Origin of the sequence: Paenibacillus sp. VMFN-D1, from assembly GCF_003386155.1 — a bacterium.
Classification (GTDB): domain Bacteria; phylum Bacillota; class Bacilli; order Paenibacillales; family Paenibacillaceae; genus Paenibacillus_AQ; species Paenibacillus_AQ favisporus.
The window spans coordinates 173015-288357 of record NZ_QRDU01000001.1 but is presented as its reverse complement, the minus strand read 5'-3'; the positions used below and the strand labels follow the sequence as shown (position 1 = coordinate 288357).

Genomic DNA, 115343 nt, shown 5'->3' with positions numbered 1-115343 from the left:
AACCGGTTTTACCCGGAAACGGATAGCATCCTGTCCCGTGTATGCATAACGCCCATCTTCGGAATAGCTTTCGCTTTTCGGATAAAAGAAGTTGTTAACGCAATGATGATACACATTATAGAGAGCTTTTTCAGCAAAATCATTGTCAAAATTGGCACGGCGCAACGCAATTCCCAGTTTCTCGGCTGATACTTCGGAGAAAACCAGAAGATGCCGCAGGTCAGACAAAAATCCTTTGTAAAATTGCAGCGTTTCCTCATTATTGTCTGGCGCAAGCTGCGGAATCGAATTCTCATTGAGGAATTGTTCCAGTTTCTCGATCGCGGATTTCAGCTTCTCTTTCGTGGTCTCACACAATTTTTGAACATTACCTGCTGACATAGCTAATTAGCTCCCCCTTAATTTGTTCCTTTCGGTCCTGGAGAGGATCCGAAATTTTCATCACCATTGTTTGAAGCAAGGATCAATTTTCATGTACTATCCTAACATAAAACAAACTGGAACGGTATCCCTTTCTGGTCACGATTTGGACGAATTGAGCAGGTTTTTGCCTGAGTCGGCCGCCGGGGTATAAAATAGCTTCCCATTTCTCACGCTAAAGGTACTTATCATTCTTAAGGAGGTACTTTTTATGTCGAAAGGAAAATGGGTGGGCATCGGAACGGCAACCGTTTGCGGCGCGCTCGCGTTATTTTTGCTGCTTCCGCGCTCGGACAGCCGGCAGCAGGCCGCCGAATCCCCTCCGGTCCCGGCTCCGCATCAGGAGCATCGTTTAAAGAACAGCATGATGGCGCAGGATATCGCTTCAACCGACCATTTGACCCGGCTGGATGCGAGACAGCATCTGACGGCGATGCTGAACAATCTGGGCAGCGCAAAGCCAAAGCAGATTACCGATTATGTACGGAATTTACAGAAAACCCATGACCATTTTTCCATGCTGGTGTGGCAGGATCCTAAGCTGAATCAACCGCTTAAATTTGCCAAAAAGGAAGACTCCTGGACCTCCCAGGACCGGAAAAGGCTGGATCATTATTTAAGTATAGCCAAGCAGCAGGTGAAGAATCACCAGACGTACCAGTCCCCCTCCTTCAAGATGGCGGGCAAGCAGTACTTCGTCATCGCGGAACCGTCGGCCAAAAGCAATCAGAGCGTCATCGCCTTAATGAATCAAAAAATACTGCTCGACGTGGAAAATCATCAGAAGAAAAACCTGCGGCTGATCCCTTACCCGAGAGAGGGCAAATTTAAAGTCGAATCGGTTCACGCCGACACGCTGCGCGATTTGACGGTCAAGACGGGACATGATAACGAAAACGCCAGCCACTTCTACGAGAACGAAATCGTCGTCCGCTTCCGCCAGGATCCGTCTCCGGACGAGATGAACCGGATCAAAGGTGACGTCAAAGCGGAATCCGCCCGAAAACTCGGATATGCTTACGTCTTCCGTTCCAGTACGATGGATTACAGCCAGTTGAAGGTATATTTCCTAAACCACTGGAATCCGCATTATGTAGAACCGCATTATTTATATTTAACCAACGATACCGTTCCGGAAACAGGCAGCCTTCCGAACGTGCCGAATGACCTGCTGTTTGCGAAGTACCAGTGGAACCTCCCAGCGATCGAAACGAACCAGGGCTGGGATTTATCCAAGGGAAGCAACGATGTCATTGTCGGTATCGTGGACACCGGTGCAGACATCAACCATCCGGATCTTCAAGGCCAGCTGCTGTCCGGCTACAACGTCGTGGATCCCGGCAGCGACCCGCTGGACGATGTAGGTCACGGCACGCATGTGGCCGGCATCATCGGGGCCGTCGTCAACAACAATGAAGGCGTGGCCGGCATCAGCTGGTATAACAAAATATTGCCGGTGAAGGCGCTCGATAAATCCGGATCGGGCACGACCTATTCGGTGTCTGAAGGGATCATCTGGGCGGCGGATCATGGAGCCAAAGTCATTAATCTGAGCTTGGGCAACTACGCTGATTCCCAGTTCCTGCACGATGCGGTAAGATACGCTTACGATAAGGACGTCGTGCTCGTTTCCGCGGCAGGGAACGACAATACCGAGCGGCCAGGCTTCCCTGCGGCCTATCCCGAAGTACTCGCCGTTGCTGCGACCGATGCGAACATGAAGAAAGCCTCCTATTCCAATTACGGGGATTATATCGACGTAGCCGCGCCTGGGACGAGCATTGCCAGCACCTATCCGGGCAACCAGTACGCCGCCCTGTCCGGAACGTCGATGGCCAGTCCGCATGTCGCCGCCATGGCCGCGCTGATCCGCTCGCGGAATCCGGACTTGACCAATAAACAAGTGATGGACATTATGTGCCAAAGCACCATTGACCTGGGGCCGAAAGGACATGACAAATATTACGGCAACGGTCAAATTGATATCTATAAAGCGCTGCAGGCTGCAGGCGGCGGAAATACCCCGCTTCAGCTGTGGCCGCAGCATGTACAGAACCAGATGAATTCGATCATGGGCAGTGAGAGCGTGAAAACCAAATAAATTCCCACCAAAAATAAGGCAATCCGCCCCTTGCAGGAGCGGGTTGCCTTTTTTAGAGCACGAGTTACCGTGTACGTTTGGCTCTCGACTTGCGGGCTGCACGTTTCGATCCTCTGTAAGCGGAAACGGTACCTACAATGTTTTCGTCGCGAACGACATAGTTATAGCAGTGTTTAGGAACGGGGACACAGTGATGTCTTTTTACAATTTCAACCGTGTGGACAATCGGAACGACCTGCGGATAGTAATAATCTTGATAAACCACGGTCGGATCGGTATAAACCGGATCTGCAGGAGGACAATTAAAGCAGTGGCTCATTCGATAAGCATCTCCCTTCATAAATTTAATATAGTCTATTATGGAGATCCCAATCGGGATTGTACGTTTGTCCTTAGCTGGAAGGTATCCGTCTAAAACAGGCTTGGCCCGGTGATCGGACGGCAAAAAGGCGGTATCCCGTAAAATTACGGGATACCGCCTTGATTACGTCATCCTAATAAGAACTGTTGGCAGTTAGGAAAGTTTTACGTAAGCCGGGTTCTGTGCTCGTCGTGGTGCATTCGGGAACTACCCTCCCACGGATAAGCGACAATCATCTATCTAGGCCAACCATTACTGATTGGCTCCAGCGACCAACCCGAACGCGCCTCGGGCAAAGGCTGCTTCTCGAGGAAGCTGCGTTCCATTAGGTCTTGCTCCAGGTGGGGTTTACCAGGAACGAAGTCACCAACGCTCCTCGGGGTCTCTTACACCTCGGTTCCATCCTTGCCTGTGCCGCTGCAAGCAGCAGCCATCGGCGGTCCATTTCTGTGGCACTATCCTTCAACTCGCGCTGACTGGACGTTATCCAGCACCCTGCCCTACGGAGCCCGGACTTTCCTCTCGCGGCGCCTTACGCGCCGCCAGCGATTGTCTGTCAAACTTTCCGGACAACAAAAAATATTATACTAGGAATTGCCGCCGGACACAATGGCAAATGCCTATTAATTTAACGAAAATTACCGTTTTTACATAAAGCGGAAAGGCTCGGTGTTGATTTGGGACGCGGCGACTTTCGTATCATAGCGGCTGTCCGACAGCTTGGCCTGCAGCCATTCGGCCGTTTTGACCTTCATGATTTTCTCGGCATTGTGCCCCGGATCGATCAGGGCGATCCCGGCCATCAGCGCATCGTGCGCGGTGTGATAATCGATGTCTCCGGTCACGAGCACGTCAGCCCCGCGGAATATCGCGGAATTCACGTAACGGCTGCCAGATCCGCCAAGAACGGCGGCCTTGCCGATCTTGCGGTTCAGGTCGCCAACGACCCGGACATGCGGCACATCCAGCTTTTCCTTGACCACGTCGACGAATTCGGCCAGCGTCACCGGCTCCCGAAGCTTCCCTACCCGGCCAAGCCCGTAACTGCGTCCTTTCAAGTCAACCGGATACAGATCGTAAGCCACCTCTTCATAAGGATGCGCCTTGATCATCGCCTGAACGATCTTGTTTCGGATCCCTTGGGGAACGATGGTCTCGATCCGAACCTCTTCCACCTGTTCCAGCTTCCCTGGCTTGCCGATATAAGGTTCCGTTCCTTCCTGCGGCAAAAAGGTGCCGGTGCCCTGTACGTTAAAGCTGCAGTGGCTGTAATTACCGATAGCACCCGCTCCTGCGTCCAGCATGGCGGTCCGGACCTTCTCAGCATGGGCGGCCGGAACAAACACGACCAGCTTGTACAGCTTCTCGGCATGCACCTCATCCAGCGGTACGCCGTCCGCAATGCCAAGCGCTTCAGCCATCCAGTCGTTCATGCCTCCCTCGGCAATATCGAGATTGGTGTGGCTGATATAGACGGCGATGTCATGCTTGATCAGCTTCTCATACAGTTTTCCCATCGGGGTGTCGGTCTGAAGCTGTTTGAGCGGACGGAAAATGATGGCGTGATGCGCTACGATCAAATCCGCGCCCATCGCAATGGCTTCCTCGACCACCTCGTCATTGACATCCAGCGCCACCAGCACGCTCCGGATCTCCTTCTGCAGGCTGCCCAGCTGCAGCCCGATCCGGTCGTCCGGCACCGCCAAGTGCTTGGGGGCGAGCTGCTCCATATATTGAATTACCGTTTGTCCTTTTGCAAACATGCTAGCACCTCCCTGATTTGTTTCATTTCTTCAGTCAGCTCTCTGGCCTTGGCTGCGGCAGAAGGCAGCTTGGAGGACGATACGGACTTCAGAATGCCTTCCATCTTCAACAGTTCGCCCTGCCATTTGGCCACAAACACTTCATTTGGCTGCTCCAGCAGCCAAGGGCCCATGCGGATCAACAGCTCTCTCGAAAGGATTACGTCGCCGCCGGCTTCCCCGGCCTTCCATGAGCGCTCCCGGTACAACTCCTCATTCGACCGTACAGGTGATGAATGCTCAGGTACAGCTGTCAAAATCTCATATATTTTGCCGTCTTCCTCGATAATCATCTCGGACACCAGCACCCAGGCATGATCCAGCAGCCACCGGCGCAGCAAATCTTCGCCGACGTTCGGCTGCAGGATGAGCCGCTTCACCCCGGACAGTTTGTCCTGCCCCTCGTTCAAAATGCTCGCGATCAGGCTTCCGCCCATGCCGGCGATCGTAATTACATCCACTTCCCCCGGCGAAATGACCGCCAGACCGTCTCCGAGCCGGACCGAAATGTCCTCGCCCCGTCCAGCTTCGGCTACCTGCTTGGCCGCCGCCTGTAGCGGGCCTTGATTGACTTCTCCCGCCACGGCCTTTATAGCTCTGCCCGCCTCAACGGCTGCTACCGGAAGAAGCGCGTGGTCCGAGCCAATATCCGCGAGGCGGCTTCCATCGGGAATCTGCTCCATAATAAGCTGTAATCTTCTTGATAATTTCATATGTCCACCGTCACCATCAGTTATTTTTATCCCTTCCTTTACCCTACCAAACGGCAGGTCCTTTCTGCAAATCGGCAGCAGCAGAATCAGAAGCGACCCCCTGTAACACACACTTCCAATCTTTGGATAAATGTCCAGATCATTTGCATTGGCTCGTTAAAAGCGCTAAAATAAAAACAAATTAAGGAAATAATTCTAAAAGAAAACAGAACTTACAAGCAGGCTGATCGGCCGAAGCCTCTGAATACATTCAGAAATACATAGCCTGCTCGCTGCGTATAAGAAAGCCCAACCTCCAAAGCTTGTATACAACCTTATATCTAAAAAAAGGACCTTGCTGACGGCAAGCCGCAGAAGGTCCAAGTTGGTTTCGCTATTCGAGAAAATCCTTAAGCCGTTTGCTGCGGCTTGGATGGCGAAGCTTCCGCAGCGCTTTGGCTTCGATTTGGCGAATCCGTTCACGGGTAACGCCAAACACTTTGCCCACTTCCTCAAGCGTCCGGGTCCGGCCGTCATCCAGACCGAAACGAAGCCGGAGCACATTCTCCTCACGTTCAGTCAGCGTATCAAGCACGTCTTCCAGCTGTTCCTTCAGCAGCTCGTAGGCCGCTGCATCCGCAGGAGCAAGCGCCTCCTGATCCTCGATAAAATCTCCCAGGTGGGAATCATCCTCTTCCCCGATCGGCGTCTCAAGCGACACGGGCTCTTGGGCAATCTTCATGATTTCCCGGACCTTCTCCACACTGAGTTCCATCTCGGCCGCGATTTCCTCCGGCGTTGGTTCGCGCCCTAATTCCTGCAGCAGCTGACGGGATACCCGGATCAGCTTGTTGATCGTTTCCACCATATGAACCGGAATCCGGATCGTTCTCGCTTGGTCCGCGATCGCGCGCGTAATGGCCTGGCGAATCCACCAAGTGGCATACGTACTGAATTTGAACCCTTTATTATGGTCAAATTTCTCAACGGCCTTGATCAGGCCCATGTTGCCTTCCTGAATCAAATCAAGGAAGAGCATGCCGCGGCCGACGTAGCGTTTTGCGATACTGACAACGAGACGCAGGTTCGCTTCGGCCAGCCGGCGCTTCGCTTCCTCGTCCCCGTTCATAATCCGCTTAGCCAGTTCCACCTCATCGTCAGCGGACAAGAGAGGCACCCGGCCGATTTCCTTGAGATACATCCGTACGGGATCGTTGATCTTAATGCCCGGCGGCAAAGAAAGGTCATCGTCAAAATTAAAGTCGTCGTTGTCGTTTCCGTCATGGTCTTCGCCTTGACGCAAATTGCTGACTTCCTCGTCATTCTCATTGACCACTTCAATACCCAAATCGCCCAGATGCTCATAGAACTCATCCATCTGTTCAGGGTCTTGGTCGAACGGCGATAGTTTTTCCATAATATCTTTGTAATTCAGTGACGATCTCTTTTTACCCTGCTCAATCAGCTGATCTTTAACCTGATCGAGCGTAAATTCTGTCTCTAGTTCAGTATGCTGATCATTCGCCATATTTCGACTCCCTCCTCCCTAGAAACCATCGAAGCAACGATTACTGTCTCTCTAGGGCTATAATCTCACTTGCAATTTGTGCAGCACGCAAAAAGTCTCCGGACCGTTCGGCAGATATCATTTCTTCTTTCTTCTGCTCTATTTTCCGTTGTTGCGGGACCTTTTGTACCTCCCGAATGCAATCATCCAGCTCTTGCACGCTCCACTCCCGCGGCATATCCATCATGGAGATGGAGCTGACGGTTTTCTCGAGGCGATCGTCGTGGAGCGACGACATAAACCGGCTGATATCCGGTGATTTGCCCTGTGCATAATAGGCATATAGATAAGCAGCAATCGCTGCATGATCATCAATGTTAAACGCGTCCCCAAGCCGTTCTTCCACGTAGCGGGCGGCCTCGGCATCCTGCAGCATCATGGCTAAAAGGCGACGTTCTCCGGTATGATAAGCCGGCAGTAATGTCGGGGCGGGAACATGCCCTTTTTTATGCCTACCATTATTCCACCTTTTGTCGTTATTATCCCCATCCGGCATGTTTTTTTGCATCGACTGGCGGATCTCGTTGCAATCCTGCTTCAAGCTGTCAAAGGAAAGCTGCAATTCTGAAGATAATTCCCTTAAATATACCTCCCGTTCGGTGGAAGAAGGCAGCACCGCGATGATGGGCAGGACTTCCTTCATGTAGGCGATTTTTCCATCTTCTTCTAGGAGTATATGGTTTTTTTTCAGATATATAAGCTTAAATTTTGTGGTTGAAACGGCGCCCTCGATAATCTGCCGCATGAACCGTTCCGCCCCGTATTTACGGATGAATTCGTCAGGATCCAGCCCATCGCTGAGCACCGCGATCCTGATGTTCAGCCCCACGTTTTCAAGCAGCGGAATCACCTTCATTGCCGCAGCTTGTCCGGCCCGGTCTCCGTCGTAGCACACCAGCACTTCGTCCGCCATCGTCTTCATCAGAGAGGCGTGATTCTCCGTTAAGGACGTGCCCATCGTGGCTACGCCGTTCTGAACCCCTGCTTCCCATGCCGAGATCACGTCCCCGTATCCTTCAAAAAGAACGATCTGCCGCGATTTGCGAATGGACGGTCGGGCCTGATGCAGGTTGTACAGCGTCCGGCTTTTGTTAAAAAGCTTGCTCTCAGGCGAATTCAAATACTTCGGCTGCCCTTCGCCAAGAATCCTGCCGGCGAAAGCGATCACCTTGCCGCTGCGGTCATGGATCGGAAACATGATCCGGTCCCGGAAACGGTCCAAGTAATCCCCGCCGTCACTGCGCTTGGTCAGCAATCCGCCCTTCTCCGCCTCTTCGAGATCAAAGGAGCGCCTGGACAGAAACTGGACCAGCGTATTCCACGTATCCGGAGCGTACCCGATCTGGAATAAATCGATCATCTTGTCGGTGAAGCCCCGCTGCCGCAAATAATCCATGGCTGCCTTGCCATGCTCCGTATTTTTCAGTAAATAGTGATAAAGCTTCGCTGTCCATTCGTAGGCCTGAAGCAGGCGGTCTCTCTCGGGATTCGGCTGATGCGCCGGTCCCCCCAGCCCTTCCGGTACCGCGATGTGGCTCTCTTCCGCCATGACTTTAACGGCTTCGGGAAAAGATAATCCTTCGATTTCCATCCTGAATTTGATGGCATTTCCACCCTTGCCGCAGCCGTAGCAGTAAAAGATTTGCCGCTCAGGCGTGACCGTGAAAGACGGTGTTTTCTCCGAATGAAACGGGCAGAGGCCTTTCATGTATTTCCCCTGCTTGGTCAGATGAACGTACCTGCTTACCGTATCGACGATATCATGCTGCTCCAGCACCGCGTCGATGACCTTCTCCGGAATGCTTCCATGTCCGGCACTCATCATAACCACCTTCATCTCTTTTTGCACGTAAAATATAATTCGCTATCGTTATACGTTCTCCTGCAAATCCTGCAAAAGTTTTGTCAGTTTCTGTTGAAAAATTCTTTTATCCTCCGCCGTGATCGGTTTCGGACCTTTGGAATGCTTGCCGTTCCTACGCGCTTTGGCCTGATGGTGCCTGCGGTCGAGCATAAACTCGATGTCCTCGTTATGAAACTGCATGCCCCGAAAGGAGAGCACATAGCAATGTTTCGACAAGGCCAAGGCGGCCAGTCCGTAGTCCTGGGTAATCACAACGTCCCCCCGGCGGATATGATTGGCGATATATAGGTCAGCGCTCTGATCGCTCCGGTCCACCTGAACGGTCCGCACACCCTCCCCGGCCTGGATCAAGTGATCGAACGAAGATACCATCAGCACGGGAACGCCCAAAGCCTTAGCCACTGCGGCAATCTCCTGTTTCACCGGACAGGCATCGCCGTCCACAACGATTTGTCTGTCATCCATAGCCGATTCGAGCCCACCTGTCATTCTTGGTATTCCGTACTATTATATACGAGCCTGTCCTATAAAAATCCTTCCGGGACGGACATTACAACTTCTGACAGTGCTGCAGGAAACTTTTGTGTACATAGAATGAACTAAAGAAAAATAATACAGGAAGCTGAATGAAAAACTTCAGTTCAATCTATATACATGAAAAAGATACGAAAACGGGACCGATTTGTTTCGTCCCGCTTCCGTATTCTTTTACCCGAAACCTTTACAGGTTTACCATACCAGCTTGTTAAAATCGGCAAACTGCTTCAAATCGCGGTCGATCGATGCCAATAGACCCAGACGGTTAGCCCGGACCCGCTCATCCTCAGCCATGACCATTACGGAATCGAAGAACTTCGTAACGGCTTCCTTAATGTCGGCAAGAAGGGCAAGGGCTTTGGCGCCATCCCGCTCCGACAGCGCTGTGTGGTAATCGGCGGTGATGGACTGCCATGCGCGGAACAGATTAGACTCGGCCTCTTCTACGAAGAGCGGCTCCTGAACCTCTGCCTTTTCCGCTTTGGCTGCCAGATTGCTGACCCGGTTGAAGGATTCCACGGTCGTCTTGAAGTCGTCTCCGCTGTTAACCGCCTGCATCAGCGCTTCCCCGCGGGATACGACGGAGATGACATCGTCGAAGCCGGCGGAAATGACCGCGTCCACCACGTCGTAGCGGAGCGTCTCGGAGAGCAGTTTCTTCACGCGGAGGCCGAAGAATTCGACCAGATCCTTGCGGATGTCATCCGGCTGGCGGTCCAAGCTGCGAAGCTCTGCATGCACGCCGAGCGCGATGTCGAACAGCTGGGACAGCGTGAGCGGCATCTGCTTAGCCAGTAAAATTTGCACGATGCCCTGGGACTGGCGTCTCAGCGCATAAGGGTCCTGGGAGCCGGTCGGGATGATGCCGATCGAGAAGCAGCCGACGATCGTGTCGATTTTGTCTGCAATGCTGACGATGGAACCCACCAAGCTGGACGGAACGTCGTCCGATGCCGAACGCGGTTGGTAATGCTCGAATACTGCCTTGGCCACGTCTTCCCGTTCGCCGGCTTTGCGGGCATAGTCTTCGCCCATGACGCCTTGCAGTTCAGGGAATTCATACACCATTTGCGTCACGAGGTCGAACTTGCAGATGTCCGCAGCGCGGCTGACCGACTCGCTGTCCGTGCCGGAAATTTGCAGCGCTTCTCCGATCTGGTCGGCGATACGGCGGATCCGGCGGACCTTATCGCCAACCGTGCCGATTTCCTCGTGGAAGACGATGCTTTCCAGCTTGGAGAGCGCGTCCTTGATCTCCAGCTTCTGGTCTTCCTCATAGAAGAACTTGGCGTCCGACAGGCGGGCGCGAAGCACCTTTTCGTTCCCTTTGGCGATCACGTCAAGCGACCGCTTGTCGCCGTTGCGCACCGTTACGAAGAACGGCAGCAGCTGTCCCTGGCCATCCAGAACAGGGAAGTACCGCTGATGCTCCCGCATCGACGTGATCAGCACTTCCTGTGGAATGTTCAGGAAGGACGGATCGAATGTTCCGAAGAGCACCGTCGGGGTTTCCACCAGGAACAGCACTTCCTCCAGCAGATCGTCCTTGACCGCAATGGTCCAGTTCTTCTCCGCAGCGAGCGACTCGATCTGCTCCAGAATCATGCCTTCGCGTTCCTTCACGTCTACGATGACGTGCTGGCCGCGCAATACTTCCTGGTAAGCGCCGGCTTCCGGCACGACGGCTTCCGTTCCGAGGAAACGGTGGCCGCGGGTCACGTTGCCCGACTTCACGCCGGTCACTTCCAGATCAATGACGTCCGTGCCGAACAGGGCTGTAATCCAGCGGATCGGACGGATAAATTTATATTCGTAGCTGCCCCAGCGCATATGCTTAGGGAATGTCATCGAAGATAGGATGCCGAGCAGTGCCTCAGACAGCAGCGCAGAAGTCTCAACACCGTTGCTGCTCTTCGTGACGTAAATGTATTCCACGCCGTTCAGCTCTTTGAACGTAAACTGCTCGGGATCTACGCCTTGTCCGCGGGCGAAGCCAAGCGCGGCTTTGCTCCAGTTGCCGTTCTCGTCGAGGGCGATTTTGCGGGAAGGGCCCTTCACTTCCTCCTGCACGTCCTCCTGCTTCTCTGCAACCGATTTAACAAGCACGGCCAAGCGGCGGGGGGTTGCGTAGGAGTGAACTTCGCCGTGGGCGATCCGGGACTGCTCCAGCCATTTCACCATGCGTTCTTCCAATTGCTCCATCGCTGCGCGTAAAAACCGTGCCGGCACTTCCTCCAGGCCGATTTCAAACAACAGATCCTTAGACATTCAGGCCGCCTCCTTTCTTCAGCAGCGGGAAGCCGAGCTTCTCGCGCTCCTCCATGTAGGTCGCCGCCACCTGGCGGGCCAGATTGCGCACCCGCGTAATATAGCCGGTACGCTCCGTAACGCTGATGGCTCCCCTTGCGTCGAGAAGGTTGAACGTGTGCGAGCATTTCAGGACGTAGTCGTATGCCGGAAATACGAGATTCCGCTCCATCGCCTTGCCTGCTTCCTGCTCGTACATGTTGAACAGCGTAAACAGCATTTTCACGTCGGACACTTCAAAGGTATACGTGGAATGCTCCACTTCCGCTTGATGGAACACATCACCGTAAGAAATGCCGTCAACCCACTCCAGGTCAAATACGTTTTCCTTCTCCTGAATGTAGGAAGCCAGGCGCTCCATGCCATAGGTAATTTCCACGGCGACCGGATTCGTTTCGATACCGCCCACCTGCTGGAAGTATGTGAACTGGGTGATTTCCATTCCGTCCAGCCATACTTCCCAGCCGAGACCCGCGCATCCAAGCGAAGGGTTCTCCCAGTTGTCCTCGACAAAGCGGATATCGTGGTCGAGCGCATCGACTCCGAGCGCCTTCAGGCTGTCGAGATACAGCTCCTGAATGTTGTCCGGACTCGGCTTAATGATCACCTGGAACTGGTGATGCTGATAGAGCCGGTTCGGGTTCTCCCCGTAACGGCCGTCCGATGGCCGGCGGGAAGGTTCTACATAGGCTACCTTCCAGGGTTCCGGTCCAAGAGAACGCAAAAACGTCATCGGGTTCATCGTGCCGGCCCCTTTTTCCGTGTCATAGGGATTCACGATAATGCAATTCTGATTGGCCCAGAACTGCTGCAGCGTCAGAATCATCTGCTGAAAGTTCATATACGACTCTCCTTCATTTGAAAATTGGGGGGAATGGACGGATACCCGTCAACAATGATCACATTTCTGTACAACAAAAAGCTCCCGCCCTATGCCTGTTGTACAGACATAGGGACGAGAGCTGATCCCGCGGTTCCACCCTACTTGGCTGCCCCTCGCTTTAGCCGGGAACAACCCACTTTTCCGATTTCATTTCACACTCCCGAAGTGCCGGTTCATGGATTCCTTCCGCCAGGCTTGCACCCTCCCCGGCTCGCTAACAGGAATGGAAGACCCACTACTTCTTCGATCATTGCGTGTCTGACAATTTAATTAGAAACTTAATATATACTACAGGAAATGATTCCGATAGTCAAGATCTACTGCAACAGATCCTACAGCCCGTATTTCTCCATCTGATCGAGGAAACCCCGCGACTTCAAATTCAGCCCCAGCTGCATATCCATAAATGCCCGCATGACCGCCTTCAGCTCCGCCTTGGTCTCTTCCTTCACATCGACGTGGCCGAGCCGCCGCAAATCGAGCTGGGCAAACAGACGCAGCAGCTTCATCGTCCGGGGTGAAATCCCCATAGCCTGGGAATCCAGGTGCTTGCACGCCCGGCACAGTACGCCGCCGAGCCGCGGACTCACCCAATACCGTTCCTCCTGTGGTGAAATATCCCTTCCACAAGAAATGCAGGATGACAGTTCGGGACCGTATCCTGCAGTCTGCAATATTTTCATCTCATACAAGTTGATAATGACGGCGGGGTCTTTGCCATCTTCCAGCGCGTCTAGGCACGCCTTAAGCTGCTGGAACCAGAAGCTCCCCGTCTCCTCGTCCTGAAGCACGCGGTCAAGCAGCTCGCAGGCGTAGGAGGCATAAGCGGCAAGAACGATGTCCTCGCGCAGCACGTGATGGGATTGCATAATTTCCCCCGCATTCAGCGTGCCGAGTCCCGTGCCGTTTCTGAAAAATACGTATTCCGCTGTCGTAAACAGCTGTGTCAGTGCAGCATGGCGGCTTTTCACCTTTTTGGCGCCACGGACAAGTACGCCTACTTTACCCGCGTTTTCGGTGCAAATCGTAATGATTTTGTTCCCTTCGCCGTAGTCCATGCTGCGGATGACGATCCCTTCCACCCTGTATAGCATGCTTCTTCCCCCAGCCATTCCCGGAGCAGCCAAAGATCATTCGTTCTCTTCATAGGTATCCGTCTCATCCAGCAGCTGCGTCGCAGCCGCCGTCTCCGCTTCATCCGCCGTCATGCCGGCGGCCTGTTTATAGAGCAAGTAAGCATCCACATCTCCAGTCATCGCAAAATACTTCCACGAAAAATCTCGCATTCGTATTCATCCTTTCTTCGGAAATGGCGTCTGCATCTTCAAAAAATAGGATGTTACGAAAGCCGTGAAACTATGTGTTGCAATTCCTGCCAAGCCGGGATTACCCCACCCTGGCATCGGATGCTCACTAGTCGCGGTTAAAGCCCAGATCGCGAAGAATCCGCTCTTGGTTGCGCCAGTCTTTTTTCACTTTTACCCACAGCTCGAGGAAAATTTTCGAGCCAAGCAGGTTTTGGATATCCTGCCGCGCCTGCTTGCCGACTTCCTTCAGCAGCGAGCCCTGCTTGCCGATGATGATGCCCTTCTGCGAATCCCGCTCCACGAAAATCACCGCCGAAATATACACGACGCCGTTGTCCTGCACGCGCATATCTTCGATCGTGACCGCGATGGAATGCGGAACCTCTTCTCGGGTCATATGCAAAATTTTCTCGCGGATCAGCTCCGCGCAGACGAACTGCTCGGGATGGTCCGTGACCTGATCTTCCGGATAGTACTGCGGCCCTTCGGGCAAATACTTCTCCACCTGCTCGAGCAGAGTGTTCACGTTGTTGCCATGCATGGCCGAAATCGGCACGATCTCGGCGAATTCGTGCAGCTTGCGGTATTCCTCGATGATCGGAAGCAGCGCCGGAGGCTCGATTTTGTCAATCTTGTTGAGCACGAGGATGACCGGCGTCTTCACCTTCTTCAGCTGTTCGATGATATAGCGGTCCCCGCCCCCGAATCCTTCGGACGTATCGGCCAGGAACAGTACGGCCTCCACCTCCTGCAGTGTATTCAGCGCGGTATTGTTCATGAAATCGCCAAGCTTGGATTGGCGCTTGTGAATACCCGGCGTATCCAGAAATACGATTTGGGAGTGATCCGTTGTATATACGCCGTGAATTTTGTTGCGCGTCGTTTGCGGCTTATCCGACATGATGGCGATTTTTTGGCCGATGACTTGATTCATCAGCGTCGATTTCCCCACGTTCGGTCTGCCAATAATGGCCACAAAGCCTGATTTGAATGACGGTTTCGCCATGTAAGTCATTACCCTCCTATAATGCTTCCTTAAGCAGGAAGACCATCAGGGCCCGCATTCTTCGTACCGCGGCAAAACATGATGCTCACCGCCGCCGAAGATGGGGCCCCAGGTTTTATATGTGTGTATTCCAATAGATCGTGCAGCTTATTCGCTGTCACTGTGTTTCAAGTCGGAAGGTCCAAACGCACCCGGCAGCAGATCCCGCACCGTGGTTTCCTGGATGTCCCCCTTCAGATTGCCCATGATGACTTTCATGTCGGGAGCACACAGCTCCACCAGGACCTGGCGGCACACGCCGCACGGCGAGATCGGACCTTCGGTATCTCCAACAACGGCAATCGCCTGGAAGCTGCCCGGCTGATGTCCGTCTGCGATAGCGCGAAACAGCGCGGTCCGTTCCGCGCAGTTGGTCGGCCCGTATGCCGCGTTCTCCACATTGCAGCCGTGATGGATATGACCCTCGGCGTCCAGCAGGGCCGCTCCTACGCCGAAGTGGGAATAAGGGGTGTAGGCCTTGGTCCGTGCCTTGATCGCTTCTTGCATTAATTGAGCTGTGTCCATAGTATTATTCCTCCTGTAACTTCTAATGTTGACTTCCCAGCCATGCTGCGACAGGCTGATAGAACACAATAATGGCGACGACGAAGGCAAAGATGGCCGTCAGCAGCACTGCGCCGGCTGCGGTATCTTTCGCCGCCTTGGCCATAGGATGCGGCTCCGGTGAAACCATATCCACAACGACCTCGACGGCGGTGTTCAGCAGCTCGGCGGCCATCACCATCGTGATCGCGACGAGCAGGAACAGCCACCTCTGCCACGTCAGCTGCAGCAGAGCGGCAGCGGCAATGACCACAACCGCCGCCACGGCATGAAACCGCATGTTCCGCTGGGTTTTCAATGCATATCCGATTCCTTCCGCGGCATAACTGAATGAAGCAAGGAAGGAGCGCTTGGCCATTACCGGGTCAACCCCACCTGGGCCAGGACAGCCTCCTGTTTGCCCATCATCTCCGCTTCGCTTTCCGCATCCTGATGGTCGTACCCGAGCAAGTGCAGAAATCCGTGAACGAACAGGAAGCCGATTTCACGCTCCATGGAGTGCCCGTATTCTTCGCTCTGCGCCTTGGCCCGGTCGAGGGAGATAATGATGTCGCCGAGCACCTCCGGCATATCGTGCAGCTCCTCGTCCTCTTCCAGCTCATACACGATGTCCAGCTCCTCGTCCAGGCTCTCGTTCATTGCGAAGGACAAGACGTCCGTCGAGCGGTCGATGCCGCGGTACTCGAGGTTCAGCTCATGAATCTGCTTATCGTCGACGAATGTGAGAGCCACTTCGCCGTCCTCCACGCCTTCAGCTTCCCCCGCCTTCTGCAGGATGACCTCCAGCGTGGCAATCAGCTCATCGCTGACCGGATGCTCATTTTGTTCATTGTTCCAAGCCAGATGCAGACCCATCTTTCAACCGCTCCTTCTATTCTCTTCATCCATCTTCGTTTTCTTGATTTCTTCCGGATACTCGATCCGGGAGTGGAAAATCCCCATGACGCTTTCTTTCAGCGTCTTTGCGATAATATCCAATTCCTTCATCGTCAGATCGCACTCGTTAAACTGGTGATCATCCAGCCGGCTCTTGATGATTTTCTCGATCACTGATTCCACCTGAGTAACGGTCGGATTACGGAGGGACCTCACGGCAGCTTCGACGCTGTCCGCGATGCCGATGACGGCCGACTCTTTGGACTGAGCCTTCGGACCGGGGTAACGGAAATCCTCTTCCGTGAAATCCGGCTCTTTGCCCTGCTCCTCCGCCAGACGAAGCGCCTTGTGGTAGAAGAAATGCAGGAAGGTGGTGCCATGGTGCTGCTCGGCGATATCGCGAATCGGCTTCGGCAGCTTATAATCCTTGAGCATTTCAACCCCGTCTCTCGCATGCGCAATAATGATCGACTTGCTCAGCTTCGGATCGATTGAGTCGTGGGGGTTCTCCATATTGTTCTGGTTTTCTATAAAATAGCTTGGCCGTTTTGTCTTCCCAATATCATGGTAATACGATCCGACCCGGCACAGCAGCCCGTTGGCGCCGATCGCTTCGGCCGCTGCCTCCGATAAATTGCCAACCATGACGCTGTGGTGGTACGTTCCCGGCGTTTCGGTAAGCAGCTTGCGCAGGAGCGGGTGGTTCGGATTCGACAGCTCCACCAGCTTTAGGGCAGACAGAATGCCGAACGTGACCTCAAAAAACGGCATGAGGCCGATAACCAGAATCGCGGTCAGCAGTCCGCCTGCAAAGGCAAACCCCAGCGCGTACAGCGTCGACATTTGCTGCCAGTCATCGTTGTCGATCAGGTTAATCAAAAATACAGTCAACGAGCCGAACAAGCAAACCATGATCCCGCCCTTCAGCAGGGTCGACCGCTGGCTTGCCTTATGGATCGTAAAAATCGCTACGTAGGATACGATCAGCGAGAACAAGCCGAACTTAAAATCAAACATTTGCCCCTGATGCACATTCAGGATGACGCTGGACAGAATACTGAAGACCATGGCGCAGAAAAAAGCGAGCGACATGTCCAGCAGCAGCGTGACCAGCATCGAGCCGATGGCAACCGGCGCCAAATAGCCGAGATAGGGGCGCTCACTGCTCTGCAAAATGCCGGCGACATGCATGGAAACGATCGTAATAATAAAAATAAGAACAAGCATCAGCAGCTGGGAATTGTTATACCCAAACTTGCCCCCGTTAAGCTGGCGGATAAACATCATGAGTCCTAAAGCCAGCAGAAGAGACAAAAGCAGCAGCCCAAACTGCGGCCAATAGTTGACGTCATTTTTGAGCAGGCCGTTATCGTCCAGAAGGTTGTACAGTTCTTCCGTAATCAGCTCGCCTTTGGCGACAAGCACGCCGCCCTGCTTGATGTATACCGTAGGGGTATTTTCCCGGGCCTGAACTTTGGCTTCCTTCGTCGCCTCTTCGTCATAGAACTTGTTTGCCGTAATCGCGATCTTCGACAGCTCCTGCACTACCTCGCGCGCGGTGCGCTGGCTCAGAGAGCTCGTGCTGACCAGCTCGGCCACCTTGGCCCTTGCGGTCTGGGCGTCCACGATCTGGTCGTTGGTCAGCCGCGATACGATTTCACGCGCCACCGGCTTCATCTCGGTAATATCGGCAGAGGTCAAACGCGGAATTTTGATGAAGGTCTCTTCCGGAATTTTATAGACCTGCTGGCTGGTCACCCTTAGCATTTCGTTCAGCAGCGCTTCGGAATAGGTGCCCGAACTCCGCGTATTATTGACGTAGTTCTGCACAAAATCCTGGGCACGCTGCGGAATCTCCTGACGGTAGATCGCTACCTTGTCCTCGCGGGAAACCTGGTCGTCCTGATTGAGCTTGTCGATCCGGTCAAGCAGCGAGGCGATCAGGCTATCGTTCCTGATCGGAACGATGGTATAAATCGGCTGCACGCGTTCGGCAGCTTCCTCCTGCGCCTTCAGGGTCGCTTTGTTGTTCGGAATCTGCATCGGCGCCGTAATTTCCTTCTCGCTGTGCGTGCCGACCTGAATGTTGTATTTTTCCGGAAGCAGATCCGGTGCCAGGCTCACGTAGAACAGAATGGCCAGACATAAAAAGAGAACATAGCGGGTTGCCGCGCTATGTTTCCATCCGATATTTTTAGTTGAGAAAGATTTGCCTGATGACGCTTCTTTCGAAGTCATAAAGATAATCCCCTCTAATCTTGGTTTTCTGCAGCTTTGTCGTAAGCAACAATGATTTTCTGCACTAGGGAGTGACGCACGACATCCTGCTCGGCGAACTGCACAAACCCGATCTCTTCAATGCCGCTCAAGATCGACTTGGCTTCAACCAGCCCGGACTTTTTGCCTCTCGGCAGGTCAATCTGGGTGACGTCGCCCGTGATGACCATCTTCGAGCCGAACCCAAGACGGGTAAGAAACATTTTCATTTGTTCAGGTGTCGTGTTCTGGGCCTCGTCCAATATGATAAAAGAATCATCCAGCGTCCGTCCCCGCATATAGGCGAGCGGAGCGATCTCAATCAATCCCCGTTCCAGCGACTTTGCAGTCTGTTCAGGTCCCATAACGTCATAGAGCGCATCGTACAGCGGACGCAAATACGGGTCTACCTTCTCCTGAAGGTCACCCGGCAGAAAGCCCAGGCTTTCCCCCGCTTCGACAGCCGGACGCGTCAGCACGATCCGCTTGACGGAGCCCTCCTTCAAGGCCGCAACCGCCAAAACAACCGCTAGATAGGTCTTGCCTGTTCCCGCAGGCCCGATGCCGAATACAATGTCACGCTTGCGGATGGTGGTGACGTAATGCTTCTGGCCGATCGTCTTGACCCGGATCGGTTTGCCCCGGAACGTGGTCGTGATTTCACCCTTGAACAGGTCGAGCAGCTGATCCGCCCGGAAGTCCTTCGCCAAGTCGATCGCATAGGATACGTCGCGTTCGGTCAGAATGTAACCGTTGCGGACAAGCTGGAGAAGCACCTCAAACAGCTCGGTCAGCACCTGCACGTCGCGGTCGCTGCCGCGGACGGTAATTTCCGCTTCCCTAGACACGATCTGGGCGGGAATCTCCGCTTCGATCATCTTCAGAAAGGTGTCTTGCGGTCCGAAAATGGACATCCCTTCGCTTGCACTTTGAAGTAAGATTTGTGCGCTGTGATTTTTTTCTGACAAATAGCCTCATTCTCCTTGGTTGTGAACTATGGGAAGCTCTTCGGCAATCTTCTCTTCCACTTCGAAAAGCACTTTCATATAAACTTTACCATTCTCTTTCTTCTCATGCAAAATTTTTTGGCTGATGATCTGCGAATCCGTCCCATATTTCGCCAAAATATCCCGCACGGCTCCGTCCAATCCCTGTTTTTTGGCCTCTTCGACGGTCAGCGTTTCTTTGCTTTCCTGTACTTCCATGACTTTTTCCGTCATCCATCCGACGGGTAGCTTTAAAGAGCGCCAGGTCATAGGATCATGCTCCGTCAGCGTTTCGGAAGCCTGGTACGGATCCTTTCCGTAGCCCCACAGCTGCACTGCACGGTCACCGATCACAAAATAAGACTTGGTCTTTCTTTCCCCGGTATACACTTTATGCTTCTGGACCAGCGGAACCGCAAGCCTGTATTCGTGCCAAACCAGCCCTTTGACCTCCCCTTTGGCCACGACAACCTGGGTGTTTCCGCCGTCAACGCCAAGAATGCCCGATATAAGCACCTGTCCTTTTTTCACACGGGAGTTTTTCTCGACGAGCGGCCGCCCCTGCTCCGCATAGATGCTCGTGACTACCGCGTCCGTCCGGCTGACCAGATGGCGCGGGTCGGTCAACGGCTGCTTCGGCGGTTCGGCCGCCTCCACGATCTGGATCGTAATGGTGGTACCTTTGCGCTCGACCCCGATCCAGGACGTGCCCGGAAGCCGGATGCTCAGCTCACGCGACAGCTTGTCCGGCGAATCTAAGCGAAAAATCCACTGGAACGGGCGGACCCCCTCCTTCTTCGCCGCTTCGAGCACGTCTTCGGTCGCGATCTTTTCGTTGCCGGTTACCCTGACGTTCCACACCATCGACGACAGCAGGAAGAGCAGAACGAAAAACAGCACGATGCCCACCATAAAAAACTTGCGCTTATACAGCTTGACCAGCGTAAAGGGCAAACCGATCCGGCCTTGTACATGTACCCGGCAGCCTGTCCGTTTCAACAAGGGACGAAGAGCATGAAAATCCCGTAGCAGCACCTTCATCTCTGCCAAATTTCCGTTTTTGGGCTCGATGTCCCATACCGGTACACCGTTCTCCGCCAATGCATTGATGAAATACTCCACATGCTCCCCCCGGACAGCAATCAGCACGCAGCCGCGAACCCGGGTTAACGTCGGGATTTTCATGGACTCTCCTCCGTTCCTGTATATTTAATGTTCTTTACCGATCCTTCGATCATCACTTCTTCCGGCAGAATCGACCGGATCATAAGCCCGGAGCCTTCGATCTCGAGCAGTCCCTGGGACAGGGATAGGACCATTTTATCGGGTGAAAAATGCCGGACGCCCCGATGATTTTCGATATAGAGTTCTTTGTTTCCCACCATAGTGATGCGCGGCAGATCGAACAAAACGTCCTGCGGAACATCCAGCATTTCGTTCGTCCACTTCCGCAGCCTGCGGCTGATCCCGGCCATACGAAGGTCTTCCCCCTTCCTGTACTCTACACCTTATGCGCGTAAAGCCCGGTTTATGAAGCTTTTCAGGGAAGTTCAAGCTATCAGATCACACACCTTGCGCAGCACGAAAAAAAACGCCTCTCGGCGTAAGGTCACAGCGGACAGGCTGTGCGATCCAAAATGAAAAGCCTCTTCCGCTGCCCGAAAAGATATCATGATCTTCCCGGGCCGAAAGAGGCCTCACTTCTAGATTATCGTTATTTTCGCGGATTCAACGGGCGCTTGGAGCGGGGCGGGCCCAGAATTTCAGCCCAGATGATCCCTTGTCTGGCCTGCTCGGCCAAAGGGGACACCGGGACAGCTGCCTCACGGTCAACCGTTCTGTCAGCCGCCATATCCATTTGCGTCGATATTTTGTCCAGAGAAGCGTTCACCCTGTTGATCTCCTGCTGCATGGTACGGGTTCGATCCGCCAGCGTAGCCTGTACCGGGGATGGCTTCTCCTCCGCCCACATCGAGGATACTCCTTCGCCGGTATCATAGTCTGGGGCCGGACGGTAGTCCTGGGAATATACAGGCGGTTCAGGGGCTGATGAATCATACGATCCGAACGGGGAGCTCCTTCTGCCGACAGGTTCCTGCGGCTGTGGCCGGGAGCCGTATGCCGGATCTGGACGGCCCTCATCGTATTCCTCATCCTCATCCTCGTCCTCGTCGTAATCGTCCGCTTCGTCCCGTCGTTGATACGGACAGCCTTCTCCCCCGAACGTGGGCATGCCCCGGGGCTGCTGCCTCTGCTTCGATTTATTTCCTCTTTTGCTCAGCGCAGAGATGACCGCAAATCCAATGATCAGGATCCAGTAAAAGTGTTCAATGATCCACATGGATGCTCATTCCCTACTTGTTATTTTTCGGACTGCCGCCGCCATCTCCGCTATCCCCCATTTTGCCCAGCGAGCCGCGCATTTGGGTATCGGCTTCAATGTTCTTCAGGTTCATGTAATCCATGACGCCAAGCTTGCCTGAGCGAAGGGCTTCCGCCATGGCGAGCGGCACTTCGGATTCGGATTCCACAACCCGCGCTCTCATCTCGACGACGCGAGCCTTCATTTCCTGTTCTTGAGCTACGGCCATCGCACGGCGTTCCTCGGCTTTCGCCTGGGCGATCCGCTTATCGGCTTCGGCCTGCTCGGTCTGCAGGTAAGCCCCGATGTTCTTGCCTACATCCACGTCGGCGATATCGATCGACAGAATTTCAAAAGCGGTACCCGCATCCAGCCCCTTGGCCAATACAGTCCGGGAAATGGAGTCCGGGTTCTCCAGTACGTCCTTGTGCATGTCACTGGAGCCGACGGTCGTTACGATCCCTTCGCCTACGCGGGCAATAATCGTTTCTTCACCCGCACCGCCGACGAGACGGTCGATATTGGCACGGACCGTAACCCGGGCCTTAACCTTCACTTCAATCCCGTTCTTCGCAACGGCGGCTACGACCGGAGTCTCAATGACTCTCGGGTTGACGCTCATCTGAACGGCCTGCAGTACGTCGCGGCCAGCCAGGTCGATGGCGGCAGCACGCGTAAATTCGAGCGGAATATTGGCGCGCTGGGCCGCAATGAGGGCGTTAACTACCCGGTCCACGTTACCACCGGCCAAATAGTGACTTTCCAGCTGATTGATGTTGAGACCCAGCCCCGCCTTCGTCGCCTTAATGAGCGGATTGACGATCCGGCTTGGCGTGACGCGCCGCAGTCTCATGGCCACCAGCGTAATAATTCCGATCCGTACGCCGGACGCCAATGCCGAGATCCAGAGCATGACCGGGAAAAAGCTGAAAAATACGCTGAGCACAATAATGATGACAACCGCAATCAGTAATACCGTGATAAGAGAAGTTCCATCCATACTGCCTATCAACCTCCAGGTAATCAATTGGTTTCATGTGACATTCTTTCCAGGTTCTTTACAACATGTTACACGAATCTCGCCAAAAAGCCAGCATTATTCCGGCTTTACGACAATTCTCGCACCTTCGACGCGAACGACCTTGACCTGTGTGCCCGCCGCGACAAACTCTCCGTCCGTTACAACGTCGATCCGCTCGCCTTCCACGTCCACGGTACCGGCCGGACGGAGCGGCGTCACGCTAACGCCTGATTTTCCAAGCAAATCCTCCTTCGCATCGGTCGGAATGAAGCCCTGCTCCTTGGTCAGCGATTCTTTCAGGATGAAGCGGTTCCAGATGCCCTTCTCCTTAAATATGATCGCGACGATCACCACGACCACGACGGCCGCCGCAAATGCGATCCCGAGCGAGAACAAGGCGTGCGTCGTATCGTAAGCAGCCCGGACAACGCCCGCAATCAGGCTGACAGCACCCAGAATACCGAGGATACCGAAGCTCGGGACAAACATTTCTAGAATCATAAGAATGAGCCCGATAATAAAGAGCAGCCACGTCTCGGATCCTGCGAAGCCCGCCACATAGTTACCGAAGAAATACAGTACAAAGGCCACTACGCCTACGATCCCCGGAACGCCAAAGCCAGGTATCATCAGCTCGATGACGACACCGGCTATCCCCAGGAACAGCAAAATGATCATCACGGTTGGATGTGTCAGAAAGGCTGCCACCTTCTCTGCACCAGTATGCTCGACCCGGAAAACGTCATCCGTCGAGTACCCCATCCATTGAATCGCTTCCTCAGGCGTTGATGCGATATGATCGGCATATCCGACCTTCAAAGCCTGTTCGCTCGACAAGGCGATAATATCGCCTTTCTCTTTCTTCTCTCCGATCGCCGGCATGTCGACGACCATGTTGATATCCGCCATACCCTCGGCGATTTTGCTGTCCCGTCCGCTGGACTCAGCCGCTGCGCTCATTTTCGACTTCCAGTACGCGACCAGCTTGGCATCATCCACGCGTTTTCCCGTACGGTCCACCATGGCGGCGGCGCCGATCATGCTGCCTGGCTTCATGGCGATTTTATCGGCATTCAGCGCGATATAGCTGCCGGCCGAAGCGGCATTGCCTTGAATGTAAGCAAGCGTAGGGATCTTGCTGTCGCGGATCATCTGCCCGATTTTGTCGGCGGTATCGACAAGCCCGCCCGGCGTGTTGATCTCGAGCACAACGAGCCCGGCGTTCATCTTGGCCGCTTCTGTAAAACCGCGGCGCATGAACTTCTCAAGCCCCGTCTCAATTTCCTGGTCCACCGGTATGATATAGACCGGGCCGCTCTTCTCACCGGTTTCGGCGGATACCTGCCCGGGAAGCCAGCTGCCGGCAACCAAGAATATGAGCATCAGCATCATTACGAGAGACTTAAGCCCCTTTTTGGCCAAACTCACCTTACCCCTCCTTTCCACATTCCCGTTATAATGTCCATCATATGGTAGTTATTACGCATCATAGAAGGGAATCGTTTCAGAAAATGAAAAAACACCCCTGAGATCAGGGGTGTTTCACTTATGTTTATTGCAGAAATTGTTGAACCACTTGGTTCACAAGTTTGCCGTCTGAGCGTCCCTTTACCTTAGGCATGAGCGCGCTCATCACTTTCCCCATGTCGGCTTTCGAAGAAGCACCGGTTTCCTGGATGGTCTGCTGTACAATAACTTTAATTTCTTCTTCGGAAAGCTGTGCGGGAAGATACTGACCGATAATCTCGATTTCTGCTTTGGCATGTTCCGCAAGGTCCTCGCGGTCTGCTTTTTGAAATTCTTGGAGGGCATCTTTGCGCTGTTTGATTTCACGACTGAGGATATCAAGCACTTCGTTGTCATCCAAAGTTCTTTTCAAATCTATTTCAAGATTCTTGATCGTCGAACGAACCATTCGAATCGTGGAGAGTTTGAACTTGTCTTTACTCTTCATCGCCTGCTTCATATCTTCGTTCAATCGTTCGCTAAGATTCATGCTAGTTCAAATCCTCCTAAAACTTTCTCTTACGAGCAGCCTCGGACTTTTTCTTGCGCTTTACGCTTGGCTTTTCATAATGCTTACGTTTCTTCACCTCAGCCAATACGCCATCCTTAGCGATGGAGCGCTTAAAGCGGCGAAGTGCAGCATCAATAGTCTCGTTTTTGCGAACTTTAGTTTCAGACACCAGTTTTCCCTCCCTCCGACCAGACCGTCCAAGAGCAATAACACGGTTCATCAAACTTAATTATAGGTGAAAGAGAAATAGGGTGTCAACCTCAGCGCCTATTTTTTCATCAAAGGCCGGATTTGCCGGGGTACAAGCTTATGCGTGAGAGTCGGAAATTCCGGTCAGGGCGCCCAGTTTGGCCCCTCCGAGCAGGTGATAGTGGATATGATGGACCGCTTGTCCGCTATCCGGTCCGCAATTGTTGATGAGCCGGTATCCCGACTCATTGACGCCCAGATCCTTGGCGACCTGCTGGGCCACCTGATGCATTTCGGCGATCAGCGGGAGATCCTCCTCCTGAACCTCGTTCATTGAGGCGATATGCTTTTTCGGGATGATAAGCACGTGAACCGGCGCGGCCGGCTGAATGTCACGAAATACCAGGATCCGTTCGTTTTCAAAGACTTTCTGGGAAGGGATGCTCCCTTCAACGATTTTGCAAAACAGGCAATCCATCGGATTGTTGCCTCCTTTAATATGTAAGAGATTTTCTGTTCTTATCATACCGGATATAAAATGACCCGTCCAATATCCCGCTGTATCCGGCTAAAAAATAGTTCGGCTGGCGCGCCGAATCCAAAAGTAAAGGGACACCGGTTCTTCCGGTATCCCTCTTCAGGTTCGTACGTTATATCAGATATTAAAAAAATGGCAGCAGCGACAGTGCCGTCAATCCGGCCAGAGGCAGAATCAAGCGGTTAAAGCGGCGTCCGTAGAACGGGTACCCAAAGCCGTAGCCGTATCCAAACGGTGGATAGAACCCTGGGAAAAATGCTCGGTAGTCATATCCCGGGAAACCTCCGCAAGGGTGGTAGCAGCCATGATGGACCGGCATGACCGCTGGCGCCACGTTAGCCGGGGCTACATGAGCCGGAGCCACATTCGGAGACACGTTAGCAGGAGACACGTACATCGGAGCCATGTTCGCGTTCGGTGACACGCTTGCAGGCGACACATACGCCGGTGCTGCGTTCGCGTTCGGTGACACGCTCGCAGGCGATACATACGTTGGAGCCATGTTCGCGTTCGGCGACACATTTGCTGGCGACACGTTTTCATGGCCTACCGGTACCGCTAAATACAGCTTCTCCTCATCAACACTTTCCACAAATCCGTCGTGCACGCTTCCGTCTGCCATTGTCGCGCGGACATAGCGGTACATATGTTTTTTGCATAACTCTATGGCCTCAAACTTTTCCATTGCCCTTCACAGCCTCCCAATTTCAGAAGATTTACATGAACATCGTATTCAAGGCTGGGCGAATGGCTACTGTCTTTTTCAAAAAAATATGGATGATCGCCTAAAGCGTTTCAGGAACGATCCGTGAGCCGCCACCGGCCTGCTCAGCAGGCACCACGATCAGCTTGCGCGGAAGGCGGGCCCGGAGCTCGGGCACATGGCTGATGATTCCGACCGACAAATGATCGTTATGCAGCTTCTCCAAAGAAGTGATTACCGTATCGAGCAGCTCGGGATCGAGCGTCCCGAATCCTTCGTCAAGGAAGAAAAACTGCAATGGATATTGACCCCGGAGCTGAATTTGCGCAGACAGGGCCAGCGCAAGGGACAGGGAGGTCAAGAAGGTCTCGCCTCCGGACAGGGTGGACACCGGACGGCGCACCCCGCCGTTGGCATCGTCCCGAATCAGGAAGCCTCCCCCGGAATCGACCTCCAGCGCATAGCGCTGCTTGGTCAAGAAGCGCAGACGCTGCGAAGCTGCCTGGCTGACCTGCATCAGCTGCTCCTCGGCAATGTATTCGACGAAGGCATTGCCCCGGAGACAGGACTGCAGCTTGGAGAGCTTCTCGGCTTCCTGCTGCCGCTGTTTGCGGATCCGCTCCAGCTGCGACCAGCGGACATGGCGCTTCTCCACGTCGTCCAGGTCCCGCTCCGCCCTTGCCCGCTGCTGAAGCGCCGTCTCATCGCGCTCCCGGCAGGCAGCCAGCTCCGCGGAGATCCGCTGCCACTCTTCTTCGGTTACGCCGCGGCCGTCCAGCTGCTCAGCCAGATGGCGGAGCTGCACCTTGATCTCCTGCTCCCGTTCGCGGTGCAGCCGGACCCGCTCTGCGCTGTGCACTTCTTCGTCAGGCGGCATGCAGGCGTCAGCCACTTCCTCCGATGTGGCGAACGGCGAAGCCGCCAGCTGCTCGTCCCAGCGGGCCTGCGCCTTGCGGCAGTGCTGCTCCGCGGATTCCGCCGCCTGGGCAGCCATCGCCGCCGCTTTGGCTGCTTCATGCTTAAGCTGCTCGGCTGCTTGGCGCTTCTCTTTGGATCGCGCCGCAGCTTCCCGAAGGGAGAGCAGGCGCTGCTTGCAGCCTTCCAGCAGGCGGTCGGCGGACTCGCTGCCGACCCAGGCGTGAAGGCGCCGCTCCTTCTCGGCCAACAAATCCTGCTTGCCCTGCAGCTGGGCATCCCATTGAATGAGCGACTTGTCGAGATCGTTGATCTGCCGCTCCAGCGATTGGACCGAGGCCGTTTTCTCCTCGATAAAAGGGATGCTGATCTGCAGCCGTTCGCGGATCTCTTCGGCCTGCGCATCCTTCTGCTGGATTTCCGCGGACAAGCGGTCCGCCTGCTCCGGCTGAAGGTCCGGAAGCTCCCGGCGCCACTCCTCCTGAAGCCTTAAGTATTCCCGCTTCTCCGTTTCAAATCGGTCGCCCAGCTTGGCGAACGTTTCCCGGAGCGACTCGATTTCAGCCGTCCGCTTCACCTGCAGCGCGCTCAGCGCTTCCCCCCGCTCCTTCAGCGCGGCATGCTCGCGCTGAAGCTGTCTCGTGGAGGATGCCAACGCTTCGGCGTCCTCCTCCATTTTCCTGATCCGGGATTCCCACGCGGACCTGGAAAATGGCTCTACTTGCTCCGGATCCGAGACTATCTCGAGGGCAGCGGCCGCTTCGCCTGCGCCTTCCAGCGGGCCAGAACCGGCCATGGAGGGAGCCTCTGCCTGCACCTGGGCCCCGGGCTCGTACGATTCCAGCAAGCTCCGGGTCTCATGTACAAGCTGGCGCCCGCTCAGCCGCAGCTCCTGCAGCTGCTGGCGGAGAAGCCGCAGCAGTTCCAGCAGACCGTCATCCGCACCGGGCGCATCCTGACCTGGAGATGCCGGTGCCGGATGATGGGATGAGCCGCATACCGGACACGGTTCTCCAGGGCGCAGCTCGGCGGCCAGCGCCAGCGAAAGCGCGTGGAGCTCCCGCTCTTTGGAGGAAGAACGGACCAACGCCTCTTCTTGGTCGAGGCGGGACAACGCCGCCTCCATCCGGCTGTCATGGCCCAGAACCTGCTCCATATGGGCCGAAACCGCAAGCGCGAACCGCTTCTGCTCCTGCAAATGCTGCTCCCGCTCCTGCCCGGCCTGCTTCAACAGCGCTTCGGCCCTGCTTTGCTTCTCGCCATGCTCTTTCAATTCAGCCTCAGCGCTCCGCAGCCGCTGCTCGCTTGCTCCCAGCTGCTGAACGTGCCGCATCGCCTTATTCAGCCGTTCGCGGTCCTTCGCCTTCACTTCCAGCCCCTTCAGGCTCTCCTGCAGCTCGGACTGCCGTTTGAGCCCTTTGGCGAGCAGCTCCTGCTCCTTGGCCAGAGCTTCAGTCCGTTCCTTGCTTTCATGGGCCGTCTTTGACCGCTGCTCAGCCAGCTGCTGCAGCACCGTCTTCAGCTCGTCCCGCTCCCGCTGCAGCAGTACCGCCTGCTCCAGCTGCTCCTGGCGCTGCAGCAGCTTCGGCTCCTCAGCGGCAAGCTCCCGGTGCGACGCATCGTCGGCGGCAGCGGCCTCCCGTGCCGCCGTATCCGCGGCCTCGGCCTTCGTCTGAAGCTGCTCCGCCTCCCGGATGCGTTTGTCCCATTCCTGCCTGCTGTCCGTCCACTGCGTATACAAAGGCATGATCGCCCGTGCCGCAGCGGACTGTCCCAGCCGGCGCTCAAGCCGGACAATCGCTTCTTCTTCGGCGGAAAGCTGTTGGAGCTCCTGTTCACGCCGCTCCTTCTCCAGCTGCATCTCCCTGAATTTGCCGGCCTTCTCGGCCTCCTCGGTCATTTGCCGCAGCTTCAGCCGCGAGGCCTCCGCTTCCATGGAGGCTTCCTTGAGTCTGTTCCTCGCTTCGTCCACTGCTTCCGCGCCTGCGCTGCCGAGGCCTTGCTGCTCCGCCTCCACTTCCTTCAGCGCAGCATCGTTGTCCTTCACCCGCCGGCTGAGCTTCTGCGCGAGCAGATCGCCGTATTTTTCCAAATGAAACAGGCGCTGCAGCATCTGCCTGCGCTCACTGCCCTTCAGCGACAGAAACTCGGCAAACTTCCCCTGGGGAAGGACGACGGCCCGCGTAAAATCTTCCATTTTCAGACCGATTTTGTCTTCCACGCAGCGGGTGACTTCAGCCAGCTTGTCTGCCATAACCGTTTCACCTTCCGCGGTGACTTCGATAAACCGGCTAACCGTATTGCTGACCGACAGCTCGTTGGTTCTTTTAAAACGGCGCTCCACTCTGTACCGCTTCGGTCCGTCCGCGGAACTGAGTTCAAACGTAAAGGAGACGTACAGTGCATCTTCCGAATGGTTCATAATGCCCTGCGTGCCGTTCACCGCACGTTCAACTTTGCCGTACAGAGCCAGGGTCATCGCGTCCAAAAGCGTCGATTTGCCGCTGCCCGTCGGTCCAAAAATACCGAACAGCCCCATCTGGCACAGCTCGTCAAAATCGATCTGCTGCATTTCGCGATAGCTCTGCAGACCCGACAACTTCAGTGTGATCGGCTTCATGTTACGCTTCCTCCTTTACCTCTGCGTCTTCCGAAGTGAGCGCAAGGAACAATTCAACGAGCGCATCATCCGGCTCGGCTCCTCCGGTCTGGCGCTGGTAGAACTTCCGGAACAGCTCCGGCACCGGCAGGCTCGACCGGCTGTACTCCACCTCGACCTGTTCCATCTCGGGATACACGGGACGGATATGTACGAACCCTTCGTGGCTTTTGCGCAGCCTGTGAATATCCCCAAGAGACATGGCTTCGGTCAGTGAAATCTCCAGATCGATAAAACCGTTCGCATCCCTGCCTTCATCCAGCCAGCGATGAACTTCCTCCAGTCCACCCTTTGCTTTCCACCGGATTAACGGCCGGCCGCAGGACAAATAAACCTCCTCCATTACGGGCTGCTGCCCAGGGGCCACATCGATGATGGAAACGGACTTCGCTTGACCGGCCTCGGAAAAGCTGTAGGCGAGCGGGGACCCGCTGTAGCGGATCATTCCCTCACCCTTGACCGCCTGAGGCCGGTGCAGGTGCCCAAGCGCCGTATACTGCGCTCCAACCGCTAGCGCTGATGGGTCCACCGTATACGCGCCTCCGACCTGTATCGGCCGTTCCGAGTCGCTTTCCACGCCGCCAAGCACGTAAATGTGGCTCATTGCCAAATTGACGGTCTCGGGCGTAAAGCTTGACGCCAATTTCCGCATCAGCATGCCTACGCGGGCGCTGTATGCCCGGCGGAGCTCCTCTTCGTCGCCTTCGGCGGCGAGCAGCTCATTTAAGCGGGCTTCGGACGGATAAGGGAGCGCCGCAATCTTGGCGATCTCCCCGGTCCGGACCGCTTGAACCGTAACAGCTTCGGCCACGGGAAGCCCGACCAGCGTGATTCCCTGCCGGGCGACCAGCGGCGTTACCGACGAAACCCGCTCGGGCTGATCATGGTTGCCCGCAATGACCACGAGCGGCGTCCCTCCTTCCGTCAGCCGGGCCGCCGCCTCATAAAACAGCTGTTCCGCTGCCGCCGGCGGATTGACCGAATCGTAGACATCCCCCGCCATCATGACCAGATCAATCTTCTGATCGTGTACGATCCGGACCAGCTCCTCAACGAAATCTTCCTGCTCTTTCATCCGGCTCCGGCCCTCGAGCGTCCGTCCAAAGTGCCAGTCACCCGTGTGAAGTATGCGCATCCTGCTTCTCCCTCCTGAACTTGCTTTCGCGCAAGCCGTGAACCCAGACGGATTTATGCCGTGTATGGGCCACACCTAAAAATGAAAACACCTAACCAACGATCCATTCCTAAACCCAATCGCGTCTAAGAATACAATAAAATTCTATTAAACTATCGATTCTGTTAAACTATTGACTCTATTAAATATCGATTCTAAAAAACGATCAAACTGCCATTAAAAAGACAATCAGATCAAGAAATCTATCAACCGAAGAAACCTATCCAATCGAAGATATACCCAATCAAAAAACACGTGTCATATTAAACTTAAATATATGAGCTGTGAACACTCCTCTACAGCAACACGGACTGCTTGGCATCCACAAAGTACAGCCATTTCTCCTGGACCGCCTCACCTAATATATCTTCCAGCGCCCGGGCGTACAGCTCCAGCTGAAACCGGTAGCTCTCCGCCAGAGCGGCTATTCCGCCGCGGTGCTCCAGCACCCGGTCGGTTTTATAGTCGACGATGACATATTTACCGTCCTGACGGAACAGGCAGTCGACGATCCCTTGAATGAGCACCACTTCGTCCGAAGCCTGGGTCCCTGCATCCGATGCCTTCATCGGTATGATGTTCCCCTCGTTAAAACGCTCGGTCGCAAGCAGCGCTTGGTGCGCCTCATGAGCCGGAAGACCGTAGCTGAAAGGCATTTCCCTCGACACCCACTCCGCCGACTGCAGTCTCTTGCCGATGTCGCTGTCAAAAAAGGAGGCGATTTGCTCCGGCTCCACGATCTCCGCCTGCGAGCTTGTAAGGATCGCCAGGTCGACCAGTCGCTGCAGCGTCGCTTCCACAACCTGAAAATCTACCATTCCTGCATCCAGAGGGATGTGCTGCATGACGGTATGGTACACCGTTCCCCGTTCCGTAGGACTCATCCGGCTCTGCTCCATAAATTTGGGCCGGCGCAGGGCAAGCGTACCCGTCTGCTGGGAGGCAGGCAAACTGTGCTCCCGCTGGACCCGGGTCTCCTCGACCCAGTCCAGGGTCGGTCCGTCCTGCAAGGCAAGCAGCTTTTTCATTTCGGTCACGGACGTTTTGGCCGAGAGCCGGCTGGCGGCAGCATGCGGATACTGCCAGTTCAGCCGGGCGGATATTTGGTCAGGTGACAGGAAAGGACCCTCATCCGGCTCATCGCTGCCCGGGAATACCGTCTCTCTGCGAAGAAGCGAGTTCAGCTTGCGCCGGCGCTCCGGCGTCGATTCTTCCGCTTCCTCCCAGCCCCCAAGCGCCGCCAGCGTGAGATCCTCCGTGGAGAGGATCGAAATGCGCCAATCCGCCGGATCGTTATCCAGCGCGGAGGCCGTTTCGCCTTCCAAACCGCCGAGCTCGCGCAGCTTGGCGGCCGCAGGATGGCGGATCAGCGCAGGCCCGACCCAGTCCAAGTAGCTTCTGCCCCTTGCCAAGAGGTAATCGGGGAGCATCAGCTCCGGCCGGCTTTGCACCTGGGCCCAGGAGGCCACCTTTTTCTCCAGATCCTTCACCGTCCCGATCAAGATCATCTTTTCTTTCGGCCGGGTCAGGCCGACGTAGAGCACGCGCATTTCCTCGGCCAGCAGCTCAAGCTGGGAACGGCGGCGAATGGCCAGGTTCGGGAGCGTCGGATAGCTGACCCTCTTCTCGGTATCCACAAATTTCGGTCCGAAACCAAGCTCCTTATGCATCAGGAACGATGCGTTCAAATCCTGCTGGTTGAACATTTTGGACATGCCTGCCAAAAACACGACCGGAAATTCAAGGCCCTTACTCTTATGGATTGTCATAATCCGGACCGCGTTGTCCCGGCTTTCCGCCGTGCCTGGTCCGCCCAAATCCGATCCGTTGTCACGCAGTCTGGAAATAAACGTCAAAAAGCGGAACAGTCCGCGTGAAGACGTCGTCTGTTCAAACTGGACCGCCCGGTCGTGCAGCGCCTTCAGATTGTCCTGCCGCTGCATTCCTCCGGGGAGGCCGCCTACCCAATCCAAATATCCCGTTTCCCGGTACAGCAGCCAGATCAGATCCCCCAGACCGCCTTGACGGGCAATATTTCGCCAGCGTTCCAGCGAAGCCAGGAACCCTGTCAGCTTCCGCTGCAGTTCCGGAGAGAGGCTGAATTCCTCATCCACTGCTTCCGTTTGTTCCGCCCACTCCAGGGCGGCGGCACTTTCAGCGTAGGCAGGGAGCGTCCCTTCCTCGTCCGGAACCGTAATGGAATCTCCAGACTCCGCAGACGCAGGAACCGTCCCACCTGCAGCGGCCATGACGGCCTCATAGAACGTACCCTTTCCGCATAACCGGACCTGTGCAAGATCTTCCTCGGTCAGGCCGACGATCGGCGAGCGCAGCACGCCTGCAAGCGGAATGTCCTGCCGGGGGTTATCGATAATCTGGAGCAGGGACAGCATAATTTCCACTTCGGTCGCCTGGAAATACCCCTGATTCTGCTCACCGTCGGCAGGGATGCCGAGCTGGCGCAGCTCCTCCATGATCAGCGGCCCCCAAATATAGGCGGACCGAAGCAGGATGACCATGTCGCCGTAACGGACAGGCCGCATCGCTTTGGTCTCCTTGTCGAACACCTGCATCGGCCTAGGCGATGTGTCACCCAAGAGCGCGCGTATTTTTTTGGCAATCGCTCTGGCCTCAAGCTGAGCCGTCTCCATTTCGGCGGCCTCGCTCTCCTGGATCAGACCTCCGTTGTCGCTGTCCTGAGGCTCTTCCTCAGACGCCTCCCCGCCTCTGGCCTTGTCAATCAGCATCAGCTCCGGCACGTACGGAGACGGCCCTGAAGCCCCTTCAGGCTGGGCTTCCGGATAAGAAGCTCCGTAAACGAGCTCCGCCCGCTCATCGTAGCTGATCTCCGCCACCGTCTCATTCATCAGCTGGCGGAACACCATGTTCACGGCATGCACCACTTCCAGCCGGCTGCGGAAGTTACGGGCAAGGTCGATACGGATGCCGCCGCCCTCGGCGGAAGCATACCTGCGGTACTTGTCCAAGAACAGGCTAGGCTCCGCCAGACGGAAGCGGTAGATGCTCTGCTTGACGTCGCCGACCATGAACCGGTTCCCCGGCAGCTCGCGCGAAATCAGCTTGACGATATCTTCCTGCACGCTGTTGGTGTCCTGATACTCGTCCAGCAGCACCTCGTCGAACTGTTCCTGATATTCCATGGCTGCGTCCGAAGGGAGCGGCTGACCCGGCACCGAATCCGGGTGGCGCAAAATTTGCAGGCAGTAGTGCTCCAGATCGCTGAAATCCACCGCGTTTCTTCTCTGCTTTTCATGAAGATAGCGGTCGCCGAACTCAATGACGAGATCCGCCAGCTCCTTCATGAGCGGCGCCGCCCGGTGCAGCTCGGCCAGAAAGGCATCGGCCGGCCGGCCAAACAACGCCCCTTTCAGATCCTGCACCGTTTTCTTGACCGCTTCCCGCAGCTCCTTGACCCTCTCCTGCAGTGCCGGGTCGGTCTCCTCCTTGCGGCAGCTCTTCAGCTTGCTGAACGAAACTGTCTGAAAGCGTTCGAACAGCCCGTCCCACGGACGGTTGTCCAGCGCATCCCTGAGCGACTGGACTACCTCCAGATCGGCGTTCAGGTTATCCAGATAGGGCCCCGGACCTCCGGGCAGCAGCGTCAGGCGCCGGGCCTGCTCCAGCAGTCCTTCGGCCCCGGCAAGCGCCAGCCGCGCATCCTGAAGGATGCTCTTGACCCACTGGCTTTCGCCCAGACTTGCCGTATCCGGCAGCAAAAAGGACTCGGCCATATCCCGCAGCCACTGATCGGGCCAGGAGTGGCTTCGTGAGAAATCATAGAGTCTCTGCACCAAATGGTGGACGGCATCGTCCGTACGCTCACCGCTGAACCAATCCACCAGCGCGATAAAATCGCTGTCCTCCGGCTGCTCCCCGTATTTCTCCTCGAACAGCTCCTCCAGGATCTCCTGGCGCATCAGCTCGGCTTCATTCTCGTTCAGGATCCGGAACCCCGGATCGATCGGGATCATCTGATAATACCTGCGGATCACTTCAAGACAGAAGGAGTGAAGCGTCGTGATGGAAGCACGCCCGAGCAGGGACAGCTGCCGCCGGAGGTGGGTATTCTCCGGATCCTTCTCCAGCTGCCGGTCCAGCGCGTCGCGGATGCGCTCACGCATCTCGGCCGCAGCCGCCTTAGTGAACGTGGCGACAAGTAGCCGGTCCACGCTGAAGCCCTGCTCCTCATTCAAAATTTTCCGGATGATCCGTTCGACCAGAACGGCCGTTTTTCCCGAGCCTGCCGCCGCCGCGACCAGAATGTGATCGCCGTGAAGCGAAATCGCCCTCCACTGATCGTCGCTCCACATGCTGCCTGCCGGCTTTTCAATTTCGATCATGCGCATCTCCTCCTTGGCGGCTGGACATCATTTCCCATACCTGCGATTTATTTGGCTTGCCGAGCAAATGGTAATGATTGCCCTCGACATTTTCGTCAAACTGGCACACCGGCTTGAACGGACAGAACGTGCATGCCGTCTCCTGTTGGATGCGGTAAGGCTCGATGTCCACGTCCCCTTCGGTAATTCTCGTTCCGATCCGAGTGATATTGTCCCTGACGGATGACAGCAGCGTGTCCCACTGATCCGGCGTAGCGACCGATGCGGAGCTGTAGAAGCTTCCGTCCGATTTGACCGCAACCGGAAGGATGGATGAATGGCCTTTGTCCAGAGATGCATCCATTTTGGATATGACGTCGCGGTCGGCCAGCAGCAGCCCCTTCATTTTAAACCGTTTGAGCAGCTCTTCCGCCGCCTGCTCCATCGTTAGCCCGTTGCTCGACTGCAGGATCGGATCATGTACATGAAAATACAGCGTTCCCGCCGGCAGCGCCTTGCTGCCCAGCCAGTGCTCTGCATAGGTCAACAGCACGTCCAGATAGGTCAGCATCTGCAGGGACAAGCCGTAGTACACCTCATGAAGCCGCAGGTCCTTCTGTCCGGACTTATAATCGATGACGCGCAGCAGCAGTCCGTTTTCGCCTTGGGCCATATCCACCCGGTCGATTCGCCCGATGACCTCCATCACCGTTCCGTTCTCAAGGGAGAAGGTCAGCGGAGGCAGCGGTTTACCCGGGCCAAAATCCAGCTCCAGGCCGACCGGCTCAAAGCTTCCCCGCCGTGCCTGTTCGCCCAGAATGACAGAGGCGCGGCTCACGATATTTTTGAGCTTGCGTGAAATGTAGCCGTAGCGCTTGCTGCTCATCAAAATTTCTCCCTGCAGCATCGGAGCGAGGCGCTCTACCGTTGTTTCCGCTTCTCGCCGGCACTCTTCGGCGGTCAGGCTTCCCCAGCTCCGCTTCTGTTCCTGCAGCCGCAGCGCCATTTGGGTCAGCGCCGCGTGGAACAGCTGGCCGATATCCGGCGCCTGCAGGCGGTACAGCTGCCGTTCGCGCAGCTTCAGCCCGTGTGAAGCGAAGTGCGAAAACGGGCAGGCAACGAACCGCTCCATGCGGGATACGCTCGTCCTGATTTTGGCGCCGTACAGCCTGCGGCTGGTCTGCGGCTCCAGCTGGCGGGTATCGTTGCGGTAAAACAGCGACCGCAGCAGCATATCCAGCGGCCCCTTCCATTCCGTTTCCCGGATATACCAGTTATACACATCCCACCACAGCTGCGGAATTTCCGCGCCCTGCTTCCATTTGCGCAGCTGAATGATCAAATGGCTGAGGCTCTGGCGGGGGTGGGACAAATACGCAAGCAGCTCTTCTTCCCTCTGCTCTGCCGATGGCTGCGCCGACAGGCGGCGAACCGGCAGACCGGGGAACATTTTGCGGACATGCCGCACCACTTCGGACGGCAGCAGCTCCTTGCCCTCATCATCTGCGGCCGGATAGCTGACCCATACATGCCGGCTGGCCGAGGTCAAGGCGTTGTAAATCAGGAACCGTTCGTCGAGCAGCTTGCGCGAAATGCCAGGCGCCAGCTCCATTCCGGTTTGCGACAGCAGGGAGCGCTCCTGTTCGGTCAGCACCCCGTCATCCTGAAACACGGCCGGGATGACTCCGTCGTTGACGCCGAGCAGAAACGCGTACTTTACGCCACCCGTCCGCGTCCGGTCCATATTGCCGACCAGCACCTGATCGAGCGCAGGCGGAACCAGGCCCAGCTTCAGTTCGCTCATCCCCGTTTCCAGAATGCCGGCAAACAGCTCGAAGGCCATCTTCTCCGTACCCATCATTTCCACAATCTGATCCAGCAGCTCCAGGACCGCATCCCACAGCTGGCGGTGTTCCCTCGCCGCCTCCGGACGCCCGGACTCCAGCGCTTCGCGGCTCCACAGGTCCAGCTTCTCGGGAATGTCGGCTTCCTCGAGCAGACGGAAGACCGCTGTGCTGAGCTCCTCGGCGCTGCCCGCCTTCTTCACCCGCTTGCCGAATGCCAATAGCGGCTCGCTGACCACCCTCCGGCAGTGCTCCATCAGGCTGAGAAGCTGCTCTCCGGATTTGCGCCGGTCGTTGCCATTTTCCTCCAGGGACAGGCTCGGAACAGCCTTCCACGGGCGGTCGTCCGTCCAGCGGTATCCCTGAATTCCGCAGGCGAGGGCGTAGTTCTCGAGCACGTCCATATCCTCCCGCCCCAGCGACCCGTCCAGCGGAAGCAGCAGGTCGCTCTTGATGCAGCGGAATACGTCCTCATGCCGCCAGTTCCGGCGTACGACATCCAATGCGGAACGAATAAACTCCACCAGCGGATGGTGCAGCTCGCTTCGCTTCTGGTCGAGAAAGAACGGAATGCCGTAGTCCCGGAACAGGGGCTCCACCAAATGCTCGTAATCGCCCAAATTACGGACGAACACGGCCATGTCGCGGTATCTCGCCCCTTCCTCCCTGGCCAGGCGCAGCATCTCCCTCAAAGCCCCTTCCACTTCGGTGCGCCGGTTCTCGGCCGCATAGAGTGAAATCCCTTCGGTTTCCTGAACCTGCTCTCTCTCCTGCCCCTTCCAGGGAATCCGCCGGTCATAACCGCGCTCTAAATGAGCAAGCCGCGGGCTGAGGCGGAATTTGGGCAGGTCCGATGCCGGCAGAATCGAATCGTTCGTTTCGATGCCCAGCTCGTCGGCCATTCCTCTCAGCTTGATGTAAGTCGTGGCGGTCGGGTGAAACAGGTCCAGCTCATGCGGCTGCATGCTGCCGTGGTACGGCTTGTCCAGCGTGAGCGCAATGGTGACCGATGACGCATGGGCCATCAGCTCGCGAACAACCCCGTATTCCTGCGGAGTCATCCCGTGGAAGCCGTCGATCCATACGTCCGCGCCTTTGACATAAGACGAGCGGCGAATCCCTTCGGCCAAAGTGACAAGCGTATCTTCATCATCTATATAAAGCGGTGATATTTCCTGTTCAAAGTCGCGGTACACCGTCCATAAATCCTCCAGCTTATAGCGCAGGATCGGCGCGGCCGCCTTCTGCTCCGTCAGCTGGGTCAAATGCTCTTCCAGCACGGCGGAATCTACGCAGTACCGCTTGAGCTCGGTATACAGCTCGTTCAGCTTGCCTATGAAACCCAGCTGGTCACCGGAGGCACCGAACAGCTTCAGCTCCTCTTTGCGGCGCTGAATGATTTTGTACAGCAGCATTTTTTTGCCTTCTTCGCTGATGCCGACTCTCGCCGACCCGCCGGTCTCCTGCATCACCCGGTACGCCAGGCGCCGGAAGCTGAGAACCTGCGCACGGACGCTGCCTTTGACAGCGCCCGATGATACCAGGCTATGCTCCGCCTGGAATGAGCCCTGCTCGGGAACGAGCAGGATCAGCGGGCTGCCCTTAGGCTCTGTTTGCAGCCGGGACGTGATCTCGCTTAGGATCGCCGTCGTCTTGCCGCTACCGGATCGTCCGATCAGAAAATGAACCGACATGGTGTTGCCTCCTTCGTATGTAAACCTCGAAAACTATTAAATATAAGTATAACACAACCTTTTTTGAAAAGAACGTATGTTTGCGGAACTGTAAAAAGGAGGCACTTGCCGTTTTTTACAATTTTCCAGATACGATCAAACCGAAGGAACGCCGTTTCCCGGCATGCCAAACAGCGGTACAGGAGGAGGTGATCCTCTTGTACCGCTGTCTCTTGTTTCGCTAGATTTTTACGAATGCTAGTTTCCAGCCTTCCGGCCATCATGCAGGGAACATGGTTCAGCATAGAGCGATTGAATCACCGGCTAATCTTGTTCCTTCTCCTCTTCCACAACGGTCAGCGGGGCAGGGAAGCGTTCGGAACCATCCGACTCCACGAAGTGCTGCAGGGCTGCCATCTTGTTCTCCCAAAAGCGTTCAAAATAGGAGTACCAATCCTTGAGCTCCTGCAAGGGCCCCGGATCCAGCCGGTACCTCGTCTCGCGGCCGACCTTCCTTTCCTTCACCAGTCCTGCCTCCGACAGAATCCGCAGATGCTTGGAAACCGCCGTCCGGCTGATCGGAAAATGGCTGCTGAGAACCGTTACGGGCATCTCCTGATCGGACAGCAGCTTCAGCAGCTGGCGCCGGGTCGGGTCGGCCACGGCCTGGAACACGTCGTGCTTGGACGCAGTCGCCGTCATGCTTACGCCTCGACGTATCTGCCCAGCTTCTGGTGGAGTCCGGCCCAGCCTTGGTCCATCGTCTCGCGCACGATCGTGTGCGGCTGGTTGAACTCGGTCACTTGGTCCGCGCTCCAGCCGGAGTGGATGAGCGTTACTTCCGTTTTGCCGTCCAGCTCCTTCAGCTCGAAAGCAAGCGTCCAGTCCTTGCCCCAGCGGAACGCCAGCCGGTGCGGCGGATCCACTTCGGTCACCTTGCACGGCGACATGCCGTACGGACCGGCATTAATTTGAAATTCATGGCCTACGACGGGCTGCATGTCATTGGGCATGAACCAGGCGGACAGCCCTTCGGGAGTCGCCACCGCCTCCCACACTTTCTGGATCGGAGCCTGGAATACGCCGGTGTGGCGAATATCAGGCAAAGCATTGTTTGTTGAGTTTTCCATGTATAAGTACCTCCGTATGCAGTCAATAAACCCGGTTTACATTCGAATGCGAAACCATTTGGTTTCACATAGATTATACGAAACCTTTTGGTTTCATGTCAACCCCTTGTCCTTCTCACGGCCCGTAAGCCGGAATCCAACAAAAAAAGGAGCCTTTCGGCTCCTTATATTGCTATTATAGCTCATATTTCCAAAAACAAACAGTCTACCATTTTTCACCTGACATTCTATAATGAGGACGTTCCCACTTTAAGGCAAAGGGAGGAAATACGGTGGATATCAAGGATTGTTCAAGCTCGTCTGAAAATCAGCCCGGTACGGTCGGTTCAGCAAGAGCCGCTGCAGCGGACTGGGTGATGCACCAAGCCTCAAAGGAAAAGGGATTTATGGGCGCTTATTTTACGGGTTCCACGATCGGAATGCCGGAAGATGCCCCAATGCCTCCAAGCTCCGATATCGACGTGATGGTCGTGTCCGAACTGGCGGAGCCGCCGTTAAAACCGGGTAAGTTCATATATCGGGATACCCTGATCGAAGGCTCTTACATCTCTCTGTCCGAGCTGTCCTCGGTGCAAAAGGTGCTCGTCTCGCACCATCTGGCAGGCCCGTTCCGGGTGAATACGATCATCTCTGATCCCCATGGCCATTTGCATCGCCTCTATTCAGAAGTATCCCGGCATTTTGCCGATGAGGTCTGGGTGCGGCAGCGGTGCGAAAACGTCCTGCAGCAAATCAAGCGGTCTCTGCTCGGCCTCGACTTGTCCCTGCCGCTGCATGACTTGTTCACATCCTGGCTCTTCCCTACGGGCATCACCACGCATGTGCTGCTGCTCGCCGCCCTGAAAAACCCGACGGTGCGGCTCCGTTACGCAGCCGTCCGCGGCGTATTGGAAGATTACGGCCTGAGCTCGCTGTACCCCGAGCTGCTTCGCCATCTCGGCTGTGCCGATTTGGAGCCGGGGCAGGCGATGCAGCATGTCAGGTCGCTCGAGCGGACCTTCGACACCGCGGCTGCCGCCGCCAAAACGCCCTTCTTCTTCAGCAGCGACATTTCCCCGGTTTCCCGCCCGATCGCCATCGACGGGAGCATAACGTTAATTGAACAAGGACTCCACCGTGAGGCGGTGTTTTGGATGGGCGCCACCTTCGCGCGCTGCCACAAAATTCTCGCCGCAGACAGCGATCCGAATGTGCAAAAAGAGCTTGCACCCGGTCTGGAAGCATTTCTGGCCGATCTCGGCTTTCACTCCGTCCAGGACTTCAGCACGCGTGCCGCTGCGGTCATCGACTTTTTGCCGGAGGTATGGCGCGCGGCGGAAACGATCATGGCGTCCAACCCTGAAATTACCGCCCGTTCCACGTGATCTCCCGGCAGCCTATTGGCTTTTTATATTAGTTCTCCTCGGCATAACGTACGGCTTCCCTTCCTGTCCATATTTTTTCAGTCTATTTAATGTGTACCACAATGTAAATCATGGTTTTTGCCCTCAATCCAGCCTTTGAATAACACACCAACCTCTTGCCTCCATCCCTTATACTAATAGAAGTGCCTATCACTAGAACATGAATTACAGGAGGAGGCGGAAACTGTGGATGTGAACGCATTTCAGCAGTGGGTCAAGGAGTATTACGAACAGCGGGGCTGGTCGGAGCTCGATATCTTTATCCGGATCGGCTTTTTGGCGGAGGAGACCGGCGAAGTGGCCCGGGCGATTCGGGCGCTTGAAATCGGCCGGGACCGGCCGGATGAGGCCGTGGGTACGTATGACGAGCATAAGCAGGAGCTTGTGGAAGAACTTGGCGACGTGCTGGGGAATCTGATTGTGATCGCCAACAAATACGACATCGGACTTGAGGACATTTTTGCTTCCCACCGGGACAAGCTGGTCCATCGCTATAAGCAGGAATGATGGTAACCCGGACAAAGCGAGAGCTTTAGCCTTGGAATTGAAAAAACACGCTGTTTATATAACCTGGGTAAAAAACTCAAAAATCCCTTTTCGCATCCGGCGAGAAGGGATTTTTGATTTAGTCTGCGGCGGTTGCCCAAATAGTAAGTGAGACATCAATGCTTCATCACGATGGCATCGCATGATATTTACATACCGCTGTAATAGACCGGCAGCTCCGAGCGGTTGGCCGCCAGCCACAGCCGATTATCCCTCGTCCACCGCAGCGGATAGCCGACGCCGGCTTTGAGCGCTTTCCCTTTCAGAATATCGACAATCCATACGTCACGATTGGCCAGTTGGACCGCATACAAACCGGAGGGATTCCCGGATGCTGCGGTAAAGCTGGTGATGTCCGTTTCCTTTGCGACCCTTGCGTGCTGAGCTAATATTCGCCTGGCCGCGGCCGGCAGCTTTGGATCGGCTTCGTAGGACGCCCCCTCCCGGTTCAGACGGATATGAAGAACGCCACGGATTCGGCCCTCCTTATATCCGTCAACAGGGACCGTAACGGTCTCGTTATCGTTCCAGGCTAAAGGATAAATAAACAGAAATCCGTCGCTGTGTGACAAATAGCTTGCTCTCGGGCGGTGGAGCAGCTTGTGCCCGTCCCGGTCCAGCACAATCAAGTCGGCATCCGGACCAAATGTGTCGTCCGAAGCGACCAGAAGCGCCACTCGGTCGTTGTCAGGTGATGCGGCTATACCGTAGACCGGGCGGGCGGACTCGTACAGCTCCTGGGACACTCCGGACCTAGTATTTACCCTGTACAGCTTCAAATGACCGTTGACGGCATAGATCTCGTTCCGGACAAGCCGGTCCGCATATTGAACATTAAGCCCAAAATCGTTCGTAAACTCCACCTGCGGCGGCGCCCATTTCGGCTGGGATAGTACGCTTAACGAACCGTTCTGCTGCAGAATCGAAGGCAGCCTGCCACTCAAGCTGTACACCAGCATCCCGGGCCCATTTTCCTCCTCATCGTCCCAAACGGGTTGATACGATGTTAAGGAATCAAGCGGCCACTCCTGAACGGTCGTTCCGTCCCGGTTCAGAAGGCGCACGCCATAGAACGGCTCCCGCACCCCGATCGGATCCTGTTCTAAATTCGAAAAGACTGCAGCGTCCCGATATTGCCCCAGCGCCGTTTGGCTAACCGGGTTTGCGCAGCACCCTTCCGAATGGTTGGCAGCGGGTGAGGTGCATCCTGAGGCGGCGATTGTTAACATCAGCAGTAAGGTTAATGCGATGATTGCTTTTTTCATTACGTCACCCCGTCGTATGCTGAATCCCTTATTTTGGAACGTCTTACTTCCTAGACGCTAATAATCCCCCGAAGGTTACGCTTGCTTCTCTTTTAGACGAGCTTGCGGGACAGAAAAGACATGCCAGGGATCCGCTATAGGACCGACAGTCAGAGTCCAAGTTTGTCTTGCGCTGCGAAAACAAAAAACCTTTCCGTCCATCACGGAAAGGTTTTGTTCAAGATCAAAATTAAGCCCTGCTGCGAACTTCAAATACAGCAAACTTGAGGTAGTGGCCTTCATCGACGCCGAGAATTTGCGGGTGGTCCTTGCCGGCCGCACGCCATTCGATCAGGCGCAAAATTTTGCCGGCATCGGCTGCCGCTTCCTGGATCGTGGCCAGGAACAAGTCCGGGCGCATATGGTACGAGCAGCTGGCCGTGACGAGGTATCCACCCTCGTTCACCAGCTTCATGCCGTGCAGGTTGATATCCTTATAGCCGCGACAGGCGCCCTTCACGGCGCTTTTCGTCTTGGCAAAAGCCGGCGGGTCCAAAATAACGACGTCCCACGTCCGGCCGCCCCCTGCGGTCATTTTCCTCGAGGTATCGACCTTCTCCTCGTTCCCTGCGGCTCGCTGCCGCCGCTCCTCCACACCTTTGACCTGATCACGCAAATATTGGAAGGCGTCGGCGACAACAAATTCCACGCGGTCCTCAAAGCCGTTCAGCACGACGTTTTCCCTGGCGCTCTCAATCGCGTGCTGGGAAATATCGAGGCAGGTGACCTTCTTGGCTCCGTACTTGCAGGCGTTCAGCGTGAAGCTGCCCGTATGCGAAAAGCATTCCAGCACCGTGGCCCCGTCCCAATAAGGGAAGGTGACGACTTTGCCGCTTTTGTTGACAGGAAGGCTGACGCGCTGCCCGTCCTGCTCTACTTCCTGCAGCGTAATCCCGCTGCGGCCTCCCCATCCGGTCATCAGCGGAGCGATCGAAGCCCGGTTTTCCCGCTGGTCAAAGAAATAGCCCGTTTTCTGGCCTTCTTCAATGTCGACCTTCACATACAGACCGTTCTCCGTCACGGTCACATGGCGCGGGCATTCCCCGTACAGCGGTCCCTTGGTCTGCTCAAGCCCTTCCAGCTCGCGCACGGGAACGTCGCTGCGTTCATAGATTCCCTGCGGGCTCAGCACCTCGACCAGCGCGTCGACGATGTCCGTACGGTGCACGTCCATGCCCAGCGTCAGCAGCTGCACGACCAGCACATCGCCGAAGCGGTCCACGATCAGCCCGGGAAGAAAATCCGCTTCCCCATACACAAGGCGGTAAGCATTATCTCCTTTCAGGAAACGCTCCCGGTGCTCAAGGCAGCCGCGGAAGCGGTCGGCAAAGAAGGCACGGTCCATCTTCTCGACGGGATGGTACGAGATGACCCGGACCGTAATTTGCGAGGCCGGATTGTAATAACCCGTAGCCAGATACCGCCCTTGATGATTGACCACATCCACGAGGTCGCCCGGCTCCGGGCTGCCCTCCACCGAGGCAATTTCATTGTTGTAAATCCAGGGATGCCCCTGTTCCAGCCGCTTTTTCCGGCTGCGCTCCAATACGACCGATGCCAATCGATTCACTCCTTCAACGTTTCAAAAATGGATATATGGATTCCGGCAAGTCCCCGGCTGAAGCCCCTCTTGGAGTCATGGTTGTCCACGGTTGGACATATACGTAATTATGGTTGACTCATAAACAACCCCAAGGAGGACTTACCACGTGTTTCAAACTGTCGTGTTTCCCGTCGTGTACGGGTTTGTTATTTTTATGGCCGGCATGAAGGTGATGGAGGCTGCCCTCGGCAAATGGGCAGGCCCCCTCCTGTCCGCCTTCCTGCAAAAGGCTACCGCTTCGCCGCTGAAAGGGCTCCTCTTCAGCACCGGCATCACGGCCGTCCTGCAGAGCAGCACCGCCGTCACCGTCATTACGATGGGCCTGGTCAACGCCGGGCTGCTGACGTACGAACGCACCCTCGGCATTATACTCGGCAGCAACATCGGCACCTGCCTGACCACCGAGCTGATCGGCCTGCAGATCGGACGGATCGCCCTGCCGCTCTTGACCGTCTCCCTAATCGTGTGGGCGGGCGCCGTCATTTTCAGCGAGAGCTCCCCGCCGGGAATCCGCCGCATTCAGCACCTGATGATGCCCGTCCAGTTTCTGTCGCTGGCCATCGCCGGCTTTGCCCTGGTCATGCTGGGCATCCGCGTCATGCAAAAGATCGGTCCGGCCCTCGAGCAGTCCGGTCTGTTCGGCTGGTTCCTGGACCGCGCAGCCGACAGCGTATGGTGGGGCATTGCCGCCGGCGCGGTACTGACCGCCCTGATGCACAGCAGCGCCGCCGTCATCGGCCTGGCGATCGCGCTGGCCTCCTCGGGAACGCTGCCGGTCGACGTCGGCATCGCCATCGTGCTCGGCGCGAACGTCGGCACCTGCGTGACCGCGGTTCTCGCCTCCATCGGCAGCACGGCCTCTGGCCGGTTCGTCGCCTGGACCCATGTGGTTCTGAACGTCGGCGGAGCCCTCGTCTTCATGCCCTTGATTCCGCAGCTGCACTGGGCCGTGGCGGCCATCACCGGCAGTGAAGGCGCGCAAATCGCCCACGCGCAGACGCTGTTTAATGTGATCAGCTCCCTGGCCGCTCTGCCTCTATGCTACCTGCCGATCTGGAAAAAAGCCGCACACGCCTGAGTATATGGCTCATCCTAAAGCGCTTGGTAGGAGGACAGTTCCTCAGGCCGATCAAAGATAAGTCTTAAACCTCGATGCCGAGCAGAGACAGCCCTTTCCGCACGATCCGGTCGTTATTATCATACCCGTTCTGATCCTGCCGGAGCCATGCCTCGCGCGGCTCGTACCAGGCCACACCGCTGATCTCCTCCACCTGAGGCCGATGCGATCCGCCGACCGCCTCCACCAGGTAATAATGGACTTCTTTTTGAACCTGGCCATGAATCGGATGGCTGTACGTATATTTAATGATGTCCACGGGGGAAATGATGCTGCCGATAATGCCCGTCTCTTCCTCGATTTCGCGCAGCGCGGTCTGCTCAACGGTTTCGCCCGGCTCCATTTTGCCTTTGGCCATCGAAATCTTGCCGTAGCGGTCCAGAATCAGCTGAATTTCCAGCCGGCCGCCGATGCGGCGGAACACGACGCCTCCTGCCGATATTTCCTTCCTCATCACCCGCTCCTCCTCCTCATGCCATAGTACAAACAAGGATTTCACCTCCGGTGCTGCCGGAAATGAAATCCTTGCCATTCGCCCAAGATCCCGCAATGCACAGTGACCTTGCTATATACAAATTAAACCGCTTGTCCCGGTCTTTCGTCCAGCACACGCACCAGCTGGCCTTCGCACTCGTGAACGCCGGCTTTGGTCAGCTTGACGCGGCACAGCTTGCCTTGCAGGTCTTCCGGACCGTCAAAGATCAGCTGCAGATAGTTATCGCTGAAGCCGTGCATTTTGCCCGGACCATGGGTTCCTTTGGAAGTGCCTTCCGGAATGACGTCCAGCACCTGGCCGACGAATTTTTGGGCATACGCCAGCTGCATCTGCTCGGACAGCGCGATTAATTCGCGCACCCGCGCATGCTTCACTTCCTCGCTCACCTGGTCGGTCATCCGCGCGGCCGGCGTGCCGTTCCGCTGGGAATACGGGAAGACGTGCATTTCCGAGAACCCGATCGCCTTCATCAGCTCATAGCCGTTCCGGAACATTTCGTCCGTTTCGCCCGGGAACCCGACGATTACGTCGGTTGTGATGCCGACATCCGGCATCGCCTGGCGGATCAGCTGCATTTTGTTGTAAAACTCTTCTGTCGTATACTTGCGGCGCATCCGCTTGAGCACGGTGTCATCCCCCGCTTGCAGCGGAATGTGCAGGTGGCGGCACATTTTCGAGGAACGGTTCAGCACGTCGAGCATCCGCTCGTTGATTTGGCTCGCCTCGATGGAGCTGATGCGTACGCGTTCCAGCCCGTCCACCTTGTCGAGATCCCACAGCAGGTCCGACAGGCGGTAGCTGTCCAGGTCGTCGCCGTAGCCGCCGGTATGGATGCCGGTCAGGACGATTTCCTTGTATCCCGCTTCCACCAGCTGATGCGCCTGGTTCACGATGCTCTTCGGATCCCGGCTGCGTGAAAGCCCGCGCGACCATGGGATGATGCAGAACGTGCAGAAGTTGTTGCAGCCGTCCTGGATTTTCAGAAACGCCCGGGTTCTGTCGGCAAAATCAGGAACGTCCATTTCTTCAAATACGCGCGTCTTCATAATGTTGCGGACCGCATTGATCGGCTCGCGGGACTGGCGGATTTGATTCACGTACGGAATGATTTTGTCTCGGTCCTGGTTCCCGATGACGAGATCAACCCCGGGAATGTCCAAAATTTCGGCCGGCGAGGTCTGCGCATAGCAGCCCGTCACGGCAACGATTGCTTCCGGATTTTGGCGTACGGCCCGGCGGATGATCTGCCGGCTCTTCTTATCGCCTGTATTGGTTACGGTGCAGGTATTAATTAAATAAACGTCTGCGTTTTGTTCGAAATCCACCTGCTCGTAGCCTTCATTTTTAAACAGCTGCCAAATGGCCTCTGTATCGTAAAAATTCACTTTACAGCCCAACGTATAAAATGCAACGGATGGCATGTTCAAGCTCCCCCCATTTCTCCGGATTCATAAAGTATGCAGGCCAGGGCAACCATACCCGCCGTCTCGCAGCGCAGGATTCTCCGTCCCAGGCCGATGCTGACCGCGCCGGCTTCCTCCGCCGCCCGGCACTCCTCTTCGCTGAAGCCGCCTTCCGGCCCCACGATCAGAAGCACCTGCTGGTCTGCATCAGCGCCGGTCTTCTCTATCCAAGGCTTCACTGCATCCCGCAGCTGAAGACCGTGTTCTTTCTCATAGCAGAAATATACCGCATCATACGCTGAAAACGAAGCCAGCAGGTTTTTCCAATGGATCGGATAACCGACCTCGGGCACCCGGTTGCGGTGGCTCTGTTCGGCCGCCTCTTTGGCGATTTTGCTCCAGCGGACGATGCGCTTCTCTTCCTTCTTGGCATCGTACTGCACGATGGTTCGCTCCGACAAAAAAGGAACAAATGCCGCCGCACCGATCTCGGTGCATTTCTGGATCACCGTCTCCATCTTATCTCCTTTAGGGAGGCTCTGCGCAATGGTGACTTTAACCGACGGCTCCTGGGTCATCGCCAGCATCTCGACGACAGCGGTGGTGACAACCCCCTGGTCGATCGACCGGATTTCCACCAGCGCTTCCCGCTCGCGGCCGTCGCTGACGATAAAGGTGTCCCCTTCTTTGCCGCGCATAACCTTGGCGATATGCCGTGCATCCTCACCGGTAATCTCGACGGTATCGCCTTTAAACTGCTCCTGTGACACAAAATATCTCTGCACCTTTATCAACATCCTATTTCCAAAATCACAAACTTCATCATACAACTTTTAGGTTCGCATGACCAGACCCTATTCAACAAGCGAATACGGCCTCGAACGTTCGCGTTCCCGCTCCGATTATATCGACACGCCGAACAATTTCAGGAAGGAGAACACGAACTGGTAGTTGATGCTGTTAGCCCACATGTATAGCGGACTGATCGTATACATCTGCAGCACCGGAATGAACAGAATCAGCAGGAAAATAAAGATGGACCACTGCTCAAACTGCTGCAGTTTCATCCGTACCCGCGGCGGAACGATATCTTCGACGATGCGGTATCCGTCCAGCGGCGGAAGCGGGATAAGGTTGAATAAGAACAGAAAAAAGTTCATGAAGCAGAAATAGCGCAAAAACGTCGTGATCGCGAACAGCAGCCTTTCGTTCGTAATCCCGTCCAGCACCCCCGTGGCGATCAGGAGGGCGTAAATAAACGCCCCAATGATACCCAGAACGAAGTTGCTCAGCGGCCCCGCCGCCGACACGACCACGCCCATGAGACGGGGATTTTTGAAGTTGTCGCGGTTGACCGGGACCGGTCTGGCCCAGCCAAACCCTGCAATCACCAGCAGCAGGACGCCGAGAAAATCGAAGTGAACTGCCGGATTCAGCGTTACCCTGCCCAGCAGTTTGGCTGTAGGATCTCCAAATTTATAGGCAAAATACGCATGCGAAAATTCATGCACCGTAAAGGCGATCACCAGCACGATCAGGACGAACGGAAGCTCTTCCAGCGGAAACCTGAGAATATTGTTCAGAAAATCCATCACGACCTCTTTCTCGCGACAAAGGCTACCCAGTCTTCGTCACGGCAAACGTCCTCGATCTCAAACCCGGAGTCCTTCAGCGCCTGCTGAACGACGTCTTCCTTATTTTTGTAGATGCCTGAAGCGATGTAGACGCCTCCCGGCTCGAGTGCACGGTACACATCGTCGATAAAGAGCAGAATGATTTCGGCCAAAATGTTGGCGACGATCACTTGGACCGGCAAGGTTACGCCCAGATCTTCGCGCTGATCACCGCTTAACAGGGACAGCAGATCGCTTTCCTTGACCGTAATCTGATGATCCAGCATGCCGTTCAATTGGCTGTTTTCCTTGGCGCTCGACACCGCCACCGGATCCAGGTCCAGTGCAAGCACATGCTTCGCGCCGAGCAGGACGGCTCCAATGGCCAGAATACCCGATCCCGTTCCGACGTCGATGACTTCCTCCCCGCCCTGGATGACCTTCTCCAGCGTGCGCAGGCAGAGCGCCGTTGTCGGATGGGTTCCTGTGCCGAAGGCCATTCCGGGATCGAGCTCGATGATTTTCTCCGCCTCGCTCGCCGGCGTGTAGTCCTCCCAGGTCGGCTTGATCGTCAGCCGCTCCGATACCTTCAGCGGTTTAAAGTAAGCTTTCCAGGCGGTAGCCCAATCGTCCTCATCCACTGTCTTGAGCTCGTAGCGCAGCTCTCCCGTGTCGATTCCGTACTCATTCAGCTGCCCGATCCGTTCCTTAACCTCGGCAATGATCTGCTCCACAGGGGACTCCTCGGAAAAATACCCTTTGATTTCGGCCTGTCCCTCCGGAATATCGTTGAGAGGCATCTCGTACCATTGCCCGAACGACGTATCCCGTTTCTTGTTCAGGGTTCCCGACTCTTCGATGGATACACCGCCGGCGCCGGCCTCATGCAAAAAATTTGAAATCATTTCCACGGCTTCTTCCGTGGTATGTATTGTAAATTCATGCCATAACATAATTCGTTAAATTCCTCCTCGACCTATGCATAAGTACCATTGTACTATACATCGGCGGCCGAGTACAAAATTTAGGGCTCCCCGCTAACAAAAAAACCGCAGGTTCGCATCGCGCTTCCCCACGGTTTTATGCATTCTTAATCTTCATCCGTCCAGCCGGTATCCATTTTGCGGAGCTGACGCTCGTCAGCCTCCTCGCTGCGGCGGAGCGCTTCCACATCATCCGCATCGGCCAGTACGCCCGAGAACTCGACGTCCTCGTTTTTCATCGACATCAGTTCCTTGATTTTTTCCGTCTTGGTCATGATTTTGCCTTTTTTATCGCGGCTAGCCATCAAGCTCCCATCCTTTCCTTGAACGATCTATTCACCTTTAGAAAATGTTTCGATCCCACTTTCGCGCCTAGACGAAGCCGCCGGCTTCCTCGACGATTCTCCTTGCCTTCTCGAACGATTCTTCCTCGACCACAACGCTCAGAATGATATCCCGGCCGGTCGGACCTCCCTGTCCGCCGTCGCTCATCCCGCTTGCGGACGGATCGGCCGCGGCCAAGATGGAGACATCCTTATCGCTGTATGTTGTGCCATAGGTCACAGACGTCAGGCTGGGCATCCCCCCCGTAAATGGGCCGGTACTGTACATCGAAGCCCCCGGGAACCGGCTGAAGCGGTCGATGGATAGGTCCACCACCCGCAGGGCGCGCAGCTTTTTGGCTACGCCCTCGGCTTCTTCCGGACTTTTAAAATAGGCCAGAATGCTCTTTTCAGACACTTGCTTCACCTGCTTTTTATATGGATTAAGCGTTTACGGCTTATCACGTGCGGTTTTAGGCTGTGCAAGCGCGGTCCCTTTTATGCGCAGGAAACAACCGGGCCGGGAACTGGAAAAAACGTCTATAGGTTTGCATGCAAAAAAAGCCCGGCCGCCACGGCCGGACTTTCTAAATACGATCCATCTTCCTGAAGGTTATCGGAAGACGTCTTACCTATATACTGCAATTGCGCGGTTACTCCCCGCGGAACGCTTTTTTCATGCGGTCAAAAAAAGACTGCTCCTGCTCATGCGTCTGCTCGCCGTCCATGGAGGCAAACTGGCGCAGCAGGTCCTTCTGCTCGTCACTGAGCTTGCTAGGCGTAACGACGACGACCTTCACGTGCTGGTCGCCCTGTCCGATGCCGCGCAAACGCGGAACGCCTTTGCCTTTGAGCCGGAAGAACGTACCCGTTTGCGTACCGGCAGGAATTTTCAGCTTGACCTTCTCGGTCAGCGTCGGGATCTCGATCTCATCGCCAAGCGCCGCCTGGGCAAAGGTGAGCGGAACCTCGCAGTAAATATCGTCGCCTTCCCGCTCGAAGAAGTCGTGAGGCTTCACGCGGATGACGATGTACAGGTCGCCCGATGGGCCGCCCCGCAGACCGCCTTCCCCTTCGCCGGTCATGCGCAGCTGGGCGCCGTCGTCCACGCCCGCAGGAATGCGCACGTGAATTTTGCGCTGTTTTTTCACTTTGCCGCTGCCGTGGCAGGTCGTACATTTGTCCTTGATGATTTGACCCGTACCGTTACAGTTGGAGCAGGTACGACGGTTGACCATCCGTCCGAACGGTGTGTTCTGGACGACTTCCTGCTGACCGCTGCCGTGGCAGACGGAACAGGTTTGCGGCTTCGTTCCCGGTTTGGCTCCCGAACCGTGGCAAGTGTCACAGTTTTCGGTTCTAGGAATGGTAATATCCGATTCCTTGCCGAATACCGCTTCCTTGAACTCGATCGTCATCGTATACTGCAGGTCGTTCCCCCGCTGCGGCGCGTTCGGGTCACGGCGTCCTCCGCCCCCGAAGAACATGTCGAAAATATCGCCGATGCCGCCGAAGTCCGCACCGGAGAATCCTCCGCCCATGCCCTGGTTCGGATCGATATGGCCGTACTGGTCGTAGGTCGCACGTTTCTGCCCGTCGCTGAGCACATCGTAGGCTTCCTTAACCTCTTTGAACTTGGCCTCGGCGTCATCCGCCTTGTTCACGTCCGGGTGATACTGCCTGGCCAGCTTCCGGTAAGCTTTTTTGATATCATCATCCGAAGCGTCCTTGCCGACGCCCAGGACTTCATAATAGTCACGCTTTTCAGCCACTCTTCCACCCCCAATATTTCAGTCATGCTCCGGTTCATGGACAAAAGGAAAGCCAAAGCAGCGGGATGCCCCGGCTTTGACTTCCCTATTCCTGAACATAACTTTCTATAGGTTAACCTTGATTTTTGTCCTCGTCAACAACCTCGTAGTCCGCGTCAACGACATTGTCCTTCTTCGCGGAGCCTGCTGCGCCGTCGGCATTGCCTTCGCCGCCTTGAGCCTGCTGTGCTTGAGCAGCCTGCTCATACAGCTTCACGGACAGCTGCTGCACGATTTCGGTCAGCTCTTCGGTAGCGGATTTGATCTGCTCCAGGTCGTCGGAGTCGATGGCCGCCTTGACTTTGTCCTTCGCCGCATTGGCTTTTTCGACTTCGGAAGCGTCGACTTTGTCGCCAAGGTCCTTAATCGTTTTTTCGGTGGAGTACACGAGCTGGTCGGCGTTGTTCTTCGCTTCGATCAGTTCTTTACGCTGACGGTCTTCCTCGGCGTGTGCCTCGGCGTCCTTCATCATGCGTTCCACTTCTTCGTCGCTGAGACCGCTCGAAGACGTAATCGTAATCTTCTGCGTTTTGTTCGTTCCTTTATCGGTAGCCGATACGTTCACGATACCGTTGGCGTCGATGTCGAATGTAACTTCGATTTGCGGTACGCCGCGAGGTGCTGGCGGAATGTCGCCCAGGATAAAGCGTCCGAGCGTTTTGTTGCCCGCCGCCATTTGGCGTTCGCCCTGCAGTACGTGGATTTCAACGCTTGGCTGGTTATCCGCATACGTCGAGAAAATTTGCGATTTGCTGGTTGGGATCGTCGTGTTGCGCTCGATCATTTTCGTAAATACGCCGCCTGCGGTTTCGATACCGAGGGAGAGCGGAGTGACGTCGAGAAGCACGACGTCTTTGACGTCGCCTGTCAGCACGCCGGCTTGCACAGCGGCACCGAGGGCAACCACTTCGTCCGGGTTAACGCCTTTATGAGGCTCTTTGCCGGTCAGACGCTTGATCGCTTCCTGTACGGCCGGAATCCGCGTGGAACCGCCGACAAGGACGATCTTGTCGATGTCGCTGGAGCTCATGCCCGCATCGCTGAGCGCTTGACGGGTTGGTCCAAGAGTACGTTCCACCAGGTCGGCAGACAGCTCTTCGAATTTGGCACGGGTCAGGTTAACCTCCAAGTGCTGAGGTACGCCGTCCACAACCGTAATAAACGGCAGGGAAATCGTCGTCGTCAGAACGCCGGACAGTTCCTTTTTCGCTTTTTCCGCAGCGTCTTTCAGACGTTGAACTGCCGCTTTGTCCTTGCTCAGGTCGATGCCTTGGTCCTTCTTAAATTCGCTTACGAGGTAATCGATGATCACTTGGTCGAAGTCGTCGCCGCCGAGGTGGTTGTCCCCGCTCGTCGCTTTAACTTCGAAGAAGCCGTCGCCCAGCTCCAGGATCGAAACGTCAAACGTACCACCGCCAAGGTCGTATACGAGGATCGTTTGATCTTCCGCTTTTTCCAAACCATAAGCGAGAGCGGCAGCCGTCGGCTCGTTGACGATCCGCAGCACTTCCAGACCGGCGATTTTACCGGCGTCTTTGGTCGCTTGGCGCTGGCTGTCATTAAAGTATGCCGGAACCGTAATAACCGCTTGGGTTACCGGTTGGCCCAAATAAGCCTCGGCGTCGGATTTCAGCTTTTGCAGAATCATTGCGGAAATTTCCTGCGGCGTAAACTCTTTGCCGTCGATCGTTTCCTTATGGTTTGTACCCATGTGGCGTTTGATCGAAATGATCGTACGGTCAGGGTTCGTAATGGCTTGGCGCTTTGCCGTTTCGCCGACGATGCGCTCGCCGTCTTTCTTGAAGCCGACAACCGAAGGGGTTGTACGCGCGCCTTCCGGATTCGGGATAACGACAGCCTCGCCGCCTTCCATGACGGCTACGCAGGAGTTAGTCGTACCAAGGTCAATACCGATAACTTTACTCATGTATGGTTTCCTCCTCTGGGATATAAGAAATGGTGGATCAATACTTATATGTTAAACAGCAGGGATTTACATGCTGACTTTAACCATGGCTGGACGAAGCACTTTGTCCTTCAGCATATAGCCTTTTTGCACTTCCTCAACGACGATGCCTTCCTCGTATTCATCGCTTTCCACCTGCATGATGGCTTGATGATATTCCGGATTAAACGGCTCGCCGACGGTAACCATAGCCTGCAGCCCTTCCGCTTGAAGCACGCCTTCCAGTTGGCGGAAAATCATGCTTACGCCTTTCGTAAAGGACTCCATTTCGCTGCCTTCGCCGGCAGCGGCGAGAGCCCGTTCGAAATTATCCACGACAGGCAGCAGCTCGGTCACCAGTTTAGTGGATGCATACTTGGCCAGGTCCTCTTTTTCCTTCTGGGTCCGTTTGCGGAAATTGTCGAAGTCGGCCTGCGTACGGATGGCACGCTGCTGATAATCGTCAGCCAGCCCCTGCAGACGCTCCACTTCACTCTTCAGAGCAGCGGGGTCCAATGCTTCATTCTCCGCAGCCGTCCCTTCAGAAGCATCCTCCGAAGCTGTCTCGCCAGCTTGGTTAGCCTCTGCCTCGGCTGTATGTTCATTCACTTCTTCATTGGTTTGTTGGTTCAATTCGTTTTCACTGTCTTGAAATGGTTGGTTTTCTTTCAAGATGTCTTCACCTCCTTGGTAAACTGATCATGCTTTTGTTCATCGGTTCATGCGGTCCCGAAGAACTCAATCTTCGTCCTGACCGCCATAGCCTCTCATTTTGATGACATTATGAATGCGGAGCACGGCGGCCGCCACCTCACCCGCGGCCTCCAGCCCGTGAATCTTCACCAGGGCCGGATCGACGATCCCCCGCTCCTCATAGCGAATGACGAGCCCGGTATCGCAGTCGATGCCCATGGAGTCGGAGTCTTCCGCAAGCTGAGCGGCACGCGCCTCTTCCATCTTCTCCAGCGGGTTGTAGCCGGCGTTCAGCAAAATTTGCGCCATGGGCTTGCGCAGCGCCGCCGCCACGGCGGCAATGCCGAAGGCTTCCATGCCCTTCACCGCCTCCCGCTGATGCTCCAGCTCGTAGGAGACGGCCAGTTCGGCCGTACCTCCACCGGGAAGCACTCCGCCGGAGACGGCGGCTTGTACAGCCGAGGCCGCATCCGCGGCAATCCGGGCGGACTCCCCGACGACTTCCGCGGTGCTCGCCCCGACGATCAGCGTGACAAACGGCTCGCGCTCCTGCCCCCCGCTGCTGACCCGCACGCGTTCCAGCCTTTCGTCATAAGCCACATAGGGGGAATTCCCCAGAAGCTTGGCAAGCGAATCGCGCTCCTTATGTAAGGCGGTACGCCGCATGGGCACCGCCCCTGTCATCTCGCTGACGCGGAGCAGATCGCTGCGGCTCACGCGCGGCACCACCATGATGCCGTGGTCCATGCAGAACTGCTCGGCATCGGGATGGATTCCCCGTTCCAGCAGAACAAGCCCCACCCCGAGGTCGGCCAGCACGTGAAGCTCGCTGCTGAAGCGGTCGCGCAGCTCCATGTACCGGGCAAAGCCGGCTTCCGTCGTCAAAACCTCTTCATCCAGCGTCTCCGGCTCAAGCGCGTCGTGCAGGACGAGGATCTTCGTGTTCTTCAGCACGGGTCTATCATGCGAATGAAGCGGCTTCTGCTTCAAAAGAATGCCTTCATATACTTCATTATCGCCTTTCTCGTGGGCGGTAACCGCATCGGCTAGCAAATAGCCGGGTTCCCTCAGCTTCCGGGTCCCCACCTTCGTAGCGGCTTCCATGACAAGGCGGACGATATCCTCACGCTCGCGTCCGGCGACATAAGCCGCCTTGGCAAGCAGCGGATCGTCCAGCCCTTCAATAACGCGGGTTCGGCGCCGCAGCGCTTCCACCGCCATGCGAATGCCCTGCTGCATACCGGCAACCACTTTGGAAGCAGGGACACCTCTCACGATTTGCGCAACGCCTTCCTGCACCAGCGCTCCCGCAAGCACCGTTGCCGTCGTCGTTCCGTCGCCGACCTGCTTCTGCTGGCTGCGGGCCACCTGGATCAGCAATCTGGCGGCGGGATGCGTTACGTCCATTTTGTCGAGGATCGTTACGCCGTCATTGGTAATAATGACTTCCCCGCGGGAGCCGACCAGCATGACGTCCAGCCCCTTGGGGCCGAGCGTCCCTTCCACCGCAGAGGTGATGGCACGGACCGCATTGCTGTTGTTAAGCAGGGCTGCGTAGCGTTCTTCACCCTCGCGAACCGGCTGCTGGCCTTGACTCATCCGTCCTCTCCCCCTTATTTATACCAGTGTGACAGCATGGCCGTCAGATCCTTGGACAATATGTTCAAAATGCTCATTACCCTTGCGTATTCCATCCGGGTCGGCCCCAAAATGCCGATGGTGCCGAGCGCTTCCCCTTCAAGCGAGTAAGTCGCCGTGATCAGGCTGCAGTTGGCAAACGCCTCATGGTCGTTCTCCGTGCCGATCCGCACCTGAATGCCGCCCCCATCCTGGGGCGCCATCATCTTCGTAAGCGTCGGCGTCTCTTCGAGCAGGTCCAGGATCGTCTTCACTTTATCGACATCCTTGAACTCCGGCTGGGTCAGCATGTTGGTCGTTCCGCTCAAATACAGGCGCTGATGGTCGGCCTCACCGTCCAGGAATATGTTGTCCAGCACCTTCATGATTTCTTCATAGTTGGAAATATGGCGCTCCATCTCCTGGCCGAGTTCTGTATATAATCTTGTCTTCAGCTTATATATAGGTACATTCATCAGCTTGCTGTTCAGCAGGTTGACGACTTTCTCGATCTCAGAGACCGGCACATCCGGTGGAAGCTGAACCGTCTTGTTCTCCACCTGTCCCGTGCTCGTCACGATAATCGCGACGGCAGTTTCCTCGTTAAGCGGAAGCAGCTGAAAATGCCGCAGTGAAGTATGAAAAACTTCCGGTCCAAGCAGGATGGAAGTGTAATTCGTCATATGGGATAGTATCATGGCTGCATGCTGGATCACCTGCTCCATCGCGCTGAGCTTCTCGGCAAAAAACTTGCGGAGCAGCCGGATTTCCCCCGGAGGCGCCGAATAGGCCGGATCCAGATGATCGACATAATACCGGTAACCTTTATGAGATGGAATGCGGCCGGCCGAAGTATGGGGCTGTTCCAAAAAGCCCAGCTCTTCCAGATCAGCCATTTCGTTGCGGATCGTCGCCGGACTGTAGCCGACATCGCCTCGTTTCGAAATGCTGCGGGAGCCTACGGGTTCAGCGGAGCGAATATAGTCGTCCACAATGGCATTCAGTATCATTCTTTGACGTTCGGTAAGCATACCATTCCCCCCTTGGTGACCTTTATTTCGAGCATCGTTAGCACTCTAAAGAGATGAGTGCTAACCGTTAATACAAAAATACCAAACTGACATGAGCATTGTCAAGTCAGTTCAGCATCTTAAGAACAGCTATTTCATCGCATGCATGCTGCTTGGCGCAGTTCACGCAATCGGTCCAAACCTTCTCGGGAAAAATCTCTTTTTCCACAACCGAAAATCCGTTTTTCAGAAAAAACGATACTTCGTACGTCAGGGCCATTATTTTAGGAATGCCTTGTCTTCTCGCCTCTTCCGTGAGCTTGCTCACCAGTATGGAGCCGATTCCCATCCCCTTATGCCCTTCCGCAATTCCCAGGGAGCGGATCTCCACCAGGTCTGCGCCCAACTGACAGAGCGAGCCGCAGCCGATCACTTTCCCGTCCGCCTCGGCCACGACAAACTGGTCCAGCTGCTTCTCAAGCACTTTGCGAGAGCGCGGCAGCATGATCCCCTTCTGTGCATAACCATCGATCATTTCGAAAAGCGGTTCTACGTCTTCTGGCACCGCTTTACGGCAAATAACTACCGCCGGCATCGCCATTCCCCCTCACACGTGCTGTCAACGATATGAATAAATATACAACAACACGCATAGAAGTTCAAGCGATTATTTTGCGGTGAGCGAGCCTATAAATTCGCCGAAAACGTCGTTGCCGAACAGGATTCCCCGTTCGCTGAGGCGGTACCCGTCGCCCGTCTCCTCGAGCAGCCCCGCATTCAGCATTTTATGCAGCGGTTTGGCAAACATGTCTTCCATCGATACGCCGAACTGCTCTTCGAAATGCGTCCGGGACACTCCCTTCAAGACGCGCAGGCCGACCATGAGGAAATCCTCCATCGCCTCTTCCCGGGGCACCTCGAAGCTCTCCATTCTCGGCAGTCCCTCTTTGGTCGCTTCCGTATACGGATTAACCCCTTTGATATTCATATGCCGCATGCCGCCGACATACCCGTGGGCACCCGCGCCGAGTCCGTAATAATCTTCGTTCAGCCAGTAGGCCATATTGTGGCGGCTGTGGAATCCGGGCTTCGCAAAGTTGCTGATTTCGTACTGCTCGTAACCCGCTTCCTTCATTTTCTCCATCAGCAGCAAATACATCTTCAGCTCGTCGTCCTCATTGGGCAGCGGCAGCTGATTTTTCTGGTACATCGTATGGAAAAGGGTGTTCTCCTCAACCTTCAGGCTGTAGATCGAATAGTGCGGCAGATTCAGCGCAAGCGCCTTGCTCACGCTCTCCGCCAGCATGTCCACTGTCTGGTTCGGCAGGCCGAACATCAGGTCGATCGACATGTTGTCAAAGCCGGCTTTGCGCGCGTTCTCCAGGCTCTGATACACATCATCCGTATCATGGATTCGCCCGATGCCGCTCAGCAGCTCGTTTTGAAACGCCTGTACGCCGAAGCTTACGCGGTTAACGCCGCCCGCTCTCATCACGGCCAGCTTCTCGAGGTCGGTTGTCCCCGGGTTGGCCTCCATCGAAAATTCAATATCTTCCGACCAGTCCGGAAAATACGTCTTGACCGTCTTCAGGAAATACTCCATTTCGTCCGGCTTCAGCACGGTCGGGGTTCCCCCGCCGACGAAAATGCTCGTTATTTTACCGGGAGGAACCTCTTTGACGGTTCGTTCCATTTCCCGCTCCAGCCCCTGCAAATAATCCATCACCGGCTGGTTCTTCAGCACATAGGAATTGAAATCGCAGTAAAAGCATTTATTCGTGCAAAAGGGAATGTGCAGATAAACCGCTTGGGGTTTACGGTTCCCCTGATACTTAACTCTTGGCGTCCCTTGCGGATTCAACATCGCCATCGCAAATTCCCTCCTTATATTTAGAAAGGGAAAGCCGCAGCGGCTCTCCCGTGGAATGGTCCAATGTACTCTATAAGCTTCGTAAAAACTGACTAGTTGTCGTCGATTTTCAGGACAGCCATAAAGGCTTCCTGCGGCACTTCGACGCTGCCGACCTGCTTCATGCGCTTCTTGCCTTCCTTCTGCTTCTCGAGAAGCTTCCGCTTCCGCGAAATATCGCCGCCGTAACACTTGGCGAGGACGTTCTTGCGCATCGCCTTGACCGTCTCGCGGGCGACGACCTTCGTCCCGACCGAAGCCTGGATCGGCACCTCGAACATTTGCCGCGGAATGAGCTCGCGCAGCTTCTCGCAGATGCCGCGTCCGCGGTGGTATGCGCGGTCGCGGTGCACGATGAAGGAGAGCGCGTCGACCTGCTCCCCGTTCAGCAGGATGTCCATCTTCACGAGGTTGGAGCGGCGGTAGCCTGACAGCTCGTAATCAAAGGAAGCATAGCCCTTCGTGCCGGACTTCAGCTGATCGAAGAAGTCGTACACGATTTCGGACAACGGAATTTCGTACGTGATCGTAACCCGGGTCGTATCCAGGTACTCCATGTTAACGAATTCGCCGCGTTTGCTCTGGCACAGCTCCATGATGGTGCCCACATAATCGTTCGGCACGATGATCGCCGCCTTGACGTAAGGCTCCTCGACGTATTCGATTTTCCCGATTTCCGGATAGTTGGACGGGTTGTCGATTTCGATCGTGTCGCCGTTCGTCAGCGTGATGCGGTAAATAACGCTCGGCGCCGTCGTAATGAGCGGGATGTTGAATTCGCGTTCGATCCGCTCCTGGATAATCTCCATATGAAGCAGCCCGAGGAAGCCGCAGCGGAAGCCGAAGCCGAGCGCACTCGACGTCTCCGGCTCGAAGCTCAGCGAAGCGTCGTTCAGCTGCAGCTTCTCCAGCGCCTCGCGCAGGTCGTTGTAATCGGACGTCTCGATCGGATACAAACCGCAGTATACCATCGGGTTGATTTTACGGTAGCCGGGCAGCGCCTCGAGTGTCGGATTTTTGGCATCGGTGACCGTATCGCCGACCCGGGTATCACCCACGTGCTTAATGCCCGCTACGATAAAGCCGACATCACCGACCCTAAGCTCGTCCACGATCGTCATCCGCGGTTTAAACGCGCCGACTTCGATAACCTCGAATGTCTTGTCCGTAGCCATCATCTTGATTTTCGAGCCCGCTTTGATGCTGCCGTCAATGACGCGGACATACACGATAACGCCTTTGTAAGGATCATAATGCGAGTCAAAAATGAGCGCCTTCAGCGGCTGGTCCGGATCACCGTTTGGCGGCGGAACCTGCTGGACGATCTGCTCCAAAATTTCCTTGATGCCGATGCCGGCCTTCGCCGAGGCGAGAACGGCGTCGCTTGCGTCCAGACCGATAACGTCTTCAATTTCCTGCTTCACGCGGTCCGGATCGGCGCTCGGCAGGTCGATTTTGTTAATGACCGGAAGAATCTCCAAGTTGTTATCCAGTGCCAAATAGACGTTGGCCAGCGTCTGCGCTTCGATTCCCTGGGCGGCGTCCACCACCAGCAGCGCGCCTTCGCAGGCGGCCAGGCTTCGGGAAACTTCATACGTAAAGTCGACGTGTCCGGGAGTATCGATCAGGTTCAGCAAATATTCCTCGCCGTCATCGGCGCGATAAGTCAGGTGAACTGCCTGAAGCTTGATAGTAATCCCGCGCTCGCGTTCGAGATCCATCTGGTCCAGCACCTGATCCTGCATTTCGCGCGAGGTGAGGGCGCCCGTATATTCAAGAATACGGTCCGCAAGCGTCGACTTGCCATGGTCTATATGGGCGATAATGGAGAAATTTCGAATGTTCTTTTGCCTTGCTTGTACGTCTGTCATGCCTTACCCCCAAAAACAGCCTGATGTGTAATCAATTCATTATAACAGTTGGAGGAAAGGCCAGCAATCCCACCTGCACGCATTATTCCGTCACGTTGCTGAAGAGGGAGACGACGAGGCGGATTCCCTTTTGGGACAGCTCCTGCAGCAGGCCTGCCGTCTTATCCGCCAGCACGTCGACCGTCGGCGTGCCGCCCTGGTCCACCAGCAGCTGCTCGGGGGTCTTCTCATGCCAGTCCTGGACCTCGACCTGTTCCTGCTGCGGCTGCACGTCTGCCGCCTTGAACCGGTTCGAGCTTTGGCGCGGCTGGGAAGGCTGTTGTTGCTGCTGCGGCCCGGCCTGCGGCCCGGCCTGCACCGCGGCAGCCGCCGTCTGCGCCTGCGGCGCGGGCGCCGGAGCATCCGGACTGGCCAGCTGCATGCCGACCAGAACGCCGATGCCTGCCCAAATTCCTAGCACGCACACTTTTTTAGCCCATTTTGACATGATCATACCTCCCTTGGCTTATTGCTTTCTCAGCTTTTATGATCTTTCTTGGCGGGAGCCGTTTGATCGGTGCTGGCCTTTTCCGCCTTTTGATCCGCGTAATAGACGTCCGCGATCGTCTGTGCCAATACTTCCGACGTCCGCTTCAGCTCCGCATCGGTGCTGTCGATCCCGCCGACCTCGATCAAAATGCTGTTCTCCGACAGCGACTGGTTATATTCCCCGTTGCCCATGGAGGAATCTTTCCCCCAAATGCCGCGGGACAATCCGGGATAGGCTTTTTCCAGCCGTTCATGGATGGAATTGGCGAAGGCTTCGTTTTTGCGCCAGTTTTTGTTGCCGTGCCCGATGATGAAGAAGACCTGTGCGTAGCTTTTGCCGTTAATGTCTTTCGTCGTCCGGCTGTGCCCTTGAGAATCCCGGTGAATGTCGATCAGGTATTTCATGCCGCTGTTCTGGCTCATCGCAGCCTTCACCGTCTCGCGGGAATATTTATAGGAAAAGTTATAGTTATAGTCGGCCACCGTCGTCATGTAATCCTGCTCCGAATGGGCAGTGCCGATGCCGAGCTGCTCCAGCTTCTTCGCCACATAGCTTCCGACCAGCATAACGTTTTGCGACGGAGACGTAGAGCTGGGGTTGTCGCTGGTTTTACCCAGCAGCGGGTTGTATGCTTCTCTCGGATGGGAGTGATAGATCAGGATCGATTTGTTCTTGGAGTTCACGGCCGAAGATTGTCCCGTATCTCCATTGTCCTTGGAAGGCGTTCCTTCTCCGGCACCTTTCTTGCCGCCGGCGTCCGGTTCCTGACCGGACGGCGTATCCTGCTGCTTGTCTGAGCCCTTGCCGGAGTCGGTGACCTTTCCGGGATCGGTTTCGGCCTGACCTGCACCGTTCTTCTGGGGATCGGCTGAAGCGTTATGGCTTTGTCCGGCCGCATCCGTTTGTCCCGCCGTTTCCACAGGCGGATTATAATCTTCGGGAGGAACGACGTTGTCATTGCCTGCCGAATGCCTCAGCAGCACCGGATCGTTCGCCCCCATGCCCGGCATTTCCCGGGCCAGCAGACTTTTCGGATCCTTGGGGTTGACGCTGGTCAGCATCTGGAATACGAATGTCGTCATGTTCTCCCCGGAGAAAGTCGAGTTACCTTTTTCTTTATTCAGGTGGGGCAGTTCCATGCCTAACATATCAATGAAGAAATTGCTTGATACGGAGCCGGCGAATCCTTTCATAGAAGAAACCGGAGAATCGTTGATTTTCTGCTCGGCCATCCCTCCCAGTCCCAGAAGTAAGAAAAACAGCAGCGATCCGACCACCAGCAGCACAAAGGTACGTCCCATAGACAGAAAATACAGCAGTCTGGCTCTCCATTTGCCGATATTCCAAAGCTGAAAACCATTCCTCTTCATTCTGTTGTCCTCCTGAAATCTCTTATACTTCAACTCTATGAGCCAGAGAGATTCGATAGAACCAAAAAAAGAAAGCCCGATAGATTCGGGCTTCCTCATTTATGATAGAAGAGAGAGAGGAGGAGCTGCACCTCCTAGTGGGTGTAGGCTCCCGTGTTTCCGGGGTCTACCGCGTCATGCAGGGCGGCGTTCAAACCGCTCGCGACAATATTGGCGATATCTTCGATAAATTCGTCAATCTCTTTCGGGGTGACGATCAGATCATGGCCGAGCGGTTCGAGCACTTCCTTGACCAGAGCGAGGCGCTCCTGCTCGTTGATATCGTCCAGCATCCCCATAATTTGCCGGGTCTGGTTCGTCTCCTGGCCGAAATGATTCTTCATCATTTCCATGACATTGTTCACAATCGTCGAAGCGTAGCATACGGTCGGCACGCCGATGGCAACGACCGGAACGCCAAGCACTTCCTTGGTGAGGCCGCGGCGCTTGTTGCCGATGCCAGAGCCGGGATGGATGCCGATATCAGCAATTTGGATCGTCGTGTTGACGCGCTCCAGCGATTTGGATGCCAGCGCGTCGATCGCGATGATCAGATCCGGCTTCGTCCGTTCCACGATACCCTGCACGATCTCGCTGGACTCGATCCCCGTCAGCCCAAGCACCCCCGGAGCGATGGCGCTGATTTCCCGGTATCCCGGGGCCACCTGGTCCGGCATCAGCTGAAAATACTGCCGGGTGACGAGGACGTTCTCCACCACAAGCGGTCCCAGCGAATCGGGCGTCACATTCCAGTTGCCAAGCCCGACGATCAGAACCGTCTGTTTCTTCTGAATCCCGATCAGCGCCAGAAAATCCTCAAACTCGCGGGCGAAGGCCTCAGCTACCTGCTCCTGCAGCTTCGTGTCCCCGTTGCGGAGTCCGGGAACCTCCAAGGTAATGTAATGCCCTTTGACGCGGCCGATGGCCTGGGATCCGGCCTCATTCAGCACGTTAAGACGGGTAATCTTGATGCCGTCCTTCTCCGTAATCTCTTCATCGACCCCCGGGATCGGTCCGGCATGGCCCGCCATTTCCCTGGCGTCGACCGCCAGGTCGGTCCGCACGGAATAGCGCTGCAAATCCAACTCCATATACATCTGCCTCCTTTGGCTTGTTATGGATAGTTTGCGGGAGCGGCGGCCAGTTTATGCACAACCTTTTTACCCCGGACACCGTTCATACACCGCCGATCCATGTGCCTCTTAAAATCCAAACCTTTGGAACGCGATGATAGTATTGCTTTTTAGAGTACCCCATGCTAAACTATTTTAAGTTGTGAATCATTTCGAGCTATTCGAATGCCTTACAGGAGGTGAATGCAATGCCAAACATTAAATCCGCCGTTAAACGCGTGAAAACAAGCGACAAACGCCGTGCGCTTAATGCTTCCCAAAAATCCGCGCTTCGTACAGCTGTGAAGGCTGCCGATTCTGCGCTGACGAATAATGAAGTCGAAGCTGCTAAAGCTGCTGTTCAAGCTGCATCCCAAAAACTGGACAAAGCCGTAACTAAAGGCCTGATCCACAAGAACGCAGCCAGCCGCAAGAAGTCCCGCCTGGCGAAAAAACTTAACGCTCTCAGTGCACAAGCCTAAGGGAGCGCTATCCATACGATGAAATGGAAAAGTCCTGAGCAGCTCCCAAGCTGATCAGGACTTTTAAATTTTCTTTCGAAACGCGTACAGAGCTGACAACGCCATAGCGGCGCGCCTTTTGCTCTTTTATATAGCACGGACAGCCATGTTCGGAGCAGCCTCATGAAGCAAGTGGACAACCCATGTGCTGTATACTAGGTTTAACAGGAGATGACGTCTATGGAAAGCTGGAAGAAAAATCTATGGGTTTTATGGTTCGGCTCGCTGATCGTGTCCTCAAGCTTCTCGATGGTGGTACCCTTTCTCCCCTTGTTTCTGATTGAAATCGGTGTCACCCAAAACATTGAGATGTGGTCCGGTCTGCTGTTCAGCGCAGCGTTTTTTGCGGGAGCGCTTTCATCTCCGTTCTGGGGATCCGTCGGCGACAAATACGGCCGCAAGCCGATGATCATCCGCGCAGGTTTTGTGCTGTGCATCATTTATTTGCTGACGGCGTTTGTCACGCATCCGGTGCAGCTGCTCATCCTGCGTATTTTGCAGGGGCTTCTCTCCGGGTTTATTCCCGGGGCCATTGCGATCGTCGGTACCAACACCCCGGAGAAAAGGGTCGGCTACGCGCTGTCCACCATGTCCACGGCCACGGCTACGGGAAGCATCATGGGGCCCCTCCTCGGCGGCGTGCTCTCCAAGGTGTTCGACAACCGGCTGGCCTTCGGCAGCGCGGGCGTGCTGTGCTTTCTGGCCACGCTGCTCGTTATCTTTTACGTCAAAGAGGAGAAATTCGTCCCGAGCAAAGGCAAGCTCTCGGTGTTTAACACGCTGAAGCAGGCCGCCGTCAACAAAATGCTGATGATCGTCCTGGTGCTCACCATGGTGACGCAGTTCTCGGTCATGACCATCGAGCCGGTGCTCTCCCTCTATATTGTGGAGATCGGCCACTCGGCATCGGATGCGTCCATCCTGGCGGGCTTCATCTTCTCGCTCGTCGGGATCGCCAGCATCATCTTCGCCCCGCGCTGGGGCAAGCTGGCCGACAAGGTCGGGTTCCAGAAAATACTGATGATCGGCTTGTTCGCCGGAGGCATAGGTTCGCTGCTCCAGATCCCGTTTCATAACATTTGGGCGTTCTCGGTCGTCCGCTTCCTGTACGGCTGCTTCTTCTGCGCCGTGTTCCCGGCGCTGAACGGTCTTGTCGTCCGGTCTACGCCAAGCGAATTCCGCGGAAGAGCCTTCAGCCTCAACCAGACCGCGAACCAGCTCGGCGGCATGCTGGGACCGCTTGCAGGCGGCGCAATCAGCGGCGTGTTCAGCATTCATACCGTGTTCCTCATTACAGGGTTATTCCTGCTGCTGACGATGGGCCTCGCTTACTGGTCCCAGCGTTTCGGGAGCTTGTCCGCTCAGCAGGCCTCGACTAAAGCGATTGACGGGTAGAGACGTTTTGTATCTCGTATAAGATTGATCCAAATCATAAACAAAACGAAAATAGCCCCCGCGGCCGTTCTTCCGGTTTGGGGGCTGTTTGCCGTCAAGAACACGTAAGCTAAAACAGCCCTAAGCAGCCGGCCGGCGCTCACGCCGTTGTCGTATATTCGGTGCCGTCCGGAGCGGGTTCGCCTTCGTGGATCACCAGCCCGATCCCCGCCTGGCCGAACAAATGCACCGCGTCCTCATAGCCGCGCTCAATATGCTCGATGCCCGTGATTCGCGTCGCCTGCTCCGACTGCAGGCCGGCCATGATCAGGCAGGTTCCCGCCCGGACATCGGTCGCATGGGCGTAGCCGCCGTGCAGCGGCCTGCCGCCTTTAATGATGGCATAGCCGTTCTTCGCCTGGATATCGGCGCCAAGCCGGTTTAATTGGGCAACATGGCTGAAACGGTACGGGTATACTTTTTCCCTGACGGCACTGTAGCCCGGCGCCTTCAGGAGCAGGCTCGTAATCGGCTGCTGCATGTCGGAGTTGAACACGGGATACATGCCCGTCCGTACCCGCGTCGGCTTGATATTCCCCTGGCTGCTGGCGATAATGTAATCGTTCCCGCTTTCAAATTCAATGCCGATTTCGCTCAGCTTGGCCATGATGGACCGCACATGCTCGGGAATGACCTGCTTCAGGGTCAGCGTGCCGCCCGTAATGCCCACCGTCATCATAAACGCCCCCGCAATGAGACGGTCGGGGATCACCCGATACCGGCATCCTGTCAGAGACTTCACGCCGCGTATACGGATCGTGTCCGTGCCGGCTCCGGTGATGTCAGCTCCCATCCGGTTCAGCAGTTGGCAGACGTCCACCACTTCCGGATCCGTCGCACAGTTGTGCAGATGGGTGATTCCGGCTGCCAGCGAAGCGAGCAGCACCGCATTGATCGTTGCGCCGGATGTCAGCAGATCGAAGCAAAAGTCGGTGCCCGTGAGCTTTTCGGCCGATACCGTGTACTGTTTCTCTTCCAAGGTCACGTCCGCCCCGAACGCCTTGAATATTTTCATATGCTGGTCAATGGGCCGCTCCACGAAATTATCACCCCCCGGATAACCGAGCGTCACCCGCTTGTACTTACTGAGAAGCCCCCCGATCAAATAATAGGAAGCGCGGAACGAAGACGTCAGCGCCTGATCGAGGACGGATGAATGAATCCCGGATGAATCCACAACAAAATGGCCGTCATCATTTTTGCTCACCTGCAGGCCGATGCGGCTTCCAATTTCTCCAATGGCGCGGATATCGTTAATATCCGGTATGCCCTCCAGTATTGTCGGTGTGTCTCCAAGAACGGCAGCGGCGATGAGGGCGAGGGAACTATTCTTGGACCCTGGAATGATCACGCTCCCGTCGAGCGGGCCTCTCTGCTTCACTTCTAACCAGCGCATGCGAACTCCACCATTTCTATATAGTTTTTGGTCTGGAACAATCATAAGGTAGAATATGCTGCACACTTGCCGGAGGACAATCTGAATTGGAGAAATAGCCTCGCACCCCGGTTAAGGCACAATCATATGCCTCCTTTCCCTCTTCATCATTTATTGATTCACATGAGTCTATTTTTATCTATAATAAAATAGATCCACAGGAATGTGAGGTGCATATACTTTGGAACTGCTTCAGCTTGAGTACTTTCGTACGGTAGCTCGTTTGGAACATATGACCGAGGCTGCGGGGGAATTACATGTTACCCAGTCTTCGCTCAGTAAGACGATTCAGCGGTTGGAAGAAGACCTGGGCGCCCCTTTATTCGACCGAAGCGGCCGCAATCTACGGCTAAATGCGTTTGGCCGTTCTTTTTATCAACGTGTCGAGCGGGCTTTGTTTGAATTGGAGGAAGGTAAACGCGAAATCGCGGATATGACCAGTGCTGATTACGGAACACTGACGCTGGCCGTGAACACGGCTTACATGCTGCCCGATATTCTTAACCGATTTCGTGAAATTCGGCCGCAGGTTCAATTCCATGTAGAGCAGCTGGGAACCCATGAAATGGAAACCCGGGTAAAGAAAGGTGAGGTTGATTTTTGTTTGTCTTCCCCACCCATTCTGGGCAGCGAACTCGTATGCGATGTCGTTTTCCAAGAGCAGATCTATGTGACCGTTCCAGCAACCCACCGGCTGGCGGGCAGAAGCCGAATTCGTTTATCCGAACTTAAGGAGGAACGGTTCGTCAGCTTAAGAAAGGGTTACGGGATCCGCGACTTGATGGATCGTTATTGCGAACAGGCCGGATTTGTACCCAGTAACGCTTATGAAGGCGATGAGCCCGCAACCTTGGGTCCTTTGGTCCTAACCGGGATTGGCATTGCCTTTATACCCGAATCCGCATTACAAGCGGGGTCCCGTGCCAACGTGGCTTGCCTGCAAATCGAGGATCCGGTGTGTACACGGGAAATTGGGCTGACAAGACACCAGAGCCGCTATTTTACAAGTGCAGCCAAGGAATTCCGCCAAGTCATCATCGAGCACTTCCGGAACATGGCTCAAACCGAGATTTAACTTCGACCCGATGTGTCTAGTTAAAATATAGCTCAGGGTAAACCCATGGATTATTCCGGCTGGTTGGATGTTTTCTTTCCGACCTCAAACGGTGTGGTGAGCCCTTCATAGGACAAGTGCATCGTCATTCCCTTTTCGGCATGCCATAAATTATGGCAATGATCCATCCAGATCCCCGGATTATCTGCCTGAAAGGCAACTTCATAGACTTCACCGGGAGCGACATCCAGCGAATCGGTCCACCAAGGGCTCCCTGTCGTTGGTTTTCCGTTCCGGCTGAGGACGAGCATCGTATGCCCATGAAGATGCATCGGATGATGATCCCACCCGCGGTTAATAAAAGTAGTTTTTACCAGATCACCTTCTTTGACCGTTAACATAGGTGTGTCCGGAAATACGCGTCCGTTAATGGTGTATAAAGCGTATATTTTACCATTATAGAACCCGAAGCGCGAATCCAAGACGATGTTGAAGGTACGGTCAAACTTGCTGTGGATGCCGAAAGGAGTCGGTTGCTTCTCCCCGTAAGTCCCCGGATCAAAGACAGCATTTTTTTCATTTATAGCCGGGGTTGAATGGGTGACCGCCTCACTAAAAACGATCCCCGGGGTGACGCCTGCCTCACTTCGGCTGCTCAATCTTACAGGTGTTTTGGGCATGGTGAATAAAATATCATATCGTCCTCCGCCAGCGATCATCAGCTTCTGATCCTTTATGTCGGTGGGCGAGTGAATCTCGTTGCCGTCAATAGCCGTCACTTCGAACGGGACTCCCGATAGTTGGAACGTTTGCGGGTAGTTCTGGGCGTTAATCAGGCGCAATTTGACCTGGGTGCCGGCTGGAATCGTTTGACGATCCAGCGTGTCCTTTAGCCCATACGTCGGGGTTAATGCGCTGCCGTCCGACAATTGCCAAGCGTGGCTTAGTACGGTGATGTCCTTCGTATTGTGCTGGGGGAGATCGTTTGGTTCAACGATGAGCGAACCGAACAGCCCTTTGATCACTTGTTTGGCCGATTGTTGATGGGAGTGGTACCAATACGTTCCCGCCTGTTTGGCTTCGAAACGGTATACATGCGTTCCACCGGGCGGCACAGAATCTTGGGTTACCCCGGCAACTCCGTCTTCTGCATTCGGCACATTATAGCCATGCCAGTGAATCGTCACCCCCTCTTCAATATCTTTATTTTTCAAAACAACTTCAACAATCTGCCCTTGTTTCACGCGTAATTCCGGCCCCGGAGCAATCCCGTTAAAGGTCCAGGCCTCCATCGTCTTGCCGGAACTTAATTTCACTTGCTTCTTCTGGGCGACCAATTCGAAATGGCGGTCTGCTTTCTCGGTTTGAGGACCTGTTAATGCGGTTACGCTTATTTCTTTAACGTTCATGGTATTACGCATGGTATTACTCATGGTATGGTTCATGGAATGATTCATCGCTTGCATATCCATTTCGTGATCCATGCTGCCCATATTCATATGGTCAGGCAGTACGGACGCTTTCATCGATAAGGCGTACCAGCCGCCAATGAGAATCGCAAGGCAGGCACTGGAGATTACCGCATGCTGAAGTCTTGTAGATACCGTCATCGCATAATTGGCTTTGACCCGTTTTCGGCTGAGGCGTTGTTGCCGAAACCACAAAACAACGATAACCGTAGCGAAGGACAGCCATAGAATAACGGCATGTAACACATTTAACTCAAACGGGTAAACAACATAGGAAAAGTAACAGCCTGCGATCGAACTGATCAGAGCCGCTTGCACGGGAAGCATAAGCCCGGGTGAGGTCAGGACCTTCCGATCCGTTTCGTCTACAGTGGATTGTAGATTTTCCGATATTCGGCCGGTGATCTTGCGAAGCATCGAGAGGGGTACTATCGTAGAGATTGCCGAAGGAATGAACAGCGGCATGGTAAGGAGGACCTTCTCTTTTATAAATTCCCATCCATACGTCCCTAATAAAAACAGGATGACGACTTCCGCAATGACCAGACCTTGAGCGATAAAGAAAGGGATCATGAACCGGGCAATACTTCGCAGCAGCTCCTTTTTTGTGGACCGGTAGGATAGACGGCTCAAACGATTCGCTACCACCGCCCACATCACAATCAAGAGAAACAAGACGATAGAATCAATCAGGTAAATCAGTTTGAACATGATAACAAGCTCCTTCCTCTATAAAAGACGAGAATATTTACTGATGTCAAACCCATCATAAAAAAACTCATTCATTTATTCCAACGCATTTAAATCCATAAAACCATTGACTCAGAGGAATGAATAATAAAATAAAAAACACCGCCCTTACGCTCCAAAGCGTAAAAACGGTGCCTCTTTCACAGCTATTCAATTGTTACGCTACCCCGCCAGTCTGAGCAGGAACAGCTCCAAACCGAGCACTTTATCAATAGCCCCGGTCTTCATCTGGTAATCGAGATCTCCGAGCCTGCTGAGGATCGCCTTCAGCTGGTTCGGCTGAAACTTGCGCGCCTGCTCCCCGGCAATCTTGACCGCATAAGGATGCAGTCCCAGTTGGGAAGCGATTTGCTGCTGCGAATAGCTTTGGCCGCCGAGGTCCTTCACCTGCAAAATAATGCGGAATTGGCGGGCGATCAGCGCGGCGATTTTGATCGGCTCCTCCTTCTGCTTCAGCAGCTCATAGAAGATGCCCAGCGCCTGATCCAGCCGCAGATTGGCGATCTCCTCAACGAGGGCAAATACGTTCTGCTCCGTGCTCCGCGCCACCAGCCGGTCCACGATGTCCGTCGTCACGGTGCCGCCGCTGCCAGCATACAGGCACAGCTTGTCCACTTCGGCTGCAAGCGTCTGCAGCTGTGTGCCCGCGTTGCGGACCAGCATCTCCGCCGCCCCCGGGGCGAAGCTGCATTCGCGCTGCTTGGCCTTCTTCTCGATCCACCGCAGCAGCTCGTCGCTGCCCATCGGCATAAAGGAAAGCACCGTGCCGGCGCTTTTCACCGCCTTAACGACCTTTTTGCGCTCGTCCAGCTTCTCGTTGTTCACCAGGAAGATCAGCACGCTGTATTCCGCCGGATTACCTATGTATTCGAGCAGCGATTCCATGCGGTGTTCGACTTTGCCTGAATCCTTTCCTGCAGTAAATACGGAAGCATCCCGGACAAAAATAAGCTTTCGCTGCACCATAAAAGGAATCATCTCGGCCTCTTCCACGACTTCCTGGATCGGGGTGTCGGCCAGATCATAGTGTACGATCGCAAAATCCCGCTCCTCCTTCTGCAGCAGCTGGTCCTCCATCAGTGAGGTAAATTCATTCATCTGGTATTTCTCGGTTCCGTACAGGAGGTAGACCGGCGATACATCACCCTGTCTGATCGCTTTCACCGCCGCCTTTACATCCATTGTTGCTCCCCCTTCTCTCTATCCATGCCCATTGATATCTGCTAATCCCGTTCCGCAAGGTACATCATTCCGATGCCCCGTCCATCCGGCCAAAAAAAGCGCTACACCCATTTTACCAAAAACGGCGGGGAAGAAAAACAGGCCTCCCCCCCGGCAGGCCGAATTACGGGTCGCGCAACAACAAAAGGACCCATGCTGTTCGCATAAGGTCCCTTTGTTCCAGCACATCTATTATAAACACCAGCGTGAAAAGCTCTAGAAACTTAACCGCCGGTGGTCATACGACGTTTTGGATCCTGCGTAGTATAACCTATTCCATATCTCTATCATGTGTGCATCATGAGCAGCACATTTTTTTATGCTTTGTCATCAGGCGGCTTACGGTGTGGAGCCGTCCTGTTTGCCCACCTGATACGTCTGGCTTACCGTCGAGCCGCTGGCATCCGTGGTCTGGTACGTAAACACGGTGCTGTCGGCTGACCACACGCCCGATACCCACGTTCCCGGCAGATCAAGGGAACTTACCTGCTTCGAGCTTCCGTCCGAAGTTACGCTGTAGATGACCAGCTTTTTGTTTTCGACAGAGGCCGCATACTGACCGTCAGGAGAATAGAACTTGTTCGAATCTTCCTTAGGTTTGATGGCCATAATGCCCATTTGTCCCGACGTGTCGCCTTCTTGAGATCCGTTAACCTCAGGGGCAGTGCTATCGGCCGCTTGACCGCCGTCTCCATCCGGAGGAACGATGTCCTTCTGAACCTCATCCCCTTTCGGAGGTGGGCTCTCCGTGTCGGTTGGAGCGCTTAGCGTCGCCTGGCCTCCATCCCCTTCCTGCTTGCCGATGCCATTGTCAGCCGATTCAGTGGATCCGGCTTTGCCGGCATTGTCCTGGCTGCCGGTGTCCGCTTTCCGGCTGGTCTCCTGATCTTGGGCCGGAGTTTTGGACGAGTCCTGATGCTGCGCATAGGTCTGGGCCTCCTGGCCGGTGGCCTTGTCGCTAGACGCTGTGTCGCTGCCGGCGTCTTGGCTCTCGCTGAGCTGCGAAGGATCCGAAGATGCCGGCGTTTTCTCTTCTGAAGAATCCTGTGCGGGCTCGGAAGAACCCGTACCTTGTTCGACAACGTTGCTCTTCGATGCTTCTGCGCCTGAGGTCGCCGCCGCGTCCATGCTTGCCTCGTTGGAGGCTGCCGTATTAACAGGCGGCTCTTCCGCCGTAGATAGTTGCTTCGGATTGTAATTCAGCACCGCCACCCCAAGAATGACTACAGCCGCAGCGCCTCCGAGCGCTGTACGTCCAGCTACCGTATTCCAGAACTTGCCCTTGCGGGCCGGACGGGACGGAACAGGTACCATTTCGGCTGGCGCCGGCATTTCTTCGAGCGATGCGCTCTTCTCGTGGCGCGCCTGATCGATCGCATCCAGCTGAGGCATGATGGCATCGACGAGACTGAACTTAGGCGTTACTTTTGGCAAATCTTCGAGGTCTCTGGACAACGATTTCAGCAGCCGAAAGGTATCCGCACACTCAGGGCATGTCTTCAAATGTTCATAGAGCTTTACGGTTTCCTCTTCGTCCAAGTCGTAATCCAAGTAACGGTGCATCCACTCCACCACCTCTGGACACTTCATCCTGATACACCACCTTTCTGATGCTCTTGGAGCATGTTCTGCAGCTGCTGTCTGGCCCTGAATAAATAGGATTTCACCGTATTCAGCGGCAGGTTGAGACAGTCAGCGATTTCATTGTAGGAGAAATCCTGCAAATATCTAAGGACGATTACAGTCCGGTGATGATCCGGCAGTTGATTGATGGCCTCCTGGATGTCCTGGGCCAAATAAGAGGATAGAACCTCTTTCTCAACATTCTGTTTGTCCTGAAAAACGAGCTCATGTTCGTCGATCGAAACCGTAGGCTTCGTCCGCCGGAACTTGTCGATACAGATGTTCGTGACGATCCGCTGTATCCACGTTTTAAACTGTGCCTTCTCTTCATAGGAATCGATTTTGGTATAAATCCGAATCAATGCTTCCTGGGAAGCGTCGAGCGCATCCTGCTCATTATTCAGAATATAAAAAGCTGTCCTGTAAACATGTTGTTCAATTTCTCTTAATAGGGTGATTAGAGCGTCGCGATCGCCCGATTGAGCGGCTCTGATGAGTCCCTGCTCTACCACAAAGGATCCCCCTCTCCCTGCAATCTTACAGACGTGTAAGACCAGCAAATTGTTGCAATTTGTAACCACATTTTTAAAGTTGCTGAAAAGGCAGGCCCCGGGAGTGCTTGCCATTCCTAAAAAAACCGGATATAACCTTCAACCGAAAGCGGTTTTTTCTTCTGCTTCGATCCACCCGTAATCGTTTTGTTCAATCTGCTTCCCGTAAAAATCCGGAAGGTATGTACGTCAAGGGTGACACCACCGTTTTACTTCATCTCTGCTGATGAAAACCACAATTAAGAATACCAAATTCCAGAGGCGGAGTCACCTGAAGATTCTGCGGCCAACTTCATCATTCTAAGCGTTTTTCATAGACAAATCATTACGATTTTGTTATCAGCTTGGTTCTGACACGGATTTTCCCGGATTTTACCGAAAATTGGATTTCCCCCTGCAGATCGGTCCTATAAACGGCCGCTCCTTCCCCGGAAATCCGCTGCAGCACATCGGCATGCGGATGGCCGTACAGATTGTTCACGCCGGCCGAAATAACGGCTGCTGCGGGCTTCCACCGGCTCAGCCATTCCGCCGAACTGGCTGTCTTGCTGCCGTGGTGCGCGATTTTGATCACATCCACGGGTGCTTCCAGCATTTCGCCCGCGGTTTGCAGTGCCGGCTCATCGACGGCTTGCCCATTATCCGCCACCGCCTCACCAAGCCGGCCGGAGTCCAGTGTCTCAAGAATCTGCTCCTCGGACGCCTTGTCCATATCTCCGGTGAACAGGAAGCGTCCCCCGTTCATTTCGAGCAGAAACACGACCGAGTCATGGTTCTGGTCCTTGACGACCGTCAGCGCTTCCTGGTCGGTCTGCGACAGAACCGGGCCGAGAAAAACCAGCTGCGTCCGGCCGTCCGGGGCATAGTTCATTCCTTGGTGAATGGCATAAATCGGAATATGCTTGTCTACGGCGGCAGCCATCAGCCGATCAAAGGCAGCCGTGCCGGCCATCGTCCCATTGAATAAAAACGCTCCGACCGGAATCTGATCCAGCACCGCCTGCATGCCACCGGCGTGATCCTGGTCCCCGTGTGTTACGATGACCGCGTCCAGCCTATGGATTCCCCGCTTCTTTAATAATGGAACGAGAACTTTGGCGCCGACCTCAAACGGCTGCTTCCGCTCCTTCCACCCGTCCTCCGCCTTGCGGAAGCTGACGGTTCCGCCCCCGTCGACCAGAAGGTGCTTTCCTTGCGGAGTCGTGATCAAAATGCTGTCACCCTGCCCTACGTCCAGCACCTGCACCGCTCCCGCCCCGCGGAAGTGCTCCGGCTGGTATCCCGCATACAGAAGAACGATGAGTATGCATAGTGCCCCAAGCGCTCCAGCGGCAAGCCGGGTTTTCGTCCGGGAGGGCAAAGCCGCTTCCGGGAGGCGGGCTGCAGGGGGCACATCCAGCGGTACGGTCGCGTCCGGGACCACTGCCATCTGCCGCCGGCTCAGCGACCACCCTTTTCCGAAATAGAGCAGCCCATACAGCGCTATAAAATAGGAAGCGATCCAAACCGGCGAAGGTGACTTCCAGATCGTCACGAACTGCGGATACCCGTTCATCCATTTCACCAGCCAGAAAGACAGATCGTCCAGCCACTCGGCTGCCGCTGCCAGCATCTTGCCCCCGGACAGCCATAACGAGCCGAGGAGCAGCGCTGCCGTCCCCATAGGGAGAACGAGAAAGGTAATGAAGGGAACGAGCACAAAATTGGCCGCAAACGATAGTAAAGAGAACTGATTGAAATAATAGATCGTCAGCGGAAAAGACACGAGTTGGGCAATGAGAGTAACGCCGACCGCACCGGCGATTTTGGACGGCAGAAAGGACAGCTGCGGATGTATCAACGGAACATAGACCATCAGGCCTGCTGTCACGAGGAACGACAGCTGGAAGCTTACGCTCAGCAGATAATATGGATTCCAGAGCAGCATGAGCAGCGCCGCCGCGCTGAGGATGTTCAATCCGTCCTTCAGCATCCCCTTTCGGGCTGCATACAGCCCGATCATACTCATAATCCCCGCCCGCACGACGGACGGACTGACACCGGACAGAAGAACGTACAGGGGTACGAGCAGCATGACAAGCAGCAGCGATTTTTCACGGGAGAGGCGCAGCAGGGAAAAGATATAGAGCAAACAGCCCACGTACACGGCGACGTGCATACCCGAGATCGCCAAAATATGGGTCAGGCCCAGTTGGGAGAATTCTGCGTAGGTTTCGGGATCCAGGTCGTCTTGAAGCCCGATGATCAACCCCTTCATATAACCGGCATGGGGTTCCTGGAAAATCCGGTCGATCATTCCGCTCAAGCTGTTCCTCGCCTGATCGTTCCAGCGCAGAAGAAGGGTCATGCCAAAGCCGGACGGAGCTGAAGCCTGGACATTGGAGGCACCGGCAGCTTTAAACAACCAGTGAATTTTCTGGGTCACCAGGTACTGACGGTAATCGAAGCCGCCGAAGTTCCGGGCGCTCTGCGGCTGCGTGAGGCTGCCGGAAATCCGGACCCGGTCCCCCCGCTGCCATTGGCGGGCAGCTTCCTGCTCCTGCCGGCTTTTTAGCTTGACCTGCACCATGACCTTTTCGGACACCGTACGCTCGGTGCCCATATTCGTTCCGGCATCGCGTGAGTTGGGTTTACCGCTGGCTGCGGTCCCGCCGATAGGTACCGCTTGCCGAACGCTCATGACAAAATCGGCTCGGTCCCCGTCGACTTCGACGGCGGAGGCGATCATGCCTGTCATTCGGACACTGGCTCCGTCCATTTGGGCAGCATCAGCCGCCTGAAGGGCTTCGGGAAGCTTGGATACATTTGCGGCTTCCTGCAGCTCCCAATACGCTCCCGACGCCGCCAAGGCGCACCAGATGATGATCACAGTCCGGAGGAAATCTCTTCGGTACATACCAAGCGCTGCCAGCAGCAGCGATGCGCCTGCGATCAGAAGAAGCAGCCTTGAACCCGAGCAGGCATACGCTCCGCTGCTGCCGGCGATCCAGCTTACCGTAAATACGATTAGCGGTCTTTGTTTCATATCACACACTTCCCTTCTTTACATATAGGCTTCCGACGGTTTCTTATGCGCGCTTCGCCTGCGCCTTCTTTTACAAAAACCAAAAAAGGACCCCTGCCGGCAGCCGTGCTGCGGACAGAGGTCCTTCCCCTATTGATGATTTATTCCATATTTCCGAATATTCCTGTGTAACCGTATGTTCAGTCTTACCGCCAATTTTTAATCCGCCACCGTCATCACCGTTTCCCGTGGCGGCTCATAGACGGGCAGCCGGCGGAAGGTAATGCCCTTCTGCCGCATCATTTCCGTCACCTTCTCCGTATCCTTAGGATACGGACGGTGATACACGATCTCGGTCACGCCGCTGTTCGCCAGCATGTTGGCGCAGGTCCAGCAGGGCTCGTCCGTAACATAGACGGAGCTGCCTTCCCGGTCGATACGGTCGGTGAACAGCAGCAGGTTTTGCTCGGCATGAATCGTCCGGACGCAGCGCTGCTTTTTCACCATTTCCTGCTTTCCGTCCACGTCCACAAGCTCGTACTCCTCAGCGATCATGCAACCCGCTTCCGAGCAGTCCGGCACGCCCATCGGCGCTCCGTTATACGCGGTGCCCAGCAGCTTCTTCCCCTGAACGAGCACGGCTCCGACATGGCGCCGGGAACAGCGGGAACGCGTCGATACCATATATGCAATATCCATAAAGTAAGTGTCCCAGTCTTTTCGGGTATCAACCGTCATGAATCCATCACCTGATTTCCGTAGAATGTGTACATATTGTATCACAAGAAAAACGTTTACCGATATACCTGCATGGGAGACAACGCATTTAGCGTCTAACGGATAACCTACAGCTGGATGTACGGCTTCATTTTTTCCAGCATTTTGGGTCCGATGCCTTTGACCTTGTCCAAATCCGCAACCGATTTGAACGGCCCGTGCTGATTGCGGTATTCCAGAATGGCTTTGGCCTTGGCCTCACCGATCCCCGGAAGATCGGTCAACTCCGTTAGTCCTGCGGTATTGACGTTGACCTTTTTGCCCTGCGCTCCGGCATCTGTCTGCGAACCGGACACCGCGTCAGCCGAACCTCCAGCCGGTGGCTGCTCGGACGAACTTCCCGCCGGCCCTGAAGCTGCATTCGCCGCAAGTCCAGCGTCAGAATGAGTGCTTCCGTTTGCAGCTTGGCTCGCCGCCACTTCATCCCCCGAACTCTGCGTTTTATCTGCCGTATTTCGGCTTTCATTCGCCTGCGCGGGTCCCGAGGGTACGGCGTCCTGTTTGACAGCCGGGTTGGCGTCCTGCTTAGAACCTTGCTCCTGCTTTTGTTTGTCATCCGCTGCCGCGGCGCCTTTAGGCAAATCGCCTGCAGAACCGCCCGCTTTTTCGTTCAGCACGCTTTCAACCCTGCCGTTGAGCGGCTGCCACTGCTCCATGCCGCTGCTTGTATGAACTCCAGACAGCAGAATGGCCCCACTTCCCAGCACGGCACAAACGATGCTGACGACTGCCGATATTCTTTTCACAACATGACACCCCGATTCTATGAAATGACTTGAAATGACTCGCTGTCGGTCCATAGATGAAGTACAGAATAACATACACTGAAAATTTATAACTCTATAATGCGGAATTAGCCGTCATGGTGGCCAAGTTATAGCGCATACACTAATGGGAACGATCATGTCGTTACTGCGAAGCACGAAAGGAGGGAACCTATATGAAGGTAGGATTTATCGGAACCGGCAGCATGGGCAGCCTGCTGCTTGAGGCCCTGATTGATTCGGGTTCGCTCGCTCCAAACCAGGTCTATGCCAGCAACCGTACCACCGAGAAGGTTATCCGGCTCCAGCAGCGACACCCCGGACTGCATGTATGCACCAGCAACGCGGAAACTGCGCACAACAGCGATCTGATCTTTTTGTGCGTGAAGCCGCTTCAATTTAAAGCAATTCTGGATGAAATCGGAAGCACGCTTCGGCCCGATCAAATGGTGGTATCCATCACGAGTCCGGTGCAGATCCATCACCTGGAGTCGGCTTTGTGCTGTAAGGTGGCCAAGATCATTCCGAGCGTGGCCCACCGCGTTCAAAGCGGCGTCTGTCTATGTATGTATGGCAGCCGGATAAAAGAGGAAGACAGGCAGCTCATCGAGCATCTCCTGTCTCCCATCAGCAAGCCCATCCTCATCGATGAATCCTTTGTCAGGATCACATCGGATTTATCCAGCTGCGGGCCTGCCTTTTTAAGCTTTTTTCTGGATCAGTGGATCAACGCCGCCGTAGAAACGACCGGCATGGACCGCGGCGAACTGACGTGGATCGCCGGGGAAATGCTGCTCGGTACGGGTAAACTGCTGACGCAGGGAGGCTTTACGCCCCTTGAGCTGCAGAAGCGGGTAACCGTTCCCGGCGGCATTACCGCCGAGGCGCTTGCCCTGCTGGACAGCAGCTTAACCGGCGTCTTTCACCGTCTGATCGCCACAACCCACGGCAAATACAAAGAAGATCTGGAAAAGTGTGACGCCCAGTTCGGCGGCCCCGGTGCCGATTAGTTCGCGACGATGTTCACAAGCTTGCCGGGTACCGCAATGACCTTACGGACGGTTTTCCCGTCAATGGCCTGCTGCACGTTCTGCAGCGACATGGCGTGTTCCTGCATGGCTTCCTGGCTCATATCTTTGGCGATCATCGCCCGCTGAACGATTTTGCCATTGACCTGAATGACGATTTCGACTTCCGATTCCACAGTCCAGGATTCGTCATAGGACGGCCACGGTACGTAAGTGATGCTCTCCTGATGGCCCAGACGCTCCCAAAGCTCTTCCGCGATGTGCGGAGCGAGCGGCGACAGCATCTGCACGAAGTTCTCGATCGCCAGACGCGGCAGCGCATCCGCTTTGTAGGCTTCGTTGATAAAAATCATCAGCTGGCTGATCGCGGTGTTGAAGCGCAGATTCTCCAGGTCGTCGGTCACTTTCTTAATCGTTTTATGCCATGTCCGCTTGAATTCATCGCTGCCATCGCCGTCCGTAATTTTGCTGCTGAGGCTGCCGTCCTCGCTGACGATCAGGCGCCACACGCGGGAGAGGAAGCGGTGCGCGCCTTCCACGCCGTTCTCGTTCCAAGGCTTGGTCGCTTCCAGAGGCCCCATAAACATTTCGTACACGCGCAGCGTGTCGGCACCGAACTGCTCGACGATTTCGTCCGGATTAATGACGTTGCCGCGCGATTTGCTCATTTTCTCATTGTTCGTTCCCAGAATCATGCCTTGGTTGATCAGCTTCTGGAACGGTTCTTTGGTCGTGACGACACCGAGGTCGTACAGGAATTTATGCCAGAAACGGGCATACAGCAGGTGAAGCACTGCATGCTCGGCTCCGCCGATGTACAGATCGACAGGCAGCCATGCCTCCTGCTTCTCCATCGAGCACAGCTCATCCGCATTATGCGGGTCGATGTAGCGCAGGTAATACCAGCAGCTGCCGGCCCATTGCGGCATCGTATTGGTCTCGCGGCGGGCTTTCATGCCCGTCTCGGGATCGATCGTCTCCACCCAGTCGGTGACGTTGGCCAGCGGCGACTCCCCTGTACCCGACGGCTTGATTTGATCCACATCCGGCAGCAGCAGCGGAAGCTGGTCCTCCGGAACGCTCTTCATCGTGCCGTCCTCCAGATGCAGAATCGGAATCGGCTCGCCCCAATAGCGCTGGCGGCTGAACAGCCAGTCACGCAGGCGGTAGGTTACCTTGCCCTGGCCTTTGCCGTTCTCCTCAAGCCACGCGATCATTGCAGCGATGGCTTCTTCGGTGTGCAGTCCGTTCAGCGGGCCTGAGTTCACATGCTCTCCGTCCCCGGTATAAGCTTCCTCCTGCACGTTTCCGCCTTTGACCACTTCCACGATGTTCAGGCCGAATTTCTTGGCGAATTCCCAGTCGCGGGAATCATGCCCAGGCACCGCCATAATGGCTCCGGTTCCGTAACCTGCCAGCACGTAATCCGCAATCCAGATCGGCAGCTTCTCGCCGCTCACCGGATTGACGGCATAGGCTCCGGTAAACACACCGGTTTTGTCTTTAGCCAAATCGGTGCGCTCCAGATCGCTCTTGCGGGCTGCCTGCTCCTGGTAGGCCTTCACCGCATCCTTCTGTTCAGGCGTCGTAATGCGCTCTACCAGCTCCTGTTCCGGAGCGAGCACGCAATAAGTAGCGCCAAACAGCGTGTCGGGACGGGTCGTAAATACCGTCAGCTTGGCGTCATGCCCTTCGATGTCGAACTGCACTTCAGCTCCCTTCGATCTTCCGATCCAGTTGCGCTGCATATCCTTCAGGCTTTCGCTCCAATCCAGGTCATCCAGATCTTCCAGCAGCCGGTCGGCATACTCGGTAATCTTCAGAATCCATTGGCGCATCGGCTTGCGGACGACCGGATGGCCGCCGCGCTCGCTCTTCCCGTCGATGACTTCCTCGTTGGCCAGTACGGTCCCGAGGGCTTCACACCAGTTCACGGGCACTTCGGCAACATAGGCGAGGCCGCGTTTGTACAGCTGGATGAAAATCCACTGCGTCCATTTATAATATTCCGGATCGGTTGTGCTGATCTCGCGGTCCCAGTCATAAGAGAAGCCGAGCGACTTGATCTGACGCCGGAACGTGTTAATGTTCTTGATCGTGATTTCCCGAGGGTGCTCGCCCTTATCCATCGCATGCTGCTCAGCCGGCAGGCCGAATGCGTCCCAACCCATCGGATGCAGCACGTTATAGCCCTTCATCCGTTTGAAGCGGGAGACGATGTCCGTCGCCGTGTACCCTTCCGGGTGGCCGACATGAAGCCCGGCTCCGGACGGGTAAGGAAACATATCCAGCGCGTAAAATTTCGGCTTTTCAGGATCCTCTGTCGTCTTGAATGTGTGATGCTCATCCCAATACTTCTGCCATTTCGGTTCAATCACCTTGTGCTGGTAGCCCTGGCCTTGAACCTGCTCTTGGTTACTCATGCTCATTTGCCTCCTAAAATGCGCCCGCTGCCCGCCCGTTATTACGGTACGGCACGGCGCTCGTCTTTCATGTTTGCAACAAAAAAACCTCTCATCCATAGCGTATCATCGCTAGGGACGAGAGGTTTGATTCCCGTGGTACCACCCTAGTTAGCGGAGGACATGCTTTATCCCCGCTCCCTTTGCACCCTTAACGCGGGTGAATCGATGATCCTTGACGCGTTCTGTACGCGCTTCACACCATAGCTCAAAGGCGAGTTCATCCCAAATTGTCAACCGGCTTGCACCCACCGCCGGCTCTCTGTATGACATCCCTGGAACTAATACCCCTTATCATCGCTTCATTTACAGTTTTTCATGGTTGAAACATTGAAACATATTATATATAAAAAAATCCATCGAGTCAACGTATCCAGCCTGGCGGACAAGCCCCGCTTTTCCCGCCGAAAACCCCGCCAGCCGGAATTATTCCATGTCCGATAGGGAATTTTTTGTTATGATTAAACCAAAGGGAGGCGGAAAGTTTGAAGCGTAACCTCAGAAGGTACTTGAAATCGAAGCTGTTTTTGAAATATATATGGTCTTATCTGTTTATTTTGCTGCTTCCTCTCGTTTTTGTAACCGTCTTCATCTATCAAAGCGCCGCGGGCAACCTCCGGGAGGAAATCGAGCAAAGCCATCTGAACCAGCTGACGCAGGCGGAAAGCATCGTCGACGGCCGGATGAAGGAGCTCGGCGACATCGCCTCAAGGATCGCCTATGACGACCGCCTGATCTCTTACCGGGTTCATGATCCGTTCTATTCCCGGGAGGCGATCGACGCTCTGGATCAATATAAGTCAACCAGCTCCATTATCGGAGATGTATTTTTATATTTTCATCATGACGACCGGATTTACTCCTCGCAGGGGCTTAGCAGCCTGGACGTGTTCAGCGAGAAGTACATATTCCAGAATTGGTCCAAAGACAGCCTGATGGGCGATTTGAACGACGTGTCTTTTCCCACCATGCGTCCGGCGGACCGGGTGATCCGGGGCACTTACAGGCAGCAGTCGCTGCTTGCCTACCTGGTGCCGATTACGCCGAACAGCCCGAATCCCCACGCAACGGTCATGTATTTGATCGATGAGTCGGAGCTCACGGGTCTGATCGATTCCATTCTGGGCAGCTACAAGGGGCTTGCGTACATTTTTGACAATCACGGACAGGTGCTGGCCGCCAACAATCACGGTGAAACGATCAACGGCCTGGACACGGGACATCTGTTTTCCCTCGATCCGGGCATTCACAGCGTGGAGCTGGGCGGAAAAGCGCATTCCGTCGTGTCCACCAAATCGGACATGAACGGCTGGACGTATGTGACGCTGATGCCGAGCGATCAGTTTTTCAGCAGCGTGCTGCACATCCGCAGCTTTATCATCATGCTGTTTAGCATCGTGGTGCTGGCAGGCATCGGCATCGCCCTGCTTCTGGCCCGCAGACAATATCACCCGATTTCGGCCCTGGTCGATTTCGCCAATTCCAAGTCCAGAAACGACCGGGGAACGGGAGATGCGCTCCTTCCGGGCAATGAACTGGAGCATATCCGCTCCGCGCTGCAGGAATACAGCTCCCGTGCCGATCTGCAGGAACCGTACGCACGGAACCATCTTCTGCTGAGACTGCTCCAGCAGGGAGAAGACCGGGAGCTCGAGCCGGATCTGCTGGAAGCCTTTAATATCCGGTTTGACCGTTCGCAGTTTTTTGTCATCGCCATGGAACGAGGCGAGCTTGCTGACCCTTCCCAGGATTACCAGGATTGGCAGACGCTCGCCTCCCTCCTAGCCGAAGTGGACATCCCCGGGCTCCGGGCATCCGCTTACAGCGTGGAGCTCCCGCGCCGGGACCAGATGGCCCTTATCGTCTGCTTTGACCCGCACCCGGCGATGGAGAGCTTCATCCATATGAGCCGGATCGTCGATGCCGTCCGCAGCAATATCCTGGAGGCGTTCGACTTTAACCCCATCATGGGGGTAGGTACCGGATATTCACAGGCGGGGCAGCTTAATCAGTCGTTTATCGAAGCCTGCTCGGCGCTGGAATTCCATACTCCGTCGGAGAAGGGCGGTATTACGTTTTTTGAAAAACTGGCGCCTGCGAGCGAGGAAACCTTCTGGATTCCGAAAAACGTGCTGCTGAAGCTGTCCCAAAGCTTGAAACAGGGAAGCCATGACGTCTCTGCCCATATGATCGGCGAAGCGATGACGAGCCTGAAAGAGGGCAGCCCGTCACCGCTGCTCTCCCGCTGCATCTGCTTTGACATTCTCAATACGATGCTCAAGACCGCATCGGAGCTTGGCATTCACCATATTACGCAGGAGATTCCGACCAGCAGCGCCTTTCAGTCCCTGGATGAATTCGAGGGGCAGCTCAGAAAGCTGGCCTCCCATATTTGCACGCAGGTGCAGCAGGAGACGAAGCATAAGGAGAGCTCGCTCAAGGACCAGATGCTCGGCTATATTGACCAGCACTTTATGGATCACAGCCTGAGCCTGGAGAGCCTGGCGGATCTGTTTGAAATTTCTCCTTCGCATTTCAGCCGGACGTTTAAGGAAAATGTGGGACTGAACTTTACCCAGTACATCTGGCAGAAAAGGATGGAGGAGGTCAAGCGGCTGCTCATGACGACCCAGGATCCGCTCAAGGAAATCATCGGCCGGGTCGGGTATGCCGACACCCCGAATTTTATCCGCAAGTTTAAAAAGGAAACCGGCTACACGCCGGGACAATTCCGCAAGCTGAACCATCCGGACGGCGTGTTGCTCGGCGAAATGCTCCAGGACTGACAACGAACAGCTGATTTGTTCAGCTGTTCGTTTTTTCTTTTAGGAAGTGCAGCGTATGGGGAAAAGCAAGGCGGAATACCTGATATTTCTGTGCATGGAATGCAAGGCTTTATTTTCGGTACTCCGTATAATTAATGTTGAAGGGATGATCTGTATGGATTGGCTGAAACGCATGAATCATGCGTTGGAATACATCGAAACGCATCTGTCGGAAGAGATCGACTATGACCAAGTGGCCGGAACGGCCTGCTGCTCGGCTTACCATTTTCAACGCATGTTTTCGTTCATCACAAACGTTTCGCTGTCCGAGTATATTCGGCGCAGACGGCTTACCCTTGCCGCTTTTGAATTGCAATCCGGTGGTGTAAAGGTGATCGATATTGCACTGAAGTATGGTTACGAATCACCCGAGGCATTTTCCAGGGCGTTCAAAAAAATGCACGGAGTCATGCCAAAGGCTGCACGCGACAACGGTGTGTCGCTCAAGGCTTATCCTCGGTTATCCTTTCACATTTCGATTCGCGGAGATGTCGAGATGAACTACAGAATGGAAGACAAGCCAGCCTTTGAAATGTTCGGTGTTTCGACTGTGATCCAGGCCGACGGCGAGAATCCGTTTATCGAAATACCCGCGTTTTGGCAAAAGTGTATTTCCGATGGAACCGTCAAACGAATCCGTGCTGCCGCAGGTTTAGGCGAACACGGCCAGCTCCATGCGGTTTTATACAACAAGCAAGGAGAACAACTTTCGTACATGATCGGTTACTTTTTACCCCAAAGCGGCTTGCCTGAAGGATTTGAAAAGCTTCAAATTCCCCCTCAGTCTTATGCGATTTTTTCAACCGGAATCAATCCGAGTGGACAAAATGACATTCATGGATTGTGGAGGCGGATCTGGGGCGAGTGGTTCCCTAGCTCTCATTACGAAGCGGCAAACGGTCCCGAATTTGAAATGACTTACGATCGCGGTAACAACCTGTACGAAATGGAGGTTTGGATTCCTGTCGTTAAGCTGTAGCTCAGCTCTAGAGCGCAGTATCCTATCAATCCCCCGGTGTTAGGGGCTATTTCCTTTAGAAGGTGTGAATCGAATGGATCTTGCCATCATCGCGCAGCATGCGCTTGCTCAGTACGATATAAATGCTGTATCCGTGTCGCCCGTAGCACAAAGCGGTGCCGCGGTTTTCAAGATTAAAAATCATCACGGGCTGCTGTACAGCCTGCGTGTTCACAAATCTAAAATCAGTACGCTTGAAACCATGTGGACGCGCCGGGATGTGCTGGAATCTGAGCAGGTATGGCTGGATGCGCTCAACCGCGATACCCATCTCACCCTCCCTGTGCCAAAACGTAATCGGCTGGGTTCTTATGTTACACAAGTGGACGATATAAGTTGTACGATGCTCCGTTGGGTGGAAGGCGAGCAAAAGCAATACTTTACCAATGATCAGGATTTGAAATCCACCGCTGTAATGACGGCGACTTTGCATCAGCATGCCAGTATGTGGCAGCCCCCTTCGTCTTTTATCCGTCCAACGGTTCATCGTGAACGCATACAGAATGCTCTGGATCTGCTCAAGCAGCAGGTGCGGGAAGGGTTATTAGATGCACATGATGTTCAGATTCTTGAAGCCGCTGGGGAAAAAGCGATGGCTTTGCTGGACACACTCCCTAAAAACAAGTTGACTTGGGGGGTATTGCACGGAGATATCGTTCCTCCCAATATCGTGTTTTCAGACGGGGCTGCCCATCCCATTGACTTTGGCGCGTGCGGATTCGGTCCTTTTCTCACTGACCTGGCCATCACATGTACCTTTATTCATCCCACTTCCAGACAACAGTACATCGATTGGTACGGAGAGTACTTTCCGCTGCCCAATGAGTATGTGGCCCAAATCGAAGCATTATTTATTTCGCTCATGCTCATCGGGATGAGGAACGCTCTTGGTATGCCTGAATCGAAGCAAGGATTGCCGACGTATGCGAAAAAGTGTGCTTCTCGCGAATTTGGCAGGTATGTAAATGGGGAAAGTTTTTTATTTACAGGCACGCCATGTTGGGAATGAAACGCAAATAGACTTATCCATTCTCCAGATTGCTCATTAGACGTTGCAGACGCGCAGCCGTATCCGCTGAAGCTGTATAAATCATCATCTTCACGTCCGGATTGGCTGACGATTGAAAGGTCACATGTTCAAACTCCATCTCTCCGATTCGAGGGTCGTACCTTTGCTTGTGGCGATCCGTTACGGCCTGAACGTCATGCAGCGGCCAGAGCTCGCGAAACAACGGACTGTTCTGCATAAATTCCTCAATAAGCTCTTTAAACCTCGTATCATTAGGAAAATGCGCGTAATCTGCACGAAAGTGTGCAATCAAGACCTGTGCTCTGGATTCCCAGTCCTGTATGTCCGATCCGAACTTGGCATCCATTAATAGATGTCTCATCCAATTGGGTCTCAGCTGCATATGAGTTGAAAGCGGCGGGATTCGAAAAACAATCTCAGCTGCTTTGTTCCACAGCAATAAATCCCAGTATCTTCCAATTACGAATGCCGGATTAGGCTCAAGAGCTCTTATTACCCGTTCCAAACCAATATTTAATTGCTGATCTTCCACCTTTTCCTGTTGCACCGGTCTTGCAAGAAGATGAAGATGGTGGCGTTCATCCTCCGTCAAACGCAGCGCTTTGGCGATGTTATTAAGTACGTCCTCTGATGGATTGACACTTCTGCCTTGTTCCAATGAGGTATACCACGACGTTCCAATATGGGCAAGCTGGGCAACTTCTTCCCTTCGTAGGCCCGAGGTCCGTCGTCTTCCATAGGATATTAACCCAACATCTTCTGGTGTAAGACGTTCTCGGCGCGAACGCAAAAATTCACCTAATGACATTCCGGAAGAAGTCCCTTCCATGATTAACTCCTCCTTATCCTGACACTTCCAATCGTACGATAAACGCAGGAAGGTAGCTGCTGGCTCATTCTATTATACTGCCGGTATACCGTTTAAAAAACTTAGGAGGATATGAATATGAACCTATTCGTAACAGGTGCCACAGGTAAAGTAGGAAGCCGTTTTGTTCCGCGTATGTTACAGCGCGGTCATCACGTTAAATTGCTGGTTAGGGACGCTGCCAAGGCGGATTGGCTTCAGCGGCAAGGGGCTGACGTTGTAGAAGGCGATCTTTTGCAGCCGGACAGTTATGTTGACGCTCTGCGGGGCACGGATGCAGTGGTTCACTTGGCAGCACAGTTCCGTGGTGTGGACGAAAATACCACCAGAATATCAAACATCGATGGCAGCATAGCTCTAGCTCGCGCTGCGCTCATGGCGGAAGTGCCAAGGTTTGTTTTTTCCAGCACCAATAATGTGTACGGTTCCGGGCAGCATTCGAGACCCAACCGTGAAGATGACGAGCCTAGGCCTGCCTTTCCTTATCCTCAATCCAAAGTTGAAGCCGAAGCAGCACTGCTGCGGCTTCATCGCGAGCAGGGATTAGGAGTGCGAATTCTACGGCTTCCATTTGTCTATGGTGATCGCGATCCCCATATCGCGGAATTTCTGCCGCTATTGCGTAATTGGAATCCAGCCAAACGATTCTCTATGGTGCACCATGCGGATGTAAGCCAAGCCCTGATGCTCGCAGCTTCCACACCAGGTATTGATGGCCGAATCTACAATGTTGGAGACGATGCCCCGATCTCCGTTGCGGAGCTGCTTCAGCTTCATCATAGCGAAATATCGTCCGAAGCGCTGCAGCAGGATTTTGATCCATGGGACATGGTCGTCGATACAACGCGTATAAGAGAAGAATTACACTATCGACCGATCTACCCGTCGTTTTATTCGGCAAGGGATGCAGGTGCATTATAAATCAGTCCCCATTAATCAAAGAAAGGCCGCCATATCGGCGGCCTTTCTTTTTTGTGCGTTGCATACGTTGCATAACTCACTGACTGTTCTACTTGGACTCCTGACCGTCCCAGCGGTCGTAGGCTGCCTGATAGATTTCCACAATGCGGTCTCCGCCCATTTTCTTCACTTGGGCTTTATACTTGTCCCAGTTCGACAGCGGCTCCTGCCCGGTCACAAACTTGGCTTCCATCTGCTCGACGTAGTTGTTTAGGTCCGACAGCAGCGAAGTCACCTCGGTTTGTTCCTCTTCCGTCAGGAATACGTTCGGATACGGCACTTTGGCATACGGCAAAATTTTCTCCTGGTTTTCCTTTTCGACCCACTCGTCGATGTCGGAACGCAGTCCCTTGCTCACTTCCGGAAGGCTGACGCCCGGCGTCGTGATGCCGTAGTTCGGAGTCAGCTTGCCGCGGTAGTTTTCGCGGTCGCCTCCATCCGGTACCGGAAGCCATTCTTTGACGTGGTTTGCCTCGTCTTTGTATTTCCACAGCACGCCTTCCGGCCCCTGGTTGAACAGCGTAGAGCCTTCATAGCTGTACTGGTAGTCCACCCAGCGCATCGTTGCCTCCGGCGCTGGGTTGGTGCTCGAAATGGCAAACGTTCCATTCTTCGAAATTCCCGAATTCTTGGCCACGACCGGCGAGTCCGGGAAGCCCGTTTTCAGCGGCTCCATGAACGGGTTGTCGGTGTTCGGCTCACCGCCCAGCATAAAGTATGGCAGCCAGTCGTTGAACAAGGCCACCTGATTGTTTTTGCCCTTGGCCTTCTTCTGGTCGTCGGTCTGGGAGAACGTTTCATGGTCAAGCAGATCGTCCTTCCACAGCCGGTTCAGGAAGGTCAGATACTCCTTGAACCCTTCCTCCTGCGGGGTGTAGTGAACTTTCCCCTGCTTGTCGGCATAATACACCTCGTCATAGATGCCCCAGAAGCCCAGCATCTGCACACGGATATCCTTCAGCTTGGTCGACGTGAGCGGAATTTCGTCCGCCTTGCCGTTGCCGTTCGGATCCTCGGTCTTGACCCGTTTCAGGTAATCGTATAGCTCGTCCGGCGTTTCCGGGAGCTTGGTAACACCGAGCTTCTTGAGGAAGCTTCCGTTATAGTACAGCGGGCTCTTGTACCATACCGCGCCTTTATCCACATAAGGCAGGGCGTAAATATGACCGTCGGGGGTTGTGATCGACTTCCGCACGTCCGGATTTTCGTCCAGCAGCTTCTTGATGTTCGGCGCATATTCATCAATCAGCTTTTCCAGCGGAATCAGCGTCCCCTGGCTTCCGTACGTCACCTGCTCAGCCGGCGTCAAAGCCGAAGCGTAGAAAATATCCGGCAAGTCGCCGCTCGCAAAAATCAGATTTTTCTTGGTCTCGAAGCTGTCGACCGGAACCGTCTGGAAGGTGAGCTTGATGTTCGTCATTTTCTCCATGTCTTTAAACACCTGCATCGTATCCCACTTGGCGCTGCCCACGTCAGGCGCAAATACCGACAGCGTGATCGGCTTGTCGACGATCGGGAAGCCCTCCTTGTGTACACTATCCGCCGAGCCGGAGGCTTGACCGCCGTCCCCGCTATCTTTCGAGCCGGAACCGCATGCGGCCAGCAGCGAGACGACCATGGACAGGCACAGTACGATGGCCCAAGGCTTTAGATTTTTTCTCATCAGATGATTCCTCCTGTTCATTGTTGTGCGCGGCTTTACGTTGGCCCTTCGGAGTTTCCCCCCTTGAATTCGGACTAAAGCCTACTCCACGCTTTTTCTCCGCAGCTCTGGGTGAAGGATGGTATTGGCTGCTGCTGCGCTTTGTTTGTTAGCGTTTACAAAAAGTGTAGTAACAGGCCGGTTTCGCGTAAATATGTTATTTTTGATATGTTGAATATGTATACAAACTCCAATGTTTAACAGGGGTGCGGAAAATAACAGTGCTAAGCCATTGTATAGCAAGTATGTCAAATATGCCATTGGGAAAATCTACATATCGGTCAGAAATCCGCCCCACCATGTTAGCTGGCGGTGAATAATTCGCCGGACGGTAAACAAAACTAACCCTTGTCTATCCAAACCAACAGCCAAAGGAGTGTCGTTATGCGTGAAGGAATGATTCCTGCCGTTCTTGGAACTGTAGTTACCGCTTCCGGCGCCGCACTGCTGGGCAGCAAGTATAAGCTTGCCGCCACGGGGATTGTCGGATTCGGTCTAGCCCACATCGTACTGGGTGCGATTGATCTGATCGAACACCGGTAATCCGTTTGGAGGACCGTCCGCAAGCGTTACGCGCTTCGGACACAAAGAACCTTGGACATTCTCTGTCCAAGGTTCTTTATTTATGCAAGCGGCCGATCCCAATGGAGAAGCAAGCCTTGCGCTGGCTTATTTTCCCTGCCTCGAAATCGGTTCTTGCCAAAAAAAGCCTGCCTCTTGGCAGATCGGCTTCCGATCCATAAGAGACAGGCTTACAGTCCGTACAATATGGTTATTGCGGGTTGGTCGTCCAGATGCCGGCCGATTTCACAAATACGCGCTGCGGCAGCTTCAGCGTGGCGAGCGCCAGCTCAGCCACGTCTTCCGGCTGCATCATGCGGTCCTCATCGCCGATCTTCAGGTTGTTGTCGCGGGCCAGCGCCGTATTGACGGTGCTTGGCGTCAGGGCAACGACGCGGATGTTGTTCTTGCGCACTTCCTGAAGCAAAGACTCCGTCAGCCCCATGACCGCAAATTTGGACGCGCAGTATGCCGAGCCCGTGGCAAAGCCTTTTTCCCCGGCTGTGGAGGAGATGTTGATGATGCTGCCGCTGTTTTGCCCCACCATGTCCGGCAGGACGGCCCGGGACATGTAATATGTACCCATCAGATTCACCTGAATGATTTGTTCCCACTGCGCAGGATCCATTTCGAGTACGGTCCCGAACGAAGCGATGCCCGCGTTATTGATCAAAATATCGATCGTGCCGAGCTCTGCCTTCAGCGCACTCACCGCGCTTTCCGCTTCCTCCCGTTTCGATACGTCCGCCGCTGCGGTCGCAACACGGATGCCGTGTTCGCCGGCCAGCGAAGCCTTCAGCGCATCCAAATCGGAGGCGGTGCGGGAAATGAGGCCCAGATTCACGCCTTCTTTGGCCAGCAGCTCAGCAATCGCCAAGCCGATTCCTTTGCCTGCTCCGGTAATGACCGCCGTTTTTCCTTGTAGATCCATCAAACTCATCATGTTCTCTCCGTTTCTGTTTGAATTTGTTGAAGACGATGCCTCAATTAGGCATCTCCCATTATACTATTAGCCGCAAATAGCCCCGGAACCTTCGTTCCGAGGCAAAATCCCGCAAAGCATCCTCTCCAATATAGATCAGATGCTCCGCAAGGACATGATATTCTCAGCCTATTTGACCGCGACGAAAAACAGCCGCTGCGCCTCGTCGTCCGCTTCCACCCACTCAAAGTCGGCGTAGGTTTGCACGTCGCGGAATCCGGCCTTGAGCAGTTCGCTTTTCATCCATTTCGGATCATAGCCCCGCTGCACGTGCACTTCTTCAAAGCGGCGGTACAAATCGCTGTCTTCTTCCTTCGCAAAGATGCTCAAATGATGCTCGATTTCGCACCGCGGCGCGTCCAGGTCGCAGGTCCAGATGTACGAAACCGACTTGTCGTCCCATACGAACGGCTGCTCCTCGTCATAGCGGATGATCGTATTCGGATGATGCACGTCAAACACGAAGATCCCCTTTTCCTTCAGCCCATTGTAGGTCTGTCTAAAGGTCGCGACGATATCGGCTTCTTCCAGCAGGTAACTGATGCAGTCGCAAAACGAAATGACCGCATCGACGGGCTCGGGCAGCTCCCAAGCGCGCATATCCTGCTGCACCCAGCGGATGGAGCCCTCCCGGAACAGGCGGCTGCCCTGCGGCGTCTTCTCCATCTTCCGCCTTGCTACGGACAGCATGTCCGCCGACAGGTCGATCCCTGTCACTTCGAACCCCGAGTTCACAAGCGGAATCGTGATGCTGCCCGTGCCGCATCCCAGTTCTACCACACTTTTCGGCATGCCGTATTTTTCCCAGGCCTGTCTTGCAAACCGAAGCCAATCGGGATACGGCATATCTTCCATCAGTTCATCGTAAACGTATGCAAATTTTCTGTAAGAGGACATGATGACACCGCACTTTCTGTTAACGTTCCGAAAATCCTCCCAGCCCTGTTAGGACGGATCGGCGTTCCCGCCCGTTTCCGGTTTGGAACTTTCCGGCTGAACCAGATAAGTCCAGTTCTCCTTCTGTGTGATAAGACCTTCCTTCATCAATTTGCCGATTGCGCGCTTGAAAGCCGACTTGCTGATGCCGAAGCGCTGCTTGATAATGTCCGGAGGCGTCGCATCCGAATACGGCATGCCTCCGTTCGGACGTTCCTTCAAGAACGCCAGCAGGCGGTCGGCATCCAAATCCCGGCCAACTTCCTTGCGCTGCGCCATGGACAGGTTGACGCGTCCGTCCTCACGAATGTGACTGACCCGCACCTGCAGCTCTTCGCCCAGACGCAGCATACGGGTTCGCTCCGAGGAGTGGATCATGCCGATAGCGCCGAAGCCTAGCACTCCCCCGTCCACAATCACGAATGTTCCCATCTGCAACGGGCGGTACACCGTCGCGGTGAACCACTGGTTTACCCAGGACTGCGGCGCCTGGAACGTATGCTGCGACAGCTCCTGTTCGCCGGCCAGCTTCGCGCGCAGCCGTCCCTGCTTGTCATGCTCCATAATGACAAACACCGAGTCCCCGACCCGTGGATGCAGCTCCTTCAATTCCGGAAGCTCGCGAATCGGCAGCAGCAGTTGACGGCCTAGCCCCATTTCGAGGAAGCATCCCAGTCTCGGATGCACATCCGCCACAACCAGCTTCGCCATCTCGCCCAAGGTCAAATACGGCTTTTTCATCGTTGCCGCCAGCCGGTCTTCCGTATCGTAAAAAATAAACACTTCCACACGTTCGCCCGGCTCGATTTTCCGGGTCAGTTCCGTGTAATGGAGCAGCACATCTTGTCCGCCGGCATCGAGAAAATAGCCGTAAGGCGATACTTCGCGCATCACCTCATAGGTTTGAATCGTTCCTGCTATCGGACTCATACGGTTTCCACGACCTTGGCATCCGACCACAGGCGTTCGATGTTGTAATAATCCCGTTCATCCCGGTGGAAAATGTGCACGATCACGTCGCCCAGGTCCATCAGCACCCAGCGTGCGGAATCCAATCCTTCCACACCGCGGATTTCGAGGCCGGCCTCATGCACGCGCTTGCGGATTTCGGTCGCGATCGATTGGACCTGGGTATCCGAATTCCCGTGACAGATGACGAAATAGTCGGAAATGAGGGAAATCCCCCGCAGGTCGAGCGCCACGACGTTCATGGCCTTTTTATCTTCAGCGGCAGCTACGGCCAGATTTAACAATTCTTCAGGTTTCAAGGTCATACATTCGCCTCCAACTGTTTAATAAGATCATTGCGGGCAAATACGGTCAGCGGGTAAATGATCTGACGGCGGGAGATAAGCAGGCTGATCGTGGAGTCCAGTCCGGCGATCAATCCCTCTTCAAGGCTATGGTTGGCCAGTTCCCGGATATTATTCACGCCCGGAAAATCCCTTCCCGGTTCGATGTAATCCGCTAGGCACACGACCTTGTCCAGCAGGGTCATGCCGATGCGGCCGGAGGTATGATACCGGATCGCATCCAAAATTTCAGGATCGGTAATCCCATAATCCCGTTCCGCTACAAAAGCACCTACTTCGGCATGCCAGAGCGGCTTATCGTAAAACAGCAGATCCTTGGACAAATCATTTTCCTTAATGATCGCTTCCATTTGCTTCACAGGCCAGTATTTGGCCACGTCGTGCAGAATCGCCGCCGTTTCGGCCTTAACAGGGTCCGCTCCGTAACGCTCCGCAAGCATGACGGCGGATTGCATCACGCCTTCTGTGTGCTTCCAGCGCATGGCCGGCATTTGTCCGGACACGGCTTTAATCAGTTCTTCGCGGCTGAATGCCATACATTCCCCTCCTTCTGATATAGTCGTAGACACTGTCTGTCACCATATAACGAATGGAGTGTCCGGTGGCCAGTCTTTCCCGGATTTCGGTCGACGAGATGTCCACCTGAGGCATGTCGGCCAGTAGAATTTTTCCCTTCAAATAAGCGGGGAGCGCGTCCAGGTTCAGCGTGGAGCCCGGACGCCCGACACCGATAAAGCTCATCAGCTCCACCAGTTCCTCGATGCCCTCCCACTTCGGCAAATAATTGACCATATCGGCCCCGATGATGAAATGAAACTCGATGTTTTCAAACGAGCTGCGGATTTCCTTGACCGTGTCGATCGTATAAGAAACCCCGCCTCTTCTGATTTCGATATCGAGGGTCCGAAAGCAGGGATGGTCCGCAATCGCTTCAGCGACCATGCCGAGACGCTGTTCGCCGGTAGCTCCCGCCTGTTCCTTATGGGGCGGAATATGACTGGGCATAAACCAAACCTCGTCCAGTCCGAACGTGTCCCGGGCCGCTTCGGCAGCGAGCAGATGTCCGATGTGGATCGGATCAAAGGTACCTCCCATGATACCTACCTTCATGCTGATCCCTCCCGCTTATGGCAATTCAATCTGCTTATGATCTTTGGATTCTTTATATAAAATAATCGTGCTGCCAATCACCTGCACCAGTTCAGAGCCCGATTTTTCGGCCAATTCCTCGGCAATTTCGTGCTTGTCTTCCAAGCAGTTGTTGAGAATGCTGACCTTCATCAGCTCCCTCTTCTCAATGGCCTCGACGATATGACGGATTAACTGGTCGTTGGTTCCGCCCTTGCCGACTTGAAAAATCGGGTCCAAATGATGCGCCTGGGACCGGAGATAGCGTTTTTGCTTACCTGTTAACATAAAATGTCAAAACTCCTTAATCTTCAATGTACAATTCAATAATCATGATTCCTTCATACTGGCCAGAACCGCGCTGCGCATCGCCTCTACCGGGGCGGGCAGTCCGGTCCAATACTCCAGGGCAAAGGCTCCCTGATTCACAAACATCCCGAGACCACCGTGAATGACGCAGCCCTTCTTCTCGCTGTCGGCGAGCAGCCGGGTCTTCAGCGGATTATAGATGAGGTCGCTGACCACGATTCCCGGAGGAATCCGCTCGGAATCTAGCGGTGTTCCGTCCGTATGCGGATGCATGCCGACCGATGTCGTATTAATGATCACATCCACTTCGCCTAGAATGGCCGGAATGTCGTCCATCGCCATCCCGCGAATGTCTGCCAGCGCCTTCCATTCAGCCGCCAGCGCCTCGGCTTTATCGGCCGTCCGGTTGGCGACATAAATCCGGTCCGGATGCTCCAGCGTCAGGGCGTATACGATACCGCGAGCGGCACCTCCGGCTCCGAGCACCAGAATGTTTTTGCCTTTCAGCTCGGCAATCGCTTCTTCCTTCAGGGAACGGACATAACCTATACCGTCTGTATTATACCCCGTGAGGTAACCTCCGTCATTCACGATCGTGTTGACGGCTCCGATCTTCAAGGCCGTTTCGTCCAGCTCGTTCAGGAACGGAATAACCTCCAGCTTGTGCGGAATCGTGACGTTGATTCCCCGAAAGCCAAGCGCCTTGATGCCTTCCAGCGCTGTTCCGACCTGCTCCCGCGATACGCGCATCGGAACATAGGCGCCCGGGATGCCGAGCGCGGCCAGCGCCGCCTTATGCATCACGGGCGATTTGGAATGGGCGATCGGATCCCCGATGACGCCCAGCAGCAGCTCCCCTGTATGTTTCAGTAACTCCGGTTTAGCCAAATTCATGGTTTCCCCTTTCCCTGCTCTCACCTGTCAGCTCTTGCAACGTTCAAAGGCAGACTCAGATTAAAGAAGGTCTTGCCAGCACCTTGACTCCCCGCGGCGCATGAATAGCGCACAGGGCTCCCTGATCGCTGTTCACTTTAACCCAGCCCAATCCGGAGACGAACAGATCCATGCGCATACCGCGCTTGATGCGGAATTCATGCCTTGTCCATTCCGGCAGCTTCCCGATGTTCTCCCGGTTCGGCGGGGACAGCAATTCTCCGGCATGCTCCGCGTACAGCTCATCGGCACGCTCCAGCTTGGTGCGGTGTATGCCTACGCGGCTGCCGACAAAGCAGGTAAACGACTGGCGCTCACCCTGAATAAAGTCAAACCGTGCCATGGCACCGAAAAACAGCGTCTGTCCTTCGTTCAGCTGGTACACGGCCGGCTTCAACGGGTTGTCCGGCATCACTGCGCCCAGGTCCTCCCGAGTGACGAGCTCACTGTAGCGCCAAGGATATACGATCCCCGGCGTGTCGATAATAAAGCGGCCGTCGTCGAGCGGAATGTTGACCATATCCAGGGTCGTTCCCGGATAACGCGATACGGTCAGCTCCTGCTCCAAATCGCTGTAATCCCGGATCAGCCGGTTGATCAGCGTCGATTTGCCGACATTGGTCGCCCCCACCACATAGACGTCGCGGTCCCCGCGATACGAGGCAACCGTGTCCAGCAGGCGGTCGAAGCCCTGATTTTTCTTGGCGCTGCAAAGGACGATTTCTTCCGTCTTGAGGCCGTGCTCCTTGCATTGTTTCTGCACCCAGTTACGCACCTTGTTCCAGTTCGTCACTTTGGGCAGAAGGTCGATTTTGTTCACGGCGAGAATGACCGGATTGTTGCCGACAAACCGCTGCAAGCCTGAAATGAGGCTTCCTTCAAAATCGAACAGGTCCACAATATGAATAACGAGCGCGTTCTTCCCGCCGATTTGGCTGAGCAGACGCAGGAATTCATCCTGGTCGACGGCAACGGAAGAAGCCTCGTTGTAGTTTTTAATCCGGAAGCAGCGCTGGCAGATGACCGGATCCCGGTCCATCGCTTTCTCCGGGGTATACCCCGGAAGCTCGGGCTGCTCCGTTTGGATGGCAATGCCGCAGCCGCTGCATTTTACGGCTTGACTGCCGTCTATCGGGTCTTTCATTGTTGGTGTTCCTCCTCCAGCCATAATCCCTTTTTCCGCAATCGTGCGAGCGCAATTTTCTCCAGACGCCGGTTAATGCGCGTACCCCAGCCTTCATCCTGAATGGATATCGGGAGCACCAGCACGGTAAACAGGCCGAGCCGGTTGCCGCCGTACACATCGGTCAGCATCTGGTCGCCGACCACGATCGTCTCCTCGCTCTTCAGGCCCATCATCTGCATGGCTTTCCGGAAAGGCGCGTTCGACGGCTTGCGGGCTTCATGGACAAACCGGATATCCAGCGGGGTGGCAAAAGTTGATACCCTCGCCATTTGGTTATTGGACACGATGACAAGCTGAAACCCTGCCTTTTTCACCTTTTCGAACCAGGCGATCAGCTCGGGGGTGGCCAAGGGAGCTTTGGCACCGACCAGCGTATTGTCCAGATCCGTGATGATTCCACGGAATCCCTGCGAATACAGCCGCTCCAAATCCAGATCAAACACCGTTTTTACCCTCATTTTCGGGATAAGCATTTCAAACAAATTGATGTCACCTCAGTTTCATAGGACAAACTATACCATAATCTGCGTAGTTAGTAAAAAACTTATGTTCGGGCGAAACAAAAAAGAAAACGCCCGAAGGGCGCCTTCTAAAAAGTCCATCACGCTGCATTCTTCGGTATCTTTTTCATCGCAGCTTTCAATTCCTTCGCATGGGCATGGACGCTTCTCCATTCCGATTCCGACACCGATGAAGGACTGTAGCGCGCCTTCTCGAACAGCTGCAGCAGCGGCTCCAGGAAGGATCCGAGCGCCGGGGACCGTCCTTCCCAGCGGCTGACCGACTCCCGGAGCGTTTCGTCCGCGCCGCGTTTGAGTCCTCTTCGGCGCAGCTGCTTGATCCACCGTTCGGTCATGACAATGACCTTCTGGTCGGGAGACAGCTTTTGTCCCGTACGAAGCCGGAGCCATCCGAACCGAAGCTGGAGCCGATACCTCCACAGCACATACACTGCAAACGCTGCGAGGATGAGGATGGAAGCGCCGTATACGATTTGCACCACGGGTCCGCGATCCTGGCTCTGGGCTGCCTGTTGCGGCACTTGCTCAGGCTGGTCTTCCTCCACTTCCGGCTGTTTCTCCGGCTCGGCCGGATCTTGCGCCTGGGCGTCATGCGTGAGCAGCGGCATGCTGAAGCCGGGGGTTGCTTCCACCGGAATCCAGCCGTACGGCCCGAAATAGACCTCGGCCCACGAATGCGCATCGGCATTGGTCACCGTATACACGCCGGAGTCCGAGGTGCCCTGCACGCCTTGGACCTGCACATCGGCGCTGCTTCCCTGCACCTGGCCGGGAGCGTACCCTTTGACCCACCGCGCCGGGATGCCGAGGGAACGGGCCATCATCACCATCGAAGTCGAGAAATAATCGCAGTATCCTTCCTTGATCTCAAACAGGAAGCTGTCCACGAAATCGTCGCTGACCTTTTTGGACAAGTCGGGCTCGTTCGTATATGTGTAATTCGTTGTTAAATAGTTTTGAAGCAGACCGATTTTTTCATAAGGCGTTGCTCCGGAAGCCGTCACTTCTTCCGCAAGGTCGCGGGCCCGCTTCGGAAAATCGTTCGGCACCTGCAGATAGGCATCCTCGGTCCCTTGGGAGCCGTACAGGTCGGCGAACGACTTCTGGCGGATTTCATCCTCCGAAACGACCGGAACCTCGGACACCACCGTGTAGGTTTTCGGATAACGGTCCCGCTTTGACTCGGCGGTCCAGCGAAGTTCCGACTGGGAACTGTTCCAGCGGAGGCTGCCTGTATTTTTCCCGTCATCGATAAGCTCTACTTTGGACAGGTTATACGCACCAAACAAAACGGGGTACTGATTGTCACTCAGCATCGTAACGGTCTGTCTTACCGTCACCGAATCGCCGGCGGTTGGTCCATCACCGGAAAGCTTCGTATCCGCCGTCACCTCATCGGTTTCCCTGCCGGAATTGCGCTCGTCCCCCCAGCCGCTGCCGGTATACAGCCTGCGGGTCTCCCCGCGCCAATAGCTTCGCTGGTCCGAGCTGATTTCCATCACCGGCGTGTAGTCAAAGTTGAAGCCGCCGCCAAGCTTGGTGTCGTTGCGGCTGTATCCCGAGGAAGTCCGCAGCACCGAGTCAGCCGGATCCCCGTCAACGCCGGCCGTGGCAGCCGTCTCGCCTTGGACGACCCAAGCCGTGTAGGGATCGGTCAGGGACGGCGGCACTTCCGGCATGTTGACACCGACCGCAAACACGAGCGAAAAAATGACCGCCACGTTCAGCAGCATTTTTAGCGGGTACTGCCGAAGATAGCGCCAGCCATGCGGGTATTTCTGCTGGAAGCGGCGGAAGTGCTCGCTGACCAGCCAGCCGAGCGCCGCAAACACCGTCCAGGCGACTTCCTTCCATAAATCGTACACGGTGAAAGAATCCAGTATGGAGAACCCCACGATCAGCATGCCTGAGAACACGAGGATTCTGCGCTGATTGTTGACCAGCTTGGCACTGAGCAGCAGCAAAATCCAAGCGCCTACGGCAAAACCGAGATACGGCAGCGCGTTGCCCGTAAACTGCTGGATCCGGTTCGGCAGGCTTCCTGCCGGAAAATAAATCCAGTACGCGATCATCTCCCGGTGAATGATGTACAGCACGGCGATGCCTTCCAGCACGTACCGGTAAATGCTTTTGATTGGCAGCAAAATTTCGATCGCCGTGATGACCGTCACGCTGATGATGACGATGGCCGTCGTCTCGCTGTACCAAATGTTGTTCATAAAGTAAATCCACTGCAGCGCCATAATCCACAACCACACCAGGGATAAGGTGCGGAAGAACGAAGTGCGCAGCGAATACAGCCAGTTGATCAAACCCTTCCACCCCCTAATGCGGCCGGCAGCTCACTCAGCGATTGAATGCTGCATGCAAAGGTTCCGCGGGAAGCGAGCATCGCTCCCCAGCCTTCTACGCCCTTCTCTCGCCCGGAGCTGATCCGGATGTGCGAAGAGCTCATGCCCCGGGTCTCGGCCCAGCGCAGAATGTCGAGCACCTGCTGGCCGCTGGCCGGTGAAATGAAAACGAGAAAGGCCCCCGCCGGAAGAAACCGTGCGTTCTGCTCCAGCTTCGGGAGCAGCTTACCGTAACCGTCGGCGGACAGGTCCACCAGATGATGCATCATCCGCTGGCGGTCTCCCTGCACGCTGCTTGGCGGAAACAATTTGAATGCGTCGCCGAGGGTAGCGAGGCCCATGTTCATTCTACCGCGCCCGCCATACTCGAGCAGGGAAGCCGCTGTGGAAACAGCCAGCTCAAACTGCGCGTCGGAGCCGTAGTGAGCCTTCGTGGCGTCCAGCAGAAGCATCGTTTTCGGAACGGAATCATACTCGAATTCCTTGGATTTCCACTGTCCGGTCTTCGCGGTAGCGTTCCAGTGAATCCGGGAAATCCGGTCCCCGTACACGTAATCGCGGACGCCGTTAATCTGGGTCGTCTCTTTGCGTGAAGCTGCCGAGGCGGTTTGCGGCCCCGCAAGCGGGGAATTCCGGTCGAACAGCTTCCATGTGGGGATAAACACGGTTCGGGGCATCACGCGAAACTGGCCGGGCACATGAAAACGGCCTTTATGCTCGATAAAGCCGAAAATATCCTCACTGACACATTCCGTCTCCGTAAAATAATATCTTCCCCGCTCCAGCGGCGGCGTCTGGAACATCAGCGTACCGCTGCCTCTGTAATTGGGAATGACGCTTTCCTCAAACGACCAGGAATCTCCGTTATGCCGCTTCATGACTTCACGGATAATGATATAGGGCATCGGCAGAAATCCCGGAATCGAAAAATGGAGCCTGACCTTGATCTGCTCGCCGGCGTGAAGCACGGTGCCTTGTCCCCTTTCGGTGGACAGCTGGCGCGTTCCCCGCGTCAGCCGGACGCCGCTGATGCCAAGCACGATCAAATACAGCACGATGACGCTGATCATGACAAACAGCATCAGGGACGTCTTGCCCCCCTGAAATAGAACATAGAACAGGCTGGCGACCCATACGAGCAGTACGGCCCAATACCTCGGGGTTTTGAGTCCGGATCGGATACCGGTTAACAGCCTTGTCATCACTTATCGCTCCATCGCTACAGGCACATGCACCTGCTGAAGGATGTTTTTCAGCACGGATTCCGGACTGACGTTGTCCAGCCGGGACTCCGGACGAAGGATGATACGGTGGGCGAGAACATAAGGAGCAAGCGTCTTAATATCGTCCGGAAGGACGTACTCCCGCTGCTGCAGGAAAGCAAACGCCTTGACCGCGTTCAGGAACGACAGGGAAGCGCGCGGGCTGGCTCCGAGCAGGACGGAGGCATGCTCCCGGGTACGGCGGACGATGCTCAGCAGATAGTCCGTCACCGCCTCGTCGATATAAATGCTGCGGATTTCATGCTGCATCTCCGCGATCTGTTCCATGTTGGTCACCGGAGTCAGCCGGTCGACCGGCTGGCCCTGCTTGTGCTGGTACAGCAGGCTTTTTTCCGTGGCCGCGTCGGGGTATCCGAGGCTGATCTTCATCATAAAACGGTCAAGCTGCGCTTCGGGCAGCATGTAAGTGCCTTCAAAGTCGATCGGATTCTGGGTGGCGCACAGCATAAACGGACGGGGAAGCTCATACGTTTCGCCGTCCACCGTCACGTTGCGCTCTTCCATGACCTCAAGCAGGGCCGACTGGGTCTTCGTCGTGGCCCGGTTAATTTCGTCAGCCAGAAGAATGTTGGTCATCACCGGACCCGGACGGAAGTAGAACCGCTCCTCGCGCGGATGAAATACGGAAACGCCGGTAATATCGCTCGGCAGAATGTCCGGGTTGCACTGGACACGCCGGTAATCGCCGCTCATGGACCGGGCGAGCGCCTTGATGAGCTGCGTCTTCCCCGTTCCGGGTACATCTTCGATCAAAACATGCCCTTCGGCCAGCAGAGCAGTTAGAAGGAGCTGTATTTCAAATGATTTTCCCAATATGCAAGATTCGAGATTGGATCTTACTGCTGCAATAATGTGAAGAAATTCGCTGCGTACGGGCATATCAGTTCCTCCTAGAATTCGTAATCAATGAACATGCTCGCAGATGCGTTCACTGGTAAATCGATAACATCGTAAAATAGCTGGATACATATAAGTATATATTTTACATTGTACATGAAGGAAGAACAGAAAGTATATTGGGCACATTTCCTAAAATCGTCGTATACCCCCACATACCCGCCGAAATGAACGGCAAAACACCCCGGAATACACAATTCCGGGGTGTTTATTCGGGCAACCATTTTCAGTTCAAGCAAGGAAATGCAAACGGCGGATTGGTGGAATTATCCGCGGGGACGGACGAACAGCGCGGCGATAAACGAAAAAATAATCGCCGCCGATATCCCCGCGCTGGTGACCTCGAAGATGCCTGTCACAACCCCGATCCAGCCGTCCCTCTGAAGCTCCGACAGCGCTCCGTGAACAAGCGAGCTGCCGAAGCTGGTAATAGGAACGGAAGCGCCGGCACCGGCAAATTTGACGAGGGGATCGTACCAGCCGAGACCGTCAGCCACCGCTCCCGCCACCACCAGCGTGCTCATCGTATGCGCCGGCGTCATCTTGAACAAGTCCATCATGAGCTGGCCGATGACACAAATCAGACCGCCGATAATAAACGCCCATAAAAACTGCATTGGTTAATCCTCCATTTCCAGCGCTACGGCGTGGGCGATGCACGGAATGCTCTCTCCCTGCTGAACCGACAAGGGGGAGTGCAGCGAGCCGGTCGCCACGACCAGCACTTTATGTAATTCGCGTTGTAACATCCGTTTGACCAAATGGCCGTAGGTCACCGCCGCCGAACAGCCGCATCCGCTTCCTCCGGCCAGGACGGCCTTCTGCTTCTCACGGTTATAAATCATGAGCCCGCAATCGCCGAACTTCGTCTCGTCCATCTGGTAGCCTTCCTTCTCCAGCAGCTCCTTCGCAATCGGCAGACCGACCGAAGCCAGATCGCCGGTCACAATCAAGTCATAATAATCGGGAGACAGCCCCGTATCCCGGAAATGCGCGGCGATCGTATCGGCAGCGGCCGGCGCCATCGCAGCGCCCATGTTGAACGGATCTTTGACCCCAAGGTCCATGATCCTGCCGATGGTCGCCCGGGCGATCCTCGGGCCGGCTTGGCCCTGTCCGCCTTTGGCGATGACGCCGCAGCCCGCCCCCGTGACCGTGTATTGGGCGGTCGGCGGCTTCTGCGAGCCGTATTCGGTCGGATACCGGAACTGCTTTTCGGCCGTGCAGTTATGGCTGCCCGTTCCGGCCATCACCCGTTCCGCGGCCCCCGTGTCGACCATCAGGGCGGAAATCGCCAGACTTTCCATGGACGTCGAGCAGGCCCCGAATACGCCCAGGTATGGCACACCAAGCTTGCGGGCGGAGAACGTGCTGCTGATGATCTGGTTCATCAGATCCCCGCCAACATAGAACTGGATCTGTTCCTTGTCCAGTCCCGACTTGATGACGGCAAGCTGGGCGGCCTGCTCCAGCAGCCTCCGCTCCGCTTTCTCCCATGTTTTCTCATTGATTTCGAGATTGTCATACACATAATCGAAATCGGGAGACAGCGGACCTTGTCCCTCATCAGGACCGACGACGGCGGCGCTTCCGATCAGAACGGGCCTGGTGTCAAACTCCCAGGTCTGGCCGGTCAGCTTCATGGCTGATGCACTCCCTGGATGCCGAAGATGGCGTAGACGAGTCCCACGACGAACGCGGCGACGGTTCCGAACACGATCACGGAGCCGGCGAGCTTGAACATGTTGGCCCCGACGCCAAGGACGTAGCCTTCCGCTTTATGCTCAAGCGCCGCCGAGCACATGGAGTTGGCGAAGCCCGTAACCGGTACCGCCGTGCCCGCTCCGGCCCATTGGGCGATTTTGTCGTACACGCCAAAGCTGGTCAGGATGACCGATATAATAATGAGCACCGCAACGGTCGGATTGCCCGCTTCTTTGACCGTCATGTCAAACCAGCTCATGAACGCCCGCTGAATCGCTTGTCCGATCAAACAGATCAGGCCGCCGACCACAAAAGCACTTACGCAGTTTTTGAATGTGCTGCGCGAAGGAGAATGCTTTTTACTGATGGATTTGTATTCCTCGGGCGTCAAGGAATCGATCTTGAATCCGGTTCCCCTGTTCTTCATATTGGCAGGCATTACAGGCACCTCCTATTCATCATTCCTTTTCATTATTTGTCATTTGCAGGAGAGTTATGTATGTCAAGCAGAGGCGGGCAGCAAACAGCGCCAGGCAGCCGGGCGCTAATATTTGAAACCTGGCGGCTGTTTAATGAGGGCTATCCATGGCAGGCGGATTATAATAAGAAGAGAAGCACAATGACCAGCAAAATCAACAATACGAGGATCAGGATGTTTTCTTGGCGGCGATCCATGTGTATCGGTTCCATAACCAGGCTCCTTCCGGCTGACTTCAGGGCATCCGTCCAGGATATCCTATTCATCAGGTTCGCCATTTGTGCTTCTGCCCGCCGGACGTGGACATTCGGATCAAGTGGGTTCATACTAAGGATTGAAGTCAACTGCATAGAATGAACTAAAGAAATGAATATTATTAGCCTCTATAGGCGGTAATAACAGGAAGTTCCATGCAAAACTTTAGTTCAATCTATATACATAACCACATTCATGATAAAGGAGATAAGGTACGATGGATCAAAAAACGAAAGATATGTTCCGCAAGCTGACGGAATTCCCCGCGGCTTCCGGATTTGAAAAAGACCTGCGCGCATATTTCAAGGAGACGGTGACTCCGTTCACGAACGAGTTCGTACAGGATCGCCTCGGCAGTCTGTTCGGCGTTCTCCGCGGGGATGAGAACGGCCCGAAGGTCATGGTGGCCGGCCATTTTGACGAGGTCGGTTTCCTGGTCACCGGCATTACCGAAGCCGGAATGGTGCGCTTTCAGCCGCTCGGCGGCTGGTGGAGCCAAGCCGTGCTCTCCCAGCGGCTGCAAATCATAACGCCAAACGGTCCGGTGTTCGGGGTCGTCGGATCGACGCCGACCCACCTGCTGGACGAATCGCAGCGCAGCAAACCGGTGGACATCAAAGCCATGTACATCGACATCGGTGCGGATAACCGCGAGGAAGCCGAATCCTTCGGCATCCGTCCGGGGCTTCAGGTGCTGCCGGTCTGCGAATTCACGCCGCTGGCCAATCCGAAGAAAATCATGGCTAAAGCCTGGGACAACCGCTATGGGGTCGGCCTTGCGATTGAACTGCTGGAGGCGCTCCATCAGGAGAAGCTGCCGAATACGCTGTACTGCGGCGCAACGGTTCAGGAAGAGCTGGGACTGCGCGGCGCGCGCACGTCGGCCAACCTCATCCAGCCGGATATTTTCTTCGCGCTGGATGCGAGCGCAGCCAACGATATGACCGGTGACAAGAGTGCCTTTGGCCATATCGGACAAGGAGCGCTGCTGCGCATATTCGACCCGACGATGATCACCCACCGCGGACTCGTGGAATATGTGCAGGATACGGCGGACACCCACAACATTAAGTATCAATATTTCGTATCCCCTGGCGGCACCGACGCCGGGCAGGTGCATTTAAGCGGAATCGGTGTGCCATCTACCGTCATCGGCATTTGTGCCCGCTACATTCATACGTCTTCGTCGATTATCCATACCGACGATTACGATGCAGCCAAGGAGCTGCTGACCAAGCTGGTCAAAGGCCTCGACCGCACGACGCTGAACACCATTATCGAAAATGCCTGAAGCACGATTGTCCCTCCGGCGGCGAAAGCTCATTGCTTGCTAGACAGCATGCTTCCCTGTCCGAAGTTCCGACACGGTAACACGAAAAAGCCTGCGCGCTCCAAATCTCAGAGTTGGAGCGCTGCAGGCTTTTGTATTAGGAAATCCGGTTATCTAACTTACTTGAACCCGTTCATGCCATTTGCAGCTGCCTCTCGTACAGCCTCTTCCAGCTTCCCGAGCATGCCCTTCAACCTCTCGTTCAGCTCCTCATCCTTAATCTCTCCGCCCCGGAGCTTCTGATTGAGGAAAGGTACCGTGAAAGACCCGCCCTCCACCAGGTCAGCTGTCATCATCCTAAGGGTCATCTGAAGGGACTCATGCGCCTTTTCTCCACCGGTTTCCATCGGCGATCCGCTGACGACAGCGACGGGCTTGTAAACGAATTCTCCGGACGATACCAGCCAGTCGAGCGCATTCTTCAGCACGCCGGGCACGCCATGGGCATATTCGGGGGTGCTGATAATCACGCCGTCCGCCTGACGGATCGTGTCACGAAGCCGGGCCACCGAAGGGGCCGGGTCGTCCCCATCCAGATCCGGGTTAAAATGGGGAAGGTCTCCGATGCCTTCAAATATCGAAATCTCCATCGTTTCCGGCGCCAGCGGATAGAGGGCGTGAATCAGGCTCGTATTGGACGATTGTCTCCGGAGGCTTCCGGAAATCGCCGTGATCTTTATAGGACTTGAATTCAAAGGCATTCGTCCTTTCTCGGTTTGACATTGGCGGGCGGCCGCGCTTATCGCAGCAGCCGTCTATATGACCATTGTGGCCGTAATGGAAAATTTGGTCAATACCGTGATCGCTTTTGTCCAAGTTCACAAAAAAAATCATAAAATTCACAAATTTACTCTTATGCAGGACGAAAAAGTGTGGTAGAATGAAAGCGCTAACACTTTATCATCTTCTAAAAGGGGGCTTTGGTAAGATGACTTCATCCGACAAGGTGCTGCAGGAATATCATCAATTTGATCCGGTGACGGACGCGTTTTTCTTTAAGGTCGGCGGTCAGGGACAGGTTATTTTCCACGGCAGAAACTATATTATCAAGAAACGGTTAACCAGCCAGGAAATCTCCGCTTTGATCTCGCAGCCCAATTTTGTCCGAGCCGCATCCAACATCCATGTCAACGTGAATAAAATTACTTCCTTTGAAGGCAACGTCCTTCACTTCCGCGATGATTTTGCTTACCCCCGCACCATTTCCGTTTCCAAACGCGTTTTGGAGCAGATTAAGAAACGGATGTCCAGCCCGCTGACGGATATGACGCTGAAGAAATAACACAAACCAAAATCAAGGGGTCATCACAGAAAAAAGCAGCAGTTGGCCGGGCTTTCCGGACACTGCCGCTTTTTTTATATCCGAAAGTATAAACTCCCGAGGCTAAACATCCTGATCTCGCAAAAAATGTTCCGCTAAACGCGGGCCGGCTTCTTGGAAAGTACGTCGATAGACGTTATGTTATTGCCCTTTAAAAAGACGATTCGTTGACGGCATAATTCTATCCACGGACGCTTCCGGCAAAAGTCCGAATCACCTGCTCGGCCGACATCTCCAGCAGCTCTCCGGCACGGGCCACCGCTTCCTCCAGCGCCATCGGTCCGTTCACGATGCTGTGCACGCTGAGGATTCCCGCATCATACAGCGGCTCGATCCCCGGCCCCACCGATCCGGCTAGGGCGATAACCGGAACCCCGTGCCGCCGCGCTTCCTTGGCGACGCCCATCGGCGTCTTGCCGGATGCGGTCTGCGCATCCATCCGGCCTTCGCCGGTGATGACGAGGTCCGCGCCTTCCAAGTGCGCCATGAACCCCGAATGCTCGATCACGAGATCGATGCCGCTCCTCATCCCGGCTTTGAAAAAAGCGAGCAGCGCCGCTCCTACGCCGCCGGCTGCGCCCGCCCCAGGCAGGTCATGCACGCGCAGGCCCGTCGCCTCCAGGATGCGGTCCGCCCAGACGCGCATCCCCTGTTCCAGCGCCGCGACCATCTCGGGCGTCGCGCCCTTCTGCGGGCCGTACACATGGGACGCGCCGTTTGGGCCGAGCAGCGGGTTCTGCACGTCGGAAGCGATCACAAAGGTCGATTCGGCAAGCCGTGCATCCATTCCGCCCATGTCGATCGCCGCCACGCGCTGCAGCTCCAGGCCCCCGCGTCCGACCGGCTGCCCGGCCTCATCCAGCAGCCGCACGCCAAGCGCCTGCAGGATACCGGCGCCTCCGTCGTTTGTGGCGCTGCCGCCGATCGCCATAATAAATTGGCGGCAGCCCGCATCGAGCGCGCGGCGGATCACCTCGCCGGTCCCGTACGTCGTCGTATGCAGCGGGTCCCGCTCCTCAGCGGCGATCAGCTCAAGCCCGGACGCGCTGGCCAGCTCCACCACGCAGGTGGCCCCTCCGTGGATGAGGCCGTACTCGGCGTCGACCGGCCTTCCCAGCGGATCGGACACCTGCACTTTGGCCTTGGTACCGCCAAAGCGGGTCAAGCTGTCCAACGTCCCCTCTCCGCCGTCCGCCATGGGGACAAGCACCGTTTCCGCGCCAGGCAGTGCGCGTCTTATGCCCCTGTCAATGGCGGCCGCCGCGTCGGCGGCACGGATGCTGCCTTTGAACGAATCCGGAGCGATCACGATTTTCATGCGGTCCATCCTCCTTTTGTAATCTCTTCTTACCTATGTTTATGCCTTCCATGCACCGATTCAACCCGTACATTCAATAGAGCCTCCATGCCCCTTAAAGCAGTACGTCGTTCTCAGCGGTTGTGCGGCCCAACCGTATTCACCGGCCGTCCTTCCAGGAACGCGGCAACGTTGCCCGCAGCAATGCTCATCAGCCGCTCCCGCGCTTCCACCGCCGCCCATGCCATATGCGGGGTGATAATGCAGCGCGGGGCATGCACAAGCGGATGGTCTGCGGCGGGAGGCTCCGCCGCAAGCACGTCAAGTGCCGCGCCCGCAAGCCGGCCTTCGTTCAGCGCATCGGCCACATCCTGCTCCTGCAGCAGCCCGCCGCGGGCGGTATTGATCAGGAAGGCCGAAGGCTTCATCAGCGCCAGGCGTTCGCGGTTGATGAGCCCCTCGGTTTCCGCCGTGAGCGGACAATGCAGGCTCACCACGTCCGACTCGGCCAGCAGCTGCTCGAGCGGGACACGCCGGACGCCGCTGTCTTCGTTCCCGCCCGCCTTCCCCGGTCTGCCCGATACCAGTACGCGCATGCCGAAAGCCTCCGCCAGCCGCACGACCTGGCGGCCGATCCGGCCATAGCCGACGATCCCCATCGTCTTTCCCCAGAGTTCGATTTGCGGAGTCAGCGTGTAGGAGAAATCCACCGCCTTCGCCCAATCTCCCGAGCGTACGCTGTCTCCATGCCGCCCGATCTGGTGGCAGAGCTCAAGCAGCAACGCGAACACAAACTGCGCCACAGACTCGGTTCCGTATGCCGGCACATTCGTCACCGTAATCCCGCGCGCAGCAGCGGCTTCAATGTCAACCACATTGTAGCCGGTCGCAAGCACGCCGACATAGCGGAGGTTCTCTGCCGCCTCCAGCACCTCCCGCGTCAGCGGGGTTTTATTCGTCAGCACCATTTCGGCGTTCCCGATCCGCTCCTGAACCAGCCCGGCGGGGGTGCGCTCATAGACCGTCACGGAACCGAGCTTTCCCAGCTCGTCCCAGCTTAAATCCCCCGGGTTCAGCGTATGTCCATCCAACACGACGATGTTCATTACAGTCAACTCCTGTTCCTGAAAGTGTAATAGATTCCCGCATCTTCAGCTAGCAGCAGGAGAGTTACATCTACTATACCATTCAGGCAGTACCGGGTGAACAAGTCCGTTTCGACAACAGTCCCGCCAAACGGGAAATCATTTTAAGATCTGGATGCGAAACCTCTGCTGAGAACTAGACTTTCCCTCATAAAATAAAAGCAGCCCCCCGCGAAAGGAGGCTGCTAATTAGACTTGCAATGACAATGAAGGAAACGCTATTCGTCCGCGCCGATATTGACGCCTGCCCCTTGAACACGGGGCTGCCCGTCGATATCGAGCGATCCGATATCCGAATCCGTCAAGCCCTTATCAATAGCGGGAGACCCTGCCTTCAGATGTAAATCGCCGGCAGCGGGGTTCACAAGGAGTGGATCGGCGAATACGGAATGGGCATCATTGCCCGTTCCATTTTTATAAGCGGCAAAGCCGGTGTATTCTTTGTTTTTCCAGGTCCAGCCGGCATCCGAGCTTCCGCCGGGAGCGAAGTACAGATTGTAATCCACGACGTTGCCGGAATTTTTCGTGTATTCATTATAAATGAGCACATCGGTAGAACTAGCCACAAAAATGTTGTTACGGATGACGTTGTTCTGGGTGTCATACTGCACGTAGAGCTGACCGCTGCCGTCGCCAATGGTGTCATTTTTGTACAGCGTATTGTTGACGATGTGGCAGCCTACCGTCGAGCCGCGATCTGTGTCGTATCCGCCCATGGCGATGCCCGTCAAACGGTTGTTGTAAATGAAGTTGCTGCGGATCGTAATGTTGCTGGTCGCCTTGCCGGCATGTTCGGAGGCGATTTCCACCCCGATATCGTTGTTATAGCTGTAGTTTCGCTCAATAATGCTGTCCTTGCCTCCATCGACATAAATGCCGTCCGCCGAATTGCTGTTGTTCGGAAGCTTTTTACCGTAGGAAGGATTGTTATTGGAGGTGATATTGTACACTTTATTGCCGCTGATGATTCCGTTTCGTGCCTGATCGTAGGCGGAGTTCGGCGACTTCCCTTCGAATCCGATCACGTCGATACCGATGTTGTCGTTGTCGTGAATGATATTGTTCGTCACGGCAAAAGTATCCACATTTCCGTTAAGAACGAGCGTTTCGCTGGACCCCAGCACCAGATTGTACAGCTCATTGGCGTCGATCGTCACGTCATGGATGGATTCCGGCGCCTTGGTTCCGTACACGGCGATGCCGTGCGCATCCCGGCCCAGCAGGTCGATGCCGGCAGGAGTCGCCGTGTTTTTGATATCATGGATCTTGTTTTTGGACAGGGTAATGTTGCCGCCTGCGCCGTGAACATAAATCCCAACGGGCATGACGTTGCTGGCAGTCGTCGTATAATTGCGAATTTCGAAACCTTGAATGGTCACATAGTTGACGTCGGCAAGGTCAACGATGCCTTCCGTTCCGCTTACGGAAAGTCCCGTACCGTCAATAACCGGCGTCTCGCCGCTGTAATTGGCAAAGGTGATCGGCCCTTGATCCGCGGAACCGGACTTGGTGATCTTCAGCTTTTGGTTATACACCCCGCCCCGGACATAGACCGTGCTTCCTGGCCCGGCCGTGTCGGCAGCATGCTGCAGCGTTGCCCACGGTGCGGCGCTCGTACCCGCATTCGAATCGCTTCCGTTAACGGCAACGTAGTACTCGGCGCCCGAAGCCTCGACGGTCTGCGACGCCGCATACCCGATTCCAAGCCCCAATACAGCCAGACTGATACCTGCAATCAGTGTTTTACCGAATTTCACGAAATATCAACTCCCATGATTAAAGTTTGAACTGAAATGAAAAGGATCCGATTTAGACTTGCTATGTAATGTGTCAATCACCCCCTTTGCCCGGACTCTCATGAACCTTTGCCTGAGCTTCCACCGCCGAGGCGTTTACTGGAGCGGCCGCCTTCCCTGCAGGGCCGATACCGCCGCTGTTGTCGGCAAATGGCCGGTCCCCCCCACGCCCAGCGTGGATAACGCGCCGCAGGCGTTGGCGTACTCAAGCAGCTCTCTGCCGGTCAAGCCTTGGAGGAAACCGCAAATCAAGCCGGCATTGAAGCAATCCCCAGCTCCTGTCGTGTCTACGGGGGTAACCGGATAAGGGGGCGCCGACACGACAGAACCATCAGGAGACCGGAGCGATGCACCCTTTGAGCCTTGTTTGATGGCGATCACGCCGGGAACGGCCGCCAATTGGCCGAATACCGTTTCTACGCTGTCCTGCTCAAAAATATGCAGCGCCTCTTCCTCGCTGGGGATAAACAAATCGGTAACGGCCAGCAGTGCGCGGATCCCGGCAGCATCCCACCGGCCCCGGACGTCCCACCCGGTATCAAAAGATGTGCTGACCCCTAAGTCCTGCGCCTTCCCGAACAGCTCCTTCCAATGCGGCCGCATGCCTTCCTGCAAATAGTAGGAGCCAAAATGCAAATGATCCGCCTCCTGAATCAAAGCATCGGGAATATGGCCGGGCGTTAACAGCGGAATACTACCGGGATACGTGATCAAACCGCGGTCGGAAGGCGTCGTAAACGAGAGGGTAACCCCCGTTGTGACCTCCGGCAGCACCGCTACATGATCGGTGTTCACCCCCAGCCGCTGCAGCTCGCCCAGGCAGAAGCGGCCGAAGTCATCCGCCCCCACCACGCTGACGAACCGAACATCCAAGCCAAGGCTCGACAGCGCGCTTGCGGTAATCGCCGAAGAGGAGCCGAGAACGACGTCAAAACCGTCGACGATTTTCTCCCGGTTCCATTCCGGGATCACATCCGTTCCTGAAACAATGATATCCACGTTCAGCTCGCCGGCCACAACGACAATCGGTTTATTGTTGTCCGCTCTCATCATTTCAGCACCGGTATGAAGTCGCGCTCCGCTTCATACAGCTCCTCGAACATGTCGCTGATCTCATCCAGCGAACAGACGGCGGCGGACAGCGGATCGACCACCAGGGCATGGCGGGCCATTTCCTTGTCGTTATTCAGCACAGCGCCGACGGCCAGGTCAAAGAACGCCATGTTGGACCGGCACAGCGCGGCCAGATGCTCCGGCAAGCTGCCGAAACGGCATGGATTGACGCCATTCCGATCGACCATGCAGGCTACTTCGACGATCCCGTCCCCGGGAAGATTGTGAATCAGCCCTTCGTTCGGCACGTTTCCGTAAATCACCTTCGGTTCATTTTTCAGCATCGCTTCAATAATGATAGCCGCGTATTCATTGCTTGGCGCAAGCTCGATCGGGAGGGAGCCTTCCAGCTGCTTGACGATTTTTTCGTCGTTTTCCTTGCGCCAGATCGGCCAGTTATCCGCATAGTAACCTGTCGCGCCATTATACCCGGTGCTGCAGTGCTTGTCGATTAAGGACTGCCGTTTGCGGTAGTATGGGATGTACTCCGAAAAGTGCCCGCTGGACTCTGAGACAAAAGCGCCAAGGTACTTCATGGCGTCAAAGCGCACAGGGTCCTTTTTCAGCAGGTCGGGATTCTGGATCTTCTCCCGGAGCACAGGATACAGATCTTTTCCCTCGTGGGTCAGCTCCACAAACCAGGACATATGGTTGATTCCTCCGGCCCGCCACTGCATATCTTCGTAAGGTACGCCAGCGTATTTGGCTAACTGCCGGGACGTATTCTGGATGGAATGGCACAGGCCGACAACCGGAATGGAGGTTACCCGCGACGTCAGCAGGGTCACCGCCGACATCGGATTCGTATAGTTCAGAATGGTCGAATCCGGGCACAAATCCTCCACATCGCGAATGATGTCCATCCAGCTCGGAAGCGTGCGCAGCGTTTTAAACAGTCCGCCCGGCCCCAGCGTATCGCCGATGCATTGATTGACCCCGTATTTCAGAGGAATCTCGTACTCATAGCGGACCGTTTGCAGCCCGCCCACTTCGATTTGGTTGATGACGAACTGCGAGCCCCCGATGACCTCCCTGCGATCGGTCGAAGCGATAACGTTCCAGCGTTTGCCGGACACCTCAATGATTTTCTCGACCAGCTTGCGGGCGATCGCAAGCCGCTCCGCGTCGATATCCACCAAAGCGATCGTCCCGCCCTCAATGCCTTCAATCAGTAAAAT

99 protein-coding genes, 1 other RNA gene and 1 other annotated feature (2 of these 101 running past the window's edge) are annotated in these 115343 nt (G+C 55.2%); of the genes, 15 read left to right on the top strand and 85 right to left on the bottom strand.

Annotated elements, in window-relative coordinates; translation table 11 throughout:
• Positions 1 to 381 carry the 5' portion of a YpuI family protein gene (locus tag C7820_RS01310; RefSeq protein ID WP_116229516.1) on the bottom strand. Its footprint begins 126 nt before the window's first position, so only the first 381 of its 507 coding nucleotides appear in the window; the start codon lies at positions 379 to 381; its stop codon lies off the left edge, out of view.
• Positions 382 to 631: 250 nt separating this feature from the next.
• On the opposite strand from C7820_RS01310, the gene C7820_RS01305 reads away from it, so the two are divergent.
• Complete coding sequence (locus tag C7820_RS01305) at positions 632 to 2521, top strand: S8 family peptidase (protein ID WP_116229515.1); 1890 nt, start codon at positions 632 to 634, stop codon at positions 2519 to 2521.
• A 515-nt stretch (positions 2522 to 3036) separates the two neighbouring features.
• Here the strand turns inward: C7820_RS01305 and rnpB are convergent.
• The 31 genes from rnpB to C7820_RS01140 all read right to left on the bottom strand — a co-directional run bounded on the left by rnpB (position 3037) and on the right by C7820_RS01140 (position 40133).
• Positions 3037 to 3447, bottom strand: an RNA gene (gene rnpB / locus C7820_RS01295) — RNase P RNA component class A.
• An 82-nt stretch (positions 3448 to 3529) separates the two neighbouring features.
• Entirely contained in the window at positions 3530 to 4645 is a 1116-nt protein-coding gene (locus C7820_RS01290; protein ID WP_116229513.1) for a Nif3-like dinuclear metal center hexameric protein, read from the bottom strand.
• Positions 4621 to 5397, bottom strand: a complete 777-nt coding sequence (locus C7820_RS01285; protein WP_116229512.1) for a tRNA (adenine(22)-N(1))-methyltransferase — start codon at positions 5395 to 5397, stop codon at positions 4621 to 4623. Before C7820_RS01285 ends, C7820_RS01290 begins: the two co-directional genes overlap by 25 nt.
• A 373-nt stretch (positions 5398 to 5770) precedes the next feature.
• Entirely contained in the window at positions 5771 to 6904 is a 1134-nt protein-coding gene (rpoD, locus tag C7820_RS01280) for an RNA polymerase sigma factor RpoD (protein WP_116229511.1), read from the bottom strand.
• 40 nt (positions 6905 to 6944) lie between these two features.
• Complete coding sequence (gene dnaG / locus C7820_RS01275) at positions 6945 to 8765, bottom strand: DNA primase (protein WP_116231577.1); 1821 nt, start codon at positions 8763 to 8765, stop codon at positions 6945 to 6947.
• Between the two features lie 48 nt (positions 8766 to 8813).
• Positions 8814 to 9272, bottom strand: a complete 459-nt coding sequence (locus C7820_RS01270) for a YaiI/YqxD family protein (RefSeq protein WP_105444507.1) — start codon at positions 9270 to 9272, stop codon at positions 8814 to 8816.
• Positions 9273 to 9536: 264 nt separating this feature from the next.
• Positions 9537 to 11612: a glycine--tRNA ligase subunit beta gene (gene glyS / locus C7820_RS01265; RefSeq protein ID WP_116229510.1), complete on the bottom strand. Its 2076-nt coding sequence runs from the start codon at positions 11610 to 11612 to the stop codon at positions 9537 to 9539.
• The gene (gene glyQ / locus C7820_RS01260; RefSeq protein ID WP_116229509.1) at positions 11605 to 12492 is read right to left on the bottom strand and encodes a glycine--tRNA ligase subunit alpha; all 888 of its coding nucleotides are present in this window, start codon (positions 12490 to 12492) and stop codon (positions 11605 to 11607) included. The genes glyS and glyQ overlap by 8 nt, the downstream gene beginning before the upstream one ends.
• Before the next feature lie 374 nt (positions 12493 to 12866).
• The gene (gene recO, locus C7820_RS01255) at positions 12867 to 13628 is read right to left on the bottom strand and encodes a DNA repair protein RecO (RefSeq protein WP_116229508.1); all 762 of its coding nucleotides are present in this window, start codon (positions 13626 to 13628) and stop codon (positions 12867 to 12869) included.
• A 36-nt stretch (positions 13629 to 13664) separates the two neighbouring features.
• Complete coding sequence (locus C7820_RS01250) at positions 13665 to 13820, bottom strand: YqzL family protein (RefSeq protein ID WP_076169810.1); 156 nt, start codon at positions 13818 to 13820, stop codon at positions 13665 to 13667.
• 127 nt (positions 13821 to 13947) lie between these two features.
• Positions 13948 to 14847 carry a GTPase Era gene (era, locus tag C7820_RS01245; RefSeq protein WP_116229507.1) on the bottom strand — a complete coding sequence of 300 codons (900 nt, stop codon included), beginning with the start codon at positions 14845 to 14847 and terminating at the stop codon, positions 13948 to 13950.
• 147 nt (positions 14848 to 14994) lie between these two features.
• Positions 14995 to 15411 (bottom strand): cytidine deaminase, encoded by a 417-nt coding sequence (locus tag C7820_RS01240; protein WP_116229506.1) that lies wholly within the window; start codon positions 15409 to 15411, stop codon positions 14995 to 14997.
• 22 nt (positions 15412 to 15433) lie between these two features.
• Positions 15434 to 15808 (bottom strand): diacylglycerol kinase family protein, encoded by a 375-nt coding sequence (locus C7820_RS01235; RefSeq protein WP_116229505.1) that lies wholly within the window; start codon positions 15806 to 15808, stop codon positions 15434 to 15436.
• Positions 15808 to 16305 carry an rRNA maturation RNase YbeY gene (gene ybeY, locus C7820_RS01230; RefSeq protein ID WP_116229504.1) on the bottom strand — a complete coding sequence of 166 codons (498 nt, stop codon included), beginning with the start codon at positions 16303 to 16305 and terminating at the stop codon, positions 15808 to 15810. The genes C7820_RS01235 and ybeY overlap by 1 nt, the downstream gene beginning before the upstream one ends.
• 3 nt (positions 16306 to 16308) lie before the next feature.
• The gene (locus tag C7820_RS01225; RefSeq protein ID WP_116229503.1) at positions 16309 to 18564 is read right to left on the bottom strand and encodes an HD family phosphohydrolase; all 2256 of its coding nucleotides are present in this window, start codon (positions 18562 to 18564) and stop codon (positions 16309 to 16311) included.
• A 14-nt stretch (positions 18565 to 18578) separates the two neighbouring features.
• Complete coding sequence (locus tag C7820_RS01220; RefSeq protein WP_373309598.1) at positions 18579 to 19496, bottom strand: PhoH family protein; 918 nt, start codon at positions 19494 to 19496, stop codon at positions 18579 to 18581.
• 60 nt (positions 19497 to 19556) lie between these two features.
• The gene (gene yqfD / locus C7820_RS01215) at positions 19557 to 20753 is read right to left on the bottom strand and encodes a sporulation protein YqfD (RefSeq protein WP_116229502.1); all 1197 of its coding nucleotides are present in this window, start codon (positions 20751 to 20753) and stop codon (positions 19557 to 19559) included.
• Positions 20750 to 21043, bottom strand: coding sequence for a sporulation protein YqfC (gene yqfC / locus C7820_RS01210; protein WP_116229501.1), 294 nt, complete (start codon positions 21041 to 21043; stop codon positions 20750 to 20752). Before yqfC ends, yqfD begins: the two co-directional genes overlap by 4 nt.
• A 239-nt stretch (positions 21044 to 21282) precedes the next feature.
• Positions 21283 to 21909, bottom strand: a complete 627-nt coding sequence (locus C7820_RS01205) for a hypothetical protein (RefSeq protein WP_116229500.1) — start codon at positions 21907 to 21909, stop codon at positions 21283 to 21285.
• Between the two features lie 13 nt (positions 21910 to 21922).
• Entirely contained in the window at positions 21923 to 22930 is a 1008-nt protein-coding gene (gene floA / locus C7820_RS01200; protein ID WP_116229499.1) for a flotillin-like protein FloA, read from the bottom strand.
• Between the two features lie 96 nt (positions 22931 to 23026).
• Positions 23027 to 24334 (bottom strand): NfeD family protein, encoded by a 1308-nt coding sequence (locus tag C7820_RS01195; RefSeq protein ID WP_397334148.1) that lies wholly within the window; start codon positions 24332 to 24334, stop codon positions 23027 to 23029.
• Positions 24335 to 24503: 169 nt separating this feature from the next.
• Positions 24504 to 24947 carry a GatB/YqeY domain-containing protein gene (locus C7820_RS01190; RefSeq protein WP_076169799.1) on the bottom strand — a complete coding sequence of 148 codons (444 nt, stop codon included), beginning with the start codon at positions 24945 to 24947 and terminating at the stop codon, positions 24504 to 24506.
• Positions 24948 to 24963: 16 nt separating this feature from the next.
• Complete coding sequence (gene rpsU, locus C7820_RS01185; RefSeq protein WP_005547957.1) at positions 24964 to 25137, bottom strand: 30S ribosomal protein S21; 174 nt, start codon at positions 25135 to 25137, stop codon at positions 24964 to 24966.
• Between the two features lie 138 nt (positions 25138 to 25275).
• A complete protein-coding gene (locus C7820_RS01180) occupies positions 25276 to 25635 on the bottom strand; it encodes a histidine triad nucleotide-binding protein (protein ID WP_076169798.1) in 360 nt (119 codons plus the stop codon).
• Between the two features lie 184 nt (positions 25636 to 25819).
• Positions 25820 to 26380, bottom strand: coding sequence for a RodZ family helix-turn-helix domain-containing protein (locus C7820_RS01175; protein WP_116229498.1), 561 nt, complete (start codon positions 26378 to 26380; stop codon positions 25820 to 25822).
• Positions 26381 to 26480: 100 nt separating this feature from the next.
• Entirely contained in the window at positions 26481 to 29933 is a 3453-nt protein-coding gene (locus tag C7820_RS01170; RefSeq protein WP_116229497.1) for an AAA family ATPase, read from the bottom strand.
• 1 nt (position 29934) lies between these two features.
• Complete coding sequence (locus C7820_RS01165; protein WP_116229496.1) at positions 29935 to 31107, bottom strand: exonuclease SbcCD subunit D; 1173 nt, start codon at positions 31105 to 31107, stop codon at positions 29935 to 29937.
• 335 nt (positions 31108 to 31442) lie between these two features.
• On the bottom strand, positions 31443 to 35513 hold the full coding sequence (addA, locus tag C7820_RS01160; protein WP_116229495.1) for a helicase-exonuclease AddAB subunit AddA: 4071 nt from the start codon (positions 35511 to 35513) through the stop codon (positions 31443 to 31445).
• Positions 35494 to 39024, bottom strand: a complete 3531-nt coding sequence (gene addB, locus C7820_RS01155) for a helicase-exonuclease AddAB subunit AddB (protein ID WP_116229494.1) — start codon at positions 39022 to 39024, stop codon at positions 35494 to 35496. Before addB ends, addA begins: the two co-directional genes overlap by 20 nt.
• Before the next feature lie 303 nt (positions 39025 to 39327).
• Positions 39328 to 39705: an ArsR/SmtB family transcription factor gene (locus C7820_RS01145; RefSeq protein ID WP_116229492.1), complete on the bottom strand. Its 378-nt coding sequence runs from the start codon at positions 39703 to 39705 to the stop codon at positions 39328 to 39330.
• 2 nt (positions 39706 to 39707) lie between these two features.
• Positions 39708 to 40133, bottom strand: coding sequence for an SRPBCC family protein (locus tag C7820_RS01140; protein ID WP_116229491.1), 426 nt, complete (start codon positions 40131 to 40133; stop codon positions 39708 to 39710).
• Between the two features lie 272 nt (positions 40134 to 40405).
• Here C7820_RS01140 and C7820_RS01135 point away from each other — a divergent pair, with 272 nt between their 5' ends.
• Together C7820_RS01135 and C7820_RS01130 are read left to right on the top strand one after the other, a co-directional pair.
• Positions 40406 to 41497 carry a hypothetical protein gene (locus C7820_RS01135; protein ID WP_309545730.1) on the top strand — a complete coding sequence of 364 codons (1092 nt, stop codon included), beginning with the start codon at positions 40406 to 40408 and terminating at the stop codon, positions 41495 to 41497.
• A 225-nt stretch (positions 41498 to 41722) separates the two neighbouring features.
• The gene (locus tag C7820_RS01130) at positions 41723 to 42043 is read left to right on the top strand and encodes a MazG nucleotide pyrophosphohydrolase domain-containing protein (protein WP_116229490.1); all 321 of its coding nucleotides are present in this window, start codon (positions 41723 to 41725) and stop codon (positions 42041 to 42043) included.
• 188 nt (positions 42044 to 42231) lie between these two features.
• Here C7820_RS01130 and C7820_RS01125 read toward each other — a convergent pair whose 3' ends face one another.
• The gene (locus C7820_RS01125; RefSeq protein WP_116229489.1) at positions 42232 to 43347 is read right to left on the bottom strand and encodes a hypothetical protein; all 1116 of its coding nucleotides are present in this window, start codon (positions 43345 to 43347) and stop codon (positions 42232 to 42234) included.
• 229 nt (positions 43348 to 43576) lie between these two features.
• Complete coding sequence (locus C7820_RS01120) at positions 43577 to 44947, bottom strand: class I SAM-dependent rRNA methyltransferase (RefSeq protein ID WP_116229488.1); 1371 nt, start codon at positions 44945 to 44947, stop codon at positions 43577 to 43579.
• Between the two features lie 148 nt (positions 44948 to 45095).
• Between C7820_RS01120 and C7820_RS01115 the strand changes: the two genes are divergently transcribed.
• Entirely contained in the window at positions 45096 to 46067 is a 972-nt protein-coding gene (locus C7820_RS01115) for a Na/Pi cotransporter family protein (protein WP_116229487.1), read from the top strand.
• Between the two features lie 64 nt (positions 46068 to 46131).
• Here C7820_RS01115 and C7820_RS01110 read toward each other — a convergent pair whose 3' ends face one another.
• From C7820_RS01110 to gpr, 18 genes are all read right to left on the bottom strand, one after another.
• Complete coding sequence (locus tag C7820_RS01110) at positions 46132 to 46560, bottom strand: NUDIX hydrolase (RefSeq protein WP_116229486.1); 429 nt, start codon at positions 46558 to 46560, stop codon at positions 46132 to 46134.
• Between the two features lie 122 nt (positions 46561 to 46682).
• The gene (mtaB, locus tag C7820_RS01105) at positions 46683 to 48023 is read right to left on the bottom strand and encodes a tRNA (N(6)-L-threonylcarbamoyladenosine(37)-C(2))-methylthiotransferase MtaB (RefSeq protein WP_116229485.1); all 1341 of its coding nucleotides are present in this window, start codon (positions 48021 to 48023) and stop codon (positions 46683 to 46685) included.
• A 2-nt stretch (positions 48024 to 48025) separates the two neighbouring features.
• Positions 48026 to 48790: a 16S rRNA (uracil(1498)-N(3))-methyltransferase gene (locus C7820_RS01100; protein ID WP_116229484.1), complete on the bottom strand. Its 765-nt coding sequence runs from the start codon at positions 48788 to 48790 to the stop codon at positions 48026 to 48028.
• Between the two features lie 117 nt (positions 48791 to 48907).
• On the bottom strand, positions 48908 to 49597 hold the full coding sequence (locus C7820_RS01095; RefSeq protein ID WP_076169783.1) for a site-2 protease family protein: 690 nt from the start codon (positions 49595 to 49597) through the stop codon (positions 48908 to 48910).
• A complete protein-coding gene (gene prmA / locus C7820_RS01090) occupies positions 49597 to 50571 on the bottom strand; it encodes a 50S ribosomal protein L11 methyltransferase (protein ID WP_116229483.1) in 975 nt (324 codons plus the stop codon). Before prmA ends, C7820_RS01095 begins: the two co-directional genes overlap by 1 nt.
• Before the next feature lie 137 nt (positions 50572 to 50708).
• A complete protein-coding gene (locus tag C7820_RS01085; RefSeq protein WP_076169781.1) occupies positions 50709 to 50906 on the bottom strand; it encodes a YfhD family protein in 198 nt (65 codons plus the stop codon).
• Between the two features lie 67 nt (positions 50907 to 50973).
• Positions 50974 to 51342 (bottom strand): hypothetical protein, encoded by a 369-nt coding sequence (locus tag C7820_RS01080; RefSeq protein ID WP_089548226.1) that lies wholly within the window; start codon positions 51340 to 51342, stop codon positions 50974 to 50976.
• Positions 51343 to 51577: 235 nt separating this feature from the next.
• Positions 51578 to 52696: a molecular chaperone DnaJ gene (dnaJ, locus tag C7820_RS01075; protein WP_105444488.1), complete on the bottom strand. Its 1119-nt coding sequence runs from the start codon at positions 52694 to 52696 to the stop codon at positions 51578 to 51580.
• A gap of 112 nt (positions 52697 to 52808) precedes the next feature.
• Positions 52809 to 54662 carry a molecular chaperone DnaK gene (gene dnaK / locus C7820_RS01070; protein ID WP_116229482.1) on the bottom strand — a complete coding sequence of 618 codons (1854 nt, stop codon included), beginning with the start codon at positions 54660 to 54662 and terminating at the stop codon, positions 52809 to 52811.
• Between the two features lie 66 nt (positions 54663 to 54728).
• Positions 54729 to 55352: a nucleotide exchange factor GrpE gene (grpE, locus tag C7820_RS01065; RefSeq protein ID WP_116229481.1), complete on the bottom strand. Its 624-nt coding sequence runs from the start codon at positions 55350 to 55352 to the stop codon at positions 54729 to 54731.
• A 66-nt stretch (positions 55353 to 55418) separates the two neighbouring features.
• A complete protein-coding gene (locus tag C7820_RS01060) occupies positions 55419 to 56972 on the bottom strand; it encodes a TCP-1/cpn60 chaperonin family protein (RefSeq protein ID WP_116229480.1) in 1554 nt (517 codons plus the stop codon).
• 14 nt (positions 56973 to 56986) lie between these two features.
• Positions 56987 to 58021 carry a heat-inducible transcriptional repressor HrcA gene (gene hrcA, locus C7820_RS01055; protein WP_076169775.1) on the bottom strand — a complete coding sequence of 345 codons (1035 nt, stop codon included), beginning with the start codon at positions 58019 to 58021 and terminating at the stop codon, positions 56987 to 56989.
• 106 nt (positions 58022 to 58127) lie between these two features.
• A complete protein-coding gene (locus C7820_RS01050) occupies positions 58128 to 58595 on the bottom strand; it encodes an N-acetyltransferase (protein WP_116229479.1) in 468 nt (155 codons plus the stop codon).
• A gap of 72 nt (positions 58596 to 58667) precedes the next feature.
• Positions 58668 to 59864 carry a radical SAM family heme chaperone HemW gene (hemW, locus tag C7820_RS01045; RefSeq protein ID WP_116231574.1) on the bottom strand — a complete coding sequence of 399 codons (1197 nt, stop codon included), beginning with the start codon at positions 59862 to 59864 and terminating at the stop codon, positions 58668 to 58670.
• A 98-nt stretch (positions 59865 to 59962) separates the two neighbouring features.
• Positions 59963 to 61780: a translation elongation factor 4 gene (gene lepA / locus C7820_RS01040; RefSeq protein ID WP_116229478.1), complete on the bottom strand. Its 1818-nt coding sequence runs from the start codon at positions 61778 to 61780 to the stop codon at positions 59963 to 59965.
• Between the two features lie 82 nt (positions 61781 to 61862).
• On the bottom strand, positions 61863 to 62267 hold the full coding sequence (locus C7820_RS01035; protein ID WP_116229477.1) for a hypothetical protein: 405 nt from the start codon (positions 62265 to 62267) through the stop codon (positions 61863 to 61865).
• A 29-nt stretch (positions 62268 to 62296) separates the two neighbouring features.
• Complete coding sequence (locus C7820_RS01030; RefSeq protein ID WP_116229476.1) at positions 62297 to 63679, bottom strand: stage II sporulation protein P; 1383 nt, start codon at positions 63677 to 63679, stop codon at positions 62297 to 62299.
• Positions 63680 to 63813: 134 nt separating this feature from the next.
• Complete coding sequence (gpr, locus tag C7820_RS01025) at positions 63814 to 64809, bottom strand: GPR endopeptidase (protein WP_076169771.1); 996 nt, start codon at positions 64807 to 64809, stop codon at positions 63814 to 63816.
• Between the two features lie 230 nt (positions 64810 to 65039).
• On the opposite strand from gpr, the gene rpsT reads away from it, so the two are divergent.
• Together rpsT and C7820_RS01015 are read left to right on the top strand one after the other, a co-directional pair.
• Positions 65040 to 65312, top strand: coding sequence for a 30S ribosomal protein S20 (gene rpsT / locus C7820_RS01020; protein ID WP_076169770.1), 273 nt, complete (start codon positions 65040 to 65042; stop codon positions 65310 to 65312).
• Between the two features lie 219 nt (positions 65313 to 65531).
• Positions 65532 to 66746, top strand: a complete 1215-nt coding sequence (locus tag C7820_RS01015) for an MFS transporter (protein WP_116229475.1) — start codon at positions 65532 to 65534, stop codon at positions 66744 to 66746.
• A 139-nt stretch (positions 66747 to 66885) separates the two neighbouring features.
• Here the strand turns inward: C7820_RS01015 and murA are convergent, their stop codons facing one another.
• On the bottom strand, positions 66886 to 68181 hold the full coding sequence (murA, locus tag C7820_RS01010; RefSeq protein ID WP_181908916.1) for a UDP-N-acetylglucosamine 1-carboxyvinyltransferase: 1296 nt from the start codon (positions 68179 to 68181) through the stop codon (positions 66886 to 66888).
• Positions 68182 to 68401: 220 nt separating this feature from the next.
• Between murA and C7820_RS01005 the strand changes: the two genes are divergently transcribed.
• The gene (locus tag C7820_RS01005) at positions 68402 to 69295 is read left to right on the top strand and encodes a LysR family transcriptional regulator (RefSeq protein ID WP_116229473.1); all 894 of its coding nucleotides are present in this window, start codon (positions 68402 to 68404) and stop codon (positions 69293 to 69295) included.
• A 50-nt stretch (positions 69296 to 69345) separates the two neighbouring features.
• Here C7820_RS01005 and C7820_RS01000 read toward each other — a convergent pair whose 3' ends face one another.
• The 7 genes from C7820_RS01000 to C7820_RS00970 form a co-directional block, all read right to left on the bottom strand.
• Complete coding sequence (locus tag C7820_RS01000; protein ID WP_116229472.1) at positions 69346 to 71454, bottom strand: multicopper oxidase family protein; 2109 nt, start codon at positions 71452 to 71454, stop codon at positions 69346 to 69348.
• A 201-nt stretch (positions 71455 to 71655) separates the two neighbouring features.
• Positions 71656 to 72675, bottom strand: a complete 1020-nt coding sequence (gene holA / locus C7820_RS00995; protein WP_116229471.1) for a DNA polymerase III subunit delta — start codon at positions 72673 to 72675, stop codon at positions 71656 to 71658.
• A 378-nt stretch (positions 72676 to 73053) separates the two neighbouring features.
• Positions 73054 to 74304 carry a zf-HC2 domain-containing protein gene (locus tag C7820_RS00990; RefSeq protein WP_116229470.1) on the bottom strand — a complete coding sequence of 417 codons (1251 nt, stop codon included), beginning with the start codon at positions 74302 to 74304 and terminating at the stop codon, positions 73054 to 73056.
• Positions 74301 to 74849 carry an RNA polymerase sigma factor gene (locus C7820_RS00985; protein ID WP_076169765.1) on the bottom strand — a complete coding sequence of 183 codons (549 nt, stop codon included), beginning with the start codon at positions 74847 to 74849 and terminating at the stop codon, positions 74301 to 74303. Before C7820_RS00985 ends, C7820_RS00990 begins: the two co-directional genes overlap by 4 nt.
• A gap of 364 nt (positions 74850 to 75213) precedes the next feature.
• Complete coding sequence (locus C7820_RS00980; RefSeq protein WP_116229469.1) at positions 75214 to 77913, bottom strand: DNA internalization-related competence protein ComEC/Rec2; 2700 nt, start codon at positions 77911 to 77913, stop codon at positions 75214 to 75216.
• 198 nt (positions 77914 to 78111) lie between these two features.
• The gene (locus C7820_RS00975; RefSeq protein WP_076169763.1) at positions 78112 to 78630 is read right to left on the bottom strand and encodes a deoxycytidylate deaminase; all 519 of its coding nucleotides are present in this window, start codon (positions 78628 to 78630) and stop codon (positions 78112 to 78114) included.
• 107 nt (positions 78631 to 78737) lie between these two features.
• Positions 78738 to 79415 carry a ComEA family DNA-binding protein gene (locus C7820_RS00970; RefSeq protein WP_258875089.1) on the bottom strand — a complete coding sequence of 226 codons (678 nt, stop codon included), beginning with the start codon at positions 79413 to 79415 and terminating at the stop codon, positions 78738 to 78740.
• A gap of 194 nt (positions 79416 to 79609) precedes the next feature.
• Here C7820_RS00970 and comER point away from each other — a divergent pair, with 194 nt between their 5' ends.
• The gene (gene comER, locus C7820_RS00965; protein WP_089548236.1) at positions 79610 to 80443 is read left to right on the top strand and encodes a late competence protein ComER; all 834 of its coding nucleotides are present in this window, start codon (positions 79610 to 79612) and stop codon (positions 80441 to 80443) included.
• On the opposite strand, the gene leuS is transcribed toward comER, so the two are convergent.
• On the bottom strand, positions 80440 to 82884 hold the full coding sequence (leuS, locus tag C7820_RS00960; protein WP_116229468.1) for a leucine--tRNA ligase: 2445 nt from the start codon (positions 82882 to 82884) through the stop codon (positions 80440 to 80442). The two genes, comER and leuS, sit on opposite strands and share 4 nt — an antisense overlap.
• Positions 82885 to 82994: 110 nt before the next feature.
• Positions 82995 to 83230, bottom strand: a binding site (T-box leader).
• A gap of 178 nt (positions 83231 to 83408) precedes the next feature.
• Between leuS and C7820_RS00955 the strand changes: the two genes are divergently transcribed.
• The 3 genes from C7820_RS00955 to C7820_RS00945 all read left to right on the top strand — a co-directional run bounded on the left by C7820_RS00955 (position 83409) and on the right by C7820_RS00945 (position 87775).
• Entirely contained in the window at positions 83409 to 85709 is a 2301-nt protein-coding gene (locus C7820_RS00955) for a helix-turn-helix domain-containing protein (RefSeq protein ID WP_116229467.1), read from the top strand.
• Positions 85710 to 85863: 154 nt separating this feature from the next.
• Positions 85864 to 86727 (top strand): AraC family transcriptional regulator, encoded by an 864-nt coding sequence (locus tag C7820_RS00950; RefSeq protein ID WP_116231572.1) that lies wholly within the window; start codon positions 85864 to 85866, stop codon positions 86725 to 86727.
• A 73-nt stretch (positions 86728 to 86800) separates the two neighbouring features.
• Positions 86801 to 87775: a phosphotransferase enzyme family protein gene (locus tag C7820_RS00945; protein ID WP_116229466.1), complete on the top strand. Its 975-nt coding sequence runs from the start codon at positions 86801 to 86803 to the stop codon at positions 87773 to 87775.
• Between the two features lie 13 nt (positions 87776 to 87788).
• On the opposite strand, the gene C7820_RS00940 is transcribed toward C7820_RS00945, so the two are convergent.
• Positions 87789 to 88625 (bottom strand): helix-turn-helix transcriptional regulator, encoded by an 837-nt coding sequence (locus C7820_RS00940; RefSeq protein WP_116229465.1) that lies wholly within the window; start codon positions 88623 to 88625, stop codon positions 87789 to 87791.
• 117 nt (positions 88626 to 88742) lie between these two features.
• On the opposite strand from C7820_RS00940, the gene C7820_RS00935 reads away from it, so the two are divergent.
• Positions 88743 to 89585 carry an NAD-dependent epimerase/dehydratase family protein gene (locus C7820_RS00935; RefSeq protein WP_116229464.1) on the top strand — a complete coding sequence of 281 codons (843 nt, stop codon included), beginning with the start codon at positions 88743 to 88745 and terminating at the stop codon, positions 89583 to 89585.
• An 88-nt stretch (positions 89586 to 89673) separates the two neighbouring features.
• Here C7820_RS00935 and C7820_RS00930 read toward each other — a convergent pair whose 3' ends face one another.
• A complete protein-coding gene (locus C7820_RS00930; protein ID WP_116229463.1) occupies positions 89674 to 91287 on the bottom strand; it encodes a type 2 periplasmic-binding domain-containing protein in 1614 nt (537 codons plus the stop codon).
• 423 nt (positions 91288 to 91710) lie between these two features.
• Between C7820_RS00930 and C7820_RS00925 the strand changes: the two genes are divergently transcribed.
• Positions 91711 to 91869, top strand: a complete 159-nt coding sequence (locus tag C7820_RS00925) for an asparagine synthase (RefSeq protein WP_076169753.1) — start codon at positions 91711 to 91713, stop codon at positions 91867 to 91869.
• Positions 91870 to 92098: 229 nt separating this feature from the next.
• On the opposite strand, the gene C7820_RS00920 is transcribed toward C7820_RS00925, so the two are convergent.
• The 16 genes from C7820_RS00920 to spoVAC form a co-directional block, all read right to left on the bottom strand.
• Complete coding sequence (locus C7820_RS00920; RefSeq protein WP_076170139.1) at positions 92099 to 92818, bottom strand: 3-ketoacyl-ACP reductase; 720 nt, start codon at positions 92816 to 92818, stop codon at positions 92099 to 92101.
• Positions 92819 to 92998: 180 nt separating this feature from the next.
• Positions 92999 to 93766: a class I SAM-dependent DNA methyltransferase gene (locus tag C7820_RS00915; protein ID WP_089548254.1), complete on the bottom strand. Its 768-nt coding sequence runs from the start codon at positions 93764 to 93766 to the stop codon at positions 92999 to 93001.
• Between the two features lie 48 nt (positions 93767 to 93814).
• The gene (locus C7820_RS00910) at positions 93815 to 94735 is read right to left on the bottom strand and encodes a CvfB family protein (RefSeq protein ID WP_116229462.1); all 921 of its coding nucleotides are present in this window, start codon (positions 94733 to 94735) and stop codon (positions 93815 to 93817) included.
• Positions 94732 to 95079: a ribosome silencing factor gene (gene rsfS / locus C7820_RS00905; protein ID WP_116229461.1), complete on the bottom strand. Its 348-nt coding sequence runs from the start codon at positions 95077 to 95079 to the stop codon at positions 94732 to 94734. Before rsfS ends, C7820_RS00910 begins: the two co-directional genes overlap by 4 nt.
• Entirely contained in the window at positions 95076 to 95654 is a 579-nt protein-coding gene (gene yqeK, locus C7820_RS00900; protein WP_076169737.1) for a bis(5'-nucleosyl)-tetraphosphatase (symmetrical) YqeK, read from the bottom strand. The genes rsfS and yqeK overlap by 4 nt, the downstream gene beginning before the upstream one ends.
• Complete coding sequence (nadD, locus tag C7820_RS00895) at positions 95626 to 96228, bottom strand: nicotinate-nucleotide adenylyltransferase (protein WP_116231571.1); 603 nt, start codon at positions 96226 to 96228, stop codon at positions 95626 to 95628. Before nadD ends, yqeK begins: the two co-directional genes overlap by 29 nt.
• Positions 96229 to 96243: 15 nt before the next feature.
• Positions 96244 to 96534, bottom strand: a complete 291-nt coding sequence (gene yhbY, locus C7820_RS00890) for a ribosome assembly RNA-binding protein YhbY (RefSeq protein ID WP_076169735.1) — start codon at positions 96532 to 96534, stop codon at positions 96244 to 96246.
• A gap of 42 nt (positions 96535 to 96576) precedes the next feature.
• A complete protein-coding gene (locus C7820_RS00885; protein WP_116229460.1) occupies positions 96577 to 97449 on the bottom strand; it encodes a shikimate dehydrogenase in 873 nt (290 codons plus the stop codon).
• Positions 97450 to 97504: 55 nt separating this feature from the next.
• Positions 97505 to 98632 (bottom strand): ribosome biogenesis GTPase YqeH, encoded by a 1128-nt coding sequence (yqeH, locus tag C7820_RS00880; protein WP_116229459.1) that lies wholly within the window; start codon positions 98630 to 98632, stop codon positions 97505 to 97507.
• A complete protein-coding gene (locus C7820_RS00875; protein WP_116229458.1) occupies positions 98629 to 99156 on the bottom strand; it encodes a YqeG family HAD IIIA-type phosphatase in 528 nt (175 codons plus the stop codon). Before C7820_RS00875 ends, yqeH begins: the two co-directional genes overlap by 4 nt.
• Positions 99157 to 99275: 119 nt before the next feature.
• The gene (locus tag C7820_RS00870) at positions 99276 to 101507 is read right to left on the bottom strand and encodes a transglutaminase TgpA family protein (protein ID WP_116229457.1); all 2232 of its coding nucleotides are present in this window, start codon (positions 101505 to 101507) and stop codon (positions 99276 to 99278) included.
• The gene (locus C7820_RS00865) at positions 101504 to 102748 is read right to left on the bottom strand and encodes a DUF58 domain-containing protein (RefSeq protein WP_116229456.1); all 1245 of its coding nucleotides are present in this window, start codon (positions 102746 to 102748) and stop codon (positions 101504 to 101506) included. Before C7820_RS00865 ends, C7820_RS00870 begins: the two co-directional genes overlap by 4 nt.
• Before the next feature lie 3 nt (positions 102749 to 102751).
• The gene (locus tag C7820_RS00860) at positions 102752 to 103708 is read right to left on the bottom strand and encodes an AAA family ATPase (protein WP_076169730.1); all 957 of its coding nucleotides are present in this window, start codon (positions 103706 to 103708) and stop codon (positions 102752 to 102754) included.
• A gap of 284 nt (positions 103709 to 103992) precedes the next feature.
• Entirely contained in the window at positions 103993 to 104343 is a 351-nt protein-coding gene (spoVAE, locus tag C7820_RS00855) for a stage V sporulation protein AE (RefSeq protein ID WP_076169729.1), read from the bottom strand.
• A gap of 3 nt (positions 104344 to 104346) precedes the next feature.
• Positions 104347 to 105369: a stage V sporulation protein AD gene (spoVAD, locus tag C7820_RS00850; protein WP_105444465.1), complete on the bottom strand. Its 1023-nt coding sequence runs from the start codon at positions 105367 to 105369 to the stop codon at positions 104347 to 104349.
• Positions 105366 to 105869, bottom strand: coding sequence for a stage V sporulation protein AC (spoVAC, locus tag C7820_RS00845; protein ID WP_116229455.1), 504 nt, complete (start codon positions 105867 to 105869; stop codon positions 105366 to 105368). The genes spoVAD and spoVAC overlap by 4 nt, the downstream gene beginning before the upstream one ends.
• A 511-nt stretch (positions 105870 to 106380) precedes the next feature.
• Between spoVAC and C7820_RS00835 the strand changes: the two genes are divergently transcribed.
• Positions 106381 to 107454: a M42 family metallopeptidase gene (locus C7820_RS00835; protein WP_116229453.1), complete on the top strand. Its 1074-nt coding sequence runs from the start codon at positions 106381 to 106383 to the stop codon at positions 107452 to 107454.
• Between the two features lie 158 nt (positions 107455 to 107612).
• On the opposite strand, the gene C7820_RS00830 is transcribed toward C7820_RS00835, so the two are convergent.
• Positions 107613 to 108194 carry an NADPH-dependent FMN reductase gene (locus C7820_RS00830; protein ID WP_116229452.1) on the bottom strand — a complete coding sequence of 194 codons (582 nt, stop codon included), beginning with the start codon at positions 108192 to 108194 and terminating at the stop codon, positions 107613 to 107615.
• 227 nt (positions 108195 to 108421) lie between these two features.
• On the opposite strand from C7820_RS00830, the gene C7820_RS00825 reads away from it, so the two are divergent.
• Positions 108422 to 108775, top strand: coding sequence for a LytTR family transcriptional regulator DNA-binding domain-containing protein (locus C7820_RS00825; protein WP_105444462.1), 354 nt, complete (start codon positions 108422 to 108424; stop codon positions 108773 to 108775).
• A 220-nt stretch (positions 108776 to 108995) separates the two neighbouring features.
• Here C7820_RS00825 and C7820_RS00820 read toward each other — a convergent pair whose 3' ends face one another.
• The 5 genes from C7820_RS00820 to melA all read right to left on the bottom strand — a co-directional run.
• Positions 108996 to 110132, bottom strand: coding sequence for a glycerate kinase (locus C7820_RS00820; protein WP_116229451.1), 1137 nt, complete (start codon positions 110130 to 110132; stop codon positions 108996 to 108998).
• Between the two features lie 113 nt (positions 110133 to 110245).
• Positions 110246 to 111217 carry a D-2-hydroxyacid dehydrogenase gene (locus C7820_RS00815; RefSeq protein ID WP_116229450.1) on the bottom strand — a complete coding sequence of 324 codons (972 nt, stop codon included), beginning with the start codon at positions 111215 to 111217 and terminating at the stop codon, positions 110246 to 110248.
• Positions 111218 to 111474: 257 nt separating this feature from the next.
• Positions 111475 to 113013, bottom strand: a complete 1539-nt coding sequence (locus C7820_RS00810) for a right-handed parallel beta-helix repeat-containing protein (protein WP_116229449.1) — start codon at positions 113011 to 113013, stop codon at positions 111475 to 111477.
• 135 nt (positions 113014 to 113148) lie between these two features.
• Positions 113149 to 114105: a carbohydrate kinase family protein gene (locus C7820_RS00805; RefSeq protein WP_116229448.1), complete on the bottom strand. Its 957-nt coding sequence runs from the start codon at positions 114103 to 114105 to the stop codon at positions 113149 to 113151.
• Positions 114102 to 115343: the 3' portion of an alpha-galactosidase gene (melA, locus tag C7820_RS00800; RefSeq protein WP_116229447.1), read on the bottom strand. 60 nt of this gene lie beyond the right edge of the window; 1242 of the gene's 1302 nt are visible here — the last part of the coding sequence; its start codon lies beyond the right edge, outside the window; the stop codon is at positions 114102 to 114104. Before melA ends, C7820_RS00805 begins: the two co-directional genes overlap by 4 nt.

Excerpts from the sequence above, each read along its gene's own strand:
- C7820_RS00975 (WP_076169763.1), bottom strand. The coding sequence starts at position 78,630 with ATGACGGTTGATACCCGAAAAGACTGGGACACTTACTTTATGGATATT.
- C7820_RS01235 (WP_116229505.1), bottom strand. The coding sequence starts at position 15,808 with ATGGCCAAGCGCTCCTTCCTTGCTTCATTCAGTTATGCCGCGGAAGGA.
- mtaB (WP_116229485.1), bottom strand. The coding sequence starts at position 48,023 with ATGCCATCCGTTGCATTTTATACGTTGGGCTGTAAAGTGAATTTTTAC.
- lepA (WP_116229478.1), bottom strand. The coding sequence starts at position 61,780 with ATGACAGACGTACAAGCAAGGCAAAAGAACATTCGAAATTTCTCCATT.
- comER (WP_089548236.1), top strand. The coding sequence starts at position 79,610 with ATGAAGGTAGGATTTATCGGAACCGGCAGCATGGGCAGCCTGCTGCTT.
- gpr (WP_076169771.1), bottom strand. The coding sequence starts at position 64,809 with ATGGAGTTGGATTTGCAGCGCTATTCCGTGCGGACCGACCTGGCGGTC.
- C7820_RS00815 (WP_116229450.1), bottom strand. The coding sequence starts at position 111,217 with ATGAACATCGTCGTGTTGGATGGACATACGCTGAACCCGGGGGATTTA.
- C7820_RS01190 (WP_076169799.1), bottom strand. The coding sequence starts at position 24,947 with ATGAATCTTAGCGAACGATTGAACGAAGATATGAAGCAGGCGATGAAG.
- C7820_RS01175 (WP_116229498.1), bottom strand. The coding sequence starts at position 26,380 with ATGGAAAAGTTTGAGGCCATAGAGTTATGCAAAAAACATATGTACCGC.
- prmA (WP_116229483.1), bottom strand. The coding sequence starts at position 50,571 with ATGTTATGGCATGAATTTACAATACATACCACGGAAGAAGCCGTGGAA.
- C7820_RS01205 (WP_116229500.1), bottom strand. The coding sequence starts at position 21,909 with ATGTGGATCATTGAACACTTTTACTGGATCCTGATCATTGGATTTGCG.
- C7820_RS00865 (WP_116229456.1), bottom strand. The coding sequence starts at position 102,748 with ATGACAAGGCTGTTAACCGGTATCCGATCCGGACTCAAAACCCCGAGG.
- glyQ (WP_116229509.1), bottom strand. The coding sequence starts at position 12,492 with ATGAACTTTCAGCAGATGATTCTGACGCTGCAGCAGTTCTGGGCCAAT.
- C7820_RS01060 (WP_116229480.1), bottom strand. The coding sequence starts at position 56,972 with ATGAGTCAAGGCCAGCAGCCGGTTCGCGAGGGTGAAGAACGCTACGCA.
- dnaK (WP_116229482.1), bottom strand. The coding sequence starts at position 54,662 with ATGAGTAAAGTTATCGGTATTGACCTTGGTACGACTAACTCCTGCGTA.
- C7820_RS01000 (WP_116229472.1), bottom strand. The coding sequence starts at position 71,454 with ATGTTCAAACTGATTTACCTGATTGATTCTATCGTCTTGTTTCTCTTG.
- floA (WP_116229499.1), bottom strand. The coding sequence starts at position 22,930 with ATGGATGGAACTTCTCTTATCACGGTATTACTGATTGCGGTTGTCATC.
- glyS (WP_116229510.1), bottom strand. The coding sequence starts at position 11,612 with ATGTCTAAGGATCTGTTGTTTGAAATCGGCCTGGAGGAAGTGCCGGCA.
- C7820_RS01240 (WP_116229506.1), bottom strand. The coding sequence starts at position 15,411 with ATGGACACAGCTCAATTAATGCAAGAAGCGATCAAGGCACGGACCAAG.
- C7820_RS01165 (WP_116229496.1), bottom strand. The coding sequence starts at position 31,107 with ATGCGCATACTTCACACGGGTGACTGGCACTTTGGACGGACGCTCGAG.
- C7820_RS00830 (WP_116229452.1), bottom strand. The coding sequence starts at position 108,194 with ATGCCTTTGAATTCAAGTCCTATAAAGATCACGGCGATTTCCGGAAGC.
- C7820_RS01085 (WP_076169781.1), bottom strand. The coding sequence starts at position 50,906 with ATGGCTAGCCGCGATAAAAAAGGCAAAATCATGACCAAGACGGAAAAA.
- C7820_RS00825 (WP_105444462.1), top strand. The coding sequence starts at position 108,422 with ATGACTTCATCCGACAAGGTGCTGCAGGAATATCATCAATTTGATCCG.
- C7820_RS01110 (WP_116229486.1), bottom strand. The coding sequence starts at position 46,560 with ATGAGGAAGGAAATATCGGCAGGAGGCGTCGTGTTCCGCCGCATCGGC.
- era (WP_116229507.1), bottom strand. The coding sequence starts at position 14,847 with ATGGCGAAACCGTCATTCAAATCAGGCTTTGTGGCCATTATTGGCAGA.
- spoVAD (WP_105444465.1), bottom strand. The coding sequence starts at position 105,369 with ATGAAGCTGACCGGCCAGACCTGGGAGTTTGACACCAGGCCCGTTCTG.
- C7820_RS01035 (WP_116229477.1), bottom strand. The coding sequence starts at position 62,267 with ATGTCAAAATGGGCTAAAAAAGTGTGCGTGCTAGGAATTTGGGCAGGC.
- C7820_RS00885 (WP_116229460.1), bottom strand. The coding sequence starts at position 97,449 with ATGAATTTGGCTAAACCGGAGTTACTGAAACATACAGGGGAGCTGCTG.
- addB (WP_116229494.1), bottom strand. The coding sequence starts at position 39,024 with ATGTCGGTTCATTTTCTGATCGGACGATCCGGTAGCGGCAAGACGACG.
- yqfD (WP_116229502.1), bottom strand. The coding sequence starts at position 20,753 with ATGAAAATCCCGACGTTAACCCGGGTTCGCGGCTGCGTGCTGATTGCT.
- spoVAE (WP_076169729.1), bottom strand. The coding sequence starts at position 104,343 with ATGCAGTTTTTATGGGCGTTTATTATCGGCGGTCTGATTTGTGTCATC.
- yqfC (WP_116229501.1), bottom strand. The coding sequence starts at position 21,043 with ATGGCCGGGATCAGCCGCAGGCTGCGGAAGTGGACGAACGAAATGCTG.
- rsfS (WP_116229461.1), bottom strand. The coding sequence starts at position 95,079 with ATGACCTTGAAACCTGAAGAATTGTTAAATCTGGCCGTAGCTGCCGCT.
- recO (WP_116229508.1), bottom strand. The coding sequence starts at position 13,628 with ATGCTATACAGGGTGGAAGGGATCGTCATCCGCAGCATGGACTACGGC.
- C7820_RS01195 (WP_397334148.1), bottom strand. The coding sequence starts at position 24,334 with ATGCTCATATTCTTGGTTGCCGGCAGCTGGCTTCCCGGGCAGGTATCC.
- C7820_RS00910 (WP_116229462.1), bottom strand. The coding sequence starts at position 94,735 with ATGAGTCCGATAGCAGGAACGATTCAAACCTATGAGGTGATGCGCGAA.
- C7820_RS00935 (WP_116229464.1), top strand. The coding sequence starts at position 88,743 with ATGAACCTATTCGTAACAGGTGCCACAGGTAAAGTAGGAAGCCGTTTT.
- C7820_RS01140 (WP_116229491.1), bottom strand. The coding sequence starts at position 40,133 with ATGGAAAACTCAACAAACAATGCTTTGCCTGATATTCGCCACACCGGC.
- C7820_RS01285 (WP_116229512.1), bottom strand. The coding sequence starts at position 5,397 with ATGAAATTATCAAGAAGATTACAGCTTATTATGGAGCAGATTCCCGAT.
- C7820_RS01270 (WP_105444507.1), bottom strand. The coding sequence starts at position 9,272 with ATGGATGACAGACAAATCGTTGTGGACGGCGATGCCTGTCCGGTGAAA.
- C7820_RS01145 (WP_116229492.1), bottom strand. The coding sequence starts at position 39,705 with ATGACGGCGACTGCGTCCAAGCACGACGTGTTCCAGGCCGTGGCCGAC.
- C7820_RS01050 (WP_116229479.1), bottom strand. The coding sequence starts at position 58,595 with ATGCCGGCGGTAGTTATTTGCCGTAAAGCGGTGCCAGAAGACGTAGAA.
- hrcA (WP_076169775.1), bottom strand. The coding sequence starts at position 58,021 with ATGCTTACCGAACGTCAAAGAATGATACTGAATGCCATTGTGGACGAC.
- yqeH (WP_116229459.1), bottom strand. The coding sequence starts at position 98,632 with ATGAAAGACCCGATAGACGGCAGTCAAGCCGTAAAATGCAGCGGCTGC.
- C7820_RS01305 (WP_116229515.1), top strand. The coding sequence starts at position 632 with ATGTCGAAAGGAAAATGGGTGGGCATCGGAACGGCAACCGTTTGCGGC.
- C7820_RS00920 (WP_076170139.1), bottom strand. The coding sequence starts at position 92,818 with ATGGATCTACAAGGAAAAACGGCGGTCATTACCGGAGCAGGCAAAGGA.
- C7820_RS00980 (WP_116229469.1), bottom strand. The coding sequence starts at position 77,913 with ATGAAACAAAGACCGCTAATCGTATTTACGGTAAGCTGGATCGCCGGC.
- C7820_RS01125 (WP_116229489.1), bottom strand. The coding sequence starts at position 43,347 with ATGAAAAAAGCAATCATCGCATTAACCTTACTGCTGATGTTAACAATC.
- C7820_RS01250 (WP_076169810.1), bottom strand. The coding sequence starts at position 13,820 with ATGCGAGATTTTTCGTGGAAGTATTTTGCGATGACTGGAGATGTGGAT.
- C7820_RS00930 (WP_116229463.1), bottom strand. The coding sequence starts at position 91,287 with ATGAGAAAAAATCTAAAGCCTTGGGCCATCGTACTGTGCCTGTCCATG.
- C7820_RS01290 (WP_116229513.1), bottom strand. The coding sequence starts at position 4,645 with ATGTTTGCAAAAGGACAAACGGTAATTCAATATATGGAGCAGCTCGCC.
- hemW (WP_116231574.1), bottom strand. The coding sequence starts at position 59,864 with ATGTTGAATCCGCAAGGGACGCCAAGAGTTAAGTATCAGGGGAACCGT.
- spoVAC (WP_116229455.1), bottom strand. The coding sequence starts at position 105,869 with ATGCCTGCCAATATGAAGAACAGGGGAACCGGATTCAAGATCGATTCC.
- C7820_RS00990 (WP_116229470.1), bottom strand. The coding sequence starts at position 74,304 with ATGAAGTGTCCAGAGGTGGTGGAGTGGATGCACCGTTACTTGGATTAC.
- C7820_RS01220 (WP_373309598.1), bottom strand. The coding sequence starts at position 19,496 with ATGTCCATTTTCGGACCGCAAGACACCTTTCTGAAGATGATCGAAGCG.
- nadD (WP_116231571.1), bottom strand. The coding sequence starts at position 96,228 with ATGAAGGTAGGTATCATGGGAGGTACCTTTGATCCGATCCACATCGGA.
- rpsT (WP_076169770.1), top strand. The coding sequence starts at position 65,040 with ATGCCAAACATTAAATCCGCCGTTAAACGCGTGAAAACAAGCGACAAA.
- C7820_RS01095 (WP_076169783.1), bottom strand. The coding sequence starts at position 49,597 with ATGGATTTTCTGAACAATATTCTCAGGTTTCCGCTGGAAGAGCTTCCG.
- C7820_RS01015 (WP_116229475.1), top strand. The coding sequence starts at position 65,532 with ATGGAAAGCTGGAAGAAAAATCTATGGGTTTTATGGTTCGGCTCGCTG.
- C7820_RS00915 (WP_089548254.1), bottom strand. The coding sequence starts at position 93,766 with ATGTCCTCTTACAGAAAATTTGCATACGTTTACGATGAACTGATGGAA.
- C7820_RS00835 (WP_116229453.1), top strand. The coding sequence starts at position 106,381 with ATGGATCAAAAAACGAAAGATATGTTCCGCAAGCTGACGGAATTCCCC.
- C7820_RS00820 (WP_116229451.1), bottom strand. The coding sequence starts at position 110,132 with ATGAAAATCGTGATCGCTCCGGATTCGTTCAAAGGCAGCATCCGTGCC.
- C7820_RS00925 (WP_076169753.1), top strand. The coding sequence starts at position 91,711 with ATGCGTGAAGGAATGATTCCTGCCGTTCTTGGAACTGTAGTTACCGCT.
- C7820_RS00945 (WP_116229466.1), top strand. The coding sequence starts at position 86,801 with ATGGATCTTGCCATCATCGCGCAGCATGCGCTTGCTCAGTACGATATA.
- C7820_RS01180 (WP_076169798.1), bottom strand. The coding sequence starts at position 25,635 with ATGGATTGCCTGTTTTGCAAAATCGTTGAAGGGAGCATCCCTTCCCAG.
- yhbY (WP_076169735.1), bottom strand. The coding sequence starts at position 96,534 with ATGTTAACAGGTAAGCAAAAACGCTATCTCCGGTCCCAGGCGCATCAT.
- C7820_RS00940 (WP_116229465.1), bottom strand. The coding sequence starts at position 88,625 with ATGGAAGGGACTTCTTCCGGAATGTCATTAGGTGAATTTTTGCGTTCG.
- dnaG (WP_116231577.1), bottom strand. The coding sequence starts at position 8,765 with ATGAGTGCCGGACATGGAAGCATTCCGGAGAAGGTCATCGACGCGGTG.
- ybeY (WP_116229504.1), bottom strand. The coding sequence starts at position 16,305 with ATGGGTCTGCATCTGGCTTGGAACAATGAACAAAATGAGCATCCGGTC.
- murA (WP_181908916.1), bottom strand. The coding sequence starts at position 68,181 with ATGCGCTGGTTAGAAGTGAAGCAGAGAGGCCCGCTCGACGGGAGCGTG.
- C7820_RS01225 (WP_116229503.1), bottom strand. The coding sequence starts at position 18,564 with ATGACTTCGAAAGAAGCGTCATCAGGCAAATCTTTCTCAACTAAAAAT.
- yqeK (WP_076169737.1), bottom strand. The coding sequence starts at position 95,654 with ATGGCATTCAGCCGCGAAGAACTGATTAAAGCCGTGTCCGGACAAATG.
- C7820_RS00805 (WP_116229448.1), bottom strand. The coding sequence starts at position 114,105 with ATGATGAGAGCGGACAACAATAAACCGATTGTCGTTGTGGCCGGCGAG.
- rpoD (WP_116229511.1), bottom strand. The coding sequence starts at position 6,904 with ATGGCGAATGATCAGCATACTGAACTAGAGACAGAATTTACGCTCGAT.
- C7820_RS01170 (WP_116229497.1), bottom strand. The coding sequence starts at position 29,933 with ATGAAGCCGATCACACTGAAGTTGTCGGGTCTGCAGAGCTATCGCGAA.
- leuS (WP_116229468.1), bottom strand. The coding sequence starts at position 82,884 with ATGAGTAACCAAGAGCAGGTTCAAGGCCAGGGCTACCAGCACAAGGTG.
- holA (WP_116229471.1), bottom strand. The coding sequence starts at position 72,675 with ATGGATGTAAAGGCGGCGGTGAAAGCGATCAGACAGGGTGATGTATCG.
- C7820_RS00860 (WP_076169730.1), bottom strand. The coding sequence starts at position 103,708 with ATGCCCGTACGCAGCGAATTTCTTCACATTATTGCAGCAGTAAGATCC.
- addA (WP_116229495.1), bottom strand. The coding sequence starts at position 35,513 with ATGCGCATGATCGAAATTGAAAAGCCGGCAGGCAGCATGTGGAGCGAC.
- C7820_RS01030 (WP_116229476.1), bottom strand. The coding sequence starts at position 63,679 with ATGAAGAGGAATGGTTTTCAGCTTTGGAATATCGGCAAATGGAGAGCC.
- C7820_RS00950 (WP_116231572.1), top strand. The coding sequence starts at position 85,864 with ATGGATTGGCTGAAACGCATGAATCATGCGTTGGAATACATCGAAACG.